Origin of the sequence: Moritella viscosa (assembly GCF_900120065.1) — a bacterium.
GTDB lineage: Bacteria > Pseudomonadota > Gammaproteobacteria > Enterobacterales > Moritellaceae > Moritella > Moritella viscosa.
Map to the genome: position 1 here is coordinate 1 of NZ_FPLG01000052.1, position 101,994 is coordinate 101,994.

92 protein-coding genes and 7 tRNA genes are annotated in these 101,994 nt (G+C 39.9%); 29 read left to right on the forward strand and 70 right to left on the reverse strand.

What is annotated here, in order from left to right:
- Positions 1 to 477 precede the first annotated feature (477 nt).
- The 8 genes from BT797_RS07815 to BT797_RS07850 all read left to right on the forward strand — a co-directional run bounded on the left by BT797_RS07815 (position 478) and on the right by BT797_RS07850 (position 11,630).
- Complete coding sequence (locus BT797_RS07815; RefSeq protein WP_045111296.1) at positions 478 to 2,715, forward strand: NADP-dependent isocitrate dehydrogenase; 2,238 nt, start codon at positions 478 to 480, stop codon at positions 2,713 to 2,715.
- Between the two features lie 271 nt (positions 2,716 to 2,986).
- On the forward strand, positions 2,987 to 4,852 hold the full coding sequence (locus BT797_RS07820; RefSeq protein WP_075471594.1) for an acyltransferase family protein: 1,866 nt from the start codon (positions 2,987 to 2,989) through the stop codon (positions 4,850 to 4,852).
- A 181-nt stretch (positions 4,853 to 5,033) separates the two neighbouring features.
- The gene (locus BT797_RS07825) at positions 5,034 to 5,741 is read left to right on the forward strand and encodes a pseudouridine synthase (protein WP_045111298.1); all 708 of its coding nucleotides are present in this window, start codon (positions 5,034 to 5,036) and stop codon (positions 5,739 to 5,741) included.
- A 176-nt stretch (positions 5,742 to 5,917) separates the two neighbouring features.
- Complete coding sequence (gene mnmA / locus BT797_RS07830; protein ID WP_045111299.1) at positions 5,918 to 7,057, forward strand: tRNA 2-thiouridine(34) synthase MnmA; 1,140 nt, start codon at positions 5,918 to 5,920, stop codon at positions 7,055 to 7,057.
- Between the two features lie 2 nt (positions 7,058 to 7,059).
- Positions 7,060 to 7,683, forward strand: a complete 624-nt coding sequence (gene hflD / locus BT797_RS07835; RefSeq protein WP_045111300.1) for a high frequency lysogenization protein HflD — start codon at positions 7,060 to 7,062, stop codon at positions 7,681 to 7,683.
- Between the two features lie 24 nt (positions 7,684 to 7,707).
- A complete protein-coding gene (gene purB, locus BT797_RS07840) occupies positions 7,708 to 9,075 on the forward strand; it encodes an adenylosuccinate lyase (RefSeq protein WP_075471596.1) in 1,368 nt (455 codons plus the stop codon).
- Between the two features lie 576 nt (positions 9,076 to 9,651).
- Positions 9,652 to 10,284 (forward strand): 2OG-Fe dioxygenase family protein, encoded by a 633-nt coding sequence (locus tag BT797_RS07845; protein WP_045111302.1) that lies wholly within the window; start codon positions 9,652 to 9,654, stop codon positions 10,282 to 10,284.
- Between the two features lie 107 nt (positions 10,285 to 10,391).
- Positions 10,392 to 11,630 (forward strand): cysteine desulfurase-like protein, encoded by a 1,239-nt coding sequence (locus BT797_RS07850; RefSeq protein WP_045111303.1) that lies wholly within the window; start codon positions 10,392 to 10,394, stop codon positions 11,628 to 11,630.
- 114 nt (positions 11,631 to 11,744) lie between these two features.
- On the opposite strand, the gene BT797_RS07855 is transcribed toward BT797_RS07850, so the two are convergent.
- From BT797_RS07855 to BT797_RS07865, 3 genes are all read right to left on the reverse strand, one after another.
- Positions 11,745 to 13,460: a flotillin family protein gene (locus tag BT797_RS07855; RefSeq protein ID WP_370443631.1), complete on the reverse strand. Its 1,716-nt coding sequence runs from the start codon at positions 13,458 to 13,460 to the stop codon at positions 11,745 to 11,747.
- A 104-nt stretch (positions 13,461 to 13,564) separates the two neighbouring features.
- The gene (locus BT797_RS07860; protein ID WP_045111305.1) at positions 13,565 to 14,197 is read right to left on the reverse strand and encodes a YqiJ family protein; all 633 of its coding nucleotides are present in this window, start codon (positions 14,195 to 14,197) and stop codon (positions 13,565 to 13,567) included.
- Positions 14,198 to 14,537: 340 nt separating this feature from the next.
- Positions 14,538 to 14,984, reverse strand: a complete 447-nt coding sequence (locus BT797_RS07865; RefSeq protein ID WP_045111306.1) for a GNAT family N-acetyltransferase — start codon at positions 14,982 to 14,984, stop codon at positions 14,538 to 14,540.
- 214 nt (positions 14,985 to 15,198) lie between these two features.
- On the opposite strand from BT797_RS07865, the gene BT797_RS07870 reads away from it, so the two are divergent.
- Positions 15,199 to 15,828, forward strand: a complete 630-nt coding sequence (locus BT797_RS07870; protein ID WP_045111307.1) for an outer membrane beta-barrel protein — start codon at positions 15,199 to 15,201, stop codon at positions 15,826 to 15,828.
- A 79-nt stretch (positions 15,829 to 15,907) separates the two neighbouring features.
- On the opposite strand, the gene BT797_RS07875 is transcribed toward BT797_RS07870, so the two are convergent.
- A complete protein-coding gene (locus BT797_RS07875) occupies positions 15,908 to 16,402 on the reverse strand; it encodes a GNAT family N-acetyltransferase (protein WP_045111308.1) in 495 nt (164 codons plus the stop codon).
- Positions 16,403 to 16,637: 235 nt separating this feature from the next.
- On the opposite strand from BT797_RS07875, the gene ahpC reads away from it, so the two are divergent.
- Complete coding sequence (gene ahpC, locus BT797_RS07880; RefSeq protein ID WP_045111309.1) at positions 16,638 to 17,195, forward strand: alkyl hydroperoxide reductase subunit C; 558 nt, start codon at positions 16,638 to 16,640, stop codon at positions 17,193 to 17,195.
- Positions 17,196 to 17,433: 238 nt separating this feature from the next.
- Complete coding sequence (gene ahpF, locus BT797_RS07885) at positions 17,434 to 19,029, forward strand: alkyl hydroperoxide reductase subunit F (protein WP_075471598.1); 1,596 nt, start codon at positions 17,434 to 17,436, stop codon at positions 19,027 to 19,029.
- A 213-nt stretch (positions 19,030 to 19,242) separates the two neighbouring features.
- Here ahpF and BT797_RS07890 read toward each other — a convergent pair whose 3' ends face one another.
- The 3 genes from BT797_RS07890 to BT797_RS07900 all read right to left on the reverse strand — a co-directional run bounded on the left by BT797_RS07890 (position 19,243) and on the right by BT797_RS07900 (position 20,365).
- Positions 19,243 to 19,605, reverse strand: a complete 363-nt coding sequence (locus BT797_RS07890) for a nuclear transport factor 2 family protein (protein WP_075471600.1) — start codon at positions 19,603 to 19,605, stop codon at positions 19,243 to 19,245.
- Positions 19,606 to 19,737: 132 nt separating this feature from the next.
- Positions 19,738 to 19,860, reverse strand: coding sequence for a GFA family protein (locus BT797_RS24555; protein ID WP_280173718.1), 123 nt, complete (start codon positions 19,858 to 19,860; stop codon positions 19,738 to 19,740).
- 22 nt (positions 19,861 to 19,882) lie between these two features.
- Positions 19,883 to 20,365: a GNAT family N-acetyltransferase gene (locus BT797_RS07900; protein ID WP_075471602.1), complete on the reverse strand. Its 483-nt coding sequence runs from the start codon at positions 20,363 to 20,365 to the stop codon at positions 19,883 to 19,885.
- Positions 20,366 to 20,532: 167 nt separating this feature from the next.
- Between BT797_RS07900 and BT797_RS07905 the strand changes: the two genes are divergently transcribed.
- Positions 20,533 to 21,234, forward strand: coding sequence for an AraC family transcriptional regulator (locus BT797_RS07905; protein ID WP_045111314.1), 702 nt, complete (start codon positions 20,533 to 20,535; stop codon positions 21,232 to 21,234).
- Here the strand turns inward: BT797_RS07905 and BT797_RS07910 are convergent.
- The 8 genes from BT797_RS07910 to BT797_RS07945 form a co-directional block, all read right to left on the reverse strand.
- Complete coding sequence (locus tag BT797_RS07910; RefSeq protein WP_211705454.1) at positions 21,224 to 22,132, reverse strand: DMT family transporter; 909 nt, start codon at positions 22,130 to 22,132, stop codon at positions 21,224 to 21,226. The two genes, BT797_RS07905 and BT797_RS07910, sit on opposite strands and share 11 nt — an antisense overlap.
- Positions 22,129 to 23,004, reverse strand: coding sequence for a 2OG-Fe dioxygenase family protein (locus BT797_RS07915; RefSeq protein WP_211705459.1), 876 nt, complete (start codon positions 23,002 to 23,004; stop codon positions 22,129 to 22,131). Before BT797_RS07915 ends, BT797_RS07910 begins: the two co-directional genes overlap by 4 nt.
- A gap of 373 nt (positions 23,005 to 23,377) precedes the next feature.
- Positions 23,378 to 24,124 carry an amino acid ABC transporter ATP-binding protein gene (locus BT797_RS07920; RefSeq protein WP_045111315.1) on the reverse strand — a complete coding sequence of 249 codons (747 nt, stop codon included), beginning with the start codon at positions 24,122 to 24,124 and terminating at the stop codon, positions 23,378 to 23,380.
- Between the two features lie 66 nt (positions 24,125 to 24,190).
- On the reverse strand, positions 24,191 to 25,270 hold the full coding sequence (locus BT797_RS07925; RefSeq protein ID WP_045111316.1) for an amino acid ABC transporter permease: 1,080 nt from the start codon (positions 25,268 to 25,270) through the stop codon (positions 24,191 to 24,193).
- A 1-nt stretch (position 25,271) separates the two neighbouring features.
- Complete coding sequence (locus BT797_RS07930) at positions 25,272 to 26,456, reverse strand: amino acid ABC transporter permease (protein WP_075471604.1); 1,185 nt, start codon at positions 26,454 to 26,456, stop codon at positions 25,272 to 25,274.
- 97 nt (positions 26,457 to 26,553) lie between these two features.
- Positions 26,554 to 27,567: an amino acid ABC transporter substrate-binding protein gene (locus BT797_RS07935; protein ID WP_045111317.1), complete on the reverse strand. Its 1,014-nt coding sequence runs from the start codon at positions 27,565 to 27,567 to the stop codon at positions 26,554 to 26,556.
- Positions 27,568 to 28,340: 773 nt separating this feature from the next.
- Entirely contained in the window at positions 28,341 to 28,649 is a 309-nt protein-coding gene (locus BT797_RS07940; protein WP_045111318.1) for a hypothetical protein, read from the reverse strand.
- A 178-nt stretch (positions 28,650 to 28,827) separates the two neighbouring features.
- The gene (locus BT797_RS07945; protein WP_075471636.1) at positions 28,828 to 29,547 is read right to left on the reverse strand and encodes an SDR family oxidoreductase; all 720 of its coding nucleotides are present in this window, start codon (positions 29,545 to 29,547) and stop codon (positions 28,828 to 28,830) included.
- 201 nt (positions 29,548 to 29,748) lie between these two features.
- Here BT797_RS07945 and BT797_RS07950 point away from each other — a divergent pair, with 201 nt between their 5' ends.
- Positions 29,749 to 30,678 carry a LysR family transcriptional regulator gene (locus BT797_RS07950; protein ID WP_045111319.1) on the forward strand — a complete coding sequence of 310 codons (930 nt, stop codon included), beginning with the start codon at positions 29,749 to 29,751 and terminating at the stop codon, positions 30,676 to 30,678.
- Positions 30,679 to 30,753: 75 nt separating this feature from the next.
- Here BT797_RS07950 and BT797_RS07955 read toward each other — a convergent pair whose 3' ends face one another.
- A complete protein-coding gene (locus tag BT797_RS07955) occupies positions 30,754 to 31,284 on the reverse strand; it encodes a type II secretion system protein (protein ID WP_045111320.1) in 531 nt (176 codons plus the stop codon).
- Between the two features lie 305 nt (positions 31,285 to 31,589).
- Here BT797_RS07955 and glpA point away from each other — a divergent pair, with 305 nt between their 5' ends.
- Genes glpA through glpC form a run of 3 tightly spaced genes read left to right on the forward strand, consistent with a single transcriptional unit; the run spans position 31,590 to position 35,788 of the window.
- The gene (gene glpA, locus BT797_RS07960) at positions 31,590 to 33,233 is read left to right on the forward strand and encodes an anaerobic glycerol-3-phosphate dehydrogenase subunit A (protein ID WP_075471606.1); all 1,644 of its coding nucleotides are present in this window, start codon (positions 31,590 to 31,592) and stop codon (positions 33,231 to 33,233) included.
- The gene (gene glpB / locus BT797_RS07965) at positions 33,223 to 34,566 is read left to right on the forward strand and encodes a glycerol-3-phosphate dehydrogenase subunit GlpB (RefSeq protein ID WP_045111322.1); all 1,344 of its coding nucleotides are present in this window, start codon (positions 33,223 to 33,225) and stop codon (positions 34,564 to 34,566) included. Before glpA ends, glpB begins: the two co-directional genes overlap by 11 nt.
- Positions 34,567 to 34,579: 13 nt before the next feature.
- Positions 34,580 to 35,788 carry an anaerobic glycerol-3-phosphate dehydrogenase subunit GlpC gene (gene glpC, locus BT797_RS07970; protein WP_045111323.1) on the forward strand — a complete coding sequence of 403 codons (1,209 nt, stop codon included), beginning with the start codon at positions 34,580 to 34,582 and terminating at the stop codon, positions 35,786 to 35,788.
- A 409-nt stretch (positions 35,789 to 36,197) separates the two neighbouring features.
- Here glpC and dbpA read toward each other — a convergent pair whose 3' ends face one another.
- Entirely contained in the window at positions 36,198 to 37,592 is a 1,395-nt protein-coding gene (gene dbpA, locus BT797_RS07975) for an ATP-dependent RNA helicase DbpA (RefSeq protein ID WP_045111324.1), read from the reverse strand.
- 136 nt (positions 37,593 to 37,728) lie between these two features.
- Positions 37,729 to 37,935, reverse strand: coding sequence for a transcription antiterminator/RNA stability regulator CspE (cspE, locus tag BT797_RS07980; protein ID WP_045111325.1), 207 nt, complete (start codon positions 37,933 to 37,935; stop codon positions 37,729 to 37,731).
- Between the two features lie 318 nt (positions 37,936 to 38,253).
- On the opposite strand from cspE, the gene BT797_RS07985 reads away from it, so the two are divergent.
- From BT797_RS07985 to fusA, 3 genes are all read left to right on the forward strand, one after another.
- Entirely contained in the window at positions 38,254 to 39,609 is a 1,356-nt protein-coding gene (locus BT797_RS07985; RefSeq protein WP_045111326.1) for a DEAD/DEAH box helicase, read from the forward strand.
- A 231-nt stretch (positions 39,610 to 39,840) separates the two neighbouring features.
- Positions 39,841 to 40,356, forward strand: a complete 516-nt coding sequence (locus BT797_RS07990) for a DUF3087 family protein (protein WP_045111327.1) — start codon at positions 39,841 to 39,843, stop codon at positions 40,354 to 40,356.
- A gap of 239 nt (positions 40,357 to 40,595) precedes the next feature.
- Entirely contained in the window at positions 40,596 to 42,683 is a 2,088-nt protein-coding gene (gene fusA, locus BT797_RS07995; protein WP_045111328.1) for an elongation factor G, read from the forward strand.
- 224 nt (positions 42,684 to 42,907) lie between these two features.
- On the opposite strand, the gene BT797_RS08000 is transcribed toward fusA, so the two are convergent.
- From BT797_RS08000 to BT797_RS08240, 49 genes are all read right to left on the reverse strand, one after another.
- Positions 42,908 to 44,047, reverse strand: a complete 1,140-nt coding sequence (locus BT797_RS08000; protein WP_075471608.1) for a cupin domain-containing protein — start codon at positions 44,045 to 44,047, stop codon at positions 42,908 to 42,910.
- A gap of 163 nt (positions 44,048 to 44,210) precedes the next feature.
- Positions 44,211 to 44,609 (reverse strand): hypothetical protein, encoded by a 399-nt coding sequence (locus BT797_RS08005; RefSeq protein WP_075471610.1) that lies wholly within the window; start codon positions 44,607 to 44,609, stop codon positions 44,211 to 44,213.
- Between the two features lie 57 nt (positions 44,610 to 44,666).
- Positions 44,667 to 45,671 carry an SEL1-like repeat protein gene (locus BT797_RS08010; protein WP_052678375.1) on the reverse strand — a complete coding sequence of 335 codons (1,005 nt, stop codon included), beginning with the start codon at positions 45,669 to 45,671 and terminating at the stop codon, positions 44,667 to 44,669.
- 904 nt (positions 45,672 to 46,575) lie between these two features.
- Positions 46,576 to 47,844, reverse strand: coding sequence for a c-type cytochrome biogenesis protein CcmI (gene ccmI / locus BT797_RS08015; RefSeq protein WP_045111331.1), 1,269 nt, complete (start codon positions 47,842 to 47,844; stop codon positions 46,576 to 46,578).
- Position 47,845: 1 nt separating this feature from the next.
- A complete protein-coding gene (locus tag BT797_RS08020; protein WP_045111332.1) occupies positions 47,846 to 48,313 on the reverse strand; it encodes a cytochrome c-type biogenesis protein in 468 nt (155 codons plus the stop codon).
- 9 nt (positions 48,314 to 48,322) lie between these two features.
- Complete coding sequence (locus BT797_RS08025; protein ID WP_075471612.1) at positions 48,323 to 48,871, reverse strand: DsbE family thiol:disulfide interchange protein; 549 nt, start codon at positions 48,869 to 48,871, stop codon at positions 48,323 to 48,325.
- A gap of 14 nt (positions 48,872 to 48,885) precedes the next feature.
- Positions 48,886 to 50,850 (reverse strand): heme lyase CcmF/NrfE family subunit, encoded by a 1,965-nt coding sequence (locus BT797_RS08030; RefSeq protein WP_075471614.1) that lies wholly within the window; start codon positions 50,848 to 50,850, stop codon positions 48,886 to 48,888.
- A gap of 11 nt (positions 50,851 to 50,861) precedes the next feature.
- Positions 50,862 to 51,341, reverse strand: coding sequence for a cytochrome c maturation protein CcmE (gene ccmE, locus BT797_RS08035; RefSeq protein WP_045111335.1), 480 nt, complete (start codon positions 51,339 to 51,341; stop codon positions 50,862 to 50,864).
- Positions 51,338 to 51,544: a heme exporter protein CcmD gene (gene ccmD / locus BT797_RS08040; protein WP_045111336.1), complete on the reverse strand. Its 207-nt coding sequence runs from the start codon at positions 51,542 to 51,544 to the stop codon at positions 51,338 to 51,340. The genes ccmE and ccmD overlap by 4 nt, the downstream gene beginning before the upstream one ends.
- Position 51,545: 1 nt before the next feature.
- Complete coding sequence (locus BT797_RS08045) at positions 51,546 to 52,286, reverse strand: heme ABC transporter permease (protein WP_045111337.1); 741 nt, start codon at positions 52,284 to 52,286, stop codon at positions 51,546 to 51,548.
- 85 nt (positions 52,287 to 52,371) lie between these two features.
- Complete coding sequence (ccmB, locus tag BT797_RS08050) at positions 52,372 to 53,040, reverse strand: heme exporter protein CcmB (RefSeq protein ID WP_045111338.1); 669 nt, start codon at positions 53,038 to 53,040, stop codon at positions 52,372 to 52,374.
- Position 53,041: 1 nt separating this feature from the next.
- Entirely contained in the window at positions 53,042 to 53,674 is a 633-nt protein-coding gene (gene ccmA / locus BT797_RS08055; protein WP_045111339.1) for a cytochrome c biogenesis heme-transporting ATPase CcmA, read from the reverse strand.
- Positions 53,675 to 53,777: 103 nt separating this feature from the next.
- Entirely contained in the window at positions 53,778 to 54,191 is a 414-nt protein-coding gene (locus BT797_RS08060; protein ID WP_045111340.1) for a DUF2802 domain-containing protein, read from the reverse strand.
- 85 nt (positions 54,192 to 54,276) lie between these two features.
- Positions 54,277 to 54,765, reverse strand: a complete 489-nt coding sequence (locus tag BT797_RS08065) for a chemotaxis protein CheW (protein WP_075471616.1) — start codon at positions 54,763 to 54,765, stop codon at positions 54,277 to 54,279.
- A gap of 16 nt (positions 54,766 to 54,781) precedes the next feature.
- Positions 54,782 to 55,771, reverse strand: a complete 990-nt coding sequence (locus BT797_RS08070) for a chemotaxis protein CheW (RefSeq protein WP_075471618.1) — start codon at positions 55,769 to 55,771, stop codon at positions 54,782 to 54,784.
- A complete protein-coding gene (locus BT797_RS08075; protein WP_045111343.1) occupies positions 55,764 to 56,552 on the reverse strand; it encodes a ParA family protein in 789 nt (262 codons plus the stop codon). Before BT797_RS08075 ends, BT797_RS08070 begins: the two co-directional genes overlap by 8 nt.
- Positions 56,553 to 56,578: 26 nt before the next feature.
- Positions 56,579 to 57,781: a protein-glutamate methylesterase/protein-glutamine glutaminase gene (locus BT797_RS08080; protein WP_045111344.1), complete on the reverse strand. Its 1,203-nt coding sequence runs from the start codon at positions 57,779 to 57,781 to the stop codon at positions 56,579 to 56,581.
- Positions 57,782 to 57,851: 70 nt separating this feature from the next.
- The gene (locus tag BT797_RS08085) at positions 57,852 to 59,999 is read right to left on the reverse strand and encodes a chemotaxis protein CheA (protein WP_045111345.1); all 2,148 of its coding nucleotides are present in this window, start codon (positions 59,997 to 59,999) and stop codon (positions 57,852 to 57,854) included.
- Positions 60,000 to 60,010: 11 nt separating this feature from the next.
- A complete protein-coding gene (locus BT797_RS08090; RefSeq protein ID WP_045111346.1) occupies positions 60,011 to 60,763 on the reverse strand; it encodes a protein phosphatase CheZ in 753 nt (250 codons plus the stop codon).
- A 12-nt stretch (positions 60,764 to 60,775) separates the two neighbouring features.
- On the reverse strand, positions 60,776 to 61,159 hold the full coding sequence (gene cheY / locus BT797_RS08095) for a chemotaxis response regulator CheY (RefSeq protein WP_017220961.1): 384 nt from the start codon (positions 61,157 to 61,159) through the stop codon (positions 60,776 to 60,778).
- Between the two features lie 99 nt (positions 61,160 to 61,258).
- Positions 61,259 to 61,984, reverse strand: coding sequence for an RNA polymerase sigma factor FliA (locus tag BT797_RS08100; RefSeq protein WP_045111347.1), 726 nt, complete (start codon positions 61,982 to 61,984; stop codon positions 61,259 to 61,261).
- A gap of 1 nt (position 61,985) precedes the next feature.
- Positions 61,986 to 62,861, reverse strand: a complete 876-nt coding sequence (locus BT797_RS08105) for a MinD/ParA family protein (protein ID WP_045111348.1) — start codon at positions 62,859 to 62,861, stop codon at positions 61,986 to 61,988.
- 2 nt (positions 62,862 to 62,863) lie between these two features.
- Entirely contained in the window at positions 62,864 to 64,360 is a 1,497-nt protein-coding gene (gene flhF, locus BT797_RS08110; RefSeq protein WP_045111349.1) for a flagellar biosynthesis GTPase FlhF, read from the reverse strand.
- Positions 64,361 to 64,407: 47 nt separating this feature from the next.
- The gene (gene flhA, locus BT797_RS08115; RefSeq protein ID WP_045111350.1) at positions 64,408 to 66,507 is read right to left on the reverse strand and encodes a flagellar biosynthesis protein FlhA; all 2,100 of its coding nucleotides are present in this window, start codon (positions 66,505 to 66,507) and stop codon (positions 64,408 to 64,410) included.
- 89 nt (positions 66,508 to 66,596) lie between these two features.
- A complete protein-coding gene (gene flhB / locus BT797_RS08120) occupies positions 66,597 to 67,727 on the reverse strand; it encodes a flagellar biosynthesis protein FlhB (RefSeq protein WP_045111351.1) in 1,131 nt (376 codons plus the stop codon).
- A 35-nt stretch (positions 67,728 to 67,762) separates the two neighbouring features.
- Positions 67,763 to 68,548: a flagellar biosynthetic protein FliR gene (gene fliR / locus BT797_RS08125; protein ID WP_045111352.1), complete on the reverse strand. Its 786-nt coding sequence runs from the start codon at positions 68,546 to 68,548 to the stop codon at positions 67,763 to 67,765.
- A gap of 3 nt (positions 68,549 to 68,551) precedes the next feature.
- Complete coding sequence (fliQ, locus tag BT797_RS08130; RefSeq protein ID WP_075471620.1) at positions 68,552 to 68,821, reverse strand: flagellar biosynthesis protein FliQ; 270 nt, start codon at positions 68,819 to 68,821, stop codon at positions 68,552 to 68,554.
- Between the two features lie 78 nt (positions 68,822 to 68,899).
- Positions 68,900 to 69,646: a flagellar type III secretion system pore protein FliP gene (fliP, locus tag BT797_RS08135; protein WP_045111354.1), complete on the reverse strand. Its 747-nt coding sequence runs from the start codon at positions 69,644 to 69,646 to the stop codon at positions 68,900 to 68,902.
- Complete coding sequence (gene fliO, locus BT797_RS08140) at positions 69,636 to 69,959, reverse strand: flagellar biosynthetic protein FliO (RefSeq protein ID WP_045111355.1); 324 nt, start codon at positions 69,957 to 69,959, stop codon at positions 69,636 to 69,638. Before fliO ends, fliP begins: the two co-directional genes overlap by 11 nt.
- A 1-nt stretch (position 69,960) precedes the next feature.
- The gene (gene fliN, locus BT797_RS08145; protein ID WP_045111356.1) at positions 69,961 to 70,344 is read right to left on the reverse strand and encodes a flagellar motor switch protein FliN; all 384 of its coding nucleotides are present in this window, start codon (positions 70,342 to 70,344) and stop codon (positions 69,961 to 69,963) included.
- A 9-nt stretch (positions 70,345 to 70,353) separates the two neighbouring features.
- Positions 70,354 to 71,412, reverse strand: coding sequence for a flagellar motor switch protein FliM (gene fliM, locus BT797_RS08150; protein ID WP_045111357.1), 1,059 nt, complete (start codon positions 71,410 to 71,412; stop codon positions 70,354 to 70,356).
- Positions 71,413 to 71,419: 7 nt separating this feature from the next.
- Complete coding sequence (fliL, locus tag BT797_RS08155) at positions 71,420 to 71,929, reverse strand: flagellar basal body-associated protein FliL (RefSeq protein WP_045111358.1); 510 nt, start codon at positions 71,927 to 71,929, stop codon at positions 71,420 to 71,422.
- Between the two features lie 54 nt (positions 71,930 to 71,983).
- Complete coding sequence (locus BT797_RS08160) at positions 71,984 to 73,549, reverse strand: flagellar hook-length control protein FliK (protein ID WP_075471622.1); 1,566 nt, start codon at positions 73,547 to 73,549, stop codon at positions 71,984 to 71,986.
- A gap of 120 nt (positions 73,550 to 73,669) precedes the next feature.
- On the reverse strand, positions 73,670 to 74,116 hold the full coding sequence (gene fliJ, locus BT797_RS08165; RefSeq protein WP_075471624.1) for a flagellar export protein FliJ: 447 nt from the start codon (positions 74,114 to 74,116) through the stop codon (positions 73,670 to 73,672).
- An 18-nt stretch (positions 74,117 to 74,134) separates the two neighbouring features.
- On the reverse strand, positions 74,135 to 75,472 hold the full coding sequence (gene fliI / locus BT797_RS08170; RefSeq protein WP_045111361.1) for a flagellar protein export ATPase FliI: 1,338 nt from the start codon (positions 75,470 to 75,472) through the stop codon (positions 74,135 to 74,137).
- Positions 75,472 to 76,275 carry a flagellar assembly protein FliH gene (locus tag BT797_RS08175; RefSeq protein WP_045111362.1) on the reverse strand — a complete coding sequence of 268 codons (804 nt, stop codon included), beginning with the start codon at positions 76,273 to 76,275 and terminating at the stop codon, positions 75,472 to 75,474. Before BT797_RS08175 ends, fliI begins: the two co-directional genes overlap by 1 nt.
- A 27-nt stretch (positions 76,276 to 76,302) precedes the next feature.
- Complete coding sequence (gene fliG / locus BT797_RS08180) at positions 76,303 to 77,346, reverse strand: flagellar motor switch protein FliG (protein WP_045111363.1); 1,044 nt, start codon at positions 77,344 to 77,346, stop codon at positions 76,303 to 76,305.
- Positions 77,339 to 79,048, reverse strand: coding sequence for a flagellar basal-body MS-ring/collar protein FliF (gene fliF, locus BT797_RS08185; RefSeq protein WP_045111364.1), 1,710 nt, complete (start codon positions 79,046 to 79,048; stop codon positions 77,339 to 77,341). Before fliF ends, fliG begins: the two co-directional genes overlap by 8 nt.
- A gap of 22 nt (positions 79,049 to 79,070) precedes the next feature.
- The gene (gene fliE, locus BT797_RS08190) at positions 79,071 to 79,400 is read right to left on the reverse strand and encodes a flagellar hook-basal body complex protein FliE (protein ID WP_045111365.1); all 330 of its coding nucleotides are present in this window, start codon (positions 79,398 to 79,400) and stop codon (positions 79,071 to 79,073) included.
- A gap of 119 nt (positions 79,401 to 79,519) precedes the next feature.
- The gene (locus BT797_RS08195) at positions 79,520 to 80,911 is read right to left on the reverse strand and encodes a sigma-54-dependent transcriptional regulator (protein WP_075471638.1); all 1,392 of its coding nucleotides are present in this window, start codon (positions 80,909 to 80,911) and stop codon (positions 79,520 to 79,522) included.
- A gap of 4 nt (positions 80,912 to 80,915) precedes the next feature.
- A complete protein-coding gene (locus BT797_RS08200) occupies positions 80,916 to 81,971 on the reverse strand; it encodes a sensor histidine kinase (RefSeq protein WP_045111366.1) in 1,056 nt (351 codons plus the stop codon).
- A 166-nt stretch (positions 81,972 to 82,137) separates the two neighbouring features.
- On the reverse strand, positions 82,138 to 83,607 hold the full coding sequence (locus BT797_RS08205) for a sigma-54 dependent transcriptional regulator (RefSeq protein WP_075471625.1): 1,470 nt from the start codon (positions 83,605 to 83,607) through the stop codon (positions 82,138 to 82,140).
- Positions 83,608 to 83,880: 273 nt separating this feature from the next.
- Positions 83,881 to 84,819 carry a protein translocase subunit SecF gene (secF, locus tag BT797_RS08210; protein ID WP_045111368.1) on the reverse strand — a complete coding sequence of 313 codons (939 nt, stop codon included), beginning with the start codon at positions 84,817 to 84,819 and terminating at the stop codon, positions 83,881 to 83,883.
- 2 nt (positions 84,820 to 84,821) lie between these two features.
- Positions 84,822 to 86,660 carry a protein translocase subunit SecD gene (gene secD, locus BT797_RS08215; protein ID WP_045111369.1) on the reverse strand — a complete coding sequence of 613 codons (1,839 nt, stop codon included), beginning with the start codon at positions 86,658 to 86,660 and terminating at the stop codon, positions 84,822 to 84,824.
- 269 nt (positions 86,661 to 86,929) lie between these two features.
- A complete protein-coding gene (locus BT797_RS08220; RefSeq protein WP_045111370.1) occupies positions 86,930 to 87,373 on the reverse strand; it encodes a hypothetical protein in 444 nt (147 codons plus the stop codon).
- A gap of 137 nt (positions 87,374 to 87,510) precedes the next feature.
- Positions 87,511 to 87,596: transfer RNA gene (locus BT797_RS08225), tRNA-Leu, on the reverse strand.
- A gap of 357 nt (positions 87,597 to 87,953) precedes the next feature.
- Positions 87,954 to 88,039 (reverse strand) — tRNA-Leu (locus BT797_RS08230).
- Between the two features lie 87 nt (positions 88,040 to 88,126).
- Positions 88,127 to 88,200: transfer RNA gene (locus BT797_RS08235), tRNA-Cys, on the reverse strand.
- Positions 88,201 to 88,282: 82 nt separating this feature from the next.
- A tRNA-Leu gene (locus tag BT797_RS08240) sits at positions 88,283 to 88,368 on the reverse strand.
- A 359-nt stretch (positions 88,369 to 88,727) separates the two neighbouring features.
- Between BT797_RS08240 and BT797_RS08245 the strand changes: the two genes are divergently transcribed.
- From BT797_RS08245 to BT797_RS08290, 10 genes are all read left to right on the forward strand, one after another.
- Positions 88,728 to 89,246: a sigma-70 family RNA polymerase sigma factor gene (locus tag BT797_RS08245; protein WP_075471627.1), complete on the forward strand. Its 519-nt coding sequence runs from the start codon at positions 88,728 to 88,730 to the stop codon at positions 89,244 to 89,246.
- Between the two features lies 1 nt (position 89,247).
- On the forward strand, positions 89,248 to 90,213 hold the full coding sequence (locus BT797_RS08250) for a FecR domain-containing protein (protein WP_045111371.1): 966 nt from the start codon (positions 89,248 to 89,250) through the stop codon (positions 90,211 to 90,213).
- 107 nt (positions 90,214 to 90,320) lie between these two features.
- The gene (locus BT797_RS08255) at positions 90,321 to 93,410 is read left to right on the forward strand and encodes a TonB-dependent receptor (protein WP_217653254.1); all 3,090 of its coding nucleotides are present in this window, start codon (positions 90,321 to 90,323) and stop codon (positions 93,408 to 93,410) included.
- Positions 93,411 to 93,600: 190 nt separating this feature from the next.
- Positions 93,601 to 94,944: a PKD domain-containing protein gene (locus tag BT797_RS08260; RefSeq protein WP_052678376.1), complete on the forward strand. Its 1,344-nt coding sequence runs from the start codon at positions 93,601 to 93,603 to the stop codon at positions 94,942 to 94,944.
- 86 nt (positions 94,945 to 95,030) lie between these two features.
- A complete protein-coding gene (locus BT797_RS08265) occupies positions 95,031 to 96,401 on the forward strand; it encodes a PKD domain-containing protein (protein ID WP_075471630.1) in 1,371 nt (456 codons plus the stop codon).
- A gap of 208 nt (positions 96,402 to 96,609) precedes the next feature.
- Entirely contained in the window at positions 96,610 to 97,356 is a 747-nt protein-coding gene (locus tag BT797_RS08270) for a Slam-dependent surface lipoprotein (RefSeq protein WP_045111374.1), read from the forward strand.
- An 80-nt stretch (positions 97,357 to 97,436) separates the two neighbouring features.
- The gene (locus BT797_RS08275; protein ID WP_045111375.1) at positions 97,437 to 98,930 is read left to right on the forward strand and encodes a surface lipoprotein assembly modifier; all 1,494 of its coding nucleotides are present in this window, start codon (positions 97,437 to 97,439) and stop codon (positions 98,928 to 98,930) included.
- 117 nt (positions 98,931 to 99,047) lie between these two features.
- Positions 99,048 to 99,998, forward strand: coding sequence for a tonB-system energizer ExbB (exbB, locus tag BT797_RS08280; protein ID WP_082276036.1), 951 nt, complete (start codon positions 99,048 to 99,050; stop codon positions 99,996 to 99,998).
- 3 nt (positions 99,999 to 100,001) lie between these two features.
- Positions 100,002 to 100,433, forward strand: coding sequence for a biopolymer transporter ExbD (locus BT797_RS08285; protein ID WP_075471632.1), 432 nt, complete (start codon positions 100,002 to 100,004; stop codon positions 100,431 to 100,433).
- Positions 100,430 to 101,317, forward strand: a complete 888-nt coding sequence (locus BT797_RS08290) for a TonB family protein (RefSeq protein ID WP_045111377.1) — start codon at positions 100,430 to 100,432, stop codon at positions 101,315 to 101,317. Before BT797_RS08285 ends, BT797_RS08290 begins: the two co-directional genes overlap by 4 nt.
- 291 nt (positions 101,318 to 101,608) lie before the next feature.
- Here the strand turns inward: BT797_RS08290 and BT797_RS08295 are convergent.
- The 3 genes from BT797_RS08295 to BT797_RS08305 all read right to left on the reverse strand — a co-directional run bounded on the left by BT797_RS08295 (position 101,609) and on the right by BT797_RS08305 (position 101,993).
- Positions 101,609 to 101,682: transfer RNA gene (locus BT797_RS08295), tRNA-Cys, on the reverse strand.
- Positions 101,683 to 101,764: 82 nt separating this feature from the next.
- Positions 101,765 to 101,850 (reverse strand) — tRNA-Leu (locus tag BT797_RS08300).
- Between the two features lie 69 nt (positions 101,851 to 101,919).
- Positions 101,920 to 101,993, reverse strand: a tRNA-Cys gene (locus BT797_RS08305).
- Position 101,994: the final 1 nt, after the last annotated feature.

The following is a 101,994-nucleotide window of genomic DNA, read 5'->3' on the forward strand; positions in this document are numbered from 1 at the left end:
GCATTTTATTCCACAAAAACTAATTTTTTAATTTCATGACCCTATGTAAGTAAATTACTTAAGAATAAAAATCGTTAACAGCTCTATTTATACAAAAAACTTATATATATATAATTTACAGCAAGTCTCTAAAAATGTAGGTTTTTCGTTAACACATAGTTACTAGTAACCCACATTTTAGTTTTAATGAATATGAAAACATAGCGATTTCATGACAAACACTGGCGTTACTAATAGTTACAAAGTGGTATGATTTCAAGTATTTTGAAGTTAAACAAGATGGATAATACGATTTTTATGATACTATTAAAAATAGTAGATACGGAACATCTGCTAGGATAACAGCTGTTGCGATTTCTGCAACCTAGCTATAACAATTTTCAATCCCTCTAGAATCTGCTCTTATTTAAAAGACGCTAGCAGACGATGTTCCGAACTGTAACAGGGGGACAATACGCTAGTAATCCAGGGAATAATATGTCTGACAAAAATTCAACGATTATCTATACATTAACGGACGAAGCGCCGTTATTAGCAACCTATTCACTTCTACCTATTATCGAAACATTCACGTCAACAGCGGGAATTGATATCGTTAAAAGTGATATATCTGTTGCAGCCAGAATTCTGGCCGAATTTCCAGATTATTTAACTGAAGAACAAAAATTATCTGACAACCTCAGTGAATTAGGCCGTCTGACACAAGATTCAAACACTAACATTATTAAACTGCCTAACATCAGTGCATCAGTACCACAGTTACAAGCAGCTATTAGTGAATTACAATCTCAAGGTTTCAACATTCCAAACCTGCCAGAAAATCCACAAACTGACGAAGAAAAATCACTTCTACAACGCTACTCGAAAGCACTTGGTAGTGCGGTAAACCCTGTACTTCGTGAAGGTAATTCAGATCGTCGCGCACCAAAAGCAGTTAAAAATTTCGCCCGTAAACACCCGCACTCAATGGCTAAATGGAGCCAAGCATCACAAACTCACGTTGCACATATGCGTGAAGGTGACTTTTACCACGGCGAAAAATCAATAACGCTAGATCGTGCCCGCGATGTAAGAATGGAACTGCTTACAGATACTGGCGAAAGTATCGTACTGAAAGAAAAAATAGCATTACTTGATGGCGAAATTATAGATAGCATGTACATGAGTAAAACGGCGCTATGTGATTTCTACGAACAAGAAATGCAAGATGCTTACGAAACAGGCATGATGTTTTCTCTACACGTAAAAGCAACGATGATGAAGGTATCTCACCCGATTGTATTTGGTCACGCGGTAAGAATTTTCTACAAAGACGCGTTTGCAAAACACGATGAGTTATTTAAAAAGCTTGGCGTAAATGTAAATAATGGTTTATCTAACCTTTATGACAAAATTGCTGACTTACCAAGTTCACAACGTGAAGAAATTCGTCGTGATTTACACGCATGTCACGCTAATCGTCCAGAGTTAGCGATGGTTGATTCCGATAAAGGCATCTCTAATCTACACGCGCCAAACGATGTTATCGTTGATGCGTCTATGCCAGCGATGATCCGTAGTGGCGGTAAAATGTGGGGTGCTGATGGTCGTCCAAAAGATACTAAAGCCGTTATCCCTGAATCAACGTTCGCCCGTATTTACCAAGAAATAATCGCATTCTGTAAAACCAACGGCGCATTTGATCCAGTCACTATGGGTAGCGTACCAAATGTTGGTTTGATGGCACAAAAAGCCGAAGAATACGGTTCACACGACAAAACGTTTGAAGCACCAGCAACAGGCGAAGCACGTATCGTGGATATCGAAACGGGTGAAGTACTGATGACCCAATACGTTGAAAAAGACGATATCTGGCGTATGTGTCAAGTTAAAGATGCACCAATCCGCGACTGGGTTAAACTTGCAGTAGCTCGTGCACGTGATTCCGATACTCCCGTCGTATTCTGGCTTGATCGCTACCGTCCGCATGAAAATGAACTGATCACTAAGGTAAATGAATACCTTAAAGATCACGACACTGAAGGTTTAGACATTCAGATCATGTCACAAGTACGTGCGATGCGTTACACACTTGAGCGTGTTGTTCGTGGCCTAGATACAATTTCAGCTACAGGTAATATTTTACGTGATTACCTAACCGATCTATTCCCAATTATGGAACTAGGTACAAGTGCTAAAATGCTGTCTATTGTTCCGCTAATGGCGGGCGGTGGCTTGTTTGAAACAGGTGCAGGTGGTTCAGCACCAAAACACGTACAACAGTTAGTAGAAGAAAACCATTTACGTTGGGATTCACTCGGTGAATTTCTTGCGTTAACCGTTTCTCTAGAAGCCGTAGCGAAGAAAACAGACAGCATTAAAGCTAAAGTACTTGCTTCAACGCTAGATCAAGCAACTGAAATGCTCCTCGACAACGGTAAGTCACCGTCTCGTCGAACAGGTGAGTTAGATAACCGTGGCAGTCATTTCTATCTGTCTCTGTTCTGGGCTAAGTGCTTATCTGAACAGACCGAAGACACAGAACTCGCTGCACAATTTACGCCTTTAGCTGCAAGTCTTGCTGAAAATGAACAAAAAATTGTCGAAGAGCTAAATTCAGTTCAAGGCAAAGCTGTCAATATTGGTGGCTACTTCAACGCAGACCCAACTAAATTAGAAGCAATTATGCGCCCAAGTAAAACATTCAATGATTTACTGAGTACTGCGCTTAGCTAAGTAATAACCGTTACGTATATTCAGCCCGCAATAGATTAATCTATTGCGGGCTTTTTACTTTTTATATTCTAAAGACACTAGCCACATTCAATTAATATATCGCAAATATATTCCTCCGATTCCTCATCATAATTTTGATGTCTCTTGTGACTAAAGCTTTCTTTTTAGAAATCGTGATTTAAAATAGTATATGAAAGGTGACTATGACGTAGGATCAAATGTTGCGATAAATAGGAAGCAAAGATCACGACAATTACGTCTAAAGGTATGCATGGTAAAATTTAGAAACGATATAAATGGGTTAAGAGCAATCGCACTTATTGCTGTCGTATTGTTCCATTTTAATCCGAGCATCGCGCCCGGAGGTTTTGCTGGTGTCGATATTTTCTTTGTCATTTCTGGTTTTTTAATGACTGGTATTATTTTTAACGGATTAAACACAGATTCATTAAATTTAGCTGATTTTTATTTATGCAGAGCAAATAGAATAATTCCCCCGCTCGCAGCCCTTTGCTTCACATTATTATTTGTTACTTGGTTTATATTACCGCCATTTGACTATCTAACCTTAGGTAAGCATGTCGCTAGCAGCATCACTTTTCTATCAAACATTACTTATTTTTATGAGTCTGGTTACTTTGATGCTAGCGCCTATGAGAAATGGTTACTGCATACTTGGTCATTGTCCGTAGAATGGCAGTTCTATATTATATATCCCATTATACTGCTGTTTTTAAAACGCTATTTGTCTCTCGAAAATTTAAAACGCCTATTAATCGTAGCGACTATCCTAGGCTATATCTTTTGCGTTATAGCAACAGAAAAGTGGCCGACATTCGCTTATTACTCTCTCCCAACCCGCACTTGGGAAATGTTGCTAGGCGGTGTCGCTTATTTCTACCCAATAAAATTACACGAAAATCAAAAAAGAGTACTCGAAGTTATCGGTATTACGTTAATGTTATTATCATTTACGCTTACGTCTAAAATGACGCCTTGGCCGGGCTACGTGGCTTGCGTGCCTGTATTTGGTACCTATCTCATTATACTGACTAACCGAGAAACGAGTATATTGACTAATAACAGATTATTTCAAGCCCTCGGAAAATGGTCATACTCAATCTATCTCTGGCATTGGCCTATTGCGGTCTATGGCGTGTATTATCAATTGGATAACTGGGTGCCAATTGGCATAGCATTATCTGTGGTTTTTGGTGCACTTAGTTATTATCTCATTGAACAAAATCAGTTTAAAAACCGAAAAAACACACTTGCTTTTACACTAATAACGACCTTGGCTTTTGTCGTATTTTATAAATCGACCCCCTTTCTGTTATATCAAATATCAGGTATGCCGAAACACATTATTGCCGCCAATTTAGACCAATCAGATAAAGGTGAACTTTATACTTGGCAAATGATGAACACATTAAAAAAGAACAAAATTGATAACGATAAATTAAATGTTATGTTTATCGGAGACTCTCAATCTGCAGATTTTGTTAATGTCATCAATGAGAAAGTAAGTGTCATTAATAATGACCGAATTAATTTTATGGCTCAAAAGATATCAGCCAAATGTGGCGTTTTCTACCACATACCTAAGTCATTAAATGCGCTCTACGATAGGATTAATATCGGCGAGAAAAAGTTACGTAAATGTGCCGCAAAAATCAGAAAAATAACCGCTGACTCTCGCTTAGTCAATGCAGACTTTATTTTTCTTGCGATGAATTGGCGTAATTGGTCTTTAGACTATAATCTCGACGCAATTAAACAGATAAAACAAAAAAATCCACAAGTAAAAATATACATTATCGGTAATAAAGGTATGCACAAACCACTGCCCATTATAATGGTTAATGCCTTTAAAGATGATCAAAATGTAAGCGAACTCGTGTTCAAATCACTACCTGAAACGAATATTAAAAATAATGATTTCTTCCGTGAAAATCAGAATGCAGGTTATCAATTTATTAATATGACTTACGCATTCTGCCCAGTTAAAAAATGTAATGTCGTCGATAAAACTGGCCTGCCATTTTACTATGATGAAGTACATATAACAAAACAAGGAGCTATGTATCTCTCTGACAGGCTAAAACCACTATTACCCCCAGAGTTTTATGCACCCTAAACAGATTTACCGTAAGCTGAACCTAACAAAAATACCTAACATTAGTCGCTTTCATACCAATGTGTTTTAGCCGCTAATTAAATTACCCTTTATTAAATTTATCTAAATTAAATTACCTTATAAATAGCCCTTCAAAATTTGCTACAATTGCCTCATAAGCATTTTAATTATTAGCGATACCATGTCAAAACCAGCACCAGCAAAACCAAAACTAACTCTAGGTAGAAAAAAGGGCCCATCTGAACAGGCTAAAAAGAGCCAAATCAGCTACTCCAATACGGTAAAACCACGTGGTAAAAGCAATCGCCCACAACATACTAAACCAAAAGACGCTGGCCCAACACAAGTGTATGTATTCAATAAACCTTACATGGTACTAACTCAGTTTACTGATGCAGACAACCGTGAAACCTTAAAAGACTATATCAAGGTGCCGGATATTTATGCAGCTGGTCGCCTAGATCGCGACAGCGAAGGGTTATTATTGTTAACCAACAATGGTCGCCTCCAAGCAAAACTAACTCAACCTGGTGAAAAAACAGAAAAGACCTATTGGGTCCAAGTTGAAGGTGAACCAAGTCCAGAAAAACTGAACGATTTACGTTACGGCGTGGTATTAAAAGATGGATCAACGCTGCCAGCTAAAGTTGAAATAATGACAGAGCCTAAGGTATGGCCACGTGTACCGCCAATTCGTGAACGTCAAAATATTCCAACCACTTGGTTAGCTATTACCATAATAGAAGGCCGCAACCGTCAAGTACGTCGTATGACAGCACACATTGGACACCCTACCCTACGTTTGATCCGCTATAGCATTGGTCCTTGGACGTTGGATAACATCCAACCAGGTGAACTAGTTGAAAGCAGTATTAACATGATGAATTAGTACCAAAGTCTGTTTTTGCGCTAGCCTTCATGGTAAAATTCGCGCGATTGGATCTTAGGATCCTAAGAACAGAAACTAACTGTGGCCAGAACACCTATTTCAGTTATATATTTAATACATTAGCAAAAAAGCCTTTAACTTTATTTGCATTACTACAAGAGTAATTAAAAGGTCCTATGACAAATAATACAATCGACGCCAGTACTAAAGCGTTAAATAGTACTAAAAAAGTAATCGTTGGCATGTCCGGCGGTGTTGACTCATCTGTTTCTGCTTACCTATTACAACAGCAAGGTTATCAAGTAGAAGGCCTGTTCATGAAGAACTGGGAAGATGACGATAATGATGAATATTGTGCCGCTGCTGAGGACCTAGCAGACGCACAAGCAGTATGTGATAAATTAGGTATCGAGTTACACGCTATTAATTTCTCTGCTGAATACTGGGATAACGTATTTGAATACTTCTTAGCTGAATACAAAGCGGGTCGTACACCAAACCCAGATATTCTTTGTAACAAAGAAATCAAATTTAAAGCATTCCTGCAGTTTGCATCAGAAGTACTTGCTGCTGACTATATTGCCATGGGTCACTACGTTAGCCGTCGTCAAAAAGCCGATGGCACCTTTGAAATGTTACGAGGCTTAGACAGCAATAAAGACCAAAGCTATTTCTTATACACGTTAGATCATATACAGGTTTCACGTTCATTGTTCCCTGTGGGTGAATTAGAAAAACCAGAAGTACGTCGAATAGCTGAAGAACAAGACCTGATAACAGCAAACAAAAAAGACAGTACTGGTATCTGCTTTATTGGGGAGCGTAAATTCACTGAATTTTTAAGCAAATATCTCCCTGCACAGCCAGGTAAAATTGAAAGTGTTGATGGCGAAGAAATTGGTGAACACCAAGGTCTGATGTACCACACACTAGGTCAACGTAAAGGCCTCCATATCGGCGGTATGAAAAACAACAATAGCCAAGAACCTTGGTATGTAGTCGATAAAGATATGGAGCGTAACGTATTGCTTGTGGCACAAGGTCACAATCACCCACGTTTATTCTCGACGGGGTTAATGGCATCGCAACTCCATTGGGTTAGTCGTGAACCATTAACACAGTCATTACGTTGCACTGTAAAAACACGCTATCGCCAAACGGATGTACCTTGCTTAGTGACTCCAATCGGCGAAGACCAAATTGAAGTAACTTTTGATAAACCTGAACTTGCGGTTACCCCAGGTCAATCAGCGGTATTTTACCTTGATGACGTTTGCCTAGGTGGCGCAATTATTGATGTTCAAATTAGGGGCTAACAGTGTCAACTAACTTCCAAGAATCAAATATAGCCTTTGCTGGCGTTTGTCAGGCTGCTGCACTTGTACACCAACTTGCAACAACTGGCAATTGTGATGATACACAATTAAGTAATACTTTACGCTGTGTGATCGTAACGGATCCAAGCCAAACTATCGAGGTTTATGGCGAATACGAAAACCTAGAACTCGGTTATAAGACCCTAGTGGCACAGCTAAGTAATACATCTACAGGGCCAGATAGCGCATTAACACGCTACATGATTGGTCTTGTTGCGTTAGAGCGTAAACTTGCGAAACGCAATGACATTCTTGGTATGTTAGGTGAACGTATCTCACAAGTGAAACGTCAAGCTCATCACTATGAGCTAACGGATGCACAAATTTTAAGTAACATGGCGTCAATTTATGTGGACTTAATCAGTCCACTTGGCACCAAAATCCAAATTGCAGGAACCTCAAGTTTCCTACAACAAACATTGGTGAGAGATAAGATCCGTGCGGTATTATTCGCCGGTATTCGCTCAGCAGTGTTATGGCGACAAACAGGCGGTAAACGTCGCCAAGTAGTTTTCAATCGTAAACACATGGTAGAGCAAGCTAAACAACAATTAGCTCGAATTTAACCTAAACACACCCAGGAGTAAGTAATGGAATTATCAGCGTTAACAGCTGTTTCCCCGGTCGATGGTCGCTACGGTAGCAAAACAGTAGCCCTGCGTTCAATTTTTAGTGAATTTGGTCTAATCAAATACCGTGTACAAGTAGAAGTTCGTTGGTTACAAAAACTAGCTGAATGTGACGCGATTGCAGAAGTACCAGCGCTAAGCGTTGATGCTAACGCTGCATTAAACAGCATCACAGATAACTTCTCTGAAGCTGACGCTGCACGTATTAAAGCAATTGAAAGCACAACAAACCACGATGTTAAAGCAGTTGAATACTTCCTGAAAGAGAAAGTGGCTGATAACGCAGAACTACATGCCGTTTCTGAATTTATCCACTTCGCTTGTACTTCGGAAGATATCAACAACTTGTCTCACGCGTTAATGTTAACGGAAGCACGTGAAACAATTCTTTTACCTTACTGTGAAAAGCTTATCGATAGCCTAACAGTATTAGCAAAAGAATATGCTGCTGTACCATTATTATCACGTACTCACGGGCAGCCTGCGTCGCCAAGTACGATGGGTAAAGAATTTGCTAACGTTGTTGTACGTTTACGCCGTCAAATGCTACAAATAGCTAATGTTGAAATCTTAGGTAAAATCAACGGTGCTGTAGGTAACTACAACGCACACATCTCAGCTTACCCTGATGTTGATTGGAATGAATTCTCTGAAGAGTTCGTTTCTAGCCTAGGCGTTGTATGGAACCCGTACACAACGCAAATCGAACCGCATGATTACATCGCTGAACTGTATGACGCAATTGCACGTTTCAACACAATCATTCTTGATTTTGACCGTGACATCTGGGGTTATATCTGCCTAGGTCACTTCAAGCAAAAAACAATTGCTGGTGAAATTGGCTCTTCAACAATGCCGCACAAAGTTAACCCGATTGATTTTGAAAATTCAGAAGGTAACATTGGTATTGCTAACGCATTATTCAATCACCTTTCTGCAAAATTACCGATTTCTCGCTGGCAGCGTGACTTAACAGATTCAACGGTATTACGTAACCTTGGTGTTGCTATCGGTTATTCTGTTATTGCATACGAGTCAACGTTAAAAGGTGTAAGTAAATTACAACTTAACGAAGAAGCGCTACGTGCAGACCTTGATCGTAACTGGGAAGTTCTGGCTGAGCCAATCCAAACAGTTATGCGTCGTTACGGCATCGAAAAACCATACGAAAAGCTAAAAGAGCTTACACGTGGTCGTCGTGTTGATGGTCCTACTATGCAAGAGTTCATCGATACACTAGAGCTAACTGATGCAGTTAAAGCGGAATTAAAATTAATGACGCCAGCGAACTACATCGGTCGTGCTGTTGAGTTCGTTAACGAACTTTAATTAGCCGCTAGATAAAAATGAAGCCCAAGTTTACTTTTAACTAGAAAAGTAAACGTACCTAGAAAGTAGAGTATGCTTGGGCTTTTTTGCACCGATTAACGCCCTAATCGTTTCAGTGCAAATATTGAGAAATCATTACTTTTCACATCAATATTATTTAAGCTAATCGCTTTATTACTAATGATTGCAAGTTCAACGAGGTAGCATTAAGCTGTCTAATAAATAACGCACGAACAGAGATTGGTTAACAAATTAGATCCAATTTGTGTGTATCCCCTTATAAAACAGAACCGATTGTTAAACAAATGATGAAATAGTTTGTTATTTCTTCGTCTTTTTTGTGCGCCAGCTATCACTTCAATTTTATAAAGCAATAAACCTAAAACTGAAAAAATACACATTAACAATACATAACTTCAAAGTGAAATCAAAAAACATCACTTTAATTTCAATCCGAAACCGCCATTCAGTCATTTGTAAAATATACGTTTGAAGTTCAGTTCCTATCTTGAAAGTAATCGCCATACACGGATAATCAGCACATTATCTACATTTGATTAACCAAGGATTTACACCATGAATGGATCATTTCTTATTGAAGCATTTCAAGCACCCTCAACCTGCGCGCAAAACTTAGGTGATTTTTTTAATAATTTAGGTGCAGATCCTTACCTTGAAAGTAACTGTCGATTCCGCGCATTTTCTCAATACCAAAAGACCGAAACGCAATTTAAAAAATTAGATACAAGTACCTTCATGCAGTCATCTGATGTAAACCGTCTTATCGGTAATGTTGAGCGCAAGTTCGAGGACATCTCATCAGCACTTGACCAGCACCCTGATTTTCAAAATTTATTAAATGCATTTCTTGAACGAACAAACGTCGATACCACAAAACAACCGATTGGTGTTCACCAGATTCGTGTCGTTTGTTCACAAGATCAGTCTGGGTCACCAGCACCCGAAGGTATCCATCAAGACGGTTTTGATTTTGTGGGTATTTTCTGTGTAAAAAGAGATAACATCGCTGGTGCATTTACACAGATATTTTCATCGCCAGTTGACCAGCATCCACACATGAGCACCACGTTAGAAGAAAACCAATTTATCATTTTTAATGATCGTCGCTATTACCACTACGTAACAGAAACACTTCCAGATCAACAAGATGCAACCGGACTACGCGACGTATTTGTTTTCACCGCTTGATCTATAAAAGCAGCAACCAAAACATCACTCACACTCAGAGAACAAGATTACTCTTTGCATAAATAGAAGATGCAAAAGTAACAAGAAATTTATTAAAGGAACAACCTATGAACTTATGTATTGAGTCAATCCGCCAAGCTTTCCCAGCTTTACAACAGCAAGTAAATGGCGAGTCAGTGTACTTTTTTGATGGTCCTGGTGGCTCACAAGTTCCACAATCAGTGCTTGATGCAATGACTGCTTATTTAGGTAAATATAACTCGAACCTTGGCGGTCGTTTTTTTTCAAGTGAAAAAACCGTTGATGTGATGCGTGACGCACGCCTAAGCGGCCAAGCATTACTTAATACTGAATCACCAGATAATATCGTGTTTGGTGCGAACATGACGTCACTTACGTTCCAATTAAGCCGTGCGATTAGCCGTGATTGGCAAACGGGTGATGAAGTCATCGTTACTTCTCTCGATCATTATTCAAATGTATCAACGTGGCAGCAAGCTGCGGATGACAAAGGTGCAGTAGTGCATCAAGCTCGTATTAATGAAGCCGATTGCACGTTAGACAGCGAACATTTAATCTCGTTAATTTCCAACAAAACTAAATTAGTGGCTTTAACGTTTGCATCAAACACCACAGGCTCATTGGTCGACGTGAAGCCAATTATTGAAGCGGCTCATGCAGTGGGTGCTAAAGTGTATATCGATGCGGTACATTACACGCCACACAAACTTGTTGATGTACAAGCATTAGGTTGTGATTTCCTCGCCTGTTCAGCCTATAAGTTCTTTGGTCCTCACGTAGGTATCGCTTACGTGGCCCCTCAGTGGTTGCACACCTTATCACCATACAAAGTAGAACCCGCTACAGACCAAGGGCCAGGTCGATTTGAAACTGGAACACAAAGTTTTGAAGCGCTAGCTGGATTTAGCGCTGCCGTTGAATATCTTGCGCATGCAGGTGATGAAGCACTACCGTTACGTGAAAGGCTTGTACAAAGTTTTGAGCTATACCAAATCCATGAACAAAAATTAAGCCAACACTTCCTTGCTAAGCTAGCACAATACAGCAACGTGACCCTGTATGGAATTAATGATATAGACCGATTAGCAGAGCGTACCCCAACCTTCTCTATCCGTATTGATCATGCATCACCAGAAGATGTATCTGGCCTGCTTGGTCAACATAATATGTGTGTTTGGAATGGTCATTTCTATGCGATTGGCTTATGTAAACAGCTAGACATCTTAGATAAAGGTGGAGTGATCCGCATTGGCTTTATGCATTACAATACCACCAACGAAATTGATGCTTTATTTGATGTATTAGCAACAGTATTGATTAAATAACCAAAGTAATATCTCTATATTTAGCCATACCGTTATGGGTATTTAGCTATAAAAATCCCCTTTATCGTGAAATAAAGGGGATACAAAAAACCAATAATTAAGTTCGGTATTCCATTAGCCGATATCACTGTCCGACTTGTTTACCGGATCATTAGTTGGTGCTTTAATCACCGACTGTTTGATTAGATTATGATTACCCGTCAGTAAATCTTCCAGCGAACCATTTTCTTTATCAACGAGTCCAATCTCTTTAAGCATATTATCCACCAGCGGTGCATTAGCACGATAATTTAATGCCGCCATAGTGACTTGCTCAGATAGGCTTTGTGGCGCAGATGAGCGCTCATCATTCGACCCAACACCAGTAATGCTGTGACCGTTATTGCCACCATACCCTTGCAAGATCTTGATGCCTTCAATATTCTCTAATGGCTTAACCGCATTGGCAATTAACTCTGGTAGTACTTGTAAAATAGCCAATGATTTTTGTAGGTCTATCTGCTCAGTACTCAAAAGATTATCCGCCTCATAACGCGAACGTTTACCGGCAGCTTCAACTGCATACACTTTCTCGTTTGCTTCAGCGTTCAGTTTTAACGCATCCGCTGATGCTTTTGCTTCAATTAAAATTGATTCAGCATTATCTTCTGCAGCTTGTTTTCCCGCATGTGCTTGAACGGTAATACCAACAGCTTCACGCTCGGCTTCTTTCGTTGCCGCGATAACTTCAATTTGCTTGTCACGGTTTGCTTGCGCAACTTCACGTGCAGTAATAACAGCTTCTTCTTTTTCTACTTTGTTCTTCTCTGCTTCCGCCGCTTTAGCACGCGCTGCAGATTCTTCTTCAGACTTAACCGCAACTGCAATTTGCTTTTCTTGCATCGCAACCTCAATGTCACGCTGCTGTTGAATTCTAGACTGCTCTAATACTTTTATTTTTTCAATTTCCGCTGTTTCAATGAATTTAGCTTTTTCAATCTCAGCAGCTTCAATTGCTCTTTGCTTTGAGATTTCAGCTTCACGTTCTTCCTGTGCTCTTTGCTCTCGCTGCTTAACAATCGTCGCCTGTTGCTCTGCTTTTCGCATTTCAAGAACTTGCTCTTGGTTTAATTGTGCATTCTGTTTTTCTTGTTCAATTTCTAATGATTGTTTCTCTGCAAGTACATTACGTTGCTCAATAAGAATTCTATTCTCTTGCTCAATGTCATTGGTTTCTTTACGTTTACGCTCAATAATCTGAGCAAGTAACGCACGACCTTCAGCATCGAAGGCATTATTTTTGTTGAAGTATTGTAGGTCAGTTTGATCAAACCCTGTTAACGATACCGACTCAAGTTCCAGTCCATTTTTTTCTAAATCATTCATCACACTCTGCTGCACTTTTTGCACAAAGTCAGAACGCTTTTCATGCATTTCTGTCATCGTCATTTCAGCCGCAACAGCACGTAAAACATCGACAAATTTAGATTCCATTAACTTTTTCAATTCTTCCACGCGCATGGTTCTAAGACCAAGTGTCTGCGCCGCCATTGAAATACCTTCTTTAGTCGGTGCAACACGTAAATAGAAGTCGGCTTTTACATCAACACGCATACGATCTTTGGTGATCAATGCATCTTTTTGAATTTTTTCTACTTCAATGCGTAAGGTATTCATACTGACAGGAATGGTTTCATGCAATACCGGTAACACCAACATTCCGCCATCTTTAGCAATCTTTTCGCCACCCATTCCCGTTCTCACAAAAGCCACTTCTTTGGTTGAGCGCACATACAACTTGGCAACAATAAGACCGATTGTCAGTAATGCAACAACGGCAATGCCCGCCATGGTTAATGTGAACGTGAGATTTTCTGATAATTCCATATGATAATATTCCTAAAAGTGAATGGTAATTTTATTGATTAATGATTTACAGCTTAGTTATTTTCAAGTCAGTTAAATGGGATCGCAAGCCAGCTCGTTGTCAGCTTTTCAACCACAACAACTTCTGAACCCTGCGTAAACATTTCATGTTCGTAAGCAGGCTCGACCATCAAGTAATGCTTTTGATTAACGTCATCAATAAGTACCGCTTCTGCGGGGTTGCCTTTCGTTGCAGTCCCTATCGTAATACGGGCTAATTTGCCATTGAACTCTGCAGTTGATGTTACAGATGCGTCACGATGTGGTAATACTTTGACCAACTTAGCCCCGATGAAATGTAGAAAAACGAAGGTGATAAATACACTAATTGGTCCAGTCAATAACAATGAAGGGTGCCACTGCAGCGTCGATATAGCGGTAAAGTTGAGTATAAAGCCTGAAATAGCAAATAAGGTAAATGACAAAATTAACCAAATGAATAAGGGTAATTTACTCAGGCATAACCAGTCTAACGCCGTGGTAAAACCACCCACTTGCACAGAAGCCGAGCCATCAAGATTAAAAGGCGAGATATTATCGAACATGTCCAATAGGCTTAGTCCAATGAGTAACCCTAATATTTCAATTACGGTAAATATAAATACGATACTAATCGCAATGGTATAAGCTAAATTGATATCAGATAAAAAGAATGCCAGCATATTAACTCCATAAAAATCACAAGCCAAAAACTATAACTACTTGAATTTTATAGAATACACTAATTAACACTTGCCTTTGCGTGATAGATGTCACATAAAGTATTTTATACAACCAATATCAACCATAAAACTGAGTATATAAAACATTTTAAATCAAAGTATTAGAACAAAACTCTAGGTCTTTGATTAGCACGATGAGTAAACTTTAATAGATTAATACTAGATTTGTGGGTTCAACATTGAGGAAAGGTTTAATAGAAGAAAGAAAGGCTAATAGTTAACCTTTCGATATCAACTCAAATACGATAATGGATGCGCGGTAGATTATGATGTGCAGTAGTTATTTGACGGCTAAATTATAGCTAAAATATTCCGTATCTTTTACAAACCCCAGTTTTTCATACAGTGCTTGCGCCGAAAAATTATCTTGTGCGGTATTCAAGCCAACACGAATTGCACCAATTTGTTTCGCTTCTTTCACCACACGGTGAATCAACTCATTAGCGACACCTTGTTTACGGTATGCAGCGGCAACAAATAAGTCATTCAATACAATAGTCTTACCTAGTGATACCGACGAAAATGAATGATAGTTAAGGACAAACCCCATTGCTTCATTTACCTTGTTATAAGCAATAAAGACTGTCGCTTCGTTATTCATTAAACGCTCACCTAAATATAGGCGATATTTATGCGGTGCTGAAGGTTGCTTATAAAACACCATATATTGATCAAATAAACTAACCAGATCATTTAACTCTTCAAGTGAGGCTTGTTTAATATTCATAAAATCCCTTTTAAATATGAATAAATAGCGAGTAGTCAGAAGAATACACACTTTTATTTTAACTCGTTGTTCATCCAGAATATCAATATTTCATTAAATTACAATAACCAGAAATTCCTTATTTATTCATACTTTAGCGAAGTTATTTATCGATATACTATAACCAATGAAAATAAACTTCCGACTTTTTAGCTCATTTAACAAGGAATGTAAAATGAAACTAATATATCTGTACTTCACATTAGCCACGCTATTTTCTAGTGCTGCTTTTGCCAATAATAATTATACTCCAGTTAGTTATAGTTATTACCAACTCAACTATACAGAAATTACAGCTGAAGATGCTGATGACCCGTTAAAAACGTACCAGATCAATATATCCAACTTAATCAGCCCTTATATCTTTAGCAGAACAAGTTTCAACTATTTAAGCAAAGAAATGATTATTGATGCACAAAATTCAATGAAAACAACGTCGATGCAAGCCGTATTCAATATGGGCACACGGTTGGCACTATTACCTAAAATTGACCTCACGATTGAAAGTGGTGCTATTTATGAATTTGGTAAAGAAGTCGAACTTAAATCGAATTCAATTTCCGTTACTAATGATGATTTTGACCGTGAATTCGGATTTAATGCAGCTATAGGTCTCGCCATGCAATTCAGTCATCAATTAGAATTTATTATTGATGCAGCTTATATCGATATCGGTGACGAATCAGAAATTGAATACAGTGCGGAGCTCGTTACCCATCTACTGCCAAACCTAGCGTTAGTCGCAAGTGGCGTGATGTATGAAGAAAACGTAGGTTATGGTTTTGGCCTGCAATTTGATTTTTAATTGCAATACTTAACGACTCTAATCCACCACTTAATATAACTTAACCAAGCCACATTCAAAATGTGAGTTAAGAAATAGATTATGCCGAAGATAATTGATATCTCCGCACTTGTTGAACTTCTGCTTCATAATAGTATTCGTTAATAAATCGAGCCCCACAACTTTCAATTACCTTGCGCGAAGCGAGATTTGTCGGGTCACAAGAGATCATCACATCACCAGTAAGTGCGACCTTTTGAATAGTCGATAGCATAAACTTAGCGACTCCTTTCCCCCTAGCAGACGGTCGCGTTTCGTAGCCTATATGACCAATGAAGTCCTCGATATAAGCATTAGTCCCCTGCCTAATTCGTATTGATCCCAGGATAACGTCATTCTCGATACAGAAGTAAGTAGTAATAGGTGACCAACCTTTCGGTAGTTCTTCACCTTTAGCGTAAGCAATACGCTTTTTAAGATAACCTTCATAATTACTGAAGATAAACTCATAGAGGATAATTCCATCATCCACACATTCATCGATATAAGATGTGAAGGCAGTTAAATGATCCATGTGTGCAAGTTCTATTTTCATATTACGATTCATTTTCGATTATCTCTATTTCTAATAAGACCACAATTAATGCGCATCACACCAATCACGAACTATATCATGCCGCTTAATCATGTTTAAAACAAGTGATAGATTTAAGCTATCGATTTAATAGATTCAATCACCTTTACCTATAAACCTAATTATCCCATAATCCTTCTCATGGATTCGCAATAAGAATCCAATCCAGTAATCAACTAATTAATAGGATGACAACATGATCAACACTGAAATTAAACCGTTTAACGCAACCGCTTTCAAACAAGGCGAATTCGTAGAGATCTCAGAAAAAGACGTGAAAGGTAAATGGGCTGTATTTTTCTTCTACCCAGCTGACTTCACTTTTGTTTGCCCTACTGAACTAGGTGATGTTGCAGACCATTACGAAGAACTACAAAAACGTGGTGTAGAAGTTTTCTCAGTATCAACTGACACTCACTTCACTCACAAAGCATGGCACGACAGTTCAGACACTATCGGCAAAATCAACTACTATATGGTAGGTGACCAAGCTGGCAACCTTACGAACAACTTCGGTGTAATGCGTGAAGGTCAAGGCCTTGCAGATCGTGCAACGTTCCTCGTTGACCCACAAGGTGTTATCCAAGCAATGGAAATCACTGCAGAAGGTATTGGTCGTGACGCTGAAGACTTAATGCGTAAAGTTAAAGCTGCACAATATGTAGCTGCGAACCCAGGTGAAGTATGCCCAGCTAAATGGAAAGAAGGCGAAGCAACACTTGCTCCTTCACTAGACCTAGTAGGTAAAATCTAATTTAAAGGCAACTTTAAAGATTGATTAACTGATAAATAAAAATAAGACGACCTCAGTATCGCTTAGCGTCGCTGAGGTCATTTAAAAATACATTTTCGATGAACATCTCTGTACCAATACCACAGCCGCTGTTAATGAAGTAAGTAAGAAAATAGATTTTTAAATTAACCAAATTGCTAATAGCGTTTCCAATAAACGTATCTCATCTAGCCATAAGCAGAATTTAAAAGGTGTCACTATGTTAGACCAAAATATGAAAACCCAGTTAAAGGCGTATTTAGAAAACTTAAAGACAGAAGTACAACTTGTGCTGACTCTTGATGACAGTGATACCGCGCAAAAATTGCATACGTTAGCAAATGACATTGCTTCATTGAGCGAAAAAGTTATCGTGATTGAAGATCAAAGTGCGAGCACGCGTAAGCCGATTATGCAGGTAATCAATCCTATCAAACAAACCGCGATTGGTTTTGCTGGTTTACCGATGGGGCACGAATTTACTTCACTGATATTGGCACTACTGCACAGTGGTGGCCACCCTATGAAGCTAGATGCTGAGTTGATTAAACAAATTGCCAACCTTGAAGGTGAGATGAACTTTGAAATATTCATTTCATTAAGCTGTCAGAATTGCCCAGACGTTGTGCAAGCATTAAATATGATGGCGGCAACTAACCCAAATATCAAAACAACCATGATTGACGGTGCAGCGTTCCAAGATGAAGTAGCTGAACGTAATATCATGGCAGTGCCAAGTGTTTACTTAAACGGAAAAGTCTTCACCCAAGGTCGTATTTCATTAACGGAAATATTATCAAAAGTAGATACTGGCGCAGCAAAAAAACAAGCTATCGCATTAAATGAAAAAGAACCGTACGAAGTCCTTGTCGTTGGCGGTGGTCCAGCGGGTGCATCAGCTGCAATTTATGCAGCACGGAAAGGTATCCGCACTGGCGTCGTGGCAGAGCGTTTTGGTGGCCAAGTTATGGATACAATGGCTATCGAGAACTTTATTTCGGTAAAAGAAACCCAAGGGCCTAAACTCGCTGCAGCACTTGAAGAACACGTAAAAGAATATGACGTGGATATCATGAACGAACAAAGAGCGAGTGGTTTAGTCAGTGCAGAAAAAACAGCCGATGGCTATATTCATGTTGAACTCGATAGTGGCGCGATATTAAAAAGCCGCAGTGTGATCTTATCAACAGGCGCACGTTGGAGAGAAATGAACGTACCCGGCGAACAAGAATACCGTAACAAAGGTGTTGCTTACTGCCCACACTGTGATGGTCCGTTATTCAAAGGTAAGAAAGTAGCCGTGATAGGTGGCGGTAACTCTGGTATCGAAGCCGCAATCGACTTAGCAGGTATTGTTGAACATGTGACTGTACTTGAGTTTGCAGATAACTTACGTGCCGATCAAGTACTCGTCAACAAAGCTAACAGTATGGCTAATATTGAGATAATTAAACAAGCACAAACCACAGAAGTTATCGGTGACGGTACGCGAGTGACTGCACTTAATTATGTAGACCGTGCGACTGGTGATGAAAAACAGATCGAACTTGCTGGTATCTTTGTACAAATTGGTTTGATGCCAAACAGTGACTTCTTAAAAGGCAGTGGTGTTGCTTTATCACCTCGTGGTGAAATTGAAGTGAATGCCAAAGGTGAAACCTCTGTTGCAGGTGTATTTGCAGCCGGTGACGTAACCACAGTGCCTTATAAGCAAATTATTATTGCGATGGGTGAAGGTTCAAAAGCCAGTTTAAGTGCATTTGACCATTTAATTCGTACTCCAGCGCCAACTGCAGCAGACAACACGCAAATATAAAACATAGCAAAAGATAAACGTCACACTAGTCCCCACGTGTAAGGCTTATCATCCCTGCCAAAATCTGTGTTTTATCCCAGCAATTGCTTATGATTGCTGGGTTTTTACTATATGATAACCAGTAAATCTCGCACCTCAGTAATACCAGTTGGTCTGATAAGCGTGCGGCCGAGCTTTTTACCCTTACCATCTGCAACTTTAATATGTGGTAATTCAGAATGAATCGCACGGAGTACCTTGATGATATTTCAATTGCCATTGAACACCATTTAATACCCAAATAGATACACGTTTCGAAAAATGGCTTTTGATTCCTAATTCATCAACCGATGCTGATTTGTATAGCAGCATTTGCACGGATGCCTCTAAATTAATACATTCAAAGTCTTGAGAATGGATATAGCCGTTTGACGCTTGCTCTTCTTCCATCATGGCATTAATACTTTGGAAATCGTAACTCGTTCCCGACTCTCCAACTTCTCTAAATTCAGGATGCAATAGGCGTATAATGTCAGCTTTATTCTGTCTTACTTCATATTGATGAAGCGCGATTTCTTGTTCAATTAAAAAATTCATCTAAACCTCGATAGATACAATAGTTAACGCTTATATCAGTATTACTTAACAGGACCTTGCTTAAACTGCTTTAACTGGTCATTAATATCAAGCCATGGCGCTTTTGAAGCGACAAAGATATGAAAGTTAGGTTTAGTAGTCTGAACCAGTAAATTTACGACACTCAGAACAATGACAGTTACCCATATAATCAAAGTCATCAGGTACTTCAATACCCACTTTTCCACATAAACATGATCCGTTTAATATTCTCATTTTATTCCCTCAAAAGTATGCCTCACATTGAGTCACTGTTATTTAAGTTACGTTTTTCCATTGTGAAATTAACTAAAGTCACACCATTCCGTTGGAAGGTATTTCTCTTTATTACAAAGAAACCCCTATACTCGAAGAACGGCTTAGCAATAAATGATGCCTCAACATATAAACGTTCGATATTGTTAAGTCTTGCTTCCGTAAGTAAGTGCTCATAAAGTGCAGACGCGACACCCATCCCCTGAAAATTTGGGTGTGTGTAAGTACAATCAATATGACCATCGGCATCCAGTTCGATAAAACCAGCGACACACCCATTGACGATAGCCACAAACGGTCTTTTTTCATCTAGTCGTAGGGACCATTTTTCATAGTCAGGAGGGGTTGCAGCCCAAGCTTCTTTCTGTTCTGGGGTATATACCGAAGGATCAATCGCGTGAACAGATTGATGAAACAAGTCTGCAATCTCAATCACCCATTCTACAGCATATGATTTAATGTCCATAGATTACACGCGCTCATTCATAAGGAATTATAAATAAACATTATAACTAAAAATAACACCATTTTAAATATCAGTTAAAAATCAATAAATTGAGAATGAATGAAAATATTGATACAGTGGCTATGATGATAAAGTTAAACCGTTGTTTATTGATTCAGGATCAAAGTATGAACAAGAAAATCACAATACGGACATACAGCAAATATGCCAAAGGTCATACTCATGAGCATCATCAAATACTGATTCCGATTCGTGGATTCATTGATCTAAAACTGAATGGGGTAACAGCTAGTGTCTCATATGGGGACTGCGTGGTGATAAAAGCGGGCTGTTACCATGAGTTTAGAGCAAGAGAAGACTTTCGCTTTCTGATCATTGATGTCAACGAACTACCAAATAAATTGAACACCATCATTCCACTGGGTGAAGCCGCAAATAACTATGTGAAATTCGTAGAAAATCAATTAGAATTTCATTTAACCCCTTCCGTCGAGGAAAGAATGATATTATTACTCTTCGATATACTCGACATGCAAGATCTAAGCAGCAAAATTGACTCTAGAATCAAAAACACAATTCAATATATCAATCAGGATATTTCTAAACATTATACTATTGATGAACTTGCGCAAGTTGCATTCCTAAGTCCAACCCAATTTAAATTCCTCTTCAATAAAAACATTAAATTAACACCACTAAAATACCTTGCAAAGATGAGAATGGAGCGAGCAAAAATTTTGCTAAATAATACCGATTTACCAATTACTCGCATCTCAGAAGAAGTCGGATTTGTCTGCCCATCTTCCTTTACACGCTGCTTTTCAAATCACTATGGTCAGTCACCTAAAAACTACCGCATTAAGTGTTAGAAGTCGATTGAAGAACGGCTTTTTTACGGTATAACACCACAGAAGTCGCAACCAATATTATGCCGATAAAAGTAACTAACGTTAATTTTTCATCAAACAAAAAATAGTCAAATAGAAAGGTGAGTATTGGAATCGCGTAAAATAGTACGCCTACACTATCTGAACTTTCTCTTTGGATCATATACATGAGTAAGAGTAGTGCACCCACAGATACAACAACACTCATCCACAGAGCAGAAAAAATAAATTCCGTTGTCCAAGTAACCTGCCAGCCATTAATGTAGCCGATAACAACAAAAATAGAAGCTGACAATAGGTTCTGGTAAAACATCGCTTGTACAAGGTTTACCTCGAGTTTACCCTGCCTGATTGTACCTAACGTAATAGAGAGTAATGCTAATCCAGCGAACAGTATCCCTGATAGGGCCAACATTTCTACGTCTTTTGTGCCTAATATAGCAATGCTCAATCCGACAAATCCTAACATTAGCAGCGCAACTTTAGTACTGTCCAACTTATGCTTACAGAATATAGGGATCAGTAACGGTTGTAGCCCCAATATTAAAGTAACAAGTCCCGGAGATATCCCCGTATCGATTGAAATAAAATAAAACGACAAATACAAAACCTGAAGTAAAAGACCGACGATCCATATTTGTATCTTGTCTTTGATTGCAATTACTTTCAATGGTGTCTTATTTATTTTTATCATGACTAAATATATCAAACCGATACAACTAAGTGATATCAATGCTCGAATAGCAAGAAAAGTCCACACTGAAGAATAAAGCAAGCCAACTCTGACCATCACAGCACCGCTACTCCACATCAATAAAAATAGTATTGGTGCTATTTCATTTAAGTTAAACGTATTTGTTTTATAGGTTATGTTCATCATAATAAGCTTAACGCCATCGGGTAATCAGGATGCTTGTTCAAAGAATCATATTTGTATGATACATGGCCTTTCATTGATGGCTTTCTTGTAAAAAATATCAGCATATCCCTTGTCGCTTCTTTCATTGTGTCTATTGCTTCAAGCGACGATAAGCTATGCTTTCGTTCATTATCACAAATGATCAAAGTATCTAGAAAATGATTGTGCTGCTTTTCATCTAAAATCAGCTCTGGATTCGCGTCATGCCATCTAAGTGAGTTATCTTCTTCCATTGAATGTATAAAAGTCTTAGCACTGTGCTCTGCCATATTATGATGTCCCAATAATGTGGTCATCGTGTGATCAACACCATCCGTGTGGACACCTTCTAGCGCCGGTTCGCCAATTAAGTCAGGAGATGTAATCGTGCGTAAATTGAAAACAGTACACACCCATTTTTTAGAGGCGTAATCGATATTTGGACGACAAGTGGTGACAATGTCATGACATACTAAATGCTTGAACAGAAGTAAACTTTTAAAAATCGTATTATCTTGTAACGATTCACTCAATCCTCTAAAGTGTCTATCTTTACCTGAATCATGGCGAATAAAGTCTTCCTCTTTCGATAAAACAAAAGGCTGAAATTCTGTTCTATAACAGTTTTTTTTATCTAAATCATAGCAAAACCGCCCACTTCTAGAACGCCGAAACGCCAAAGTCGGATCATCTACTAGGCCTTCGCTCACCAGCTGTAATTCTTCGATATCATCTCGCTTAGCACCGAGTCCGATAAGAACTTCTAATAGTTCTTCCCCTGGAATATAAGCCATTCTGTTTTTCTTATAACCTTGTTTAATATCATTTAGCTTCGCGTGCGTTAATGTGTTCACTTATTACCTCAAAAGACAATTCCCATAGTTTTTAAAATATAAATTCAATTTACAAATAAAACACATAACAAGTTGTTATACATAAGTTATTTATAAAGTATATATTGTATATTTAATTAATATATATAATTTTTTTTAGTCATGCTTTTCTTAAAAGACGGTTTTACATTCATTAAAGTCACACTATTGATTAAACAATTAGAATTATTCAGTAGAGTAAGTAAAGGAGGGATCTTAATGTGAGAGGTATTCTAGTCGTATAGTAAAACGAGATCAAAAAAGCCTTACCGCGACCCATTGTAACAACGGCTGCAGAGTAAGGCTTATTGAGTACGTACTATTCGCAGTCAGTACTGTTGTAGTAGCAACTAGCTTAGTGCGATAAGATCTGATCTAAGAACATTTTTAAACGATCTGATTGTGGATTATCAAAGAACTCATGTGGTTCATTTTCTTCAATAATTTGCCCTGCATCCATGAAAATAACGCGGTCAGCCACTTTCTTAGCAAAGCCCATTTCGTGCGTTACACAAATCATGGTTATACCTTCATCTGCAAGCTCAACCATTACATCTAACACTTCCGATACCATTTCAGGATCCAGTGCCGATGTTGGCTCATCAAACAGCATAATCTCAGGGTTGATACACAGACAACGAGCAATCGCTACACGCTGTTGTTGGCCACCAGAAAGCTGATTTGGAAACTTATGCGCTTGGTCGGCAATCTTCACACGCTCAAGGTAGTACATCGCAGTTTTAATCGCTTCATGCCTTGGTTTCTTATGCACCCAAGTTGGTGCTAATAACAAGTTTTCCAATACTGAAAGATGTGGGAACAAATTAAAGTGCTGGAATACCATACCAACTTGTGAGCGAATATGACGTACGATTTTTACATCATCAATCAGGTCAGTACCGTTAATACTAATCTTACCTTCCTGAAATTTTTCAAGGTGGTTCAAGCAACGAATAGTAGTTGATTTACCCGAGCCTGACGGGCCACAGATAACCACTTTTTCGCCTTTCTTAATATTTAAGTTAACATCTTTAAGTACGTGAAAATCACCATACCATTTGTTAACGTCTTGCATGCTGATCATATATTCTTGTTCTGACATGATACTTCCTTATACCAATTACCTTACGTAAATGGTCAGTTTAAACTGTAAAATTTACGGTAATTGTTAATGGTCGGTATTATATTTACGTTCAATCACGCGCGAGTATTGCGACATACTGAAACAAAATACCCAATAAATCATGGTAACAAATACGTACCCTTCGATTTCAAAACCAAGCCAACTGGTATCACTGTTAGTCAGTGTTACCATTGCTAGAATATCGAATAAGCCAATAATAAGTACCAGTGTTGTATCTTTAAACAGCGAGATGAAAGAGCCTACTAGATTCGGGATAGAGATCTTTAATGCCTGTGGCAGAATAATCAAAATCATCCCTTGCCAATACGTTAGCCCTAATGACTCACTGGCTTCGTATTGACCTTTCGGAATAGCTTGTAAACCACCACGAATAACTTCAGCGATATAAGCTGCTTGGAACAATGTAATACCAATTAACGCACGTAATAACTTATCAAATTCGATACCATCACTAAAGAATAATGGCAGTACTACCGACGCCATAAACAAAATAGTAATAAGCGGTACACCACGAATAAACTCGATAAACCCAACACATAAGGTTTTAACAATCGGCATGTTGTCTGACTGACGTCCTAACGCCAATAAAATACCAATTGGGAATGATGCAATGATACCGACAGCTGCAACCAAAATAGTCAGCATTAAGCCGCCCCATTTTTCAGTACTGACTACTTCAAGTCCTAGTCCACCACGGATCAAGATAAAGCATACAATTGGGTACAATAGCATTGCCGTAAGTTTAATCTTAATATTACCAATGCGTGGCACGACAAATATAAGCCCTAAACTCAACACAGCAACCAGATTCGGACGCCAATGTAAGGCTTCAGGATAGAACCCATACATAAATTGATCGAACTTTTCGATGATAAATATCCAGCGAGCACCTTCTTTAACCACTTCCTCTTTAGTGCCACTCCAAGTCGCATCAAAGAGCATCCAATCTAATAATGGTGGTATCGTCGAATAGATAAAGTAGATGCCAAGCAGTGTTAACAGTGTATTAGGTATAGTAGAAAATAAATTCTCTCGTAACCAGAATACAACACCCTTAGTGGTTGAAGGTGCAGGTTTGGCCTCTTTAATCGTATAAACAGCCATATTATCTTCCTTTAATTTCCATTCTTGCATTAACCCAATTCAGCAGCAGTGATATAACAATACTGAAAACAAGATACACAGCCATCGTCATTAGAATGATCTCAATAGCCTGCCCAACTTGGTTAAGCGTCGTCCCCGAGAACAAGGTAACAATTTCCGGATAACCAATTGCAGTTGCCAGTGATGAATTTTTCACTAGATTAAGGTATTGATTAATAACAGGGGGAATGATCACGCGTAATGCTTGTGGTAAAACAACTTTACGTAAGATCACATGTTCTTGTAATCCTAATGATTTTGCCGCTTCTTTTTGACCTGGGGGTACAGCTTCAATCCCCGCACGTACAGCTTCTGCAATATAAGTCGCGGTATAGATACTTAACGCAAAGATAAGCGCAAGTAACTCAGGGATTATGGTAACCCCTCCTTTGAAATTAAACCCTTTTAATGCCGGATATTCAGCACTGATTGGTTGACCCGTAATAAAGAATACAAGTAAAGGAGCTGAGACTAAAATAGCCAAAGATACTTTCACTAAAGGAAATTCTTCACCGGTTAAGTCATGACGTTTAGTCGCCCATTTAGCAAGAAATACGACACTGACACACGCCAGAACAAACGCAATAAGAATAAAGCTACTGCCCGATTCGAAGATCGGATCTGGAATAATTAAGCCACGGTTATTAATGAAGACAGAATCAAAATAAGAAATACTTTGTCGTGGGCTTGGTAACGTAGCAAGTACCACGTTATACCAAAACAATATCTGTAATAAAATAGGAATATTACGGAATGTTTCAATGTAAACCAGTGACAGTTTAGCAATCAAATAATTTGATGATAGACGACCAATACCAACCATTAAGCCAATAATTGAAGCTAAAACAATACCAATAACACCCACTAGAATTGTATTTAATAAACCAACAATAAATACATCTAAAAAGGTGGAGCTTGTATCATCATAGTGAATAAGCGATTGACTGATACCAAAACCAGCAGTTTCACCTAAGAACGAAAAACCTGTAGTAATACCCCTTTTTGCTACATTATCAAACATGTTGTTAACGAAGTAAAAAATGCATAGAACCACAACAGCCAAAGAAAGCACTTGGAAAATAATCGCGCGATTTTGTGGGCTGTTAAATAAACCGTTGGAGGTCGGGGGGAGCTTTGAATTATTCATAACAAAATAAACCTTTTAAAAAGGGGGCTAAGCCCCCGATATACCGACGTCACTTCAACATATAGTGCTGTTAAGATGAAGTGACTAAGGTATTAATTTATCGAATTGGCATTGCGTACATTAAGCCGCCTTTATTCCATAAATTATTGATGCCGCGATCAATGTTAAGAGGTGAATTTTTACCTACGTTGTTCTCGAACATTTCTTCATAGTTACCAACTTGCTTAACAATTTGGTAAGCCCAATCCGCTTTAAGCCCTAAGTTTTCACCGGCTTTACCAGAAACACCTAATAGACGTTTCACAGATGGATTTGCTGATTTTAATTGCTTATCAACATTGCTTGCTGTTACACCTAGTTCTTCTGCTTCTAGTGTTGCAAACATGGTCCAGCGCACGACGTTAAACCATTCATCATCACCTTGGCGAACAACAGGGCCTAAAGGTTCTTTAGAAATGATCTCTGGTAATACGACTGCTGATTTAGGATTGTCTAATTTGATTTTTAAACCGTATAACTGAGATGCGTCAGATGTAACTGCGTCACAACGACCTTTTTTGAATGCATCAATTGTTTGACCTGATGTATCAAATGTAACGGCTTTATATTCCATGTTGTTTGATTTGAAATAGTCAGTCAGGTTAAGTTCAGTTGTTGTACCCGCTTGAATACAGAAAGAAGCACCATCTAGCTCTTTCGCTGACGTTACACCAAGGTCTTTACTAACAAGGAAACCTTGACCATCATAATAATTCACTCCCGCAAAGTTTAAGCCAAGTGAAGTATCACGTGTTGCAGTCCAAGTAGATGAACGTGCTAGCACATCGATTTCACCACTTTGTAGTGCAGTAAAACGTTCTTTAGCAGTCAGTGGAATAAATTTAACTTTCGATGCATCACCTAATACGGCAGCCGCAACTGAACGACAAAAATCAACATCGATACCTTTCCAAACACCTTTTGAATCAGTAGCTGAAAACCCTGGAATCCCTGTCGATACACCACAGTTCAATACGCCTTTTTTCATCACCTTATCTAATGTAGCAGCATTAACTAAATTCGGTAATGTTGATGCTAGACCTAGTATTAAAGCTATTTTTGTAACCTTCATATTAATTTCCTTGTCTATTTTTATTATTGCAAATATCAGTTTTAAGCAGCTAAGCACCACTTGAAAGTGTTATTTTCTCTGATTCGGGAACACAAAATAATCATAAGGGAATTTTTATACAACATCTACGCAGCAACAATCGATTAACAAAAGCATTAACAACTATTTGACCTCGATCACAAACTTAACACTTAATTAACACAGGAACGGTAATTTAAGGTGAATAATACTTTATGGATATTCACATTAAGGCTTTTATCCATATTTAATTCAATAATGGCAAGTAATATACTTTAAAGATGAGCAGTGTTTTAACATAGTTATTTTATATCGACACCGTAGGTCATCACCCTGTTCATAAGTCCTCTCAAGTATTAAAGTCACTTTTAACGTCGTTCGTATATAGAATTAATTTAAACATGTATAAATGTATAAATACTGACAAGCCAAGCCTTATCTAGGCCTCTCGATAACAATGACAATCTTATAGTCCGTGTTAAATGGTTGATAATATCATGTTGCTCTCCTCCGATGAGCATCAGCAATATTCTGTTGCATAGCTCACACAATAGAACAATGGTAGTGACGAACACAGACGATAACGTCAGTTAAGTCAGTATTAACTATAGGTCTTAAACACGAAAAGTGAGCGGGAAGCGTATGATGAGATTGCAGAGTATCGATTTAATGTTAATGTTGTTCAGTCAGGATGATGTGAATAACTTGCTTTCATTTAGGTCGCGCAAGTTATTCTATCTATAAATCCGCTCACATCAAATAACCAGTTTCAAATAATGTTTACGTCCAAATGTTGCGAACAGAGTAGAACAAAATAGAACAAGTATCGGGTTATGAGAAAAGGCATTTTTAACAGTGACAGCACCGTGGGAGAGATCGTTCGTATAGATGGGTTGACTAGAACACCAACTGAGTTTGGCTTGCAAGATTTGAGTATCATCGGGGACGTCAATAGCAAAACGTTGACCGCGTTTCACATAGGTCACAAATTTTCCATCAGCATATAATTTATAATTTCGCACCGCATCCAGCAGTTGCGCAGGCCTGTATATCCATAATTTCATTTCACATCATCCTTAATGTAAAGTTTATTCCAATTGTATAGCTCCTTTTATCTTAGCTAAACAATGTCATCTTCAAGCATGAAATAAGTGCGAATAATCTGTTTATTCGTTGTGAAACGGGTTACTCGCACTTTTAAAATATAACACCACTCAAACAAGTCGTGGTAATAGATATCTATTAAGGTTCTTGACGTGTACTTGCTAATACGATCTCACGGATACATACATCTTGTGGTTGTGCGTAAGCAAATTCAATTGAACGTGCTACATCACCAGGTGTAAGTATATTACCCATCGTTAATTTCCACTCTTCGTAGCCCGCTTTAATGTCTTCTGAAGTTGTATGTGATAACAATTCAGTTTCAACAGCACCTGGGGCGATAGTAATTACACGCACATCAGACGTTGCCACTTCTTCACGAACATTTTCAGTAATAGCGTGTACCGCAAATTTAGTACCACAATAAGCAGCATGCGCACCAAATGTCTTGCGACCTGCAACTGAACTAATATTAATAATAGTACCAGTATTACGGGCTTTCATTGGCGCAAGAACTGCTTGCATGCCGTTTAATAATGCGATCACATTAATATCGAACATGGTTTTGAATTCTTCAGCAGGTTGGGTATCAATTTGACCTAATAACATCATACCAGCATTGTTAATCAATAGATCTGTTGGACCGTATAATGCTTCAGCTTTAGCAAGTGCAGCGTGGAATTCGGCGTGAACCGTTAAGTCTACTTTTTCACATAAACAGTTTGGTAAATCTAGCGATTCTAGCTTTTCAACACGACGAGCAACTAATAATAACGGGTGACCAGCGGCGCTTAAACGCTTCGCTGTAGCTTCACCAATACCTGAACTTGCACCTGTGATCACGACTAATTTTTTCATCATCATATACTCTCTATTTTTGATTATATTCATACCCAAAAACGAATATCTCAATGTTAGATCTAAGCGCTTCTGAGTGGATGAAAGAGAGTATATAGAAATGATTATTGTTGATATATACACAATAAAGAACATAACTATTACGTATTAAGCTACAATAAAAAAGTTTATTTTTATTCACTTAATCAATACAGGCATAATATGCAAAGTAACTCTTCTCTTGCTGATATACGCGCTTTTGTAACTATTGCTGAACAAGGAAGCTTTACCAAAGCCGCTGAAGTTCTACAGTCATCTCGCGCCCATGTATCACGTCAACTCGCACAGCTAGAGCACCAGTTAGGTGTGCAATTGATTATCCGCACAACTCGAGCACAGCGTCTTACTCCTGTTGGTGAACAATTCTTTCAGCAATGTCTTGGCTCGCTGCAAACGATTAACCAAGCCGTGATAGCAGCCAAAAATGATACAGAACAATTAAAAGGCTGCATTTGTATTAACTGTGTTGGCGGGGTAATTGGTGAGGATATCTTAACGAAAATTATCAGCGAGTTTAATTTACAGTACCCTAATATTGAAGTTGAGCTCGACTTTAGTAGTCCTCGTGTAGATTTGATTGCAGAAGCTTTTGATTTGGTCGTGCGCATGGGGGAGTTAGAAGATTCAGGATTGGTCGCTAGAAAGCTCACTGACATAAAAGTACAGGTGTTAGCCAGTCCTGATTACCTTGCCAAGCACGCTGTTATAGCTCATCCAAAAGATTTAGAACAACATAACTGCTTAACCGGCAGTATCAAGCGCTGGCGCTTCCATCAAAAATCACTTCAACACAATAATGCACCAATACACGAAGTAGAGATACACGCGAAGGGTAACTTTAGTTGTAAGAGTGGTCGTGCATTAATTAACGCCGCTAAGAATGGTAATGGTATTGTGCGATTACCCGAGCTGTATTGCGACACTGAGATTAAGGAAAATACCTTAGCCCCTGCTTTAATATCAGCATCGCATGAAGAACAATGGCACTCACCGAATGTACCGCTGTTTCTGCTGTATCATCGCAATCGTTATCAACCCGTACGATTAAAAGTATTAATTGATTTTATTTATCATAAATTTAAAACCATTTAACATTAGTATAAAGATCACTATCCTTAAAGCTGTGTCCGCTGATGTAAAGTGAAGGTATCACTAACGCTATTTATTTCAGTAACTAGCGTCGTTTATCATTATCTCACCAGTATCAACGTTATAATCCATCGTTAATGCTTTCTGTCCGCGTTGGATAAAATGTAACGCTCGATAAATACAAATAGTCGGGTTTACGCTATAGGTATAGGCAATATTAACATTTGCTGAAGCTAAATCACTATCAGCAACATATGCAATAGTTAGCGATGTTTGAGTTAATCCTGTCCACAGCTCTTCACAAGCTGTAAAAGGGAGAGTTGATGCGCCTGATGTAGAATAAGGATATCCAGTAGCAGTAGAACTTACATCACCATCACCAAAACCAGCTAGACTTTCAACTGCACCACTGTTCCCCTGAGCCAACCAGCCGCTGTGATATAATTTTACCGCACTTTCAAATGCACCAAACTGCCCTTTAAGCACCGAGCGATTCGCATCGTCTTGCAGATTAATAAATTTAGGTATTGCCGTTGCCGCTAATATACCTAACACAATAATGACAATAACTAATTCAATTAATGTAAAACCATTCATTCGACGTTTCATTGTTATCCTCAATTCCCATGTTTATTTCAACTATCACATCTAATAAGTCGTAAGTATATTTAAAGCATAACGAAAACAAAACTAGATACTACATAAAAAACTAAAGCTAGAGTAAATAATTAAAAGCCCATATATTTTTACTATATTAAGCTTAATGGTGAGTATTTAATACAATTAAAGCTCGAAAAGGAACACAAAGCAACATCCAACTTCGATATCGAGCATTGATGATTAAGATCAATTCATAAAAACCCAGCTAGTTCATACTTATAAGTAGTTAATTGACCTGAATATATGGATGAATTATGGGAAAGATAACCCGTTTCAATACCGAAGTATTGATCATTGGTGGTGGCGCGACTGGCACCAGTATTATGCGCGATTGCGCATTACGTGGCATAACATGCATACTGCTTGATAAAGGTGATATCGCCTCAGGTACAACAGGCCGTAATCATGGCTTATTACATTCCGGTGCGCGTTACGCAGTCACTGACAGCGAGTCTGCACGAGAATGTATTCAAGAAAACAAGATCCTCAAAGCTATCGCGAGTCACTGTATCGAAGACACTAGCGGGTTATTTATTACCTTACCAGAAGATGATCTAGATTTTCAACGTACCTTCATTGACGCGTGCAGTAGCGCTGGTATCGACACACAAAGACTCACCCCACAACAAGCTATCGACCTTGAACCGAATGTAAACCGAAGTCTACTCGGCGCAGTCAAAGTCCCTGATGGCACCCTTGACCCATTTCGTTTATGTGCATCGAATGTATTAGATGCAAAAAACCATGGTGCAAAACTGCTTACCTATTCGATGGTAAAATCCTTAATCCGCATTGGCGATCGTATCATTGGCGCAAAATGTATTAATACTCGAACCAATGAACGGTTTGAAGTATATGCCCAAGAAGTTATCAATGCAGCGGGAATTTGGGGTAAAAACATTTGCCACTACGCAGAACTAAACGTGCAAATGTTACCAGCTAAAGGATCATTATTAGTATTCGAACACCGCATTAATGATCTGGTTATCAACCGTTGCCGTAAACCTGCCGATGCCGATATTTTAGTGCCCGGCGATTCAATTTCGTTAATTGGCACCACTTCTGAAGAAATTGATTACAAAGATATCGATGCCCTAAAAACCAGTGAGAGAGAAGTAAATATCTTAATTGAAGAAGGGGCAAAACTGGCACCAATACTCGCAAAAACCCGAGTTTTACGGGCTTATGCTGGTGTTCGTCCCCTCGTTGATGTGGGAGGTGGTGATGGCCGAAACATCAGCCGTGGTATCGTATTATTAGACCATGAACAACGCGATGGTTTAGCTGGGTTTAACAGTATCCTTGGTGGTAAGTTAATGACAAGCCGCTTAATGGCTGAAATGACCACCGATCTTATTGCCAGTAAACTTGGAAATACCAGCGGTTGTACAACCCATTTACAGTCACTACCCGGTTCTGTTGCTAATAAAAAGAGTAAACCTCAAAAAACAGTCTTCACAACCAAAGCAGCCACCCACCGTCACGGTGAAAATGCAGTTGCCACATTTGACCAAAGCACCAAAGGTAAATCCATTGTCTGTGAATGTGAAATGGTGTCAGTTGGTGAGATTGAATACGCCATCAAACAACTCGATGTCACCAACTTAGTTGATTTAAGGAGACGTACCCGCCTCGGGATGGGGTCGTGTCAGGGTGAACAGTGTACCTATCGTGCTTCCAGCCTATTTTGTGATTTTGCCAACTGTAGCGGTCATGAATCAAGTAAATTATTAATGCAGTTTTTTGAAGAACGCTGGAAAGGCATTAAGCCGGTGTTATTTGGTGATGCACTACGAGAAGCCGAGTTTACCTATTGGCTGTATGAAGGACTTTTCGGCGCAACAGACATTAACAAGCTAGGCGAAAAACAAGAAGATAAGGAATATTATGAAATTTGATAGCATCATTATTGGCGGTGGTATTGCGGGCTATACCGCGGGATTACGCAGCCTCGAAGCTGGATTAAAAACAGCTATCATTTCAAATGGTCAAAGCGCCCTGCACTTTTCATCAGGCTCTATCGACCTACTTTCGCATACGCCAACGGGCAAGGCCATTCGTAATCCTGCTGCGATATTTGACAAGTTTACCGATGAGTTTCCTAGCCATCCTTATAGCAAGGTAGGTAAAAACACCGTATTTGAATCGCTTGAATGGTATAAAAACTTGCTCACCAAGGCTGGAATTTCATTACTGCAGCAAGACAATGGTGACAATCATCTGCGTATCACCCCACTAGGCACATTAAAATCGACCTGGTTATCGCAACCTTATGTGCAGCAGCTACCAATGCGCCTAACGGAACATACCATCACGCGAATTGTAGTCGTACAAATTAATGATTTCCGCGATTTCAATGCCAAAATGATGACGGATAATTTGATCCAAACACCTGAATTTAAAGACGTGGAAATAAGTAATACCAGCATTTCGATTGATGGATTCTCAGGACTGAAACGTAATGCTTGTGAACTGCGTTCGATTGATATTGCCCGTATCTTAAGTAACGAAAGTGAGGTTGAAGCGTTAGCAACTAAGCTAAAGGCTATCGCAACATCTAATGACTTGGTGATCATCCCCGCAATTACAGGTAATGGTATGGGGCTGTCTGTCCTTAACAAATTACATGCATTAACCAACCTGAACTTTCATGAAGTGCCGACTATGCCACCTTCAATGCTAGGGGTCCGCCTTGAAGAAACAATGACTGATTTATTCATCAAGCGCGGGGGAATGCTGTTAAAAGGCGATCAAGTCACTCATGGTGATATGGCAGAAAATAACGACGAGTTAACCCTTAAGCGCGTTTACACCCGTAACTTAGAAACCATGCCATTAACCGCAGACAACTATATTTTCGCATCCGGTAGTTTCTTTAATAAGGGGTTAATTGGCCACCATAACAAATTGCAAGAACCTGTTTTTGATTTGGACATGAACAACCTTGATGCACGTAATACATGGTACAACCCACAATTTTTTGCTTGCAATTCACAGCCATTTTTATCACTGGGGATCAAAACTAATCCCATATTCAATCCAATGTTAAAAGGTAAAGTCATCACGAATCTATTTTGCGCAGGTTCTAATTTAGGCGGATATGATCCTATCGCTGAAGGCTCTGGTAGTGGTGTTGCGATTAGTACCGCCTATCACGCCGTAAACCAGTTATTGCAACAACATATAGTGAATAGCGGTTCACAACAACCAACCAGCAACAGCTTTGCATAAGGGGACAAATATAATGGACTTAGCATCAACACGTTTTGAAAAATGCATCAAGTGTACTATTTGTACCGTATACTGCCCAGTTGCCAAAGCCAATCCGAATTATCCAGGACCAAAAGAATCAGGCCCTGATGGTGAACGATTAAGAATAAAAAGCCCAGAGTATTACGATGAAGCATTAAAGCTTTGCACTAACTGTAAGCGCTGTGAAACGGCTTGTCCGTCCAACGTTAATGTCGGTGATATTATTGCGGTTGCACGCGGTAGATTTGAGAAGAAAAAGCTTAATCCCAAATTAATGCGTGATTACATTTTAAGTCACACAGATTTATTCGGTACATTATCTACACCTGTAGCCCCCTTGGTGAACAAGATCACGGATTCGAAAATTATCAAAACCATCATGGATAAAACCGTGGCGATTGATAAGCACAAATCTTTACCTAAATATTCATTTGGTTCATTTAGACATTGGTATAAAAAACAAGCCAATACACAAGCCCAGTTTGAACGCCAGATCAGTTATTTCCATGGCTGTTATGTTAACTACAACCATCCGCAACTTGGGAAAGATTTAGTTAAAGTATTAAATGCCATAAATATCGGTGTTAAATTATTGAAGAAAGAAAAATGCTGTGGTGTGCCATTAATCGCGAATGGTTTTCATGACAAAGCCCGTAAAAATGCAGAGTTTAATGTTAAACACATGACCGAAGCTGTCGAACAGTTTAATACCCCTATTCTATCAACATCATCAACTTGCTCGTTGACCTTAAAACAAGAATACCCACATGTATTAAAAGTCGATAACAGCAAGATTTCCAATAAGCTTGAATTCATCACGCCATTTTTATTACGCGAGTTTATGAATGGCAATATGCCAGAATTAAAACCCGTAAATAAAACGATTGTCTACCATACACCTTGTCATTTAGAGCGCAGTGGTTTGGCTATATTCACTATCGAATTGTTACGCACTATTCCCGGCTTAAACGTTATTGTGCTCAACAGTGAATGCTGTGGTTCGGCAGGTACTTATGGTTTTAAAAAAGAAAACTACGAGGTATCGATGAAAATAGGGAAAGGCTTATTTGAACAGATTAAACAGGCGAATGCTGACTTTGCTATTACCGATTGTGAAACCTGCAAATGGCAAATTGACGAAAACACGGACTTAGAAACTATCCATCCGGTGAGTTTATTAGCGCAGTGTTTACCTGAATAGTCATTAAAAGGACGTCTTTGTCAAATAGGCGTCCAATAATTATCATATCAAATGCTCAGCCTAAAAATAAAAAACCATGGTTATATAACCTTATAACTTAGCACGTTATAACCATTATATTTTCTAATCCTAACGATGAAAAAACTTCGCTATAAATATTATTGTAGAGCGTTATAATTCACTTTAAACAAGGAGGGAGGTAACATAATAATCTCTCATCTGAATTATTAGATAAACTAATTAAAAAGGTAGATGTTATGACAATTCAAACAATAATGACAAAAATCATAGCTGCTTATCGGCGTTCATTTGTAGAATTATATAATCGCGATAATAAATTATGATGATAATATCTGTCAATAACGAAGCAATAAATAAAGCAAAGCGTTACTGACAGATGCATTAACGATTAATCGTTAAATGAACGTACAATCCAAGCGCGGAACGTGCGGCCTTTCAATTTACCTTTACCAATTTTCTGTACCGCCGCTTTAGCAACTTTAGTGTCAACAGCAACGTACGCACAGTGATCAAACAGTTGGATTTTACCAACTAGCTTGCCATCAATACCGTCTTTACCTGTTAATGCCCCTAAAATATCACCTGCACGTACTTTCTGTTTTTTACCACCATCAATACGGATACATTCCATCGGAGGTGTCATTGGCGATTCATTTAAAACACTTTCTGATGGTAGGGCTTCTGCCGTTATCATACCAAAACGATCTTCTAATAATGCAACTTGATATGCTTCTTTATCATCAAATATAGTACAAGCAATACCTTTACTACCCGCACGACCTGTACGGCCAATACGGTGAACGTGTACTTCGCTGTCATGCGCAACTTGGAAGTTAATCACAGCATCTAGAGAGTCAATATCCAGACCACGTGATGCAACGTCAGTCGCTACCATGATAGAAATACTCTTATTAGAAAAACGCACTAACGCTTGGTCGCGATCACGTTGTTCTAAGTCACCGTGCAGTGCAATGATACTAAAACCAAAATGGCCTAATTCATCAGCAACATCTTGCACATCTTTCTTGGTATTACAGAAGATAACCGTTGATTCAGGTTTATGCTGTAGTAATAATCCACGAACGGCATCTAAACGTTCGCCAAAGTTTTTCACTTTATAGAAATGCTGTTTGATTGAGCTATCATCATGCGTTGCTGCAACTTCAACCATTTCAGGATTGTTCATGATTTTAGATGCTATCGCTTGGATTTTTTTCGGGAACGTTGCACTGAATAATAATGTTTGACGATCACTTGGTGCTTTCTCTACGATTGCGTCAAGTGCGTCTTGGAAACCCATTTCTAGCATACGATCAGCTTCATCCAGCACAAATGTTGTTAGATTATCTAATCGTAACGTGCCTTTGTTTAAGTGATCTAATACGCGACCTGGCGTACCAACAATAATGTGAGCGCCATGTTCTAATGAACCAATTTGTGGGCCAAATGGCATACCACCACACAGCGTTAATACCTTAATGTTGTGAATAGCGCGTGCAAGTTTACGAATTTCTTTCGCGACTTGGTCTGCTAATTCACGTGTAGGACAAAGTACTAACGTTTGAATACGGAAACGCTCAACGTCTAAACGCTGAAGTAAACCTAAACCAAAAGCAGCTGTTTTACCTGAACCTGTTTTACCTTGGCCAATTACATCTTTACCTTCAAGGATACTCGGTAAACTTTGTGCTTGGATAGGTGTCATTTCGGCATAACCGAGAGACTCAAGATTAGAGACAAGCTCTGGACGTAAATTTAGAGAAGAAAAATCAGTTTGGCTCACAGGCATACCTTTAATGGTTATAATAGATAAAACAAAAAGGGCAAGCTCCGAAGAACATGCCCTTTATACTTAAACTTTTTGATTCATCATCAATCCATTTAAGTTAACAATCTTAGTAACTGTTAATTCAGAAGAATTAAAGTACTACGATGTTTTCTGCTTGAGGACCTTTTTGGCCGTCAGTAACGTTGAATTCAACTTTTTGGTTTTCTAAAAGTGTACGGAAACCGTCACTTTCGATAGCGCTGAAGTGAGCGAACACGTCAGGACCGTTATCTTGTTGAATGAAACCGAAACCTTTAGTTTCGTTGAACCATTTTACTGTACCAGTAATTTTAGACATAATAGTAATCCTATTTATCGAGTAATTTAAGTGGCATAAAGCCGGTGTTGCTGGAAGTGTTACTACTTACTTATGATAAAACAGGACGAGGTACTAAAAAAACTTCGAAATGGAATTCATTCATAAAACTAACCTTAAAGCTGCGGCTAATTATATAGACTTCAGGTTTAGTGTCAACAGCCTTATTCCCTATTAATACATCAGACCGACTATAATTATCCTGTTTGCACTTAGTCGGCCTATCATGTACCCTGCAGCACCGCTGTTATACTAAACACTAGCCCATAACTAGCAACTACATAAATAAAGAGACACTATATGAGTTTTACCGACCTCGGTTTATCCGCACCAATCCTAAAAGCTGTAGCAGAAAAAGGCTACGACACACCATCGGCAATTCAAGCGCAAGCAATACCAGCTGTACTGTCAGGTAGGGATGTAATGGCTGCGGCACAAACAGGGACAGGTAAAACAGCTGGTTTTACTCTACCTATTTTAGAAAAATTAAGCCAAGGCCCACGTCCACGTGCCAATCAAGCACGTACATTAATCTTAACGCCGACACGTGAACTAGCAGCACAGATTGCAGAAAACGTTGAAGTTTATAGCAAGCACTTACGTTTAACATCAACAGTTGTATTTGGTGGTGTTAAAATTAACCCACAAATGGCGCGTTTACGTCGTGGTGTTGATATCTTAGTTGCAACACCTGGCCGTTTATTAGATTTATATAATCAAAACGCTATTCGCTTTCACCAATTAGAAATTTTGGTATTAGATGAAGCCGATCGCATGCTTGATATGGGTTTCTTACGTGATATCCGTAAAATCCTTGCGGTGCTACCACAAAAACGTCAAAACTTATTATTCTCAGCAACCTTTTCTGATGACATCCGCCAACTTGCTAAAGGCTTAATCAACGATCCCGTTGAGATTTCAGTGACACCACGTAATGCGGCAGCGAAATCTGTTGAACAATGGATGCACCCGGTTGATAAAAAGAAAAAACACTTACTATTAACACAGCTAATTAAAAATGAAAATTGGCAACAAGTGTTAGTATTTACAAAAACGAAGCACGGCGCGAACAAATTAACAAAACACTTAGAAGAACAAGGTATCTCTGCTGCTGCGATTCACGGTAACAAGAGTCAAAGTGCACGTACAAAAGCACTCGCCAACTTCAAATCAGGTGAAGTAAGAGCTCTTATCGCTACAGATATTGCTGCACGTGGAATCGATATTGAACAACTACCACAAGTCGTTAACTTTGAACTACCAAACGTAGCAGAAGATTATGTTCACCGTATTGGTCGTACAGGTCGTGCTGGCGCTGAAGGTACTGCGATTTCATTAGTTTGCCATGACGAACTAAAAGAACTTATCGCAATTGAACAGTTAACACAGAAACATCTGGATCGTATTGTTATTGAAGGCTTTGCACCTACTGATTCATTTCCAACAACACCTGGGATTCGCCCACCAAAAGCGAAAAAACCAAAGAAACCTCAAGCGCCAAAAATGGACCACCAAGACGGTCAACGTTCTGGGGAAAATTCCCGAGGCCACAAACCTGCGAGTAAAAACCGCCGTCACACTGGCCCGCGTAGTGAAACAAGTGCAACAGCAAACAAAGGCAACCGCCGTCGTCCAGCTAGTTCTGCGAATAAATAAAAGTAGCAACTGCACTAAATAATATCCTAGTACATTGCCTTTGCAAATAAGGCAATGTACTTCAATTGATAACAACATCTTGCTATTCTAAATTAACAACCCCCAACTCTGTCGACCCTAATTACTTTACATTTATTTAATCATTTATTTAATCATTTATCCTAAGTTAACATTATTATTTACGCCCTTATTTGTTAGAATATTCACTCTTCATTAAAGAGCGGAAAGTAAATGAAATTACAACCAATAGACAAAGTTCGTTATCGTAAACACTTAAATATGGCGAGTGTTGTCGCAACAGCCGTGTTAATCGCGTTTGCATTATTTTATGGCCAAGTCTTAATTCATTTTTTTGCCGGGCCAGACGAGAATAATTTTAAACTAAACTTAGCTGGCGTGATCCTTGGTGTTATTAGCTTATTGGTCGTATTTAACCTTATCCGCCGCCATTCTTATTTAGTTGAAGTCATGTATGTCTGGGACCTAAAGCAAGAAAACAATAAAATTTACCGCAAACTTCATCATATAAAAACAGCCTTAAGTGACAGTGGCAATACCAATATAGATGCAATCACTATCCTAAATTACTATTATTCCGCATCGAAACAACAGTACAATTTAGACAACAATACATTAACGATGGAAGGTTTAATGGCTGATATAGCAATATTAGATAATCTTATAGCAGAAAATAACTTAACCATTACTCTTGATGACTACAATTCAAGCTTGTTAAAGCAGTTTTAAATCACATTTTTAATGGCATATCAAAAACAGACTCGACTATAATTACGCCTATTTTTAGAAAAAAAACACAACATTTTCGCCACTTATTAGGTTTTTACAGCCTTAATACGAATTTATTATATCTAAATGAAAAAAAACACCGTAAATGCCGTCTAATCGTCAGCTAGTTCTTTTTTGTTCTCAAAAAAACGTGATATACTCCGCGCGAATCTTTAAATAAATAAATTATAGAGAACATAATGGCAGATTTATCAAAATACAGAAATATCGGGATCTTCGCTCACGTTGATGCTGGTAAAACAACAACAACTGAACGTATCTTAAAACTTACTGGTCAAATTCACAAAACTGGTGAAGTACATGATGGTGAGTCAACTACAGATTTCATGGAACAGGAAGCTGAGCGCGGTATTACTATTCAGTCAGCAGCTGTAACTTGTTTCTGGAAAGATCACCGTTTTAACGTTATTGATACTCCTGGACACGTTGACTTCACAGTAGAAGTTTACCGTTCACTTAAAGTTCTTGACGGCGGTATCGGTGTATTCTGTGGTTCTGGTGGTGTTGAACCACAATCAGAAACTAACTGGCGTTATGCGAATGACTCAGAAGTTGCTCGTATCATCTTCGTAAACAAATTAGACCGTATGGGTGCTGATTTTTATCGCGTTGTTAAGCAAACTCAAGACGTACTAGATGCTAATCCACTAGTTATGGTTCTACCAATCGGTATCGAAGATGATTTCGTTGGTGTTGTTGACCTTCTTACTCGTCAAGCATATGTTTGGGATGAAACTGGTCTTCCAGAAAACTACGAAATTCAAGATGTTCCTGCGGACATGGTTGAGAAAGTAGAAGAATACCGTGAAATGCTAATCGAAACTGCTGTAGAGCAAGACGATGACCTAATGGAAGCTTACATGGAAGGTACAGAACCTTCTATCGAAGACATCAAACGTTGTATCCGTAAAGGTACACGTACAATGGACTTCTTCCCAACTTACTGTGGTTCAGCATTTAAGAACAAAGGTATGCAGCTAATTCTTGACGCTGTTGTTGATTACCTACCTTGTCCAACTGACGTAGATCCTCAGCCGCTTACAGATGAAGAAGGCGAGGCTACTGGTGAAGTTGCACTTGTTTCAACTGAAGAAACTTTTAAAGCGTTAGCATTTAAAATTTCAGACGACCGTTTTGGTGCCCTTACTTTCATCCGTATCTACTCTGGTACGTTGAAAAAAGGTGATACGATCCTTAATGCTGCTACAGGTAAAACTGAGCGTGTTGGTCGTATGTGTGAAATGCAAGCCGATGAGCGTAAAGAACTAACATCAGCACAAGCTGGTGACATTCTTGCTATCGTAGGTATGAAAGGTAACGTTCAAACAGGTCACACTTTATGTGATCCTAAAGATCCTATCATCCTAGAAGCGATGGTATTCCCAGAACCAGTAATCTCTATCTCTGTAACTCCTAAAGATAAAGGTTCAACTGAGAAAATGGGTATTGCGATCGGTAAAATGGTTGCTGAAGATCCAACGTTTAAAGTTGAAACTGACCAAGATTCAGGCGAAACAATCCTTTCAGGTATGGGTGAACTTCACCTAGACATTAAGGTTGATATCCTTAAGCGTACATACGGCGTTGAACTAGTTGTTGGTGCTCCTCAGGTTGCTTACCGTGAAACTATTACTCAAGCAATTGAAGATAGCTACACACATAAGAAACAGTCTGGTGGTAGTGGTCAATTCGGTAAAATCGATTACCGTATCAAGCCAGGTGAACCAGGTTCAGGTTTCGTATTCACATCATCTGTTGTTGGTGGTAACGTTCCTAAAGAATTCTTCCCTGCTGTTGAGAAAGGCTTCAAGAGCTTGATGGACACAGGTGTTCTAGCTGGCTTCCCAGTACTAGACGTTGAAATCGAACTATACGATGGTGGCTTCCACGCAGTGGATTCATCAGCAGTAGCATTCGAACTTGCTGCACGTGGTGCATTCCGTCAGTCTATCCCTAAAGCTGGCGCACAGTTAATCGAACCTATCATGAAAGTTGACGTATTCACGCCAGACGATCATGTTGGTGACGTAATTGGTGATCTTAACCGTCGTCGTGGTATGATCGCAGGTCAAGATGCTGGCGCAACTGGTGTTCGTATTAAAGCTGACGTACCTCTTTCAGAAATGTTTGGTTACATCGGTTCACTACGTACTATGACATCTGGTCGTGGTCAGTTCTCTATGGAGTTCTCACACTACAACCCTTGTCCAGCTAACGTAGCTGAAGGCGTTATCGCTAAAGTTAAAGAAGAAAACGCTAAAAAATAAGTAATTATTTTTAGTTAATCTTCCTAACCTCAGTTATGTAAATAACTGGGGTTATTTTTTGCCTGAAAAACACTAGTTCCCGCTCTTCTCTTAAAACTTAGCCCTAAGACTTTATCTTCCTCCGACAACTATAATAGCTAAATTACAGACAAAAAAAAGCACCAAGACCATCAGCCTTAGTGCCATTGATTGTACTTATACTCACGCTAACAGCATATTAACCGTTACTCGAAGTGCCAGTAACCTAAGTTTACCCATTCAATCAACAGTTGACCAAAAACTTTATCTTCCATTAATACTTCAAGTTCTTTAGCTGACTGTTCAGTAGTGTTACATAACGTCTGTACACTTGCCGCAATGCTGGCATCAAAATCATAACGCTCGCCATCGATAAAGCAACTCGTTGGCATCTCAGGGAAGTATAATGTCTTCAATCCATTCACTTTACGCAAATAAGATTCCATGCCAATTTCATCTAACACAATCGCATAATCCGCAATGTAACCACCTTCAGGTGCCACTAAATCTAATTCGTGTGCAGATTCACTGTAATGACGACCAAGGAAATCATGCATAACGCTTTTATCAGCCATTAATGATGTCATGATGTCTGTTAAACCTTGTACTTCGCCTGATTTGATAGAACCGTGCTGAGTACGTGGTTGTAACTTAGGATCGCTATAACGAACAAACTCTTTGTCTTGTTGCAATAGGTAATCACCAAAGTCGTTTAGCAGCTCTTTTTGATCTTGTGCGCGAAAACCAACTGAGTAGTTAATCGCTTCGCCAACAGCATAACCTTCATGCGGAGCATAAGGTGGAATATATAAAATATCACCAGGTTCTAATACGGTATCAATAACAGCATCAAACGCTTCACAATGCTTCAGAGCACCGTTCGCAGCAAACTCTTGAGGATTCATATCTTGAGCACCCACACGCCAATGACGCTTGCCTAAGCCTTGAATAATGAATACACAATAACGATCGATATGCGGGCCTACACCACCAGTATCAGTGCTGTAAGAAACCATCAGATCATCAAAGCGCCAGCTAGGAATAAAATTAAACGTATTCGCTAATTCAGCAGAAGGATCATGCCAGTGATTAATCGCTTGCACTAGAATTGCAGCGCCTGGTTTTTCCATACGTTCAAAGTCAGTAAACGGACCGCACTTCGCTTCCCATTTACCTTCTTCACGTGAAACCATACGTGATGTAATTTCTTCTTCCATCGCTAAACCAGCAATTTCATCCGGGCTGATTGGATCGATAAAGTCCTTGAATCCCGCTTTAATTAACAGTGGTTTTTTCTGCCAATAATTTTCCATGAAGTCAGCAATATCAAGATTTAATTTATACATAGTCAACCCGCATTCAATAATCGAAGTAATAGAGCGCGTATCATAGGTATTTTACTGATAATAGCAACAAAAAAAATCCCAAGGAATGGGACATTGCATTAAGTACTGTAGGCCAAATATTAGTTCAATGAACTAGACCGGGTCTCACGATCAGAGTAAGAAACTATTTAAGTAAAGAACGAAGACCCTCTTTTCTATTGAAGTCTACAGTTTTTAAACAATTCCCTATCACATCTAATCTATCCGGATATTTAACGACTTGCTCTAAAATAAGGCAAGAAGAGTAATACTTTGTATAACGTTTATAATTGTCCGATGAAACAGAGCTAAATTTCATCTTTGATTTTTCAATACACTTCTGAGCAGCATTATTTAATTCAACTAAACACTGCTTTTGAGTTATTCCAAAACAAGTTGAATACTCAGGCTGATCACAGAACAAAGATGGAGCATTTTCGTTTAACTTTTCCATTACAACTTCAATAACAACTTCATCTTGGTTATTGCTCATAGTACAACCAATAAGTAATAAAGCCAAAGTAGCAGTAACGTAATGCTTCATGAATTTATCCTATTAAAATTTTCAAGCCAATGACTAAGTTAAACATAAATTTTAAGTTTAAATACCGTCTAGGTATTTCAATCTTCTTTTCGCTTTAAGGTAGCCTTGCTCTGCTGCTTTGCTGTACCAAATTAAGGCTTCACTATTATTTTTAGTTACTCCGAGTCCCTTTTTATACATATCTCCAAGATTGGTTTGTGCATAGATATTTTCCTGTTCGGCTGCCTTACGATACCAATTTATCGCATCACTGTAACTCTGAGCGACGCCATGTCCGGTTTCATACATAATACCAAGACTATTTTGCCCTCTGGCATCCCCCTGTTCTGCAGCCTTGCGATACCAACTTACCGCTTCGTTGTAATTCTGAGTAACACCTTGTCCTTGATCGTACATATTACCAAGATTTGTTTGTCCCCTTGCATAACCCTGCTCTGCGGCCTTGCGATACCAACTTACAGCTTCACTGTAACTGTACACGACAGCAAGTCCTTCTTCGTACATATAACCAAGATTTGTTTGCCCTCTGACATCTCCTTGCTCAGCCGCCTTACGATACCAATTTACCGCTTCGCTGTAGCTTTGAGTAACACCTAGCCCATCTTCATACATTTCACCAAGGTTATTTTGCGCTTGAGCATGGCCCTGCTCAGCCGCCTCACGATACCAAGTTATTGCATAACTGTAACTCTGAGCAATACCACGTCCATATTTGTACATAAGACCAAGATTTAATTGCGCGATCGCGTAGCCCTGTTCAGCCGCCTTGCGATACCAAATTATCGCTTCGCTATAACTCTGAGTAACACCGAGCCCGTCTTCGTACATATAACCAAGGAATATTTGCGCTCGAGCATAACCCTGTTCAGCAGATTTTCGGTACAAACTTGCAGCTTGGCTATAGTTCTGGAGAACACCGTCACCGTAATAATATTTATGCGCTAAATTATACTGTAAAGAAGCCAGACTCTGTTCTGCAGTTCCTGACGTTTCATTCGTGTTTGAACAACCAGAAAGTATAAGAAAGGCAGCAAGAGTGACAATTAATAAATTACATTTCACTATAAATCCTTTTGCGTGATGATGACTTTAAACTGTGAAACGAAGTGAAAAAAAGCCTGTGTTAATACCAGCCAATAGCATCCATTATAGATGAATTTACTGGCATTATTAATATGAAAAATCCACAACAAACACAATTTAATTATCTTTATGAACAACACCTTATCAATTAAACAGCATAAGGTAAACGGTTAACGACTATTGGTAATTATTCTTAGCTAATTTAATGCATTTCAGCTTATTTTGATAAATATCCCAAGGGTTTAACTACGATGAATTTAAAGGGAGACTCCAATAGCCTAATTCAGACACACTCATGGTGTACCGCCATTACGCAGATGGTTATAGTAGCCCTTTAGAAGGAGTCAACTGCACATCCATAAAAATATGCTTTTGCTCATGATGAATTTTTAAGTGGGGGGGAGTAAGAATGTAATATAAAACTTAAACAACGCACCGAATCAATCAATAGCTAAAAAGAAAGATATATATTTTTTACATAAAAATTACTAATATTCAGCACGTAATTATCTCTACAAGGCCTTATTTAAAACGGTGTTGACTAATTTATAGCGTTAATCGAATAGGTAATTTAATTACCTCATAATTATCAGCGTCTTTGGATACATAAATGAGCATTGCGTCTTGAATATACAAGCTAACGTTCTCTTACAGCTTTCAATTTTTTGCACATAACCCTTTCCTATTTTAGCCCACATAGATAAAAGTAACGATGCTGCTGCGCTTGAACACTACACAATGAATGAGACTAACGATAAGCTCTAGTTAGGAAAAAATACGACAAAGAATTAAAATCCCCGTGGATATTATATAACATAATTTCCACGGGGCTTATTAACAAGCAATAACACAGGGTTACAAACTTGGTAACACCATGATTAAATTAACGACTAAAATTAAGCATCACTGAACGTGAATCGCCTTCATTAAGCGTCACAATATTACTATTGATGTCATCATCTTTCGTCATCACATTCTCATCTTGAGAAAGCTTAGCACTCACTTTAATCGATGGGAATTGTGACATTTTCATTTGCTCCATCATCGCATCACTATCTGATAATGAGATAGTTAATGGAAATGTTGGGTTCGTGACACGTTTAACAGCCAGTGGCGCTTTAGGGCCAACTGCCGCTTGAACGTAAACATACAGATAGCCTTTAAGCTGCGTTTGGTCAGCTGTAATAGTGATTGTAACTTGCTCATTACCCACAGCGGCTTCATTTGCGGCTGCTACAGGTCGGCTATCAGTTGCAGTATCAACTACAGCTGGTGCAGTACCACCTTTCGCTTCAATCTGTTTTCTTGCATATTCAATACTACCTTGAATCATCTCGATACGATCTGGTTGGCCAGTAAGTAACGGTAACATACGTTGCCATTGCTCAATTGCGCCAAGGTAATCTTGGTTTTCTAACGCCATGAAAGCAGAAGTAGATAATACTTCGATATCGCCAGGTTTCTCTTTTTTAAGATCCATCAATATTTTACGTGCTAAGTTATTTTTATCAGGATCATCACTCAGCATTAATGCTTGCGCATAACCCGTCACGATTGATGTGTTCATCGGTGCTAATTTATAAGCACGGTCCATTGCAATGAATGCCGCGTTTGGATCACCTAAAGCAACGTTTAGACGACCCAATAATAACCAACCAAATTCATTATCCGACTCTTCTATCATCTTAGTCGTCAATGCTAGTTTAAAGTCGGAGATCTCTTGATCAGTAACTATATCACCTTCATTCATTACGCGATTTGTTAGCTCAGGTAAACGTGAATATACATCTTCCCAGTTAGCTACCTTTTCACGAGCACCTAATGTCATGTACAAAGCCACAGAAAAGACCACTAAAAACACAACACCAGCAAGCCAGATGAATGGTGAGTCAGCGGTATTTTCTTTTTCCACTTTCTCATCAATAACGTCATCCAGTAGACCACGTTGCATTTCATCAATAAACTCTTCGCTTTTATCTAACAAGCCTTGATCTTCATCGTCAGCTAATTCGCTAATACGACTTTTATAAAGGTCTTTGTTTAATTGGTCTCGTGTCGCGCCTGTTAACTTGCTCTCACCCGTAACAGGAATAACAAATGCCAGCGCGGCAACAATCACCAATACAATACTTACTATCCAAAATAACAACATGCTATTTCTCGCTATCCTTTAAAATTTTGGCCAAACGGTCTTTTTCCGCACTCGATAACTCTTCGTCGCGCTCATCCGTTTCAACACCGACTTTACGACGACTGTTACGAACAATAATCAGACCACCAAATAATACGAATAAACCTGGAGCAACCCATAAAATGGCCGTGCCTAAGGTTACTGGCGGTTTGTATAAAACAAAGTTACCAAATCGATCAATCCAGTAAGTAACAATCTGATCTTCATCCTGACCTTCGATCACCATGTTATAGGTTTTTTGACGCATATCTTTGGCGATCGAGGCATTTGAATCCGCAAGGTTATTATTTTGACATTTAGGACAGCGTAATTCTGCCGTTAATGTTCTAAACAGGGCTTCTTGTTCTTCAGTCTCAAAGTCATAGACATCAATAACCGCCGCAACACTAAAACTGAGCATTAAAGTCATTAATACGAATAATTTTTTCATCTTAAGTCCTTATTTTAATTGCTCATAAACAGCTTTCAATTCACCATTCCAATTACGCGGGTTAATATCACCTACGTGCTTGTATTGAATAATGCCTTTACTGTCGATGAAAAAGGTTTCTGGCGCGCCGTAAACACCTAGGTCAAGACCTAACATGCCATCAGGATCATAAAGACTGATCTTGTATGGATTATCTAATTCTTCTAACCATTTCAACGCTTTTTTACGCTCGTCTTTGTAGTTCATACCAACAATATAAACACCGTCTTCAGCAAGTTCATTTAAGTACTTATGCTCGGCGTAACACGTTGGGCACCACGTTGCCCATACGTTTAACAGCATAGGCTTACCTGATAACACACTCTTATCGTGCTGCAGTTCAGGCTCAACTAAATCGTTTAATGCAAACTCAGGAACAGGTCGACCAATGAAGGTCGACTCTAAAACGGTAGCGTCACGAAATAAGCCAATGTAAAGGAAAATAGACACACATAAAAATACAATTAGGGGTATTAGTCGTGTTATTAACTGTTTCTTTTTTTTCACATCATTAGTCATTATTTTTGTCCTAATTATTGCGCTTTCGCTGCACGTTTATTCACAAAACGATAGCGGCGATCAGATACAGCTAATAAACCACCGATAGACATGACTAAGCCACCCCACCAGATGAAACGAATAAAAGGTTCGTAATAAATACGAATTGCCCATGAATCATCTTCTAACTGTTCACCAAGTGCGATATAGAGGTCGCGAGTTACACCCCAATCAATTGCAGCTTCAGTCATTGGCATACCACGTTGAGCTAAGTAGTTACGTTTTTCTGCGCGTAATACCGTTTCAAACTTACCGTTTTTACTGACCTTAAATACCGCTTCATAACCTTCGTAGTTCGCACCATTTGATTCAGCAATACGATCAAACTCAAATAAGTAATCAGCAAATATAACTTCATCACCCGGCACCATACGTAAGTCTTTTTCGATTTTGTAATTCTGAGTGGCAGAAATACCAATCAGCATCATTGCTAGGCCAATGTGACCAAGTACCATAGCCCAATGGCTACGACCAAGTTTAACCATGCCCGACGCAAAACTATGGCGATGCGTTGCTCGGATATACACTTCTAACGCACTCGTGATAATTACCCAGAATGCTAATGCAAAACCAACAACTGCAACAATTTTAATTTTATCCGCAAAGATTGCTGGTAACGCGATCGCTAACACTATGCTAGCAACAGCAATTACAGCTAGCTGTGTAAACAGTGGACGTAAGTCACTTTCTTGTTTCTTCCAACGTAATAACGGTGCAACACCCAAGGCAATTGCGAACGGAATAATGATATAGAAGAAGATATTATTAAAGAATGGCACACCGATTGAAATCGAGCCCATACCCAGTTCTTTATGTACCAGCGGTAACAAAGTACCAATTAGTACAACTAATAGCGCTGCAATTAATAATATGTTATTCACCAACAAGAAAGTTTCACGAGAAAACAGACCGTATTTACCACGACTCTTAATCTCTGAACCTTTTACTGCGTAAAGCAGTAATGAACCACCTACAACCGCGATTAAAAAGGCTAAAATAAACAAACCACGCGCAGGATCTGACGCAAATGCATGCACAGATACCAATACACCAGAACGTACTAAGAAGGTACCTAATAGACTCAGGCTAAAGGCCGCAATCGATAATAGTACTGTCCATGATTTAAACACACCACGTTTTTCACTTACAGCAAGTGAGTGAATCAACGCAGTACCTGCAAGCCAAGGCATAAATGATGAATTCTCTACTGGATCCCAGAACCACCAACCACCCCAGCCGAGTTCATAATAAGCCCACCAACTACCCAATGCGATACCAGATGTTAAGAATACCCAAGCAACTAATGTCCAAGGACGAGACCAACGTGCCCATGCCGAATCAAGACGACCAGCCATTAATGCCGCAATCGCAAAAGAAAAAGCAACAGAAAAGCCAACATAGCCCATGTAAAGCATAGGTGGATGGAAAATCAAACCAATGTCTTGTAGCAATGGATTTAGGTCATTACCATCGAGTGGTAAGTAAGGTAAAGTACGATCAAATGGATTCGACGTTAACAAAATAAACAAGTTAAAACCAATCGCAATCATACCCATCACAGAAAGTACACGAGCGAGTGCGACCTTAGGAATACCACGGCTAAACACAGCAACAGCAGCAGTCCAAATAGCTAATGTTAAAGACCAAAGTAATAATGATCCTTCATGACCGCCCCACACAGCAGATATTTTATACTGTATCGGTAATAATGAATTTGAGTTAGTCGCAACATAACCGACTGAAAAATCATCAGTCGCGAATGAGTAAGCTAAAACAGAAAATGAAAGACTCATTAGCAAAAATTGCATAATGGCTAATGGTTTAGCACTATTAATCATACCAGGATGATTAATCTTTGCGCCAATAAGTGGATAAATTGCCAGCAAGAACGACAACGCCGTCGCTACAATTAAACTAAAATGTCCTATCTCAGGAATCATTACAAACTACCTTATTTAGTTTCGTTACCGTATTCTGGTTTCATATGCTTGATGCCTTTAATTGCTTCAGCAACTTCAGGTGGCATATATTCTTCGTCATGTTTAGCAAGTACTTCAGAAGCGGCAATCACATTAGCGGACTTCAGTACACCTTGTGCAACAATCCCTTGCCCTTCACGGAATAAATCGGGCAAGATACCTTCGTATTCCAGTGTAACTAGGCCGCCTCTGTCATCACTTAAGATAAAGCTAACTTTAAGATCTTCCATGTTACGTTTAACAGTGCCAGGCATCACTAAACCACCAATACGTAAACGCTGACCAATTTCAGGCTTGACCTTATCTTCACCTAAGCCTTCAACAAGTTGCGTCGGCGTGTAAAATAAATCAATGTTCTGTTTTAATGCGTATAGAACAAGGCCGGTCATACTACCTAAACCAATGACAATCACCAGAGCAATAGATAAGCGTTTTTTACGTCTTGGGTTCATAGAGTATTCTCCATTTTTTCAGCAGCGCGCATTCGCTTAATACGTTGATGCTTATTTTTAATTTCGTTAATAATTTGGCGACGTTTGACAATAGTACTCACTGTTAATGAACCTAATGTCAGTACGCTAAAAGCCACAGCTAGCCAGACATAGAAGCCGTAACCCCCCATCGCTAAAAAAGCAGAAAAGCTATCAAATTGCATGTTACTTGTCCTCGATAAATAATTTTTTCACCCAAGGTCTGTGCGACTCACGGGTAATTAACTCATTTCTAAAGCGCATCAAGGTCAAGGTACCAAATAGTAAACCGAAGCCTAATAAGTTAATCAGTAATGGCCACAGCATATCGGTATCCATCGACGGTTTATCGAATTTACTGATAGTGGCTTTTTGATGTAGGGTGTTCCACCATTCAACAGAATAATGAATAATAGGCAGATTAATGACCCCTACTAAGGCAAGAATACCCGCAGCACGACCTGCTAATATTTTGTCACTAAACGCACCATAAATGGCAATGACACCAAGGTATAAAAATAATAGAATAAGTTCAGATGTTAAACGCGCATCCCATACCCACCAAGCACCCCACATAGGTTTACCCCATACTGCGCCAGTGAATAATGCGATGGCTGTAAATACCGCACCAACAGGTGCAATCGCAGCCACAGCTATGTCCGCCATTTTTAATTGCCAGACTAAGCCAATAAAAGCAGCGATTGCCATGCTTAAGTATGCCCCCATAGATAATGACGCGGCAGGTACATGTAGATAGATAATACGGAAGCTATCGCCTTGTTGATAATCAGCGGGCGCGAATGCAAAGCCCCAAATCATTCCGATTGTCAGTGATATAATACTAAATAGCGCAAACCAAGGCAGCATTTTACCGGCCAAATTATAACTTACTTCTGGTTTCGCATAAGGATGGAGCCATTTCCACATATTAAACTCTCTACATAAATAACGGCTCAATTATATGAACCTAAATAATGATTGAAACTAACTTTACTTATCTTTAACTAACAATTTAACTCAGGCTAACCCGCAGTGATGCGGCAATAGCAAACGGTGATAAAGTAACTGACGCTGCAAGCATCGCCCCTAAAATCGCCACAGGTCCAGAATAGGAAACGCCAAAACTAGCCGCATCAATGGCACTGGTTGCAAAAATCAATACCGGAATAAATAACGGTAAAATAAGCAGACTCAGTAATACGCCTCCCTTACGTAAACCAACAGTCAATGCCACACCTATCGCACCGACAAAGCTCAGCACTGGCGTACCCAATAACAGGGTAATAAAAGTGGCCATGAAGGTATTCGCATCTAATGATAAAAATACTGCCAACAAAGGCGACACAAATAATATAGGTAAGCCAGTCAGTAGCCAATGTGCTACCACTTTTGCCGTCACAATAAGTCCTAACGGGGTGTCCGTTAGCATCAACTGCTCTAATGAACCATCGAGGAAGTCATCTCGAAATAAACGCTCCATCGACAATAGCGCCGATAATAATGCCGCGACCCAGATAACGCCAGGGGCAATACGTAATAATAAGTTTGGCTCAGGGCCTATTCCTAACGGAAAAAGAGTAATCACGATAATAAAAAACCACAGTGGATTTAAAATATCTGATTTACGACGAAAAGCCGTGATCAATTCACGCTTTATCACCTGTATAAAAACAGCAAACATATTAATACTCAGTTAAGTGTTGACGGGTTAAGGTGATCTTACGTAAACGTCCCACAGAAAATTGTAAATCTTGGTGCGTTGTAAGAATAACGTAACCACCTTTATCTGCATGGGCTAAAAATAAACGCTCTAATACTTTCACACCATTTTTATCTATCGCAGTAAAAGGTTCATCAAGGATCCACAATTTTTTGTCAGACAACCATAGACGCGCTAAAGCAATACGACGTTGCTGTCCAGCTGAAAGGTGACAAGCTAATTGATCTTCATAACCTGCAAGGCCGACTTGTGCAAGCGCTTCCCAAATTTTCTCTTTGGCGACAGCTTTATGCATGGCATGGTAGAAGAATAGATTTTCAAATGCGGTCAGTTCTGCTTTTACACCAGGTAAATGACCAAGGTAGAGTAAGTCTTGATGATAGCTTTCACGATCTTCTAAAGTGTTATTTTTCTGCCAAAGAATATGACCATCTGCAGGCGATGAAAGTCCGGCTAATAAGCGCAACAAACTGGTTTTACCTACGCCATTAGGGCCTTCGACTTGAATTATTTCACCACTCGAAACGGTGAAACTAAGATCAGAAAACAACACGTTATCTTCACGTATACAACTTAACTTAGAAACTTCCAACATACTTTTCTATTCTTTCAGCATCAATCTGAGCGAATATTAACATATTCCGGCTTTAAGCATAATTAAGCGATATCAATAACCGGTCAAATATAAGCAATTAAAGTTACTTTTTATGGAAATTTAATAATAATTCTGCTTCTGCGCGCGGTAGCTCGCACTCACGCATGATTTCTTCAAGACTTGCTCCAAGTTCAACAAGCTTCACGGCACGCGTATAAAAACGACTATCAGGGTCTTGCTGTTCGTGTGTAGTCATCTCTTCTTTCATTTCGTCTTGCTGGAACTTAGTTTGCTGTAATTCCGATGCCACGCCTTGAATTGCACCACCAAGGTTAATATTTGAAGTACTTAACTCAATGATTCGCTTTTGAAGTGAATCTCTTGATTTAGATAAATCTTTGAGCAATAAATTATGCGTTGCCTGCAGCTTGGTTAACTTACGAAATAATACAACGCAGCCAATAACCGCAGCAACAGCAGCAGTAATCGCAACGCCAGATAAAATCAAAGCAAGCATATTCAGTCCTTCAATAAAGTAGAAATTAAAAAAGCACTGTAACAATCATTACAGTGCTTTTCTAGATAGAAATAAGAAATTAAGCTTACATGCCGCTTAATTCCTCCCATTCGTCATCACTCAAAAACTTATTCAAATCAACAAGAATAAGTAACTCGCCTTCACGGTTTGATACGCCTTGAATGAATTTAGCGCTTTCATCAGTACCCACATTAGGTGCCATATCAATTTCTGAAGAACGTAGATATACCACTTCAGCAACACCATCAACAAGAATACCAATCACTTGCTTTTCAGCTTCAATGATAACAATACGTGAATTTTCACTCACTTCAGATGGCATTAAACCAAAACGTACACGCGTATCAATAACAGTGACAACATTGCCACGTAAATTAATGATACCAATAACGTAATTTGGCGCACCAGGTACTGGGGCAATTTCTGTATAGCGTAATACTTCTTGTACTTGCATTACGTTAATACCGTAGATTTCATTCTCTAACTTGAATGTAACCCATTGTAATACTTCATCTTCAGCTACATTTTCCACTAGGTTTCGAGACTGACTCATGTTTTATTTCCTTCTACTATTGCCCATGAATATTGATGCCATTATCCAGCAATTTAATCATTTCGGTTACGTGTAATAATACGCACATACGGGATTTAACCATGCCAGCCAACCAAGGTCGACTACCAGGTGTACTTCGCCATTTAATATCATTACTGTTTAAAGTTTCAGTACCATGCAGGCTTTCACAGCCTAGTACCCAATTCGACTGACTTAATTGGATCTGATATTTATAATCTATCTCACCCATATTTTGCTCTGGCATAACCCATAGAGCAGTATCGACAACACTCAATTTCTGCTCTCGGTGCTGCATAAGACCTAAATACCAATCCGGTTTACCAAATAAGCTGCTTACTGTTTCGTTTTGATGAATACCACCAAGCTCTGTCAATGGCACCGCAAAAATAACCCCTGCGACTTCAAAAAACAGTGCTTGAAAGTGCTCTTCTAACTCAATATTTTTCCATTGCTCAACAGGTTCAGATTCCTGTACTATCTCAACGTCCGATACTGACACACTTTCCACATGATTATCTAGGATAGTATCACTTTCTGCAGGCTCAATTGTTAGCTCTGTTTCAGTAATGATAATATCCGCTGGTGTGATCGTTATCATGGTATCAGTGCTTTCAGTTTCAACATCAACATCAACATCAGGAACAGTCTGTATTTCTGTCGCATCGACATTATCTAATACCGACAAATCAATATCAGCTAAGTCAATATCAATGACAGAGCCTAACAATTGATCTAAATCGCTTAATGACCCCGAAGCATCTGGCTCAGGTATTTTAAAGTCATTTTTTATCGTTAGCTCTGTTTCAGAAAATAAGGGTGTTAATACTTCCTGTGACTCTTTCGTTAACTCTTTTTTTAACGTGAATTTAGGCACTACCGTTTGTTCTACAGCTGCCTTCGCGGCCTGTGGTTTTTCAACAACAGGCTCAGATAGCATGGATGTGAAATAATCATCCAACGCAGAATGCTTTGTGTGCTTATCCATACATTCGGTCCTGTTCAGCCTCAATCAGCAAATCTTGTAGTAATGTGGCATAGGCTGCTACACCTCGACTACTTCGAGTATACATAGATGGCGGCATATGTTTTAAGCTAGCATTTCTAAATTGTGTATCAACAGGGATCACTGCTCGCCAAACATTACGGCTGTAATTCTTCTGCAAGGTTTGTAACGATATCAACGATGCTTTAGTGCGCCGATCAAACATGGTGGGAATCACCGTATACTGAAATTGATTAGTACAACTACGCTGCATAATTTCAAAGGTTTTCACCATGCGATCTAAGCCCTTTAATGCTAGGAACTCAGTCTGTACTGGTACTAAAATACGATCACAACTAGCGAGTGCATTCACCATCATCACGCCAAGTACAGGCGGACAATCGATAAGCACAAAGTCATAATCATCGGAAACTAAGGTAATAATATTCTTAAGAATAAGTCCCATACCATCACGATGACCTAACGTTCTATCTAACGTGGCAAGTGACATTGTCGCAGGTAATAAATTAATACCGCTATAAGGCGTTTCTATTATCGCATTATGAACCAGCTCGGTATCCAGTGTGGCTGCAACAAAAAGGTCAAACAATCCAACGGTTAAATCATCACTATCATAGTTTAGATAACTGGTTAATGATGCATGTGGATCAGTATCAATCAATAATACTCGTTGCCCCTGTTCTGCCAGTAAGCCAGCTAAGGAGATTGCAGTGGTTGTTTTACCAACACCACCCTTTTGATTAGCAACAGTCCAAACTTTCAACTTTACCCTACCTTGCCTGCATGTCGTTACCGACAGCCGACTTCAATATTAATGCGCTCTGCAATTTGTTGCAGGTTCACCTGATCATCAGCCAAACCAGCGTTAACAATTGCTTGTGGCATACCATAAACAACACAAGACTGTGCATCTTGCGCCCATATCGTACTACCTTTCTGTTTTAGTAATTTAGCGCCATCGCGTCCATCTGCACCCATACCCGTGAGTACAATCGCTAATACTTTATCATTATATAACTGAGCTGCAGAACCAAATGAAATATCAACACTCGGTTTATAATTAATCCCTGCAGGGCTTTCTATTACTTTTAAAGTAAAACCACCCGCTTTGTTTTCAATAAGCACCTGCTTACCACCGGGCGCTAAATAAGCGACCCCAGGCTGTAAGCGATCGCCATGCTCAGCTTCTTTTACTTTAATTTGACATAACGTATTTAGTCGTGCGGCAAATGCAGCAGTAAATGTAGCGGGCATATGTTGAATTAACAAAATAGGCAATGGAAAATCACTGCGTAAAGGCGTTAATACATTTTGTAATGCTACAGGACCGCCTGTCGAAGAACCGATTGCCATTAAACTGTATTTTTTACCTGATGCACGTTTTCTTACACGGCTTGCAGTAACTGGCGTTTGAGCTTCAAGTGTCTTGTTATCGACATTAGCAACATGTCTCAAGTTCACAGCACTCGCCGTATGTAATCGACTTGCATCGGCACTTTTACGCGGTAACGTTGCTGTATTAATACGATTATCAGCTGCGACTGTCGCGCTGCGAACTGGTGCTGGTGAAATACGCGGTGTTCTTAATAAACTTCTGCGTTTACTGATTTCTTTAATGTTTTGTTGCAGTAATCGAACAGCTTCCGCTTTGTCTTTCGCTATATCTTCAAATTTTTTCGGTAAGAAGTTAGCCGCTCCCGCTTCTAATGCCGCGATAGTTGATTTAGCACCTTGATGCGTCAATGACGAGAACATTAAAATAGGCGTAGGTGTATCCTTCATGATCGCTTTAACAGCGGAAATACCATCAAGAACTGGCATTTCAATATCCATAGTTATCACGTCAGGACGTAAAGATTTCGCTTTAGTAATCGCCTCTTCACCATTTTTAGCAGTATCAATCACTTCCATTTCTGGATCTGCATTAATGATTTCACTTACTCTACGTCTGAAAAAACTGGAATCATCAACAACTAAAACTTTTATTTTCATCTAATCTATCTACTTCAATGTGTTTACTTCAATGTAAAAGCACACAGGGGTTCCCCCCTGCATCAACAAATTAGCGTTTTGCGTAATGATTTAAGAGACTTGGAATATCTAAAATCAATGCAATACCACCATCACTGGTGATTGTAGCTCCCGCCATACCCGGCGTACCCTGCAATAAGTTATCTAACGCTTTAATAACAACTTCTTCTTGCCCAATAAGGCTATCGACAACAAAGCCAACTTGCTTAATACCAAGCTGAACAATAACCACATGCCCTAACCCACGATTATTCCGCGTGGTGGCTTGTGGGTCCATTTTAGTTAACCAATCATGTAGATAAAATAATGGAATCGCTTTTTCTCTAACAATAATGGTCAATTGGTTATCGACGACATGGGTCTTTCTTAAGTCTAAGTGGAAGATTTCATTCACACTCGTCAATGGTAAAGCAAAGATTTGCTTACCCACCTCGACCATCAAAGTTGGCAGAATAGCGAGTGTTAATGGCACCTTAATTTCAATCGTTGTACCAGAACCCAGTTTTGAGTCGATTGAGATTGTACCATTAAGTTGGCTAATACCAGTTTTAACCACATCCATCCCCACACCACGACCAGAAATATCTGATATCTGATCTTTGGTTGAGAAACCAGGAGCAAAAATAAGGTTGTATGCTTCGTTATCCGAAATCCTTGCCGCTGCATCAGCATCAAGAACCCCACGATTAACCGCAATTTCCTTTAATCGTTCGGGATCCATACCCGCACCATCATCTGCAATTTTCAGACGAATATGATCGCCTTCTTGCGATGCGGCTAAGGTAATATTCCCCTGTCGTGACTTGCCATTTTTCTCACGTACATCAGGCATTTCAATACCATGATCCACCGAGTTTCTCACTAAATGAACTAATGGATCCGCAAGTGCTTCCACTAAGTTTTTATCTAAATCTGTTTCTTCACCAATCAGTTCAAGGTTAATATCTTTTGACAAACTACGTGCTAAATCACGTACAACCCGTGGGAAGCGACCAAATACTTTTTTGATTGGTTGCATACGGGTTTTCATTACTGCGCCTTGCAAGTCAGCAGTAACGACATCCAGATTCGACACAGCTTTCGTCATGTCTTCATCATTAGTTGAAATACCTAAACTCACTAAACGATTACGGACAAGTACTAGCTCACCGACCATATTCATAATTTCATCGAGAGTACGAGTATCAACACGAACTGTTGAGTCTGCTTGTGGTTTCGCTTTCTTCTCTGCTTTTACTGATTTGCTTTCAGTCGCTTTTGGGGCTACAGGGGTCGCAACAGACATTACAGTTTCTGTAGCAGGTGCAGCGGCAGCGGCAGCAGGTTCAGGCTGGGTGGCGACAACAGGATCTGCGGCGCTCACCACATTTTTTATCGTTGCAGCTGCACTTGGCGCATTACCTTTACCATATAACTCATCAAGTAAGTGTTCAAAATCATCATCATTAAGTTCACCACTACTGCTACTCGTTACCGAAGTAGGTATCTCGGCAGCTGGCACTGGAGGGGTATTACTCACACCATGCTGACCAACACCATGCAAATCATCAAGTAGTTTTTCAAATTCATCATCCGTAAAATCTGAATTTGAACTTGTAACTACAGCACTCGGTTTCGTAGCGCCAGTATTAGTTGCTGTTGGTGCAGTACCTTTACCGTGCAGTTCATCCAATAATTGTTCAAATTCAAGTTCTGACATGCCATCGATATCAGTGCTCTTGTCTGATACGGTAGGCACTGCAACTTTCGGTGCTTCAACAACAGTTTCAATCACTACTGAAGGAGCAGCCTCAGGTTGAGTAAGCAAATGAAGTTGATGAATTAATGCCGCATCTGCAGCAACCAATGGCTCACGTTCTTGAATCAATGCAAACATCTCGTTAACACAATCCAATGATTTTAGAATGACATCCATCAGCTCTGGTGTTACTGCTCTTAAGCCATTACGTAGGCTATCAAACACATTCTCTGCACCGTGGCAAATATCAACTAATTCAGATAGTGCTAAAAATCCTGCGCCACCTTTAACGGTATGAAAGCCCCTAAAAATTGCATTAAGTAACTCGGCATCTTCTGGACTTTTTTCTAAATCAACGAGTTGTTCAGAGAGTAGCTCCAGAATTTCAGATGCTTCAATCAGGAAGTCCTGTAGAATATCTTCATCAACATCAAAGCTCATCAATATCTCCCTTAAAATCCTAAACTTGATAATAAATCATCAACATCATTTTGGCCGTCTACTACATCAACACGTTCACTCGCATTCATGATTGGACCTTCTGCCTCAATGCCACTTATTTCTTTTTTAACTGATTCTGTTATTACATTTAGTGGTCTTGAAGCCTCACCAAACATCGTCAACATTTCAACTAATTTAACTTCAACTTCTTGTACCAAATTAATCACGCGACGGATCATTTGACCAGTCAAATCTTGAAAATCTTGCGCCATGAGAATTTCAGTTAAATACTGTCTTAAACTATCGGCATCAGATACTGAAACTTGAAGAAAATCGTCTAATAATTTACAAAGTTCTTTAAATTGACCCAATTGTAAATCACGACTCATCAAGTTCTTCCAATTTGGCATCACTTGTTGAATGCGGTCATTAAAACTATCAGCAATTGGTAAGCAGGCTTCAACTGCATCCATCGTTCTGTTTGCCGCTTTATCCGTCATCTCAATAACATAATTCAAACGCTCACGAGCATCAGGAAACTCATCGTTAGCTAAGCTTTCAATACGCGTATCTAACTGGAAATCTTCTAATGAATCATGTAATTGACGTGTTAACACACCAACTTTTTCAAATAGTGCATCTGAATTTGCATTCTGAATTTTCGTAATTATTTCATTTGCCATCTCAACCTGACCACACTCTAGCAGTGTCACCAGTTCTTTGGCTTCTTCTAATGAAATCAACGATTCTTGTTGTTCACTCATGCGCATCCTTGCTTATTGAATTCGTTCAAAGATTTTCTCTAATTTTTCTTTTAATGTCGCTGCTGTAAATGGTTTAATAATGTAACCGTTCACACCTGATTGAGCAGCTTCAATAATCTGTTCACGCTTCGCTTCAGCCGTAACCATTAGTACTGGAATATGACATAGCGCTTGGTCTTTACGGATCTCTTTAAGTAGATCGATACCTTGCATGCCTGGCATATTCCAATCAGTAACAACAAAGTCATAATCGCCATTTTTTAGCATTGGTAATGCCGTGTTGCCGTCATCAGCTTCATAGGTATTACTAAAACCAAGATCACGAAGTAAGTTTTTAATGATACGTCTCATAGTAGAAAAATCATCGACAATAAGAATTTTAATTTGCTTTTTCAAGTTGTTCTCCAAAATAAGTAATTACAATATTCACAGTCCCTGATCCCATAAATATCTTACTTCAATATTCAAGTACTAGATAAATAGTACCAATTAAACTTAGTCATCTAACCAAGCATGCATACGTGCTTTCACTCGATGCATCGCTTGGCTGTGTATTTGACTCACGCGAGATTCACTGACACTGAGTACTTCCCCGATCTCTCTTAGGTTTAACTCTTCATCGTAATAAAGTGATAAAACTAAGCTTTCTCTTTCAGGTAATGTTTTAATGCAGTTTGCTAATGCTTGCTGAAAACGCTGTTCAGAAAAATCGGCACAAGGGGTGCTTGATTTTCCTTCGTAAACTGAATAGGCATCTTCATTACTCGCGGTCAAATCTTCGACAGCCAATATATGCCCACTATTAACATCCATCAACATACTATGGTAGTCAGTCAGATTTACGCCTAATTCTTCAGCAACATCCGTATCTTTTGCATCCGTACCAGTTTGTTTTTCGATACGGTCAATGGCAGCAGCAATATCACGACCATTTTTATGCACAGATCTTGGAACCCAATCCCCACGTCTCATTTCATCAATCATTGAGCCGCGGATACGAATACCTGCATACGTTTCAAAGCTAGCACCTTTAGAGCCATCAAAATTGCGCGCAGCATCCAGTAATCCAATCATACCCGACTGGATTAAATCATCTAACTGAACACTCGGCGGCAAACGTAGAAGCAAGTGATGGGCAATTCGTTTTACTAAAAAACCGAATTGCTCAACAGCATGATTCTGTTGCGACTGGATGTTACTGTAAGCGGATGCCTTATTCACTTCAATCTTCTACCCTAGCTTTGTTTTCAAACAGGTTCTCAATGAAGAACTCCAGATGACCGCCGACTTTATTCGGTACTGGCCAAGTTGCAGCTCGACTTGCTAACGCTCTAAACGCCAGTGAAGCGGGCGCTTTTGGAAATGCTTCTACAACCACTTTCTGTTTACGAACGGCTTGACGAACACTGTTATCAAATGGAATACAAGCAACAAGCTCTAATGTTGCATCTAAAAATCGGTCCGTTACACGTGTCAATTTAGTAAATAATTCTTGGCCTTCACGTAAACTGCGCACCATATTAGCCACAATTTTAAAACGATGAACACCGTGTTCTTTTGATAATAATTTAATTAACGCGTAAGCATCCGTAATTGATGTTGGTTCATCACACACTACCATTAGGATATCTTGTGAAGCACGGCAAAAACTTAACACCATGTCCGAAATACCAGCAGCAGTATCAACCAACAGCACATCAATAGGTGTTTTCAATTCAGCAAACGCACGGATTAAACCAGCATGTTCTTGTATTGATAACTCAACCATCGAACGTGTACCAGATGTTGCCGGTGCGATTAAGATCCCATTCGGACCTTCAATCAAAATATCATCTAATGTACATTCACCCGAAATAACGTGAGAAATATTTTTATGTACGCGTAAACCGAGTAAAACATCGACATTTGCCAATCCAAGATCGGCATCTAAAACCATTACTCGCTTGCCTTGGGCTGCGAGAGATACTGCCATGTTCAGTGTTACGTTAGTTTTACCTACGCCACCTTTACCACCTGAAACGGCAATGACTTTAACTTTTTTGTTATTACTCATTTGTCTTAGACCACTTGCTTGATCGAAAAAAATATTTTTATTCATTACTATTTATCATCGCCTAACCAAAAATGCGTATCGTTTTGTTCTTCTAGCGTATCTCTGTTCAGTACAGTACGAACTAATTGCTGCGCATTGGCTGAATCTATATCTTCAGGAACCCTTTGCCCATTTGTTATATATGCAATCGGTAGTTCATTTTGTATTAGTACGCTTAAAATCTCACCTAAGCTTAAACTTTCATCCACTTTACTTAAAATACAGCCTGCTAACGGAATGTGATGAAAATGCTCTAATGTTTCTTGTACAACCCTACGCTGTGCAGTTGCAGGGACAACCAAATAGTTACGAATCACGACTTTTTCATTATTAACTAATGTATCTAACTGCTCGGATAAACGTTTATCACGCTGTCCCATACCGGCAGTATCAATCAAGACTAAACGTTTACTTCTTAACTGATACAAGTATTGTGCCAACTCTGCTTCATCACGGGCAACCTTAACAACACAACCCATAATACGGCCGTAAGTCGCTAATTGTTCGTGAGCACCAATACGATATGTATCAGTAGTAATCAACGCAACATTCTCTGAACCATGCAACATGGCAAATTTTGCCGCTAATTTGGCGATAGTTGTCGTTTTACCAACACCCGTTGGGCCAACTAATGCAACAGCACCGCCTTTGCTTAAAATATCATCTTTCGCAATAAGAACGCTGTCCGTCAGTAGCCCTTCAATCTGCTCCCAAGCCGACTCAATCGAACACTTTTCAGCCACACAGTTAGCTAACTGGTCTGCAACCTCTTCGGTAAAACCAATCTTGACCAAATATTTTATCAACATAGCACGAATAGGTTCATTACGTTCAACTTCCTGCCACTGTAATCCTGATACTTGGTGCTCAAGCAACTTTCGGATTGAGGCAAGTTCTGTCTTCATCGCACTTATGTCTTGTTGGTTGTCACTTTTCGGTGTCGTAGACTCAAACTGCTTATAACCACTTTGTTGAGAAGAGCGCGCCATACCATCACGCATTTCATTTTGTTCAGCGAGTGTTGCCGGTGCAGTATTTGGACGTTCAGCAAAGCGACGAGCGACAGGTTTCTTTAAAAAACTGGTGTCCCAATTATTAGGTTCACGTGCATTATCATCGTTATTTATTGCTTGTGACATTTGCTGTTTATGTTCTTGCTGACGTGCCAATAAGCTCGCTAATGAGTCATTTGGCGCGACAGGTCGCTCTGGGTCTGCTTGCTGTGACAGTTCATTATTCATTAATTTTTTGAAACCGAATTTAGATGCCGATAAATTGACGGAGTCTTCAGAAAGTTGACGGTCTGATTTATTCGCTACAATTTTTGGTTCGCTTGCTTTTTCAGGCGCGACAGGCTTACTTTCAGAGAAATCCACAGCAGCAACGATTTCAATACCACCAGTGACCTTTTTGTTAGACATAATAACAGCGTCAGGGCCAAGAACCTCTTTGACTTCAGCCAATGCCGCTCGCATATCTTTGGCAAAAAAGCGCTTTATTTTCAACTTAACATCCTTAGTTCTGTTCGCTACTTAAATTTTTTATTTACGTGTTATTGACCAACAACACTTACAATTCGAATCTGTTTATCATCAGGTACTTCTTGATATGATAATACGCGTAATGAGGGTATTGAGTACTTCACAAATTTCGCCAATGTGGACCTTAATACACCAGAGGTCAGCAAGATTGCCGGTTGTCCCGCTAATTCTTGATTTTGTGCAACCTCTGTTAATGAGGTTTGCATTCTTTCAGCTAAACCAGGTTCAATACCCGCACCTTCACTACCAGCAGCCTGTAACGACTGATGTAATATTTGCTCTAATTCTGGAGCCAATGTTACGACAGGTAATTCACTGTCAATACCATTTATATCTTGAACAATCATGCGGCGTAAGCTTACACGGCAAGCAGAAATCAACACTTCTGGATCTTGCGTTTTAGTACCATATTCAGCCATTGTTTCAACAATGGAGCGAATATCTCGAATTGGCACATTATCATGTAATAACCCTTTCAACACTTTTACAACAACCCCTAACGGTAAAATTTCAGGGACTAAACTTTCGACCAGTTTAGGGTGTGTTTTCGCTAATACATCTAATAAATTCTGCACTTCTTCATAACCGAGTAATTGCGCTGCATTGTTCAGTAGTAACTGACTCAAGTGTGTAGCAACAACTGTAGCTGAGTCAACAGCTGTATAACCCAAGGTTTGCGCTTGATCACGCTGTTGAGGGTTGATCCATAAAGCAGGCAGGCCAAAAGCGGGGTCTATGGTTGAAATACCATCAATCTTGCCATATACCTGACCCGGATTAATGGCTAACTCTTTATCATGGAAAATTTCAATTTCACCATTTGAAACTCCCATAATATTAATACTATAACAATTTGGTGGTAATTCGAGGTTGTCACGAATATGCACAGCGGGCACCAAAAAACCTAATTCTTGAGAAAGCTTCTTACGAACACCTTTAATACGGTTTAATAACTCACCACCTTGGCTCTTATCAACCATAGGAATAAGTCGGTAGCCGACTTCCAGACCGATCGTATCTACGGGTTTAACATCGTCCCAGTCGAGATCTTTTTGATCATTCAAATTCGCTTTAATATCTGCATCTTCTGGAATGTTGTTTTTTTCTTCTTCGCGTTTGGCTTCTGCTTTCATTAACCACCACGCCCAACCACCAGTAATCACACCAAAGCCGATAAAAGCAAGGTGTGGCATACCTGGTACTAACCCCATCACGGTCATAATGACAGCAACAACAGCCAATGCTTTTGGATTAGCTACCATTTGGGTCGTAACTTGAGTGCCGAGCTTTTCGTCTTTATTTTGACGAGTAACAATGATCGCTGCGGCGATAGATAAGAGTAATGACGGTATCTGAGCAACCAGGCCATCACCAATGGTCAATAATGTATAAATTTCACCGGCTTCCGCAAAACTTAAATCATGCTGGGAAATACCAATGATAAGGCCACCGATAATATTAATAAATAAAATCAATAAACCAGCGACCGCATCACCTTTTACAAATTTACTGGCACCGTCCATCGAACCATAAAAATCAGCTTCTTGAGTGACTTCTTCTCGGCGTGATTTGGCTTGCTCTTGGTCAATAATACCTGCGTTCAAATCGGCATCAATGGCCATCTGTTTACCCGGCATAGCGTCGAGCGTAAAACGCGCACTTACTTCCGAAATACGTCCAGCACCTTTGGTTACCACAGCAAAGTTAATAATCATTAAAATCATAAAAACAATGAGACCGACCGCCAAATTTCCGCCGATCACAACAGAACCAAAGGCATCGATAACTTGTCCGGCAGCATCACCACCTTTATGCCCTTCTAGTAACACCACTCGAGTTGATGCAACATTCAGGGCTAAGCGTAGTAATGTTGCAATTAATAACACTGTCGGAAATGCTGCAAAATCAAGTGGTTTATTGACGTATACCGAGACAAGCAGAATTAATAACGATAAAGCGATATTAAAAGAAAAGAACACATCTAGTAGGAATGCAGGTATCGGTAATACAACCATGCCGAGTGTAGCTAACACAACTATCGGGGTGCCGATATTTTCTAACGCAATCGCTCTTTTACCCCAGATTTTTGACAGATTTGTTGCTACTTGCATTACGAGACCTCAAAATTTTATGCTTGATAGTATAAAGCAATAATCATACCTAAGGCAAAAGCATTAGGTGCTGAAGTCCCAAAATGACGCTAATATTTTAGATCATCAGGAATATCGATGGTTTTTGGTAACGGTTTAGGCCGATTACCTTTACGCTGCTTAAATTGTTCAAGCTGATAAACATATGCAAGTATCTGTGCGACCGCGGTAAATAACCCTTCAGGTATTGGATCATCGATCTCAGTGGTATGATAAATAGCACGTGTTAAAGCCGCAGATTCTAAGATTGGTACTTTGTGTTCTTTTGCCATTTCACGAATACGAAATGCCACTTGATCAACACCTTTAGCCACAACTTTAGGGGCGGCGTTACCGGTTTTTTCGTATTTTAACGCCACAGAATAATGCGTAGGGTTGGTAATAATCACATCAGCATCAGGAACATCACCCATCATACGACGTTGCGATACCTCCATCTGCATTTGTCGGATCTTACTTTTTAACTGTGGATTACCATTCACATCTTTCATTTCATCTTTAACTTCTTGCTTGGTCATCCGCAATTCTTTGGCATGCTTCCAATATTGATAAGGCACATCAATCGCGACAATAATAATCAAAGACGCACACAACCAAATAAAAATATCCGTCAAAAAATTCAACGATTGGATAATCGAAATATGTAATGGCTGGAGACTAAACTCCATAATCTGTAAAAATTGTACTTTTAACACCAATAAGGCAATCGTCACAACAACCGCAACCTTGGCAATTGATTTAATCAATTCAACCATGGCTTGCGGTCCCATCATTCTTTTAAGACCCGCTTTAGGAGACATTTTTGATGCTTTTGGACGAATGGATTCACCACTAAAAACCATGCCCCCCATAAGAATATTGCCGATAATACCGGCAAAAAAACCCACAATCATAATACCAAAAAGAGGCCAAAATAACGGTTTAACACTCACACTTACAATTTCAAGCAAAGCATCAGGGCTGAATACTTCTTCACGCTTAAGTTGAAATAGGCGTGTCATATTAGTCACAAGCGCACGGGCAAGTGCATCACCAAAAGCAAGGAAAGCCGCACCACTTGCCGTCAGAACCAAGGTTGTCGCGAGTTCTTTCGAACGTACTACCTGACCTTTTTCTCTGGCTTGGGTGAGCTTTTTCTCGGTGGCGTCTTCGGTTTGTTCTTGTCCGTCTTTTTCAGCCATGAGGAAATACCTTTATCCTAATGTGGTGAGCGGCGTTAATACACACAAGCATTATTGAGCAGCGAACAAATCAATTCACCCGCTCTCTGCCATTGGGCATTAAAATGAAACATAAAACTTTTTAATGATAAGTAAATAATAAATAAGCCTGCGACCATACCAACCGCGAAACCTAAACTAAATACGTTGAGTTGTGGTGCAGCTTTGGTCATCACACCAAATGAAAAGTTAATCACGAGCATAGCAACAACAGCAGACAATGACATACTCAATGCAGCAGCAATCATTACCGACATCCAGCCCGCTATTTCATAGTACTGAACAGCCATTAAACCAGAGGCCGAAACGGGGAGTGTCTCAAAAGATTTAACGACTGTTTCAATCATAAATAAATGACCATTAACAGATAGATAAACCAATGTGCCTAGTAAAATATAGATTTGACCAATAACAGGTGAAGTCTGACCTGATGCAGGATCGGCCATTGCAGCGAAACCTAAACTGGTTTGCATCGCAATAATTTGCCCCGCAATAACAAATGTCTGAATCAACATAACGGTGACAAAGCCAATCGCAATGCCAATCAAGCTCTGTTGCAGAATAATCATAAAACTGCCTAAAGAGAACAACTCTACATCTGGCATAGGTGGTAATACAGGCGCGACCATAGCTGTAAGGGCAAGACAGTAAAATAATCGAATCATGGGTGGCGTTGTTTTCGCACCACTGACTATCATTACCATAACCATGCCAGAAAGACGTGCAAACGGCCAAATATAACTAGCCATAAACATCATAATATCAGCCGATAGAATCTCCACTAATTAACCTACAACTTGTGGGACTTGGAGCATCATATTGGTAAAAAATTCCATCAAACGAGCAAAGCCCCAATGCGCACCATAAATGAGTGCTAGTAAGGTCGCAATTAAACGCGGTAAGAAACTTAATGTTTGTTCATTTATCGAAGTCGCAGCCTGAAAGACAGAGACCACTAAACCGACTAATAACCCAGGAACAACAACCGCACATACCAGCAGTAATACTGTCCATAATGCTTGTCGAAATATATCTACAAAGACTTCAGGTGCCATGGTGTCCCCTATTACTTATTAACAGGATTATAAACAGATTAATGAACTTGTATGAGGACTTATATATAAAAAGCGTCGTCATAAGCCAAAACTAGTCGCAAGCGTACCCATAATTAAACCCCAACCATCGACTAACACGAACAACATCAGCTTAAAAGGTAATGAAACAATCATCGGTGATAACATCATCATCCCCATCGCCATCAAAATACTTGCCACTACCAAGTCAATAATCAAAAATGGAATGAACACCATAAATCCAATTTGAAAGGCAGTTTTTAATTCGCTGGTAACAAATGCAGGGATCAATACGCGTAAAGGTACTTCTTCAGGAGAATTCGCTTCAACTTTTGCAATTCGCATGAAGGTATCAATATCGGTCACCCGGGTTTGCGCCAGCATGAATTGTTGCATCGGCAACTTAGCCTGTTCAAAGGCTTGCATCGAGGTCAGTTCTTCACTCAAATAAGGCTGTAGCGCATTGTCATTAATACGCTCAAATACTGGCGACATAATAAAAAAAGACAGGAATAAAGTGATCCCGACTAATACCTGATTAGAAGGGCTTTGTTGTAACCCTAATGCTTGGCGTAAAATAGACAACACAATGATGATACGAGTAAAAGAGGTCATCATAATCAACGCAGCTGGAATAAAACTCAGCGCCGTCATCATGGCTAAAATTTGTAATGACACTGAGTATTCCTGCGAGCCATCATTGTTAGTGATCACTTTCACCGCCGACATCACTGAATTATCAGCCCATGCAGCGGAGGTGAAGAAGAGCACGACAAGCGACAGCAATACCGTAAACTTATTTTTCATTATGCGGTTTCATCATCTGGGCTAATTTAGTAGCAAATGGATTGAGTTCAGGTTGGTTATTTATCAGTGGTTGTTCAAGTTCTTTGAGCAAATTAATTTGTTGCCCAGTTACGCCAAGTAGTACTTGTTTTGTACCCACTTGTACGACCATGATACGTTCTTTCGGCCCTAACGGTAACGTTGCCACGACATTTAGCTGTTGATGATTGCTACCAAATACGCGCGCCTTTTTGGCCAAAAAAGCTAACATTACGATAACCGCAATAACCACCAGCAATGATAATAGCCATTGCAGCATATCAATATCGTTCATATTATTTAAGCTTTTTAATACGTTCGGTTTGACTGATAACATCAGTTAAACGAATACCAAATTTATCATTGACGACAACCACTTCACCGTGGGCAATCAATGTACCGTTAACCATCACATCGAGTGGTTCACCCGCAATGCGATCGAGTTCAACAACAGAACCTTGGTTTAACTGTAATAAATTACGAATACTAATTTTACTACGACCAACTTCCATCGAGATCACAACCGGAATATCAAGAATGCTATCTAGCTTTTGTTGATGTTCCGCCGAGAATGGAACATCATCATTGTTAAAATCTTCTAATTCAGTGGCCTCAACAGTACTTTGTTCAGCCATCGCTGCAGCCCAATCATTCGCCATCTGGTCTTGATCTGTACTCATTTAAATACCTTATTTATCGTCATTTTTATCATCATTTTGCTCGCCTAAATTCAATAACCCACCACGTAATGCAACGTGGTCGATCTCTGATTTAGTTAAATTACTTACTTTTAACTTTTTACTAATTTTAACCGCTACGTTATCTCTATTTCGGCCAAGTTTAGCTTTATAACTCGGTAAATCTTCAATGAAAACAGTAAGATCTTCTGGCATATCGACGGGGATAATATCACCCGTCTTCAATTCCATTATCTGCCTTAATGAAAGCTCAGTTTCAAGCAATCTTGTGCTTAACCCTACCGGAACGTCTAAAATTTCTTCTTGCAATGCCGAGCTCCAACGTTCGTCAGTATCCTCTTTATCACTTTGCACACCAGCATCGAGTAACTCACGAATCGGTTCGAGCATAGAATATGGCATGGTAATATGAAAATCACCGCCACCGCCATCAAGTTCAATATGGAATGAGCTAACCACAACCACTTCAGTTGGACTTACAATATTGGCCATTGCCGGGTTTACTTCAGAATCTAGATATTCAAACTCCGCATCCATGACCGGAGCCCATGCTTCATGATAATCTTCAAAGACAATCTTCAATAGCATTTGAATAATACGGCGTTCGGTTGGCGTAAATTCACGACCTTCAATTTTGGCATGATAACGACCATCACCACCAAAAAAGTTTTCAACCAAAATAAACACTAACCGTGCTTCCATGGTCACTAACGCCGTGCCTTTTAATGGGCGAAAACGTACCATATTTAAACTAGTTGGTACGAATAATGTGTGAACATACTCACCAAACTTCAACATTTGCACGCCATTAATGGACACTTCAGCTGTACGACGCATCATATTAAATAGGCTGATGCGCATGTGCCGAGCGAAACGTTCATTCACCAACTCTAGCGTAGGCATACGTCCACGCACAATACGATCTTGCGATGAAAAGTCAAAATCGACAATATTGCCACTCTCTTCTACGGTGTCAAACTCATCTTCTTCAACATCATCAACACCGTGTAATAGCGCATCAATCTCGTCTTGACTTAATAAATCACTCACACATAACCTACTGCATTACAAAACCAGAAAACAGGATCTTTTCAACAACCCCTTTTCCAGTATATTTAATCAAAATTTCATTCACACTCGCTAATGAATCTGAACGCAATAATTCTTTGCCTTCATATGTAGCGAGCTGCTGTTCTGTTGTTGCGCTAAAAACTTGCAACAAGGTACTTTCAATTAAAGGGACATTGGTTTTTGCTAATTTTTGATTGTCACTACCGCGTACCATTAATTGAACTTTAATCTGAACTAAACGTTCGCGCTTTAATCCTATAATATTAAAAACAAAAGGACGTGGCATGGCAACATAATATGCCGTTTCTGCTACACTTCTATCGACACTTTCAATCACAGGTTTTGCGCTATCTGTAGGCGCACTATCATCGCTACTTAAAAAGAAAAATGCTGCGCCAGCCCCTGCAAGCGTTAAAATTAAAATCACCGCAATAATAATAATTTTTTTATTGCCTTTACTTTTATCATCTATTTTCAAATCGTTGTCGTCGGCCATTATCGTCCTTAAATCGAATTTTATATTACGCTAAATAAATGCTAATTAAACTGTTTAGGCGTAAAAGTCTACCCCTTTAGCTGAGTCTTGCCAATACTGAGTAGTAACAGGGACTTCAGTCTGTGAATCTATCGTATAATTCGCTTCGTTATTGCTATTTTTTTGTCCGTTTTCTTGTCTTGACTGTTGAAATGCAGATTGCTGCTGCCCACTGTCGGCTTGCACTTGCGTCTCACCCAATGTCATCCCCTGTTGCTGTAACATTTCTCTTAATCGCGGCATTTGTTGTTCAAGTAAATCACGGCTTTGATTATTTTGCGCTTGAATTGTCACATTTATTTGATCGTTTTGCACAACCAATTTGATATTCATACTACCTAATTCAGCAGGGTCTAAGCGGATTGTCGCTGTTTGTAATTCTTTACCCGCCATAATAGCGATTTTTTCATTTAATTCCGAAGTCGCGGAATTGTTATTAAGATTAACCCGTTTCTCTAATACTTGTTGTTCAGCGTCCGTTAATACCGGTATCTTGACCAAGGTACGTGCGGTTTGGTCTAACGGTTCTTGCTTACGTGCTGATTCCATAATTTGCGCAAAGTCTAATTGTTCAATAGGTTCAGCCGATGTCATCCCCAGCTGTTCAAGTGCTGAATTATCACTCTCTGCTACTACACTGCTGCTCCCCGCGGCCATGCCATTAGCTTGACCAAAAGGTGTATTTTTCGCCAACCCTGTTTCGCTAAAAACAGTGGCTAAGTTTACCTTTTCTGCGCCACCTAATAGTTCACGATCAAGTGTGCCATCATCATTAATTGCATCGCCCGCAGCGAATAAATCGCCTCTCGTAAATTGAGGATTATTATCAGTAAGGCCAGCGACTGTCGACATACCGGCTAACGTTGACGCTGTAATAGTATCTGTTCGGACGATTGAATCTGTTAAATCTGTTGATAGCTCGTTCGTTTGCAATGCTTGTGTCAGCTCATTATTACTAACATCACTAACATCACTAACATCACTAACATCACTAACATTAGTCATTTCTGCAACGCGACTATCAGGTGTAGATAAGTCAGTCATGCTAACAGATGTTAACGAGGCAATATTCCCCCCTTCGACTTGTAAAGGCAATTCATTACCGTTAGCTTTACCCTGAACATATGTGCCTGCGTCACTCGCAGCATTACTTTGCAACAGCATAGATGATTGATCGAGACGCGCCAAAAAGTCATCACTACTTTCATTTTGGCTCACGACACTTAAGCCATCGCCAGCTATCGCTTCAACTTCATCAGCGTTATCTATCTGCCCAGCGACAAAACCATCATCAATACTAGCGGCAGAATCAGGCTCAGTATTAAGTACAGAACCCTCCGCCACACTCTCAGCCGTTATATTCTCAGCGCTATCAATGGCTGTTTGTCTAACGATAACATCGGTTTGATTATTGCTACTAAAGAGAGAAAATAGTTTAGAAAAGCTACTTTCAGGCGTACTTAACTCTCCATCGCTCGCCATATCTTCAGCTGTATCGCCTTTGACATTAAGCGTTTGCGATTTATTATTCGCCGCCTGTGTATCAGTCATCGCTGTTGATTTGTGTAGAGAGAAAGTCATAGTTCAAGCCTAAATGTCATCAAGAAAAAGTTATAGCGAAATAAATGCAAAATTCACGCCAGAGTACTATTAATAATAATTGTAAAATATGAATCGCTAAATATGGCTAGATTAATCGTATTATCGGTTATTTTTACGCTTGAAATATTGGAAGTTAGAAAATTCATCGAGATCTTTTTGCTCACGTCGCTGTTCGATAAGCTGTGCGGCGGCTTTGCGTTTATCTAATAATAAACCCAGTGCATCACGCTTCTTACGAATTTCCATCCAATCTAAGTGCTTGTTCTTAACTGTCTGTTGGATATTATCGAGTGCTTGTTTCTGCTCAAACTCAGCTAATTCTAGTTTTTTCATGAAGTTATGATAATGCGCATAACTATTACCTGAGATACCTTCTTCCCCACGTTCAGTGAATTGCTGTAAATATTGTTTACGATAATCACTTAATTGCTGCATTTGGTTATGGTAACGCTCAGCATCTTGTTGGATCAGCGCATAAGCTCTCGCGGCGTGTTTTTCTTGTTCTTCAAGTTGCTGATAGACCCGTTGTAGCGCTGTATTAGACATTATATTGACACTGTTTCATTATGAGGTTGCCACGCCTAGATGCGGCGCGATAGCAGTAAGCATTTCTTCACATTGCGAGAACGGAATAACTTCTTTCATACCTTGCTGTAAGAATTGGTCCATTGCTGGTTTTAAACGAATAGCGCGATCAATTTTTGCATCCGCACCTTGGCTATAAGCGCCAATCGAAACCAAGTCTTTGTTCTGTTGATATAGCGAGTAAGCTTGTTTGAATCCACGAGCCGCGGCTTGATGAAAATCAGTCGTCACCATAGGCATAACACGGCTAATAGATTTTTCAATATCAATCGCAGGATAGTGCCCCGCGTCTGTTAACTCTCGAGACAATACAATATGGCCATCAAGAATAGCGCGTGACGCATCTGCAATGGGGTCTTGTAAATCATCACCTTCAGTTAATACGGTAAAGAATGCGGTAATCGAACCTTGCTCGTCACTACCGTTACCGGCACGCTCTACCAGCTGTGGCAATTTTGCAAATACTGACGGTGGATAACCTTTCGTTGCCGGTGGCTCACCGACCGCTAAAGCAATTTCACGCTGTGCTTGCGCAAAACGAGTCAATGAATCCATTAACAGTAATACGTTCAATCCTTGATCACGGAAGTACTCCGCTAACGCTAATGAGGTTTCACAACCTTTTAGACGCATCAACGGCGAGGCATCTGCGGGCGCAGCCACAACAACAGATCGCGCGCGTCCTTCTTCACCGAGGATCTCTTCAATAAATTCTTTTACTTCACGGCCACGCTCACCGATCAAGCCAACGATAACAACATCCGCAGTTGAACCGCGAGTCATCATACCTAGCAACACACTCTTACCTACACCGGAACCAGCAAAAAGTCCCATACGCTGGCCTTGACCAACGGTAAGCATTGCATTAATGGCTTTAACACCCACATCAAGTGGTTGTGATATTTTTTTACGCGCCAGCGGATTAATACGCTTAGCAGTAAAAGATGTTGTTTGTCCGGTAATGAGCTCACCTTTACCGTCAATTGGCTTACCAACACCATCTAATACACGTCCAAGTAGTTCCATACCAACTGGAATACCTTGCGTCTCATTGAGTGGCGTCACTTTAGCGCCAGGAATAATACCAGTCACTTGCTCACTGGGCATTAAAAATAATTTATCGCCATCAAAGCCTACAACCTCAGCATCCATCAGTCCATTGTCAGTTTCAACAGAGCACAAACTGCCAATCGCAGCCCGGCAGCCAACCGCTTCTAGTGTTAAACCAACCACACGAGTAAGCTTACCTGCAACAGTTGGTTTATTCGCGAGTGAGTCAGTGTTCAATTGTTGTAATCGAGTCAGTAATTCCGTCATTATGCACCTGGTTTATTGGCAATAAGAAACTGACGCATCATCTGTTTTATACGTTGCTCCATTAACAGTTCTACCGACGAAACTTCGTTATTAATAACCAAATCACCTTGTTTCATCATCGGTTCTGAAATTAATACCCAATCACGCTTTACGCACTCTTCAACAGAATAGTATTCATTGATCACCGCTAAATCATCAGGATGTAATGTAATGGTAATTTTTTGTTCAAGTACAGGTAAAGCATCTAACGCGAGCTTTAATGTTTGCAATAATATATCGTGATTAAACGTCACTTCGGTCTTAATTAATTCTTCTGCTAAACCTGTTGCCACACGAATTAATTCATTTTCTACTTCACTATTTACCGCAGCAAGGGGGGTATGCATTTGCGTTTGCAATTGCTCCCAAGCAGCCGCCTTATCAGTAATTTGTTGCTGGCCATCAGCCAATCCTTGCGCGAGTCCTTGCGCTAAACCTTCTGTTTCCCCCTGGTTCAGACCTTCAGCTGTACCGCTGTTCAAACCATCTTGGTAACCCTGTTCTTTACCTTCACTATAACCGTCTTCATACGCAGCTTGGCGTATCGCATCAAGTTCTTCTGCCGTCATGGGCTGAGGTTCAACGTCTTCAACTGGCACGCCTGTAGCAAGCTTACCTTCATACCAATCAGATTTCATACCAAGTGCATTGGTATTTAATGCGGCAGCTTGAGTCTTTTCAAAATCCGGTAAATACCAATCTTCAATTTGATGGTCACCGCTACTATCAAGCGGTGCAAACGTTGGCTTTAAAGACTCAGTCATGCTAATTGCCCATTAACAAGCATGTGATTATAAGAAGTCATCACCACCGCCTCCACCAAGCATAATTTCACCACTATCCGCTAAACGACGCGCGATTGATAAGATCTCTTTCTGTGCTGATTCCACTTCGCTAACCCGAATTGGTCCCATTGCTTCCAGATCATCTTCCAGAATTTCAACTTGACGTTTCGACATATTTTTAAAGATCTTATCTTTAAGCTGATCGTCGGCACCTTTAAGTGCTTTTTGTAATTGCTCTTGCGCCACTTCACGCAGTAGTGCTTGAATACCACGGTCATCAACATCAATCAGATTTTCAAACACAAACATAAGGTCTTGGATCTGCTGACTGATCTCTTCGTCAGACTCACGAATAGCATCCATTAATTGGCCTTCGATATTGGTATCGAGGTAGTTCATAATATTTGCAGCTGCTTTCAGACCACCCATCTTCGCGGCTTGAGCGCCAGATTGACCAGCAAACTGTTTCTCCATGATCTCGTTTAATTCATGCAGTGCGGCTGGCTGTACTTCTTCTAAATTAGCAATACGCATCATTAAATCGATACGTACTTTATCTTGGAATTGCGATAAAATTTCAGCTGACTGTTCTGGTTCTAAATAAGATAATACAATAGTTTGGATCTGCGGATGCTCATTATGAATGATACTAGCCACCTGACGTGCATCCATCCATTTCAATGAATCGAGACCTTTAGCGCCACTCCCCATAATAATTTGGTCAACCAGATTACCAGCTTTGTCAGCACCCAGCGCCGCAGTTAATGCGTTTCGAACGAAGTCTTCACTGCCCACACCAATATTAGTGAACTTTTGAATGTCATCAATGAATGCACGGTGTACACCTGCGACTTTCGCCTGAGAAAAATCTTTCATTGATGCCATTGCCATACCAAGGCGCTGTACTTGTTTCGGCTCTAACTGGCGAAAAATAGTGGCAGCATCGCCTTCATTTAAACTCAACATTAGGATCGCAGAGCGCTCAATACCAGTTAGGGTCGTTGCATCAAATTTTTCTACCGTTGCTACTTGTTTATTAGAATCAGGCATCTTCTATCATCCATTCTTTAATTACTAATGCAGTTAAATCAGGTTCGTTAGCAACCAGTGCACGAACTGCTTCTAACAAATCTTCGTCTTTGTGTAAATTCGGTAATTGTAAATGACCACTGCGCATTGCAAAATCGGTGTCAACATCGGAATCGGCAGTAAGCAATTGCATATCTTCATCATTTTCAATGGCACTGATACCTAAGTCTAAATCATCTAATTTTTCTTCTGGTTCGTTGTTAATTAAACGTTTAATCATAGGACGAATAATCGCCATAATTAATATCACAATGACGATTAAGCTAGCGACAATACGCACGGCACGCCAGAACCATTCTTCTTCCCAAATTGGAAGTTCAGCCATCGCAGCCAATTCAGGACGATTAAATGGGATAGCAACCACCTCAAGAGCATCGCCTCGGTTAACATTAAAGCCCACACCACCTTGTAAAACACGACGAATATTGGCGAGTTCAGCTTGACTACGAGGTTCCCTCACGAGTGTTCCATCGGCACTCGCACTATTAATGTAATCTACCGCAACAGACACACTTAAGCGCCGAATAACACCAGTTTGTGATTTAGTGTGACTGATTGTTGTATCCAGTTCATAATTTCGCGTTGATTCTTTTTGAGATTGACCGGTAGGACGCGCAGCGGCATTCCCTCCAGCGGCCTCTTCAGGTATATCAGCGTCTAATGGTGGCTGATTGGTTAATGCTCCCGGAATACCTTGACTACCATTTCCGATCGATTGACGTTCTAGTAACATTTCACTGCGTATCGCAGGTAAATCGGGATTAAAACGTTTTTGTGTTTGCTCTGTCACACTAAAGTCCATTGATACATCAACTTCAGCGGTATAATTACTTATACCTAAGATAGGGATAAGTATAGAATCAATTTTGTCTCGGTACTCACGTTCATGATTTTGTACCATTTCAAATTCACGTCGGCCTTTTGCTGCCATCATGTCTTGACTGCCCGAGTTCAGTAAGCGGCCATTTTGATCAGTCAAGGTCACGCGCGTGGGTTCTAAGCCTTGAACAGCAGAAGCAACCAACTGCACCATAGAATCAATATTTTCTTGTGAGATTGCGCTGCTATTACGTATCGTCAATACGACTGTTGCGCTGGGTTTCTTATCGCGCTTAGCAAACACATTTTCTTTTGGAATGGCTAATAATACTTGTGCTTTTGATACATGTTTAAATTCCGTCAATGCCCGTGATATTTGACGCTCACGGCCAAGTTTTAAACGTTCTTGCTCGACACGCTGGCTGACACCAAAGCCCATATCTTTCATCAAGATATCGTCACCTTGTAATTCTGCTGTAGCAAGTCCTGAACGACGTAATCGTAATTTAATATCTTGGTACTGCTCTGCAGGTACAGAGACCGTATCGCCATTAATTTTATATTCTATTTTCTGTTGGTCTAAAAATTCAAGGGTTTCAATAAGCTCAGCCGTTTGATACGTGCCTAAAGGACGCATTTCAGGCTCTTTACCCCAGAGTAAAATAAATACCACTAAGGTTAGCGAAATCGCTAATGCTAAGATTAGAATAATTTGACGTAAGATATCGGCACTAGAGAAAAAACTAAATGCTGAGCTTTTTTGCTCATTCTCATCTAATTGCGCTAAATCATTACCCATATCGTCATTGTTTACGATACCTGTACTTGAAGCTATTTCAGCCACAGAGCTACTCCTTTACCCGAGATTAAACAGGCATACTCATTATTTCTTTATAGGATTCGATCAATTTATTACGAACCTGTACCGTAGCATCGAATGCTATCCCCGATTTTTGCGAGGCTATCATAACATCACTTAGGGACACACTGCGATCTCCTTGATCGAAACGGGTGCGTAAATCACCCGTATTTTGTTGTAATCCGTTCACATTATCCATTGCTTGCTGCAACATATCACCAAAATTGGCAGATGTAGTGCTTGGCGCTTTAACCGCGGTTGGGTCTACTTCAAATTTGGTTGCTTGTAACGACATGCTTTGCATTTCAGCATAAAGACTATTGGCTGCGATATTCATTGATTATCCTTGTTGTCATATTTTTGACCTATCTTAATAAAGCAATTAATATGCCAATAAAAAAAGGCCTCAATTTCAATAAATTGTGGCCTTTTATAATGCGAACTATTTTATAATCGTTATGCTGGAATTTCGATCCCTTGTTCACGCATTTTAGCTAACTTATAGCGTAATGTACGTGGACTGATACCTAATTTCTCTGATACGTTTTTACGAACGCCATTACAGCCAATCAAGGTTTCCAAAATAATTTGATACTCTTGTTGACGTAATTCGTTACCTAAAGGCTCGTTGGGTTGATTAATACTGCGCATAGGGATTTCCGATTTAATATGCAGCTGCGGCGCTTGATCAATCGGTGCGATGACTTGAAAATCTGCGGCGGTAAAATCTTCTAAAATAAGATCTGCATCTTTTATTTTTCCATCAACCGCTAAAATCATCGCGCGTTGGATCACGTTATCCAATTCACGTACATTACCTGGCCAATGATAGATTTGTAACTTAGCCTTCGCGCAATTAAGTAATTCTAGTGTTGGCATATTATTTTGCTTGCAGTGTAATTTTAATAAATGCTCCGCTATCGGTAAAATATCACCTTTGCGCTCAGTTAATGGCAGCCAAACTAATGGGAATACATTTAAGCGATAGTATAAATCTTCTCTAAAATCACCATTCGCTACCGCTTGTTTCATATTTCGGTTACTGGTAGCAATGACTCGTATATTAAGCTTAATCGTTTTACGGCTACCTAATCGCTCAACTTCACGTTCTTGCAGTACTCGTAATAATTTAACTTGCAGCGATAAATCCATTTCCGAAATTTCATCCAGTAAAATGGTTCCGTTTTGTGCTTGCTCAAATTTTCCAGGGCATGCTTGTATCGCGCCAGTAAATGCGCCTCTTTCATAACCAAACAGTGTTGCTTCTAACATATTATCTGGGATCGCCGCACAGTTTATTGCCACAAATGGACCGTCATAACGCAGCGAATTATCATGAATATAACGTGATAGTACTTCTTTACCCGTACCACTTGGGCCTGTCACCATAACTGTTGCATCAGATTTAGCAACTTTACGCGCCAAACTTAATAACAGCTCTGTTTTTTCATCACCGTAACAAGGTGTTCGTTTAACTATTTTTTGTGGTGGTACATAACGACCAACCTGATTAATCAATACTTCTGGAGAGAAGGGTTTACCAATATAGTCAACTGCACCATTACGCATGGCCGTTACTGCATCATCTACTTTGGCAAAAGCCGTCATTAATAATACCGGCAAATCGGGGTATTTTTGTTTAATATTATGCAGTAAAGTTAATCCTGTCATACCACCCATTTGAATGTCACTCACGACCATATCATAGGCTTTTTTACCTAATGCAATGAGTGCGCTTTCACCGCTATCAACTTCATCGCATTCATAACCAGCCATTAATAAGGTATCAACCAAGGCTTCACGAAGACCTAAATCATCTTCAACTACAAGAATTTGAGAATGGGACATACTGTTATCCACCTATTACCATTGGTTGAGGTTCTGCTACACGATGTAGCGGTACGATTATACTAAAACGACTGCCTTCACCGACAGTTGAGTCTAACTCTAAACTGCCTTGGTGCGCTTTTACCACACTTTGTACAACGGCAAGGCCAAGACCCGTCCCCTGTGATTTAGTAGTAAAAAAAGGTTCTAAAATTTTTGCTTGCATGGGTTTCGATATCCCTGGACCATCATCAGACACCACAATTGCGACTTTATCGTCACCAGATCGAACGGCAGAAATCGCGAGGTTAGCCCCTTGCCCACAAGCGTGTAATGCATTTTGTATCAAATTACCAATCGCGCTAGATAATGCATTACGATTGGCTAAAATTAATAAATCGGGTTCAGGCAGTGTCACTTGCATGTTGCTACCAGTCTGTAACATCATCGCTTCGCTGCCCGCTTGCACTTGAACTAATAAATTCTGCAATGAAATCTCTTCAACCACTAAATCTTTACCCGTGCGTGCAAATAGCAGCATGTCATTAACTTGGTTTTCCAAATCATTAAGACGTTGAATAAGTTTACTTTGAAAACGTTTCTTTGATGCAGGCGGGAGATTCGGGTTTGCAAGGTTAGAGCCATATAATAATGCGGCTGATAATGGTGTGCGGATCTGGTGCGCTAATGACGCCACCATTCGCCCCAATGACGACAACTGTTTCATATGACTGACACGTTCTTGTAAATGCCGTGTATAAGTTAAATCTGTCAACATAATTAATTGACCTGGCTGCGTGCCGAGTGTCGTGATCGAAAGCTGAACTTTACAGCCATTCTTTAATGAGATTTCATGTCCGTCATCTTCTTTAGGAGTAAACGCACGTTGAATGACATCCATCCAACGTGAATCAATCAATGGTTCACCAAGTAATTGCACAGCAACTTTATTGACTTCAATGACAATACCGTTGCCATCAAGAATAACCAACCCAGACGGTAATGCTTCTACTAACTTTTCACTACGATCTTTGTGCGCTCGTAGTTCTGCTAATTCGCCGGGATAAGATTCTTGTACCATGGTAGCGCTCCGCTAAAAAATTGACTCACACCTAACAATGCATTAAGTGTGCCAATTTAAAAGTAACCGTAATACCATGTATTAAAACAAAAAAAGCCCAGCGTAATGCTGAGCTTTCTCGTTTATTTTATAAATGATGAATAAGTTTATACTTCGCTACATTTATTTAAGCTTCTTTTTGTAATCCATACTTACGCATTTTTTCAACCAGTGTCGTTCTACGCATGCCAAGTTGATCCGCAGCGCGGGCAACAATGTGCGCTTGTTGATCGAGGGCTTGTTTGATCATATCGATTTCAAATTCAGCCAACATCTCTTTGAGATTTACACCCGTTTCAGGCAAACTATTTGGCATCGAGAAGAAACCATCTTCTTGTGGTTCTTCTTCTATGTCGCCAAAAATCTCATCATTAAACATAGCCGAAATAGCGTCACGTTCTGCTAACTCACTCGGTAATTCTGAATTCACAATCTGACTTTCACCATCATCGTTATAACGATATTTAGCAGGTAACTCACCAATATCAACAATATTACCAGCCGTCATGATAAGTAAACGTTCGATCAGGTTCGATAGCTCACGTACATTACCAGGCCATGGATGTTGCATTAACGATTCCATTGCCCGTTGCGTAAATAAGATTGTCGCATCATGCTCTGCTTCGTGTCGACGCAATAACTCTTGGATCAATAATGGAATATCATCCGGGCGCTCACGTAATGCAGGGCTTTCAATTGGGAATACATTTAAACGGTAATAGAGATCTTCACGGAATTCTCCATCAAGGATCATTTGTTCTAAATTACGGTGTGTTGCCGCAATAACTCTGACATCAGCTTTAATTGCTTTACTGCCACCCACACGTTCAAAAACACGTTCTTGTAAAACACGTAATAATTTCACTTGCATTGGCTGTGGCATATCACCAATTTCATCAAGAAATAAAGTACCACCACAGGCCAATTCAAAGCGTCCTTTACGGGCTGAAAATGCGCCGGTAAATGCACCTTTTTCATGACCGAATAATTCACTTTCTAATAATTCAGCCGGAATAGCACCACAGTTAACAGGAACAAATGGACCATTGTTACGTGATGATGCATCATGGATTGAGCGGGCTATCACTTCTTTACCCGTGCCTGATTCACCCAATACTAAAACATTCGCGCCTTTTTTCGCTACTTGCGTGATCAAATGACGGACACTTTGAATCGCATCACCACGACCAACCAACTGCTTAATTAATGCTTTTGACGCGGATGCTGATTGGCCTAACTTACTCGCCACACATTGGCGATAAGATTGGCAACGTCCAAGTAAGAGCGTCAGTTGTTGATAAGATAAAGGCAGCTCGATATGACCAATTAAATTACCTTCCTCTGATTCAGAGCCTTGTACACCAAAAGTCAAAAACGGATTCATTGGGTTAGCATCAAGTAACGCAGATAATTCCTTTTCTGAGTAATGCTCTGAAGAAACGATAACACTATTTGCAGCAAGATCGATCTTAGCGCCAATATTGATATGGGAATCATAACTCTGCCAACTTTCACCAAGAAAGGACAAGATTGTTTCTAAATTTTTTCTGCGTTCAATATTCTCATCAATTACAAAAACTGACTTAGTAGTATCCATATTACAGCCTGCGCTAAACCTTACTTAAACTTAAAATAATTAAATCACTTCAACTACAGCTAAAGCGTGTCAAAAATTAACCTCCGCCAATTAATTGACATCGCTATAGTACACATTCCTAAATCAAGATGAAACAGCCGTAGGAGTTAATTAGAAATTAGGATAAAAATAGTTCCGTGCTATATCACAATATCTACAAATAGATCAAGGGGGATCGATAAGCACGGGGCTATTCACCAAACCCACGCGCTTAAATTAGCAGCAATCTAAAACTTACAAGCTTTCGCTAAAATTATCCTTTCGCTCAACAAGCCGATAATGTTTGGCATTTAATCCCCAACATTCAGGTAAGGTCGTCGCAACAGCAATTGATGACCAGGTACCAACAATAAGACCAATGAACATAGCAATAGAAAATCCTGCTAAAGGCCCCCCTCCCAATAACCACAATGCCGAAACCGTCATTAACGTAGTACCCGATGTCACCATTGTACGTGAAAACGTTGCCGCAATAGCTTCATTATTCACATCCGCAATCGCTAAGGTTGGCTTAAGAATAAGTAACTCGCGGATACGATCTCCAATAATAATAGAATCATTCAATGAATATCCAATAATAGCCAATATCGCCGCAAATACCGTCAGGTTAAACTCAAGCTGCAGTGCCGCAAATACACCTAGTACAAATAACACATCGTGTATTAGGGCAAATAATGCGCCCGACGCCAAGCGCCATTCAAAACGATAGCTTAAATAAGCCATGATACACAGCATAGATACTAAGAGTGCAAGACCACCTTGTTCCGCTAGCTCTTGACCGATTTGAGAACCAACAATACTCGTGTTTAATACTTGAATATTAGTTGCCAATGGCGCGAGTACCTCCGTGATATCTGGAATACTCATACCAGCAGCAGGTTCAGCATAACGTAAGATCCAACGGCCAATATCTCCCCCTTCAATCACACTGACATTTTGATTAAGTGCCGCCTGTAATAATGGTGAGATCTCACTCATTGTAATGCTTGGATCAAGTTGCACTTCGGTGATAACACCGCCAGTAAAATCTAAGCCCCAGTTCAGACCATTAATACTAATAAATGCAATTGCGATAAGCATAAAAATCACAGACATAGCACTGCTGATATAACGTAATTTACTGCTGTTATTACTCTTTTTTTTGTTACTATTGTTTATATTGATAGTCATCATTACTATACCTTCAAGTCATGACGAGTATCACGACCCCATAATTTATTAATTAATGCACGAGATACCAAGATCCCAGTAAACATGCTGGTTAAAATACCTAGACCTAACGTAAGCGCGAAACCTTGTACTGGTCCTTGTCCAATTGAGTACAGCACAACAGCAATAATTAAAGTAGTGATATTGGCATCAACAATCGTGCTAAACGCGCTATCAAAACCACTATTAATAGCTTGGGAGAAACTACGACCTTCACGTAATTTGTCACGAATTCGCTCAAACACCAGCACATTGGTATCGACCGCCATACCGACAGTAAGTACCAACCCAGCAATACCAGGTAAGGTTAATACCGCACCTGGTATTAACGCTAATAAGCCGAATAGCATAATAATATTGGCAATGAGTGCAACATTCGCAACCCAGCCTAGGCGACGATACCACAGCGCCATAAATACCAAGGTTAAACCTAACCCTAGCGCTAATGCAGAGAAGCCATTTTGAATATTTTCAGCCCCGAGTGAAGGACCTATCGTTCGTTCTTCAACAATCGTTACAGGTGCAGTCAACGAACCTGCACGTAGCAACAATGCAAGCTCTTGTGCGTCAGCCATGCTACCTGCCCCCGTGATTCTAAATTGGCTCCCTAATTGTGCTTGGATGGTCGCTACACTGATAATTTCATTGGTCTTTTTCGTTGAGCCATCCACATTACGACTGTACTCGCTGTAGAGCGTTGCCATCGGTTTACCAATATTATGTTTGGTAAAATTAGACATTTTCTTGCCGCCAGCATTATCTAGAGTGATGCTTACCTGCGCAGCCCCCATCTCGCCAACACTTGCACGCGCATCAATAATATGCTCACCACCTAATATCGCATCACGGTCAATACGTATTGGCATCCCCTGATTATTATTCACTAGCATGCTGCCATTGCTTGTGTTTTTAAGCTCATGAAAGGCAAGACTGGCTGTCGCGCCGATAACGTTTTTCGCCGTAGCCGGATCTTGTACGCCGGGTAATTCAATTCGAATCCGATGTTCACCTTGACGCTGGACCATGGCCTCTGTAATACCTAGCTCAGCAATACGACTGCGCATGGTTTGCAAGTTTTGTTGCACTGTCAGATTAATAATATTGCTCTTTTCAGATTCGGGCATATTGATTTCAACCAATCGTCCTGAACTTTTAGTCACTTTCCATTGTGGATAGCTGTTTTGCATTAATTTCAATAATGCGACCTTTGCTTCGTCATTTGGAAAGTTAAACTGCAGACCATTATTATGATTAATACTGATTCTGACCCCCTGAAGCCCTTCCTCACGAAAATCAGTACGTAAGTTATCCAGCAATTGCTGTGATCTGATATTGAATACGGGTTCCATATCAACATCTAATAAAAACTGCACGCCACCACGTAGATCCAAACCTAATTTTATCGGCTTTAGTCCCATACTCTGTAGCCAACCAGGGGCAGCAGAAACTAATGCTAGGGTAATATCATTGTGTGCAGGCAACATAGTTTCGAGTATCGATTTTGCTCTCGTTTGGCTACTGCTTTGTGCCAGCACTATGATGGTTTTATCCGTCTCTTGATCGATACGTGTCACCGCTATATTATTTTCTGTTAGCGTCTGCTTAAGCATATAAATAGCGGGCTGTAAGCCTTGTTTATGATTAATTTGTAATGCAGGGGATTCACCATACAAGGTCGGGATTGCACTCAATAGCATAATTAAAATAGTGCAGATTAAGACGGCATACTTCCAACCGGCGTAATGGTTAAGGCGTTTACGTTGAATTTTCGAGTTTGTTATTTTTGTCATTTGATCGCTGTCCATCAATGCCAAGATTTTTACACAAAGGTCGTTTATATACTGTTTTAGGTATATAGGACTTTGTATAAATACCGTTCTATAAAAATAAAGCGTTGGCATATTGGTGATTAACTCGCTTATAACTCCTGATAATAGAACCGTTAAAACACGATTTACAGTACGCTTTGCAATAGCTTGCAATACGATGTACGGCGCTATTTATAGCACTATTAAGGGATATAAGCAGATAATAAAGGCAACAAAAAAGCAGTGTTTAATACTTACATTTTTGTCTAAACAAATGTAATAACAGCTGGGTACAGGCGGTGAGAATATAAGATATTACAGTCTTTCCAGCCCGATAGTCGAGACTTAGACCGTGATATATGGGTCAACCAATGTTGATAAAAATTAATATTAACTGCATAACCAATCACAAAAGACGGCGATGGTGGAATAGATAATTCAATCTCAATCTGATAATCCGGTTCAGGATTATTTAACAGCAAACGTCCGGCGCTGGTATAACGAGAAGTGTCCGTTAAAGCAAATTCATAAGCATTGATTGGTAATGAGACAGGGGGTTGTTCTGATTCATCGGCATCTTGGTAATCAGTTACAAGTAAAGATGCTGGTGCTAATAACGACGGTGCAGGTGATATTGCTAATTCTGCGAATGTGTCAGCCTGAGCATTAAAGCCCACGACTATAACAAACAACAGTATAAAATAGCGCATCAATCGAAGTAGCATAGAAGATAAATAATCATAAAGTATAATTACTCATCATAAGCACTTCGAATAGAAGAAACAAGGATTTTTTAAATGCCAGAAAGCAAAAAAGGCTTACCTAATGGTAAGCCTTTTTCTAAATTTGGTGCCCGAGGCCGGAATTGAACCGGCACGCCTATTAAGCGAGGGATTTTAAATCCCTTGTGTCTACCGATTTCACCACTCGGGCTGAGTGATAAACAATTAAGCTAGCTGCCTAACCGGATATGCGCTCACTTTACCGTATTCTAACAATGAGTCAATGAAAACTTTTACATAGACTTAAGATGGCTGAAAATGAATCCAATATGCTTATTATCACAACAATTTTACAATCGACATTTGTATTGTAATTTAATTTATTTGCTCATCGACAATTACTTACAGATAAATACGGAGTCGAGTAACACCAAAAGCTACAAGCGTTATTCTAACAAACCTACTTTGATAAAATCAGATAATTACGAACAAAAAATAGCTTGTTTTAGGTATAAGTAAATTTTAGGCATAAAAAAACCAGCTATAAGCTGGTTTTTTTATAAAATGTTGGTGCCCGAGGCCAGAATTGAACTGGCACGCCTATTAAGCGAGGGATTTTAAATCCCTTGTGTCTACCGATTTCACCACTCGGGCACTGAATTCTTTTGTTTATTACTAAACATTTATAATTTATTCGTTCACAGTGCTGAACCAATAAACCTGCTTTTTCAAGCTAAATCATGGAGGCGGGTCCCGAAGTCGAATCGAGGTCCACGGATTTGCAATCCGCTGCATAGCCACTCTGCCAACCCGCCATTTACTGCAATTACAACCTTCGTTGTTAACACAGTGTGCTAATTTTATATCTTAGCGATATATACTATATATAGTATTAGTTGGTGCCCGAGGCCAGAATTGAACTGGCACGCCTATTAAGCGAGGGATTTTAAATCCCTTGTGTCTACCGATTTCACCACTCGGGCACTGAATTTTCTGATTCATTAGTTTCAGTGCAAACTAACGAACTTGCTCTTTACTAAGAGCTAAATCTGTCTCTAAGGCTTTGCCTTGGAACGAGGTACACTTTACTCGATTCTGATTATGAGTCAATAGAATGTCATATCAATTTAAAGTAATTGATTCAAAAACGACCTAAGCAGAATGTTTAGACTACATTTCGCACAGCGATAGGGCTTTGTATCCTAAACTTACATAGTCCAAATACACCCCCTTGTACTTTTTCATGTTTATTTTTGTGATCTTTAATTGCTTATTGGAGATAATAATGATAATTATTATCATTTAAATCAAATGACAAATCGAAACAGAGGAGTAGCAACAAATGACAGCTATCTGTACGGTAAATATGGCAAGCATTGAATACATATATCAAGAGCACCGTAGCTGGCTTTCGTTGTTTATTCAGCGTCGATTAAGCTGCCCAGAAGCCACGGCAGATTTAGTTCAAGATACCTACTTACGTCTGCTGATGAGAGATAAATTACCCGAGCAACAAGATTCGCGTCGATACTTAACGCATATTGCCAAAGGGTTAATCATTGACCTTTATCGACGCCGTAATATTGAAACGGCCTACTTAGAGCTTATTGAACAGGAACCAGTTCAAATATCCAATTCACCTGAATCTCAACTCATTGTTATCGAAGCACTAGTTGAAATTGACGCCTTGCTTCACCGACTCCCAAATAAAGCTCGCCAAGCTTTATTAATGCGTCAGTTAGAAGGCATGAGCTATAAGCAAATAGCGGTTGAATTGGACGTTTCTGTTTCATCAGTTGAAAAATACGTCGCGAAAGCTTTGCAAGGTTGCTTGCTAATTGCTCTTCAGGAGCAAGAGTAACATGAATCAAATATCAAGAGATGCCATAGAGCAAGCTTCTATTTGGATGGCTCGGTTATGGGCTGATGATGTAGCTGAAGATGACAAGCAGGCGTTTCAGACTTGGCGTACAGCCAGCCCCGACAACGAATTTGCTTGGCAACAACTAGAACAGATTCAAAAGAAGTTCAACAATATCCCGCAACCAGGGCTAAGTCGAAGAGTACTGTCTAAGTCTAGAGACATATCTCCAAATCGCGCACCTCTACAGGGAATATCTCGCCGACAACTGCTATTACTTGGAGGGATTTCCTTAGGTACTCTGGGGTTAGTGCTAAACAATAAATCCGAGCGACTACTTGGAGCTGAGTATGTCACCGCAACCGGAGAAATCAGAACCATAACGTTGTCTGATGGAACTCAAATGTCTATGAATACAGCCACAAGAGTGTTTGTAGATTTCAACCAATACGAAAGGCGGCTTCATTTACTTGAGGGGGAAATATTAATCACAACCTCTCACCACCTCACTCCATTTTTTGTCAATACTCAACAAGGTAAAGTAATGCCAATTGGCACACACTTTTCAGTGCAACAACGAACGGAAGAAACATTGGTTACTGTATATGCAGGGGAAGTTGCGCTTCAACCAAAACAAAAACAAAACACTATGCACATATTCGCTGGAGAAAATGCGAGCTTTAGCGGGATAGACTTACTTGCCAAAAACAAAAATTCGTCAGTTAACGCTTTATGGTTAGAACATAAAATCATGGCTCAAAGCACTCCATTACCAGAGTTCATTAAAGAACTTTCTCGATATAGAAAAGGAGTCTTAAACATAGATGAAAACCTTAATAACATTAAGCTCACAGGCGTGTTTTCTACTATTGACACAGACGAAACGCTTTCCAATATCAGCCAGATTTTACCAATTGAAATTCAATACCGAACTCCGTTGTGGGTTCGCGTGTCGGCAAAAAAATAAATTAATTTTACGGCTTTTATAAGTTCACTCGGTGTACTAATTAATAAACCAGTGAATCGAAAAAGGAATTCAAGTTGTACTCTTGTTCTCATCAAAAATTATTAGTTGTGCTCCTTAGCACACAGTTAAGCATTGCTACTGCATTAGTCTCAACAGCTGTTATTGCAAGCGAAAAGCCTGAATTTAATATTTCTGCTGGTGCTTTGGATTCGGTGCTGAACGAATTTGCTATGGAAGCTGGCATCGAGTTTCACCTTAATGCCGCCCTTTCTAATGAGTTATACAGCCCAGGAGTTAACGGACGCTACAATACAAACGATGCCCTTACTTTATTGTTATCCAACACTGGTTTAACCGCGCAACTTCAGCCTGATGGCGTTTATCGTGTTGCTTCTGAAAATACCGGGATGAAGCTCGCTCCGATTCAAGTAAGCACCACCATAGAGGCTGGTACAAATCGAGATAAAGAAGGCCAATATGCAATTTACGACAATGACGTATCCAGTACTTATTTAAGCAAAGAAGAAATCGAACGCTTTAAAGGTACCAGTGCAGCCGATCTATTTATCGGCATGGCCAACACATACAGTGGTGAAGCTAGAAATGGCGGCGGTAGTATAGATCCTAACATTCGTGGTGTTCAAGGTCCTGGTCGCGTCCCTGTCGTCATTGATGGAACCGAGCAAGGTATTTCTGTTTACAATGGCTATCGAGGTGCGTCAAACCGAAATTATATTGACCCAAATTTAATCGGTGGAATGAAAGTCCACAAAGGTGCACAAATTAATGCAGACATCACCACTTCGGTTGGTGGCGCGGTTGAAGTAACAACACTGACACCTCAAGATATAGTACCAGAAGGCGAAACTTTTGGTATCGAGTTTGTAGCCGAAAGCAGCAGCAATTCAATAAAACCCAATGTTGCTCGCCTGCACACAGGTAAAAACTGGCAAGATGTTCCCGTTTATGCCGAACTTGGCGGAGTTCCGCTATATAACGATCCCGAGCTCCGATTTCAAACGCGAAGTGATAAAAATGACAACCTAGTTAATGGCGAAGACATCGCGTATAGGCTAGCCATTTCAGGTATCAGCCCAAAGTTTGAGTGGCTTGGTGCGTACGCTTATCGCAATCGAGGAAACTATTACTCAGGGACAAAAAAATCGGGGTTTTATGAGCAACCATACAAAACGGGTGATCGTGATGGAGTAGTAGGTCGCATACCTTACTTGCAACCCGAACATGTTGCACTCAATCACCTTCCGGGTCACGAAGTGCCAAATACGTCTTCAGAAATGGAGTCATTTTTGCTAAAAACCACATTTAACATTACCGATGTCCATAAGTTGCAGCTTAGTGCTCGATTCACCGAAAGCACCCATGGTGAAATACTGGCCAGTCGTTCTGACTACCGCAACCAAGACGGGTTACCTCAATGGCCGCTTGCCAATGTGAAAATGCAAGCCTATAGCCTCAAGTTTAGAGCTAATCCAACTAACCCTTATTTAGATCTAAGTACCAACTTGTGGACTACTCAAACTGACTCAAAAACCAATACAGGTTATGGGTTTCCCAATTTCACTTACAGAAAAAGTGATACCCCAAATAAAATCATCAATACCGCAACAGTTAACCGTGAAGAAAGCCGAGTAGGCTTTAATTTTAAAAATGCCATGACTCTAACCGACGAATGGGATCTGACTGTATCTGGTAATTTCCAACAGCATAAATTGGCCCCGAAAGAGGGACTGCAATATATGATGGACCTCTATGATGGTCCGGTAAGAGCAGGTGAACGAGAAGAGTATAACGGTGCGATCACCATGGAATGGCGACCGTTAGAGTCTGTTATATTCAATGCTGGTGTTCGCTACTCACAATACCAATCAGAAGATCATTATATCAAAAATAGATTAGATGCAGGGGATACAAAAAGCCTAGAAACCTTGCAAAGCGACGGCTACAACTTGACTTACCAAACTATTGAAACCTTTGCCGATGAAGAAATTGCTCAGAATGTTGCTAATGCAGAACAAGCGATTCGTTCAACCTTTACCAAAAACAATATCGCCAGCAACATCAATAGATACCGAAACCTCATGGTAATGTTTCCAGATAAAAAAGAAGAATTTCAAAAACAAATACTGCAACACCAAAGCGAGCTAGCTAATTTTGATGCCTTACTCACCTCAAAAGTGAAAGAAAAAGTCTCCGAAGCTAAAAATAAACGCACTTACGTGGCAGACCATAATTCTGATTGGATGTTTAACTCAAAAAATGAGCTAAAACTGGCCGGCAACACATGCGTCAAAGCAATAAAACAAACGAATTATGTGAGTGGTAGTTGTAAAGTCTCCAGCAAAAGCGAATCAAGAGAAACCAATACCCGCTATAAAAACAGCGGCAGTGGTTGGGTTCCTTCTTTATCCACAACTTGGTTAATTAATGATTCTAGTCGTGCCTATGTCCGCTATGCTGAAACCCTCCGCTTCCCTAGTCTGTTTGAAAGCACCAGTGGTTTTTCTGGTAACCCAAGTTTCTCGGCACCACTTGAACCTGAAAGAGCCAAACTCATTGAAGTTGCCTACATTCATTACTTTAATACTGCAAGTGCTAAAATAACTTACTTTGATCAGGTAATTGAAGACGTAATGGATCGCGATACAGACAGCTTCTCGTTTGCAAACCTCGATAGCCAACGTACCAGCGGCCTTGAGCTGCAAGGAATGTTCGACAACGAGGCCTACTTTGGAAATGTTTCTATCACGTATAACTTCAGAAACGAGGTTTGCGACGAAAATTCTGCTGCACGCGGACAGATTTTAGATATCTACAATGATAAAGATCCATCATCTGAAACCTGCGTACGAGGTGGTTTTACGCAAATCAGCTATCTTGCGGCCCATGCTGCGCCAGAATATGCGGCCAGCATGATGCTAGGCGCACGATTTTTTAACCAAGACTTAGAAACAGGACTACGTGGAAATTACATTTCGGGAAGTCACAAAGATGAAATTATCAAACGTACCGATGTCGCCACCTACGATGCCTATATCAAATATATTTTCAACAAACAGTTCGAAGCTGAATTAATAGGTACGAACTTAACCGATGTTTATTATTTAGAAACTGGTTCCGTTTCTGGAATGCCAGCACCGGGGCGAACAGTCAGTCTAAAATTACATGGCCGATTCTAGCCAAAACTGTCGATTTTCCAATTTTAGTCTATCACCGCTTCTTTCGAGGCGGTTTTCGTTTGTGATAAGCCACAAAAAACACCAAAAACTATTACGGATTTTTCCACCTCGTTCGGTGTTATAGGTGAATGTTAGATCAATAGTTATTAGTCTATTAACGGAATCGCTCCCACAATTTAGGATAAATTAAATGAAAGCAAGTTTGAAATGGATATTGATATCTTTTGCTATCCCCGCGCTAGCAGCATGTAAGAGCGGAGGAGTAAATTCAACCAAAGACGTTGCTGCAACTAAAAATCAAGTACCTATCGCGGTACCCGGACAAAATCAAAACGTCGCTTTTGGTTCCCTAGTCAAACTTGATGGCAAAAACAGCACGGATAAAGACAAACAACTCTTAACCTATAAATGGTCGTTAAATACCAAACCTACTGGCTCCACAGCTACGTTAAGCGCTACCGATGCCGTTTCACCTGAATTTACACCAGACAAAGCAGGATCTTATGTGATCAGCTTAGTCGTTAATGATGGTAAAATTGATAGCAAAAGTGTTGACGTGACTATTGAAGTCGCACCGAAAGCAGTGAACTCGTTACCGATGGTTAGCGCAGGAATAGACAAAACCCATGCGATTGGCACCCCCGTGTTAATTGCCGCAACCGTAACCGACGCTGACAATGATGCCTTAACTTACACTTGGTCTATTGAAACCAAGGCTGCTAATAGCATGCCAACACTTACAAATAGCGATACAAAAACCGTCACGTTAAATGCAAATGTCCAAGGTGATTACCTACTTCAACTGTCCGTATCAGATGGTAAAAACACGGTCAAAGATAGTGTAAAAGTAACTCTAGAGTCAGCAAACGTCGCACCAATAGCAAAAGCAGGGGCGGATCAAAACGCAGTTAAAGATGCAGTTGTAAATCTTGATGGTAGTGGCAGCTCTGATGCCAATAATGACGTTATGTTGTATGAATGGACATTTGTTTCCAAACCTGAGCATAGTGTGGCAGATCTTAGCGGTACGAATACCATCACACCTAGTTTTACAGCGGACTTAATTGGCGATTATGTATTGTCTTTAACGGTGAGTGACGGTGCATTAACGAGCGCACCATCGAACATCAAGGTGACAGTAACAGAATCGCTCAAAAGCGAATTAAAAATAGTATTCCACGATAGAGACCCTGCTCAAAATACCCTTCCTTATGTATTTAATCCGATAACAATAGATAAAACATTCTCAGACCCTAAACCAGCTACTTACAAACTAGCGAGCTTTACACTTGAAGCGGTAGGACAGGATTACACCATAAAAGAAGTAACACCATGGGGAATTATGGGTGTCGTCACCCCTATTATAAATGGGGTGGTAGAAGGTCAAGTCATTAAAGCGGGAGAAAAGGTAGAAATTGAACTACTGTCTCCTCTAACAGGTGGCAAACAAGCCATGCTTTCATTTAGCGTCATCATTAAAGAAAATATGGGCGATAACTATATTAATGCAAGTTATTTTCTAACCACACACTAAAGTAGCACGACCTCTGCAATAAAATAAAGTGCGAGCAATCGCACTTTATTTAAGGACTTAACAAATAATCTCTTCAGGAAGACGCTATGAATGACAAATTTAAGTGGTTAACGTGTGTTGCCACTCTATCCTTCTTGCTTGGCTGCAACGGAGGAGACGAAAGTGGAACCAAGGATACCGGGTCTAGCAAATTAGAAAATCAGTCTCCTATTGCTATCGCAGGAGTAAATCAGAATGTAAAAGTAAATACCAAGGTTAAATTGGACGGCACCAGCAGTGTTGATGAAGATAACGACCTCATCACTTATCAATGGAATTTTGAATCCAAACCCCAAATAAGCCAAGCAACACTCATTAATAGCAACAACGCCTTATCAGAATTTACAGCGGATGCTATAGGGACTTATATCATTAATTTAATTGTTAATGATGGTAAAGCAAACAGTCGTCCAAATCAGGTTCGAATCGTTGTTGCGTCTTCCGGGACAAATTCTCCTCCGACACTCAATTTATCCGGCGACCAAAAACTAAATTTAATCAATACCGCGCATCTAAACGCCAATGCCCGAGACGCAGACAAGGACAAACTTTTCTATCTTTGGCAGATTATAGAGCAACCGACGGATAGCAACCCAGTATTAAATGATGAGGGTACATCCATCAGATTTAAAACAGACATTGCAGGAGACTATGTCGTAAAACTCACAGTGTCAGATGGACTCGCTATCGCAACAGATACAGTAACGCTCAGCTACTATTATGCTAACGTCCCCCCTAGCGCAAAGACAGGCACCGCTATCTATGCAACCGAAGGAATGATAGTGCCAGTTGATGCGAGTATGAGCAATGATCCAAATGGTGATCCGATTACGTATCAATGGGATTTTGTCTCTAAACCGCCTAATTCTAATACGGTTATTGTCGACCCTAGCGCAATGATAAGTGAGTTTTACGCCGATGCGCCGGGCACCTATGTCGTGGGCTTAACTGTCAGTGATGGCGAGTTTACCAGCAAACCTTACAAGCCATTTTATGTGAAAGTCTACGGCTTGCAAGCACCACATACCAAGCTCTTCGTTGGCAATGATAGCAAACTGCAACTATTCCCTTATAAAGAAAAGTTTGTCGTAAATAAAACAACTGACTCTGGAAGTATTCCCGATGAATACATATTAGGCAACTATACAATAGAAGCAGTGGGCAAAGATGTAACCATTAGTGGCATTAACGCTATAAACTACAGTGATGCCAAGCTTAAACCCTATTTCATTGGCCTATCTGAAGGTGAAATTGTGACCGTAAAAAAAGGTGAGCGAATGACATTTCAACTGGCTACACCGTCGACCAATGGTGAAACTGTACGGTTAGGTTTTAGTTTTTCATGGAGCTTAAACGGTTACGGCGACTTTAGTTCTCAAGAAACATTCTGGGCTGGATATCAGTTCACTAGTCGCTAACTTAATCTCAGGCTCCGCTCACGCTGAGCTTTTTATTATTTCTTACAAAAAGTCAAAAATGATTACGGGTTTTACGATTTAGTTCGGTGTATTAAGTAAGACTTATCAATGCCACCTATCACATTGACTGGCTGCTTTTGATGTCTTATACCAATTTTTTAACCTGAGCTGCATAAATAATATGTAGCACAATAGAAAGGAATAAATAATGAAACCAGTTAAACTTTCATGGATTACAGCGGCTATGCTTGGTCTTAGCTCATTAGCCCACGCAGGCTTTGATGGCGCAATCAGCGACAATTCTTTACGCCAAGTTGGCGAGTCTCAAGTTTGGGTTCCGTTTTTCCACTCAAAAGGCAAAGCCGGCATTGGCAGCTCAAAAAGTAAGACCGTTGATTTCGATGGCCTAGCTGGCAACACATTCTCAAGTGATTATCGTAACGATAACAATAACGAAAAAGGCGTTCACACTTCGGGCAGCAAACATTTTGGTAATTCTCATTACAACTTTGCGCAAGTAGCCAATAGCGATATTTGGTTCGGTGAGTGGTATGAAGGAACCCAAGATCAAGACTTCAATAATCGTACCGTCTACTACATAGGTAACGATGCTGGCACAACGGTCCCGACTAGTGGCACAGCGACGTACAACATCACAGGCATTAATAAATTCTCTGGCAGCAACAAGCTGACTGGTGCCTTTGATGCTGACTTTGGCGCACAAACACTGTCTGGCAACATTTCTAATGGTTCACTAAAAGTGAATGTAACAGCGCAAATTAATGCCGCGACAGCAGCCTTTACGGGTAACGCAACGGCAACACAAAATGCCGTAGCTACGGCGGGTAGTTCTAAAGGTCATTTCTTTGGCGCGAATGCAGCAGCACTTGCAGGCTTTGCAAAATTCGATACTAACAGCCAACTGGATACTGCATTCGGTGGTGAAAAACAGTAATTCTGTAACGCTCGGTTAAAACAGCATTTATCAGAAGCAGCTTCGACTGCTTCTGATTTTTATCGTGAAAAGAGTAAAAAATGAACCTAATTTCCGCTTCAAAACGATCCATTTTAGTATGCTTATTATTTAGCTTTTCTTATTATTCAGTTGCAGATCAAGATACTAAAATCCAGATCCAACAGCGGGATAATTTAACGGCAAGTGAGATAGAACAAGAATTGCTTGCCGAAGAAAATGAAAAAGAAAAAGAAAAAAACCAACAATCTTCAGCCATGATTATTGATGGTGAAACTTATCAAGTGAATGACACGTTGCCAGAATTGGGGCAAGCGCTGTATTTTTCGGTTCAGTCTCGTCAATGGCCGCTCGCCTCCCAATATTTAGCCAGGTACCAAAAGCTTGACGGCTTCGACCCATTATTAGTTCACTATACCAAAGGTGCGCTGTATCGTGTTAAAGGTGAACTTACACTAGCTGAACAGGAATATTCTCAACTTTTAGCACTACAACCCGACTTTTTACCTGCGCAATTAGAACTGGCACGCGTGCAATTTGAAAATCAAAAAAACGCTGACGCCTATTCACTATTTATTCTCATCAACGAAAACTTACCTTCTAACAATACCCGCTCTCAAGGAATCCGAAAAACCGTAACAAGCTTCATTACGGCTGCAAAACACAGAGACTCTTGGAACGGATCATTTAGCTTTGGACCGTCATATAACGACAACCTTAACCAGTCATCACAATCCTATACTTGCTTGGCTCGGCTTCCGTCAGGCCAATGCCGAGTAGAAAGAAGCACACCAGAAGCTGTAAAAGGGACAGGTGTCGATTTTAATGCCAGCCTGAACAAACGTCTCTCATTATCTGGTCATCATGGTATCGCCTTTAGCGGGCTGGCTTATGGTTCCAGCTATTTAGATAATGACAAATTCAATGAACAAACTTTAATCACCAGCCTTGGATACAGCTATCAAAATGCAAATAACAAATTCACCTTATCGCCACAGTTGGAATACAGTGCTTCAGGTAATAAAGCACTTTACTTCGCTGGAGGTTTGAAATTTGACTGGTTTAAAAGCCTGGATTCATCAAGTGCGATGAAGCTAGAAATTGAGGCGGAATATCAAGATTACCGACCAGTAAACCTTGAATATCAATCCGACTGGCAGTGGTCATCTTACTTAAGCTTATGGCATCAATTACCCGACAATTGGCTACTATTTGGCGGTTTGGATTGGACCCAAAAAGATAACGATGAAAAGGTGCATGCCTATCAACTCTTCGGCGGAAGATTCGGCGTTAACCGAGCATGGGGCGAACTGGTTGATGTAAATCTATTTACTTCCTTTAGGCAACGTAAATATGGTGAGTTCAGCGCATTATTGGACGAAAGAAGAACAGATCAAGAACAAAGTTATACACTCATGCTGTCCTCCAAGTCGCTCTCATTATACGGTATTACGCCGCTACTTACGTGGACTCATAAGCGAGTAAAAAGCAACGTTGACTGGCTTTATACCTATCAACAAAACGAAATCGCCTTAAAGTTAGAAAAAAGATTTTGATTTTTTAACTTTTTTTTACGGGTTTCCCTCATTCATTCGGTATATAGGTAGGACAAGGCACAAGCCTATTTTTGGGTTGTGCCTTTATTGTGTTTTACCATAAACGAAACCTCAATTATGACCCAATTCTTAAAAGCACTATTTCTGTGGTGTGCACTTGTAATCAATGCTTATGCACTAGAGCAAAACTCTACCATAGATAAGAACGTGAACGCTGCGAGCGATTCTGCCATTCAGACTCTAGTTCCAGACGACACTCATTCTGTCTATGCCACGTCCACTTCAGTGGTTAGCACCAAACATGTGGCTCAGGAGAAAAAACAACAAGCGACTGCAAAAAATAAATTTAAGCATGACATGACACCTATAGGTATGTATCAAGCTGCCGACTGGGTGGTGAAATCCGTCATAATTTTATTGCTGTTAGCGTCAATTCTCACTTGGGCATTATTTGTCTCTAAGCAAATTCAAGTCTCCCTTGCCTGTCAGCACGCAGCCAAATTATTAAGAGAGTTAGTTGCTTCTGAAAGCTTAAAGGAAGGAAAGCAGCGTAGTTTCGATAAGGAAGGCGGCGGTTTAGCATTGATCGACACTGTATTACATGAATTAGAACTTTCTGCTTTAGGAACGGCAAGTAATGACGGCATCAAAGAACGAGTACAGATCAGTTTAGAAAGGACACAAGCCTCCCTCAATAGCAAAATGACGTCAGGAACTGGTATATTGGCGACCATAGGTTCGGTGGGTCCATTTGTCGGTCTTTTTGGCACAGTCTGGGGGATCATGAATGCTTTTATCGGCATAGCTAAGTCTCAGTCAACCACATTAGTTGTGGTTGCGCCAGGAATTGCAGAAGCCTTGCTAGCAACAGCTATTGGTCTGGTTGCAGCTATCCCGGCCGTGATTATGTATAACCATTTTTCTAGAGAAATCGGACGTTACCGTGCTCTTTTGGCAGACATTAATGCTGCGTTGTTGGTTTTAGTCAGTCGTGACTTAGATCGCGAGCCTTGTGCGGCAACTAATAACGACAAAAGCAAGCCTGCTACTTTGCGTAAAACGGGATAACTAATGGCATTCAAACCAAATTTGAATAATGACGAAATGGTTGAAAACCATGATATCAACATCACGCCTTTGGTTGATGTGATGCTGGTGCTTCTGATCATTGTGATGGTTGCAGCTCCTCTAGCTACTGTAAATGTTCCTGTGGATTTACCTTCATCTTCGGCACAACCTCTGCCTCAACCCGATAACCTTTTTTATCTTACAATACAAAAGGGGCTAGTATTAACACTTGGTGAAAAGCAAGAAGTGACACTAGAACAGTTACCATTAGCTTTGGGCACAACGCTAGCAGATAAGTCTAAACAGATTTATCTACGTGCAGATAAAAATCTTACTTACCAAGATTTAATGACTGTCATGAATGCGCTAATCGCAGCGGGATACACCCATATAGCCCTTGTCGGTGAGGAGAAAACCATAGGTTCGAACTCATGAGAAACTCACTTCGCCAGGCTCCCCACGCAAAAAAAGATGGTGGTAACAGCTGGGTATTCATTGGCATCGCCACTAGTCTGGCGTTGCACGCTGGTGTCGCAATTGCTTACTTTTGGACACCTAAGCACAACTATGTGCCACCGCCCTCTGCAGCACCAATCGTGGTTAGCATTGTTGCCCCCTTGTCTGCCCCGAATAAAAAAACGAACGATCTGCCTCCAGATCCAGCTCAACAAGCGACTATTGCCCAAGCATCAACTACAATTGAGCCACAAGCGTCAGAACAGAAAGTAGCACGTGAAAAACCGACATTGATTGTGGCACAAACTGACAGCCCATCCCAATTTAAATCTATTGAAAAACCACCAACCAAAAAGGTCACTGCTAAGCCGATTGAAGAACCGAAACCAATACCTGAACAACCAAAGCCAGCTGTAGTGAAAACCAAACCGACACGAAATAAGCGCGTAGATGACCCCCCTGTTCCGGTACAATCTATAGCTAAACAAGCGACTGCGATACCGACCCTCGACGTGAGCAAGCAAAGCTTACAAGTCACAGCACTGCAAACAGGGCAACTGAGTGAACAAGGGAAAATGGCAAGACTAAACTGGCAAAAAGTTCTGCACGCCCATCTTGAACGTAAAAAACGATACCCGCGTAAGGCTAAGCGAATGCGAAAACAAGGCATGCCAATAATCACTTTTACTTTAGATAGGAAAGGTAATGTATTGGGTGTAAGTTTGGTAAAAAGTTCAGGGACTGCTTCACTAGACAGCGAAGCCCTCGGCTTGCCTTACCGAGCTCAACCTTTACCAGTTCCACCCAAGAACATTCCTAACAAAGAGTTAACCCTTACTTTACCTATTAATTTTTCAATGTAACAATCCGCTAAAAATAAATGGGCGATGTGTTGAAAGACAGGACGATGAACAGGAGAAAAATTTTCACTTTGAATTAATTTGTGAATTTTAGGTACAAAAAAACCAGCATTAAGCTGGTCATAATATTAGCAAAAATTGAACTGGTATGCCTATTTAGCGAGAGATGTTAGATCTTTGTGCCTATCTGTTTCACCACTCTAACACTGAATTATTTTGTTTATTTCTAAACATTTATAGTTTATTCGTTCACAGTGCTGAACTAATAAACCAGCTCTTTAACAAGCTAAATCATGGAGGCGGGTCCCGAAGTCGAATCGAGGTCCACGGATTTGCAATCCGCTGCATAGCCACTCTGCCAACCCGCCATTTACTGTAATTACAACCTAGGTTGTTAACACAGAGTGCTAATTTTACATCTTAGCGAGATATACTATTTCTAGTATTAATTGGTGCCCGAGGCCGGAATTGAACCGGCACGCCTATTAAGCGAGGGATTTTAAATCCCTTGTGTCTACCGATTTCACCACTCGGGCACTGAATTTTTTATAGTTTATCCGTTCCAGTGCAGAACCAATAAACTTGCTTTTTTACAAGCTAAATCATGGAGGCGGGTCCCGAAGTCGAATCGAGGTCCACGGATTTGCAATCCGCTGCATAGCCACCCTGCCCACCCCCCA

What these genes read in the sequence shown, in the direction of transcription:
- BT797_RS07815 (WP_045111296.1), top strand. Translation starts at nt 478, where the DNA reads ATGTCTGACAAAAATTCAACGATTATCTATACATTAACGGACGAAGCG.
- BT797_RS07820 (WP_075471594.1), top strand. Translation starts at nt 2,987, where the DNA reads ATGGTAAAATTTAGAAACGATATAAATGGGTTAAGAGCAATCGCACTT.
- BT797_RS07825 (WP_045111298.1), top strand. Translation starts at nt 5,034, where the DNA reads ATGTCAAAACCAGCACCAGCAAAACCAAAACTAACTCTAGGTAGAAAA.
- mnmA (WP_045111299.1), top strand. Translation starts at nt 5,918, where the DNA reads ATGACAAATAATACAATCGACGCCAGTACTAAAGCGTTAAATAGTACT.
- purB (WP_075471596.1), top strand. Translation starts at nt 7,708, where the DNA reads ATGGAATTATCAGCGTTAACAGCTGTTTCCCCGGTCGATGGTCGCTAC.
- BT797_RS07845 (WP_045111302.1), top strand. Translation starts at nt 9,652, where the DNA reads ATGAATGGATCATTTCTTATTGAAGCATTTCAAGCACCCTCAACCTGC.
- BT797_RS07850 (WP_045111303.1), top strand. Translation starts at nt 10,392, where the DNA reads ATGAACTTATGTATTGAGTCAATCCGCCAAGCTTTCCCAGCTTTACAA.
- BT797_RS07855 (WP_370443631.1), bottom strand. Translation starts at nt 13,460, where the DNA reads ATGGCGGGCATTGCCGTTGTTGCATTACTGACAATCGGTCTTATTGTT.
- BT797_RS07860 (WP_045111305.1), bottom strand. Translation starts at nt 14,197, where the DNA reads ATGCTGGCATTCTTTTTATCTGATATCAATTTAGCTTATACCATTGCG.
- BT797_RS07865 (WP_045111306.1), bottom strand. Translation starts at nt 14,984, where the DNA reads ATGAATATTAAACAAGCCTCACTTGAAGAGTTAAATGATCTGGTTAGT.
- BT797_RS07870 (WP_045111307.1), top strand. Translation starts at nt 15,199, where the DNA reads ATGAAACTAATATATCTGTACTTCACATTAGCCACGCTATTTTCTAGT.
- BT797_RS07875 (WP_045111308.1), bottom strand. Translation starts at nt 16,402, where the DNA reads ATGAAAATAGAACTTGCACACATGGATCATTTAACTGCCTTCACATCT.
- ahpC (WP_045111309.1), top strand. Translation starts at nt 16,638, where the DNA reads ATGATCAACACTGAAATTAAACCGTTTAACGCAACCGCTTTCAAACAA.
- ahpF (WP_075471598.1), top strand. Translation starts at nt 17,434, where the DNA reads ATGTTAGACCAAAATATGAAAACCCAGTTAAAGGCGTATTTAGAAAAC.
- BT797_RS07890 (WP_075471600.1), bottom strand. Translation starts at nt 19,605, where the DNA reads ATGAATTTTTTAATTGAACAAGAAATCGCGCTTCATCAATATGAAGTA.
- BT797_RS24555 (WP_280173718.1), bottom strand. Translation starts at nt 19,860, where the DNA reads ATGAGAATATTAAACGGATCATGTTTATGTGGAAAAGTGGGTATTGAA.
- BT797_RS07900 (WP_075471602.1), bottom strand. Translation starts at nt 20,365, where the DNA reads ATGGACATTAAATCATATGCTGTAGAATGGGTGATTGAGATTGCAGAC.
- BT797_RS07905 (WP_045111314.1), top strand. Translation starts at nt 20,533, where the DNA reads ATGAACAAGAAAATCACAATACGGACATACAGCAAATATGCCAAAGGT.
- BT797_RS07910 (WP_211705454.1), bottom strand. Translation starts at nt 22,132, where the DNA reads ATGATGAACATAACCTATAAAACAAATACGTTTAACTTAAATGAAATA.
- BT797_RS07920 (WP_045111315.1), bottom strand. Translation starts at nt 24,124, where the DNA reads ATGTCAGAACAAGAATATATGATCAGCATGCAAGACGTTAACAAATGG.
- BT797_RS07925 (WP_045111316.1), bottom strand. Translation starts at nt 25,270, where the DNA reads ATGGCTGTTTATACGATTAAAGAGGCCAAACCTGCACCTTCAACCACT.
- BT797_RS07930 (WP_075471604.1), bottom strand. Translation starts at nt 26,456, where the DNA reads ATGAATAATTCAAAGCTCCCCCCGACCTCCAACGGTTTATTTAACAGC.
- BT797_RS07935 (WP_045111317.1), bottom strand. Translation starts at nt 27,567, where the DNA reads ATGAAGGTTACAAAAATAGCTTTAATACTAGGTCTAGCATCAACATTA.
- BT797_RS07940 (WP_045111318.1), bottom strand. Translation starts at nt 28,649, where the DNA reads ATGAAATTATGGATATACAGGCCTGCGCAACTGCTGGATGCGGTGCGA.
- BT797_RS07945 (WP_075471636.1), bottom strand. Translation starts at nt 29,547, where the DNA reads ATGAAAAAATTAGTCGTGATCACAGGTGCAAGTTCAGGTATTGGTGAA.
- BT797_RS07950 (WP_045111319.1), top strand. Translation starts at nt 29,749, where the DNA reads ATGCAAAGTAACTCTTCTCTTGCTGATATACGCGCTTTTGTAACTATT.
- BT797_RS07955 (WP_045111320.1), bottom strand. Translation starts at nt 31,284, where the DNA reads ATGAAACGTCGAATGAATGGTTTTACATTAATTGAATTAGTTATTGTC.
- glpA (WP_075471606.1), top strand. Translation starts at nt 31,590, where the DNA reads ATGGGAAAGATAACCCGTTTCAATACCGAAGTATTGATCATTGGTGGT.
- glpB (WP_045111322.1), top strand. Translation starts at nt 33,223, where the DNA reads ATGAAATTTGATAGCATCATTATTGGCGGTGGTATTGCGGGCTATACC.
- glpC (WP_045111323.1), top strand. Translation starts at nt 34,580, where the DNA reads ATGGACTTAGCATCAACACGTTTTGAAAAATGCATCAAGTGTACTATT.
- cspE (WP_045111325.1), bottom strand. Translation starts at nt 37,935, where the DNA reads ATGTCTAAAATTACTGGTACAGTAAAATGGTTCAACGAAACTAAAGGT.
- BT797_RS07985 (WP_045111326.1), top strand. Translation starts at nt 38,254, where the DNA reads ATGAGTTTTACCGACCTCGGTTTATCCGCACCAATCCTAAAAGCTGTA.
- BT797_RS07990 (WP_045111327.1), top strand. Translation starts at nt 39,841, where the DNA reads ATGAAATTACAACCAATAGACAAAGTTCGTTATCGTAAACACTTAAAT.
- fusA (WP_045111328.1), top strand. Translation starts at nt 40,596, where the DNA reads ATGGCAGATTTATCAAAATACAGAAATATCGGGATCTTCGCTCACGTT.
- BT797_RS08000 (WP_075471608.1), bottom strand. Translation starts at nt 44,047, where the DNA reads ATGTATAAATTAAATCTTGATATTGCTGACTTCATGGAAAATTATTGG.
- BT797_RS08005 (WP_075471610.1), bottom strand. Translation starts at nt 44,609, where the DNA reads ATGAAGCATTACGTTACTGCTACTTTGGCTTTATTACTTATTGGTTGT.
- ccmI (WP_045111331.1), bottom strand. Translation starts at nt 47,844, where the DNA reads ATGTTGTTATTTTGGATAGTAAGTATTGTATTGGTGATTGTTGCCGCG.
- BT797_RS08020 (WP_045111332.1), bottom strand. Translation starts at nt 48,313, where the DNA reads ATGAAAAAATTATTCGTATTAATGACTTTAATGCTCAGTTTTAGTGTT.
- BT797_RS08025 (WP_075471612.1), bottom strand. Translation starts at nt 48,871, where the DNA reads ATGACTAATGATGTGAAAAAAAAGAAACAGTTAATAACACGACTAATA.
- BT797_RS08030 (WP_075471614.1), bottom strand. Translation starts at nt 50,850, where the DNA reads ATGATTCCTGAGATAGGACATTTTAGTTTAATTGTAGCGACGGCGTTG.
- ccmE (WP_045111335.1), bottom strand. Translation starts at nt 51,341, where the DNA reads ATGAACCCAAGACGTAAAAAACGCTTATCTATTGCTCTGGTGATTGTC.
- ccmD (WP_045111336.1), bottom strand. Translation starts at nt 51,544, where the DNA reads ATGCAATTTGATAGCTTTTCTGCTTTTTTAGCGATGGGGGGTTACGGC.
- BT797_RS08045 (WP_045111337.1), bottom strand. Translation starts at nt 52,286, where the DNA reads ATGTGGAAATGGCTCCATCCTTATGCGAAACCAGAAGTAAGTTATAAT.
- ccmB (WP_045111338.1), bottom strand. Translation starts at nt 53,040, where the DNA reads ATGTTTGCTGTTTTTATACAGGTGATAAAGCGTGAATTGATCACGGCT.
- ccmA (WP_045111339.1), bottom strand. Translation starts at nt 53,674, where the DNA reads ATGTTGGAAGTTTCTAAGTTAAGTTGTATACGTGAAGATAACGTGTTG.
- BT797_RS08060 (WP_045111340.1), bottom strand. Translation starts at nt 54,191, where the DNA reads ATGCTTGCTTTGATTTTATCTGGCGTTGCGATTACTGCTGCTGTTGCT.
- BT797_RS08065 (WP_075471616.1), bottom strand. Translation starts at nt 54,765, where the DNA reads ATGAGTCAGTCTCGAAACCTAGTGGAAAATGTAGCTGAAGATGAAGTA.
- BT797_RS08070 (WP_075471618.1), bottom strand. Translation starts at nt 55,771, where the DNA reads ATGGATAAGCACACAAAGCATTCTGCGTTGGATGATTATTTCACATCC.
- BT797_RS08080 (WP_045111344.1), bottom strand. Translation starts at nt 57,781, where the DNA reads ATGAAAATAAAAGTTTTAGTTGTTGATGATTCCAGTTTTTTCAGACGT.
- BT797_RS08085 (WP_045111345.1), bottom strand. Translation starts at nt 59,999, where the DNA reads ATGAGCTTTGATGTTGATGAAGATATTCTACAGGACTTCCTGATTGAA.
- BT797_RS08090 (WP_045111346.1), bottom strand. Translation starts at nt 60,763, where the DNA reads ATGAGTGAACAACAAGAATCGTTGATTTCATTAGAAGAAGCCAAAGAA.
- BT797_RS08105 (WP_045111348.1), bottom strand. Translation starts at nt 62,861, where the DNA reads ATGAATAAAAATATTTTTTTCGATCAAGCAAGTGGTCTAAGACAAATG.
- flhA (WP_045111350.1), bottom strand. Translation starts at nt 66,507, where the DNA reads ATGCAAGTAGCAACAAATCTGTCAAAAATCTGGGGTAAAAGAGCGATT.
- flhB (WP_045111351.1), bottom strand. Translation starts at nt 67,727, where the DNA reads ATGGCTGAAAAAGACGGACAAGAACAAACCGAAGACGCCACCGAGAAA.
- fliQ (WP_075471620.1), bottom strand. Translation starts at nt 68,821, where the DNA reads ATGGCACCTGAAGTCTTTGTAGATATATTTCGACAAGCATTATGGACA.
- fliP (WP_045111354.1), bottom strand. Translation starts at nt 69,646, where the DNA reads ATGAAAAATAAGTTTACGGTATTGCTGTCGCTTGTCGTGCTCTTCTTC.
- fliO (WP_045111355.1), bottom strand. Translation starts at nt 69,959, where the DNA reads ATGAACGATATTGATATGCTGCAATGGCTATTATCATTGCTGGTGGTT.
- fliN (WP_045111356.1), bottom strand. Translation starts at nt 70,344, where the DNA reads ATGAGTACAGATCAAGACCAGATGGCGAATGATTGGGCTGCAGCGATG.
- fliL (WP_045111358.1), bottom strand. Translation starts at nt 71,929, where the DNA reads ATGGCCGACGACAACGATTTGAAAATAGATGATAAAAGTAAAGGCAAT.
- BT797_RS08160 (WP_075471622.1), bottom strand. Translation starts at nt 73,549, where the DNA reads ATGACTTTCTCTCTACACAAATCAACAGCGATGACTGATACACAGGCG.
- fliJ (WP_075471624.1), bottom strand. Translation starts at nt 74,116, where the DNA reads ATGTCTAATACAGCGCTACAACGGGTCTATCAGCAACTTGAAGAACAA.
- fliI (WP_045111361.1), bottom strand. Translation starts at nt 75,472, where the DNA reads ATGACGGAATTACTGACTCGATTACAACAATTGAACACTGACTCACTC.
- BT797_RS08175 (WP_045111362.1), bottom strand. Translation starts at nt 76,275, where the DNA reads ATGACTGAGTCTTTAAAGCCAACGTTTGCACCGCTTGATAGTAGCGGT.
- fliG (WP_045111363.1), bottom strand. Translation starts at nt 77,346, where the DNA reads ATGCCTGATTCTAATAAACAAGTAGCAACGGTAGAAAAATTTGATGCA.
- fliE (WP_045111365.1), bottom strand. Translation starts at nt 79,400, where the DNA reads ATGAATATCGCAGCCAATAGTCTTTATGCTGAAATGCAAAGCATGTCG.
- BT797_RS08195 (WP_075471638.1), bottom strand. Translation starts at nt 80,911, where the DNA reads ATGTCCCATTCTCAAATTCTTGTAGTTGAAGATGATTTAGGTCTTCGT.
- BT797_RS08200 (WP_045111366.1), bottom strand. Translation starts at nt 81,971, where the DNA reads ATGGTACAAGAATCTTATCCCGGCGAATTAGCAGAACTACGAGCGCAC.
- BT797_RS08205 (WP_075471625.1), bottom strand. Translation starts at nt 83,607, where the DNA reads ATGGATACTACTAAGTCAGTTTTTGTAATTGATGAGAATATTGAACGC.
- secF (WP_045111368.1), bottom strand. Translation starts at nt 84,819, where the DNA reads ATGATGACTATCAATATAAACAATAGTAACAAAAAAAAGAGTAATAAC.
- secD (WP_045111369.1), bottom strand. Translation starts at nt 86,660, where the DNA reads ATGGACAGCGATCAAATGACAAAAATAACAAACTCGAAAATTCAACGT.
- BT797_RS08220 (WP_045111370.1), bottom strand. Translation starts at nt 87,373, where the DNA reads ATGCGCTATTTTATACTGTTGTTTGTTATAGTCGTGGGCTTTAATGCT.
- BT797_RS08245 (WP_075471627.1), top strand. Translation starts at nt 88,728, where the DNA reads ATGACAGCTATCTGTACGGTAAATATGGCAAGCATTGAATACATATAT.
- BT797_RS08250 (WP_045111371.1), top strand. Translation starts at nt 89,248, where the DNA reads ATGAATCAAATATCAAGAGATGCCATAGAGCAAGCTTCTATTTGGATG.
- BT797_RS08260 (WP_052678376.1), top strand. Translation starts at nt 93,601, where the DNA reads ATGAAAGCAAGTTTGAAATGGATATTGATATCTTTTGCTATCCCCGCG.
- BT797_RS08265 (WP_075471630.1), top strand. Translation starts at nt 95,031, where the DNA reads ATGAATGACAAATTTAAGTGGTTAACGTGTGTTGCCACTCTATCCTTC.
- BT797_RS08270 (WP_045111374.1), top strand. Translation starts at nt 96,610, where the DNA reads ATGAAACCAGTTAAACTTTCATGGATTACAGCGGCTATGCTTGGTCTT.
- BT797_RS08275 (WP_045111375.1), top strand. Translation starts at nt 97,437, where the DNA reads ATGAACCTAATTTCCGCTTCAAAACGATCCATTTTAGTATGCTTATTA.
- exbB (WP_082276036.1), top strand. Translation starts at nt 99,048, where the DNA reads ATGACCCAATTCTTAAAAGCACTATTTCTGTGGTGTGCACTTGTAATC.
- BT797_RS08285 (WP_075471632.1), top strand. Translation starts at nt 100,002, where the DNA reads ATGGCATTCAAACCAAATTTGAATAATGACGAAATGGTTGAAAACCAT.
- BT797_RS08290 (WP_045111377.1), top strand. Translation starts at nt 100,430, where the DNA reads ATGAGAAACTCACTTCGCCAGGCTCCCCACGCAAAAAAAGATGGTGGT.